The 115,343-nt window shown below is 43.4% G+C and carries 83 protein-coding genes, 1 tRNA gene, 2 pseudogenes and 1 CRISPR repeat array (1 of these 87 running past the window's edge); of the genes and pseudogenes, 36 read left to right on the top strand and 50 right to left on the bottom strand.

All coding sequences use genetic code 11. The annotated features are described in order from the left end of the window. The 10 genes from betA to JMX63_RS04990 all read left to right on the top strand — a co-directional run. Nucleotides 1-1,447: the 3' portion of a choline dehydrogenase gene (gene betA, locus JMX63_RS05035; protein ID WP_201571312.1), read on the top strand. 254 nt of this gene lie to the left of the window's left edge; 1,447 of the gene's 1,701 nt are visible here — the last part of the coding sequence; its start codon lies off the left edge, out of view; it ends in the stop codon at nt 1,445-1,447. Nucleotides 1,448-1,739: 292 nt separating this feature from the next. Continuing rightward, nucleotides 1,740-3,785 carry a choline BCCT transporter BetT gene (gene betT, locus JMX63_RS05030; RefSeq protein WP_102092283.1) on the top strand — a complete coding sequence of 682 codons (2,046 nt, stop codon included), beginning with the start codon at nt 1,740-1,742 and terminating at the stop codon, nt 3,783-3,785. Nucleotides 3,786-4,005: 220 nt separating this feature from the next. Beyond that, entirely contained in the window at nt 4,006-4,494 is a 489-nt protein-coding gene (locus tag JMX63_RS05025) for a M48 metallopeptidase family protein (protein WP_201571307.1), read from the top strand. A gap of 261 nt (nt 4,495-4,755) precedes the next feature. Further along, nucleotides 4,756-5,178, top strand: coding sequence for a tetratricopeptide repeat protein (locus JMX63_RS05020; protein ID WP_201571305.1), 423 nt, complete (start codon nt 4,756-4,758; stop codon nt 5,176-5,178). Nucleotides 5,179-5,309: 131 nt separating this feature from the next. Then, a complete protein-coding gene (locus JMX63_RS05015; protein ID WP_201571304.1) occupies nt 5,310-6,464 on the top strand; it encodes a flavin monoamine oxidase family protein in 1,155 nt (384 codons plus the stop codon). 56 nt (nt 6,465-6,520) lie between these two features. Next, nucleotides 6,521-7,453, top strand: coding sequence for a DMT family transporter (locus tag JMX63_RS05010; RefSeq protein ID WP_201571300.1), 933 nt, complete (start codon nt 6,521-6,523; stop codon nt 7,451-7,453). 254 nt (nt 7,454-7,707) lie between these two features. Next, on the top strand, nt 7,708-9,468 hold the full coding sequence (locus JMX63_RS05005; RefSeq protein WP_201571299.1) for a TrkH family potassium uptake protein: 1,761 nt from the start codon (nt 7,708-7,710) through the stop codon (nt 9,466-9,468). Between the two features lie 78 nt (nt 9,469-9,546). Beyond that, nucleotides 9,547-10,248 carry a potassium channel family protein gene (locus tag JMX63_RS05000; protein WP_114700448.1) on the top strand — a complete coding sequence of 234 codons (702 nt, stop codon included), beginning with the start codon at nt 9,547-9,549 and terminating at the stop codon, nt 10,246-10,248. A gap of 43 nt (nt 10,249-10,291) precedes the next feature. Beyond that, nucleotides 10,292-10,834 (top strand): DUF3124 domain-containing protein, encoded by a 543-nt coding sequence (locus tag JMX63_RS04995; RefSeq protein ID WP_201571297.1) that lies wholly within the window; start codon nt 10,292-10,294, stop codon nt 10,832-10,834. A gap of 50 nt (nt 10,835-10,884) precedes the next feature. Continuing rightward, a complete protein-coding gene (locus tag JMX63_RS04990) occupies nt 10,885-11,298 on the top strand; it encodes a PaaI family thioesterase (RefSeq protein ID WP_179798475.1) in 414 nt (137 codons plus the stop codon). A 57-nt stretch (nt 11,299-11,355) separates the two neighbouring features. Here the strand turns inward: JMX63_RS04990 and JMX63_RS04985 are convergent, their stop codons facing one another. From JMX63_RS04985 to JMX63_RS04940, 11 genes are all read right to left on the bottom strand, one after another. Then, the gene (locus tag JMX63_RS04985; RefSeq protein ID WP_406947820.1) at nt 11,356-12,045 is read right to left on the bottom strand and encodes a c-type cytochrome; all 690 of its coding nucleotides are present in this window, start codon (nt 12,043-12,045) and stop codon (nt 11,356-11,358) included. Between the two features lie 87 nt (nt 12,046-12,132). Beyond that, nucleotides 12,133-13,734, bottom strand: coding sequence for a flavin monoamine oxidase family protein (locus JMX63_RS04980; RefSeq protein WP_201571295.1), 1,602 nt, complete (start codon nt 13,732-13,734; stop codon nt 12,133-12,135). 94 nt (nt 13,735-13,828) lie between these two features. Then, nucleotides 13,829-15,202: a cytochrome c gene (locus JMX63_RS04975; RefSeq protein ID WP_320157862.1), complete on the bottom strand. Its 1,374-nt coding sequence runs from the start codon at nt 15,200-15,202 to the stop codon at nt 13,829-13,831. A 121-nt stretch (nt 15,203-15,323) separates the two neighbouring features. Beyond that, the gene (locus JMX63_RS14600; RefSeq protein ID WP_265089091.1) at nt 15,324-15,503 is read right to left on the bottom strand and encodes a hypothetical protein; all 180 of its coding nucleotides are present in this window, start codon (nt 15,501-15,503) and stop codon (nt 15,324-15,326) included. A 35-nt stretch (nt 15,504-15,538) separates the two neighbouring features. Then, nucleotides 15,539-15,937 carry a YceI family protein gene (locus JMX63_RS14595; RefSeq protein WP_265089090.1) on the bottom strand — a complete coding sequence of 133 codons (399 nt, stop codon included), beginning with the start codon at nt 15,935-15,937 and terminating at the stop codon, nt 15,539-15,541. Nucleotides 15,938-16,194: 257 nt separating this feature from the next. Then, a complete protein-coding gene (locus tag JMX63_RS04965; protein WP_201571291.1) occupies nt 16,195-17,019 on the bottom strand; it encodes a PAP2 family lipid A phosphatase in 825 nt (274 codons plus the stop codon). 118 nt (nt 17,020-17,137) lie between these two features. Further along, nucleotides 17,138-17,611 (bottom strand): diacylglycerol kinase, encoded by a 474-nt coding sequence (locus tag JMX63_RS04960; RefSeq protein ID WP_201571289.1) that lies wholly within the window; start codon nt 17,609-17,611, stop codon nt 17,138-17,140. Nucleotides 17,612-17,788: 177 nt separating this feature from the next. Continuing rightward, nucleotides 17,789-19,129, bottom strand: coding sequence for a sensor histidine kinase (locus tag JMX63_RS04955; protein WP_201571287.1), 1,341 nt, complete (start codon nt 19,127-19,129; stop codon nt 17,789-17,791). Nucleotides 19,130-19,256: 127 nt separating this feature from the next. Continuing rightward, nucleotides 19,257-19,952: a response regulator transcription factor gene (locus JMX63_RS04950; RefSeq protein ID WP_201571285.1), complete on the bottom strand. Its 696-nt coding sequence runs from the start codon at nt 19,950-19,952 to the stop codon at nt 19,257-19,259. 49 nt (nt 19,953-20,001) lie between these two features. Then, nucleotides 20,002-21,714, bottom strand: coding sequence for a phosphoethanolamine transferase (locus JMX63_RS04945; protein WP_201571283.1), 1,713 nt, complete (start codon nt 21,712-21,714; stop codon nt 20,002-20,004). A 141-nt stretch (nt 21,715-21,855) separates the two neighbouring features. Further along, nucleotides 21,856-22,545, bottom strand: a complete 690-nt coding sequence (locus JMX63_RS04940) for a Crp/Fnr family transcriptional regulator (RefSeq protein WP_201571281.1) — start codon at nt 22,543-22,545, stop codon at nt 21,856-21,858. A gap of 85 nt (nt 22,546-22,630) precedes the next feature. Between JMX63_RS04940 and JMX63_RS04935 the strand changes: the two genes are divergently transcribed. Beyond that, the gene (locus JMX63_RS04935) at nt 22,631-23,422 is read left to right on the top strand and encodes a class II aldolase/adducin family protein (RefSeq protein WP_227673240.1); all 792 of its coding nucleotides are present in this window, start codon (nt 22,631-22,633) and stop codon (nt 23,420-23,422) included. A gap of 7 nt (nt 23,423-23,429) precedes the next feature. Further along, the gene (locus tag JMX63_RS04930) at nt 23,430-24,302 is read left to right on the top strand and encodes an alpha/beta fold hydrolase (RefSeq protein WP_201571279.1); all 873 of its coding nucleotides are present in this window, start codon (nt 23,430-23,432) and stop codon (nt 24,300-24,302) included. Between the two features lie 671 nt (nt 24,303-24,973). Here JMX63_RS04930 and JMX63_RS04925 read toward each other — a convergent pair. Beyond that, nucleotides 24,974-25,816, bottom strand: a pseudogene (locus tag JMX63_RS04925) (IS3 family transposase); the annotation flags it as partial. Between the two features lie 339 nt (nt 25,817-26,155). Between JMX63_RS04925 and JMX63_RS04920 the strand changes: the two are divergent. The 5 genes and pseudogenes from JMX63_RS04920 (at nt 26,156) to JMX63_RS04900 (ending at nt 42,077) form a co-directional block, all read left to right on the top strand. Next, nucleotides 26,156-27,280, top strand: a complete 1,125-nt coding sequence (locus tag JMX63_RS04920) for a Fic family protein (RefSeq protein WP_102093720.1) — start codon at nt 26,156-26,158, stop codon at nt 27,278-27,280. A 232-nt stretch (nt 27,281-27,512) separates the two neighbouring features. After that, a pseudogene (locus JMX63_RS04915) lies at nt 27,513-28,178 on the top strand (IS30 family transposase); the annotation flags it as partial. A gap of 110 nt (nt 28,179-28,288) precedes the next feature. Then, nucleotides 28,289-28,603 (top strand): helix-turn-helix transcriptional regulator, encoded by a 315-nt coding sequence (locus JMX63_RS04910; protein ID WP_201571278.1) that lies wholly within the window; start codon nt 28,289-28,291, stop codon nt 28,601-28,603. A gap of 97 nt (nt 28,604-28,700) precedes the next feature. Then, a complete protein-coding gene (locus tag JMX63_RS04905) occupies nt 28,701-29,678 on the top strand; it encodes an OmpA family protein (protein WP_102092621.1) in 978 nt (325 codons plus the stop codon). 81 nt (nt 29,679-29,759) lie between these two features. Beyond that, nucleotides 29,760-42,077 (top strand): Calx-beta domain-containing protein, encoded by a 12,318-nt coding sequence (locus JMX63_RS04900; RefSeq protein WP_201571277.1) that lies wholly within the window; start codon nt 29,760-29,762, stop codon nt 42,075-42,077. A 79-nt stretch (nt 42,078-42,156) separates the two neighbouring features. Here JMX63_RS04900 and JMX63_RS04895 read toward each other — a convergent pair whose 3' ends face one another. Beyond that, nucleotides 42,157-42,909 (bottom strand): hypothetical protein, encoded by a 753-nt coding sequence (locus JMX63_RS04895; protein WP_102093443.1) that lies wholly within the window; start codon nt 42,907-42,909, stop codon nt 42,157-42,159. Nucleotides 42,910-43,183: 274 nt separating this feature from the next. On the opposite strand from JMX63_RS04895, the gene JMX63_RS04890 reads away from it, so the two are divergent. The 3 genes from JMX63_RS04890 to JMX63_RS04880 are packed head-to-tail and all read left to right on the top strand — an operon-like array spanning nt 43,184 to nt 48,085. Continuing rightward, nucleotides 43,184-44,605, top strand: a complete 1,422-nt coding sequence (locus JMX63_RS04890) for a TolC family protein (protein WP_102093444.1) — start codon at nt 43,184-43,186, stop codon at nt 44,603-44,605. A 20-nt stretch (nt 44,606-44,625) separates the two neighbouring features. Beyond that, complete coding sequence (locus JMX63_RS04885; protein WP_102093441.1) at nt 44,626-46,923, top strand: type I secretion system permease/ATPase; 2,298 nt, start codon at nt 44,626-44,628, stop codon at nt 46,921-46,923. Further along, nucleotides 46,916-48,085 (top strand): HlyD family efflux transporter periplasmic adaptor subunit, encoded by a 1,170-nt coding sequence (locus tag JMX63_RS04880; protein WP_102093440.1) that lies wholly within the window; start codon nt 46,916-46,918, stop codon nt 48,083-48,085. The genes JMX63_RS04885 and JMX63_RS04880 overlap by 8 nt, the downstream gene beginning before the upstream one ends. 271 nt (nt 48,086-48,356) lie before the next feature. Here the strand turns inward: JMX63_RS04880 and JMX63_RS04875 are convergent, their stop codons facing one another. The 16 genes from JMX63_RS04875 to JMX63_RS04800 form a co-directional block, all read right to left on the bottom strand. After that, the gene (locus JMX63_RS04875) at nt 48,357-51,695 is read right to left on the bottom strand and encodes a tyrosine-type recombinase/integrase (protein WP_185156606.1); all 3,339 of its coding nucleotides are present in this window, start codon (nt 51,693-51,695) and stop codon (nt 48,357-48,359) included. Then, the gene (locus tag JMX63_RS04870; RefSeq protein ID WP_201571276.1) at nt 51,682-54,189 is read right to left on the bottom strand and encodes a site-specific integrase; all 2,508 of its coding nucleotides are present in this window, start codon (nt 54,187-54,189) and stop codon (nt 51,682-51,684) included. Before JMX63_RS04870 ends, JMX63_RS04875 begins: the two co-directional genes overlap by 14 nt. After that, nucleotides 54,186-54,695, bottom strand: a complete 510-nt coding sequence (locus JMX63_RS04865) for a hypothetical protein (protein ID WP_102093436.1) — start codon at nt 54,693-54,695, stop codon at nt 54,186-54,188. Before JMX63_RS04865 ends, JMX63_RS04870 begins: the two co-directional genes overlap by 4 nt. Before the next feature lie 400 nt (nt 54,696-55,095). Then, nucleotides 55,096-55,521: a translesion error-prone DNA polymerase V autoproteolytic subunit gene (umuD, locus tag JMX63_RS04860; RefSeq protein WP_102093435.1), complete on the bottom strand. Its 426-nt coding sequence runs from the start codon at nt 55,519-55,521 to the stop codon at nt 55,096-55,098. Next, entirely contained in the window at nt 55,522-56,820 is a 1,299-nt protein-coding gene (umuC, locus tag JMX63_RS04855) for a translesion error-prone DNA polymerase V subunit UmuC (RefSeq protein ID WP_102093433.1), read from the bottom strand. Between the two features lie 250 nt (nt 56,821-57,070). After that, nucleotides 57,071-57,772 (bottom strand): hypothetical protein, encoded by a 702-nt coding sequence (locus JMX63_RS04850; RefSeq protein WP_102093432.1) that lies wholly within the window; start codon nt 57,770-57,772, stop codon nt 57,071-57,073. A gap of 285 nt (nt 57,773-58,057) precedes the next feature. Then, nucleotides 58,058-62,586: direct repeats of the CRISPR family, unit length 28 nt; unit sequence TTTCTAAGTCACCTGAGCGGTGATGAAG. Nucleotides 62,587-62,768: 182 nt separating this feature from the next. Continuing rightward, nucleotides 62,769-63,389 carry a type I-F CRISPR-associated endoribonuclease Cas6/Csy4 gene (gene cas6f, locus JMX63_RS04845; protein ID WP_227673239.1) on the bottom strand — a complete coding sequence of 207 codons (621 nt, stop codon included), beginning with the start codon at nt 63,387-63,389 and terminating at the stop codon, nt 62,769-62,771. Between the two features lie 3 nt (nt 63,390-63,392). Beyond that, nucleotides 63,393-64,418 carry a type I-F CRISPR-associated protein Csy3 gene (gene csy3, locus JMX63_RS04840; RefSeq protein WP_102093769.1) on the bottom strand — a complete coding sequence of 342 codons (1,026 nt, stop codon included), beginning with the start codon at nt 64,416-64,418 and terminating at the stop codon, nt 63,393-63,395. A gap of 75 nt (nt 64,419-64,493) precedes the next feature. Continuing rightward, entirely contained in the window at nt 64,494-65,465 is a 972-nt protein-coding gene (gene csy2, locus JMX63_RS04835; protein WP_102093767.1) for a type I-F CRISPR-associated protein Csy2, read from the bottom strand. After that, nucleotides 65,462-66,838, bottom strand: a complete 1,377-nt coding sequence (gene csy1, locus JMX63_RS04830; protein ID WP_102093766.1) for a type I-F CRISPR-associated protein Csy1 — start codon at nt 66,836-66,838, stop codon at nt 65,462-65,464. Before csy1 ends, csy2 begins: the two co-directional genes overlap by 4 nt. A gap of 277 nt (nt 66,839-67,115) precedes the next feature. Continuing rightward, nucleotides 67,116-70,604: a type I-F CRISPR-associated helicase Cas3f gene (gene cas3f / locus JMX63_RS04825; protein WP_201571275.1), complete on the bottom strand. Its 3,489-nt coding sequence runs from the start codon at nt 70,602-70,604 to the stop codon at nt 67,116-67,118. Next, a complete protein-coding gene (gene cas1f, locus JMX63_RS04820) occupies nt 70,605-71,600 on the bottom strand; it encodes a type I-F CRISPR-associated endonuclease Cas1f (RefSeq protein WP_102093763.1) in 996 nt (331 codons plus the stop codon). It abuts the gene before it with no gap. Nucleotides 71,601-71,774: 174 nt separating this feature from the next. After that, nucleotides 71,775-72,092 (bottom strand): hypothetical protein, encoded by a 318-nt coding sequence (locus JMX63_RS04815; RefSeq protein WP_101211223.1) that lies wholly within the window; start codon nt 72,090-72,092, stop codon nt 71,775-71,777. A gap of 10 nt (nt 72,093-72,102) precedes the next feature. Beyond that, nucleotides 72,103-72,393, bottom strand: a complete 291-nt coding sequence (locus tag JMX63_RS04810) for a hypothetical protein (protein ID WP_102093761.1) — start codon at nt 72,391-72,393, stop codon at nt 72,103-72,105. Then, the gene (locus tag JMX63_RS04805) at nt 72,390-73,586 is read right to left on the bottom strand and encodes a site-specific integrase (RefSeq protein ID WP_102093760.1); all 1,197 of its coding nucleotides are present in this window, start codon (nt 73,584-73,586) and stop codon (nt 72,390-72,392) included. The genes JMX63_RS04810 and JMX63_RS04805 overlap by 4 nt, the downstream gene beginning before the upstream one ends. A gap of 11 nt (nt 73,587-73,597) precedes the next feature. Further along, nucleotides 73,598-73,813: a hypothetical protein gene (locus tag JMX63_RS04800; protein WP_045447035.1), complete on the bottom strand. Its 216-nt coding sequence runs from the start codon at nt 73,811-73,813 to the stop codon at nt 73,598-73,600. Between the two features lie 117 nt (nt 73,814-73,930). Here JMX63_RS04800 and JMX63_RS04795 point away from each other — a divergent pair, with 117 nt between their 5' ends. Continuing rightward, nucleotides 73,931-74,158: a helix-turn-helix domain-containing protein gene (locus JMX63_RS04795; RefSeq protein ID WP_102093774.1), complete on the top strand. Its 228-nt coding sequence runs from the start codon at nt 73,931-73,933 to the stop codon at nt 74,156-74,158. A gap of 229 nt (nt 74,159-74,387) precedes the next feature. Here the strand turns inward: JMX63_RS04795 and JMX63_RS04790 are convergent. Further along, nucleotides 74,388-74,464: transfer RNA gene (locus JMX63_RS04790), tRNA-Val, on the bottom strand. Nucleotides 74,465-74,775: 311 nt separating this feature from the next. Here JMX63_RS04790 and JMX63_RS04785 point away from each other — a divergent pair. Continuing rightward, on the top strand, nt 74,776-75,753 hold the full coding sequence (locus JMX63_RS04785; RefSeq protein WP_201571274.1) for a glutathione S-transferase family protein: 978 nt from the start codon (nt 74,776-74,778) through the stop codon (nt 75,751-75,753). A gap of 90 nt (nt 75,754-75,843) precedes the next feature. Here JMX63_RS04785 and hemB read toward each other — a convergent pair whose 3' ends face one another. The 5 genes from hemB to JMX63_RS04760 all read right to left on the bottom strand — a co-directional run bounded on the left by hemB (nt 75,844) and on the right by JMX63_RS04760 (nt 85,606). Further along, on the bottom strand, nt 75,844-76,851 hold the full coding sequence (hemB, locus tag JMX63_RS04780) for a porphobilinogen synthase (protein ID WP_102093756.1): 1,008 nt from the start codon (nt 76,849-76,851) through the stop codon (nt 75,844-75,846). A gap of 439 nt (nt 76,852-77,290) precedes the next feature. Continuing rightward, nucleotides 77,291-79,105 carry an efflux transporter outer membrane subunit gene (locus JMX63_RS04775; protein WP_201571273.1) on the bottom strand — a complete coding sequence of 605 codons (1,815 nt, stop codon included), beginning with the start codon at nt 79,103-79,105 and terminating at the stop codon, nt 77,291-77,293. Next, nucleotides 79,102-82,332, bottom strand: coding sequence for an efflux RND transporter permease subunit (locus JMX63_RS04770; protein ID WP_102093753.1), 3,231 nt, complete (start codon nt 82,330-82,332; stop codon nt 79,102-79,104). Before JMX63_RS04770 ends, JMX63_RS04775 begins: the two co-directional genes overlap by 4 nt. A gap of 34 nt (nt 82,333-82,366) precedes the next feature. Continuing rightward, on the bottom strand, nt 82,367-83,770 hold the full coding sequence (locus JMX63_RS04765; protein ID WP_201571271.1) for an efflux RND transporter periplasmic adaptor subunit: 1,404 nt from the start codon (nt 83,768-83,770) through the stop codon (nt 82,367-82,369). Between the two features lie 810 nt (nt 83,771-84,580). Beyond that, nucleotides 84,581-85,606 (bottom strand): polyprenyl synthetase family protein, encoded by a 1,026-nt coding sequence (locus JMX63_RS04760; protein WP_201571270.1) that lies wholly within the window; start codon nt 85,604-85,606, stop codon nt 84,581-84,583. 569 nt (nt 85,607-86,175) lie between these two features. Between JMX63_RS04760 and rplU the strand changes: the two genes are divergently transcribed. The 3 genes from rplU to lolA all read left to right on the top strand — a co-directional run bounded on the left by rplU (nt 86,176) and on the right by lolA (nt 87,945). Then, nucleotides 86,176-86,487: a 50S ribosomal protein L21 gene (rplU, locus tag JMX63_RS04755; protein ID WP_057761012.1), complete on the top strand. Its 312-nt coding sequence runs from the start codon at nt 86,176-86,178 to the stop codon at nt 86,485-86,487. 91 nt (nt 86,488-86,578) lie between these two features. Continuing rightward, nucleotides 86,579-86,836, top strand: coding sequence for a 50S ribosomal protein L27 (rpmA, locus tag JMX63_RS04750; protein ID WP_021813611.1), 258 nt, complete (start codon nt 86,579-86,581; stop codon nt 86,834-86,836). Nucleotides 86,837-87,261: 425 nt separating this feature from the next. After that, nucleotides 87,262-87,945 carry an outer membrane lipoprotein chaperone LolA gene (gene lolA / locus JMX63_RS04745; RefSeq protein WP_201571333.1) on the top strand — a complete coding sequence of 228 codons (684 nt, stop codon included), beginning with the start codon at nt 87,262-87,264 and terminating at the stop codon, nt 87,943-87,945. 120 nt (nt 87,946-88,065) lie between these two features. On the opposite strand, the gene scpB is transcribed toward lolA, so the two are convergent. The 8 genes from scpB to mrdA all read right to left on the bottom strand — a co-directional run bounded on the left by scpB (nt 88,066) and on the right by mrdA (nt 96,134). Beyond that, nucleotides 88,066-88,626, bottom strand: coding sequence for an SMC-Scp complex subunit ScpB (gene scpB, locus JMX63_RS04740; RefSeq protein WP_201571332.1), 561 nt, complete (start codon nt 88,624-88,626; stop codon nt 88,066-88,068). Between the two features lie 124 nt (nt 88,627-88,750). Then, entirely contained in the window at nt 88,751-89,569 is an 819-nt protein-coding gene (locus JMX63_RS04735) for a segregation and condensation protein A (protein ID WP_227673242.1), read from the bottom strand. A gap of 180 nt (nt 89,570-89,749) precedes the next feature. Further along, entirely contained in the window at nt 89,750-90,835 is a 1,086-nt protein-coding gene (locus JMX63_RS04730; protein WP_201571269.1) for a tryptophan--tRNA ligase, read from the bottom strand. Nucleotides 90,836-90,943: 108 nt separating this feature from the next. Then, complete coding sequence (locus JMX63_RS04725) at nt 90,944-92,032, bottom strand: LpxL/LpxP family acyltransferase (RefSeq protein ID WP_201571268.1); 1,089 nt, start codon at nt 92,030-92,032, stop codon at nt 90,944-90,946. 324 nt (nt 92,033-92,356) lie between these two features. Then, nucleotides 92,357-92,743: a 30S ribosomal protein S9 gene (rpsI, locus tag JMX63_RS04720; RefSeq protein ID WP_021813618.1), complete on the bottom strand. Its 387-nt coding sequence runs from the start codon at nt 92,741-92,743 to the stop codon at nt 92,357-92,359. 10 nt (nt 92,744-92,753) lie between these two features. Then, nucleotides 92,754-93,182: a 50S ribosomal protein L13 gene (gene rplM, locus JMX63_RS04715; protein WP_057761004.1), complete on the bottom strand. Its 429-nt coding sequence runs from the start codon at nt 93,180-93,182 to the stop codon at nt 92,754-92,756. Nucleotides 93,183-93,392: 210 nt separating this feature from the next. Then, the gene (rsmD, locus tag JMX63_RS04710) at nt 93,393-94,079 is read right to left on the bottom strand and encodes a 16S rRNA (guanine(966)-N(2))-methyltransferase RsmD (RefSeq protein ID WP_102093745.1); all 687 of its coding nucleotides are present in this window, start codon (nt 94,077-94,079) and stop codon (nt 93,393-93,395) included. Between the two features lie 69 nt (nt 94,080-94,148). Beyond that, nucleotides 94,149-96,134, bottom strand: coding sequence for a penicillin-binding protein 2 (gene mrdA / locus JMX63_RS04705; protein WP_201571267.1), 1,986 nt, complete (start codon nt 96,132-96,134; stop codon nt 94,149-94,151). A gap of 493 nt (nt 96,135-96,627) precedes the next feature. On the opposite strand from mrdA, the gene JMX63_RS04700 reads away from it, so the two are divergent. The 6 genes from JMX63_RS04700 (at nt 96,628) to adk (ending at nt 103,771) form a co-directional block, all read left to right on the top strand. Next, a complete protein-coding gene (locus JMX63_RS04700) occupies nt 96,628-97,962 on the top strand; it encodes a hypothetical protein (protein ID WP_101206367.1) in 1,335 nt (444 codons plus the stop codon). 280 nt (nt 97,963-98,242) lie between these two features. After that, the gene (locus tag JMX63_RS04695; RefSeq protein ID WP_201571266.1) at nt 98,243-100,273 is read left to right on the top strand and encodes a heme lyase CcmF/NrfE family subunit; all 2,031 of its coding nucleotides are present in this window, start codon (nt 98,243-98,245) and stop codon (nt 100,271-100,273) included. 1 nt (nt 100,274) lies between these two features. Continuing rightward, nucleotides 100,275-100,952: a DsbE family thiol:disulfide interchange protein gene (locus JMX63_RS04690; protein ID WP_201571265.1), complete on the top strand. Its 678-nt coding sequence runs from the start codon at nt 100,275-100,277 to the stop codon at nt 100,950-100,952. Further along, nucleotides 100,949-101,506 carry a cytochrome c-type biogenesis protein gene (locus tag JMX63_RS04685; RefSeq protein WP_406947816.1) on the top strand — a complete coding sequence of 186 codons (558 nt, stop codon included), beginning with the start codon at nt 100,949-100,951 and terminating at the stop codon, nt 101,504-101,506. The genes JMX63_RS04690 and JMX63_RS04685 overlap by 4 nt, the downstream gene beginning before the upstream one ends. Then, complete coding sequence (ccmI, locus tag JMX63_RS04680; protein WP_101206371.1) at nt 101,503-102,783, top strand: c-type cytochrome biogenesis protein CcmI; 1,281 nt, start codon at nt 101,503-101,505, stop codon at nt 102,781-102,783. The genes JMX63_RS04685 and ccmI overlap by 4 nt, the downstream gene beginning before the upstream one ends. A gap of 334 nt (nt 102,784-103,117) precedes the next feature. Further along, on the top strand, nt 103,118-103,771 hold the full coding sequence (adk, locus tag JMX63_RS04675; protein WP_179798483.1) for an adenylate kinase: 654 nt from the start codon (nt 103,118-103,120) through the stop codon (nt 103,769-103,771). Nucleotides 103,772-103,963: 192 nt separating this feature from the next. Here the strand turns inward: adk and secB are convergent, their stop codons facing one another. The 4 genes from secB to rsgA form a co-directional block, all read right to left on the bottom strand. Beyond that, nucleotides 103,964-104,416, bottom strand: coding sequence for a protein-export chaperone SecB (secB, locus tag JMX63_RS04670; protein WP_057760989.1), 453 nt, complete (start codon nt 104,414-104,416; stop codon nt 103,964-103,966). A 192-nt stretch (nt 104,417-104,608) separates the two neighbouring features. Further along, complete coding sequence (grxC, locus tag JMX63_RS04665) at nt 104,609-104,872, bottom strand: glutaredoxin 3 (RefSeq protein WP_021813631.1); 264 nt, start codon at nt 104,870-104,872, stop codon at nt 104,609-104,611. A gap of 350 nt (nt 104,873-105,222) precedes the next feature. Beyond that, nucleotides 105,223-105,678: a rhodanese-like domain-containing protein gene (locus JMX63_RS04660; RefSeq protein ID WP_201571264.1), complete on the bottom strand. Its 456-nt coding sequence runs from the start codon at nt 105,676-105,678 to the stop codon at nt 105,223-105,225. A gap of 221 nt (nt 105,679-105,899) precedes the next feature. Then, the gene (gene rsgA, locus JMX63_RS04655; protein WP_201567344.1) at nt 105,900-107,003 is read right to left on the bottom strand and encodes a ribosome small subunit-dependent GTPase A; all 1,104 of its coding nucleotides are present in this window, start codon (nt 107,001-107,003) and stop codon (nt 105,900-105,902) included. A 230-nt stretch (nt 107,004-107,233) separates the two neighbouring features. Here rsgA and orn point away from each other — a divergent pair, with 230 nt between their 5' ends. Then, complete coding sequence (orn, locus tag JMX63_RS04650) at nt 107,234-107,821, top strand: oligoribonuclease (protein WP_057760984.1); 588 nt, start codon at nt 107,234-107,236, stop codon at nt 107,819-107,821. Between the two features lie 119 nt (nt 107,822-107,940). On the opposite strand, the gene JMX63_RS04645 is transcribed toward orn, so the two are convergent. Further along, nucleotides 107,941-108,795, bottom strand: a complete 855-nt coding sequence (locus JMX63_RS04645; protein ID WP_201571263.1) for a UDP-2,3-diacylglucosamine diphosphatase — start codon at nt 108,793-108,795, stop codon at nt 107,941-107,943. A 123-nt stretch (nt 108,796-108,918) separates the two neighbouring features. Then, nucleotides 108,919-109,434, bottom strand: coding sequence for a peptidylprolyl isomerase (locus tag JMX63_RS04640; RefSeq protein WP_201571262.1), 516 nt, complete (start codon nt 109,432-109,434; stop codon nt 108,919-108,921). A 312-nt stretch (nt 109,435-109,746) separates the two neighbouring features. Between JMX63_RS04640 and JMX63_RS04635 the strand changes: the two genes are divergently transcribed. The 4 genes from JMX63_RS04635 (at nt 109,747) to JMX63_RS04620 (ending at nt 114,871) form a co-directional block, all read left to right on the top strand. Continuing rightward, nucleotides 109,747-111,486, top strand: a complete 1,740-nt coding sequence (locus JMX63_RS04635; RefSeq protein ID WP_201571260.1) for a glutamine--tRNA ligase/YqeY domain fusion protein — start codon at nt 109,747-109,749, stop codon at nt 111,484-111,486. Nucleotides 111,487-111,913: 427 nt separating this feature from the next. After that, complete coding sequence (locus JMX63_RS04630) at nt 111,914-112,552, top strand: peroxiredoxin (RefSeq protein ID WP_201571258.1); 639 nt, start codon at nt 111,914-111,916, stop codon at nt 112,550-112,552. Nucleotides 112,553-112,771: 219 nt separating this feature from the next. Then, entirely contained in the window at nt 112,772-113,434 is a 663-nt protein-coding gene (locus tag JMX63_RS04625; protein WP_201571256.1) for a glutathione S-transferase family protein, read from the top strand. A 486-nt stretch (nt 113,435-113,920) separates the two neighbouring features. Beyond that, complete coding sequence (locus JMX63_RS04620) at nt 113,921-114,871, top strand: META domain-containing protein (protein ID WP_201571254.1); 951 nt, start codon at nt 113,921-113,923, stop codon at nt 114,869-114,871. Nucleotides 114,872-114,941: 70 nt separating this feature from the next. On the opposite strand, the gene JMX63_RS04615 is transcribed toward JMX63_RS04620, so the two are convergent. Further along, nucleotides 114,942-115,343, bottom strand: a 402-nt coding sequence (locus tag JMX63_RS04615; RefSeq protein WP_201571253.1) for a transposase, incomplete at its 5' end; no start/stop codon positions are given.

Raw genomic sequence — 115,343 nt, 5'->3', positions numbered from 1 at the left:
CCGCGGTAAAGGGTTAGGTGGCTCATCATTGATTAACGGTATGTGCTACATTCGTGGTAATGCGTTAGATTTTGATGATTGGTCTAAGATAAAAGGCCTATCAGACTGGACGTATTCGGATTGCCTGCCTTATTTTAAAAAGCTAGAAAACTGTGATGCTGGCGAGAATGACTATCATGGCGTGGGCGGTCCTGTTGAAATGACTACCTCAAAGCCAGGGGTCAATCCACTGTTCCAAGCTATGATTGAAGCAGGCGTACAAGCGGGCTATCCACGTACCGAAGATCTAAACGGCTATCAGCAAGAAGGTTTTGGTCCGATGGATCGATTCGTGACGCCTAATGGTCGCCGTGCATCAACGGCTCGCGGCTATCTTGACCGTGCCAAATCACGTAGCAACATTACGATTTTGACGGGTGCATTGACTGACGTAATTTTATTTGACGGCAAACGCGCTGTCGGTGTCAAAGTCGAACACGAAGGCCAGACCAAAAACTTTCATGCCGCTCGCGAAGTAATTGTCTCATCTGGTGCGATTGCCTCGCCGCAACTACTGCAGCGCTCAGGTATCGGTCCTGGTCAGTGGCTAAAAGACGCTGGCGTGACCGAAATATTGGATCTGCCAGGTGTTGGTAATAATTTACAGGACCATCTAGAGCTGTATATGCAGTATGAATGCAAACTGCCAGTGTCAATCGCGCCTGCCAATAAATGGTGGAATAAGCCTGCAATTGGTGCAGAATGGTTATTCAATGGCACAGGTCTTGGTGCGTCTAATCAATTCGAAGGTGGCGGTTTTATCCGTACGGATGAGAAGTTTACCCATCCAAATATTCAGTATCATTTCTTGCCACTAGCTGTACGCTACGATGGCCGCAGTGCGGTTAAATCGCATAGCTTCCAAGCACACGTTGGCTCACTGCGCTCACCAAGCCGTGGCCGCGTCAAGCTAAAATCACGTGACCCGAAAGCGCATCCAAGTATCTTGTTCAACTATATGTCACATGATCAAGACTGGCAAGAGTTCCGTGCTGCAATGCGTATCACGCGTGAGATCATGCATCAGCCAGCGCTTGATCCTTATCGTGGTCGCGCAATTGCACCGACCGATGATTTGGTCACCGACGCCCAGCTAGATAAATATGTACGCAATCATAGTGAGACGGCTTATCATCCATCTTGTACCTGTGCGATGGGTGAAGATAACGATTCGGTAGTGAATGGCGAAGGTCTGGTACATGGTATTGATGGCTTGCGTGTCGTTGATGCATCGATTATGCCCAATATCATCAGTGGCAATCTCAACGCAACGACCATTATGTTGGCAGAAAAAATCGCCGATAAGATGAGAGGCGTACAGCTGCCACGTTCAACGGCAGATTATTACGTGGCCAATGGTGCACCGCTGCGCTCAGAGCCAATGTGCGATTATCTCTCGACGGTGTAGGCTGCGATATAAGCCTGCATACAGGTTACTGAATAAATAACGATATGAGAAAATTTTAACCAAAAGGCCTTTCCAAGTAGAGGCCTTTTCTATCAGCGCTAACGTATTAGAATAATGAATACCGTTCAGGTTGAATTTGTTTATAATTTTATTAGCTTTTTATTTATTGGTACTGCTTTGTCCGTCATGCGGTTGGTTCCACGTTATACGGTTATAGATTATCAGTCTACTATTAGACGATGCCGGACAAAGCAATATCGGACCCTGTTTAATTTATATATTGAGGTCTTTTATGTACAGTTCGCCATCACAAGATGTGACGAAACCTCTGACCCTAAACAAAACCGTGTTTATGGGCTCAGCTATTATTTCTATTTTATTGATAATCTGGACCATCGTTTTTCCAGATTATAGTGAGGCCTTGTTAAGCGCGAGCATGACTTGGGTATCAGACAAGTTTGGCTGGTATTATATGTTGGTGGTTGCCGCTTATAGTATCTTTGCGTTGTTTGTTGGTTTTTCTAAGTATGGTGATATAAAGCTTGGTCAAGACCACGAAAAAGCACAATTTCCGTTTTTAGCGTGGGCGGCCATGCTGTTCTCAGCGGGTATTGGTATTGACCTGTTGTTCTTTGGTGCCTCTGAGCCTTTGATGCATTATTTGACCCCGCATACAGGCTTAGAGCCTGCTAGTGCTGAGGCCATGCGCGAAGCACTTGCTCAGACTTTCTTGCATTGGGGTCTACACGGGTGGGGTATTTATGCACTAATCGGTATGGCGCTGGCTTACTTTGCTTATCGCAAAAACATGCCACTCGCGTTACGCTCGCCGTTGACACCGATATTTGGTGAACGTTTAATCAAAGGTTGGTTAGGCGATGGTATTGATACCTTCGGTGTCGTCTGTACGTTGATGGGTATTGCAACCAGTTTAGGTATTGGGGTATTACAGGCAAATGCTGGCTTGACTCATGTGTTCGGTATCGAATCTAGCAAAACGGTTCAGGCGCTCATCATCGTAGGTGTTGTCGCGGCTGCTGCTATCTCTGCGATGACAGGTGTCGAAAAAGGCGTTCGTCGTCTATCTGAATTCAACATGCTGTCGTCAATACTCTTGTTGCTTGCCATATTGGTAATGGGCAATACGGTGTATCTATTAAATACCTTTACTCAAAATATCGGTCAATATTTTCAAACCATCATTTATAAAACCTTTGACGTTTATGCTTATGACGGTGCTGCTGGTGCCGAGTGGAAATCTTGGTGGACGATATTTTTCTGGGCATGGTGGGTAGCTTGGGCACCATTTGTAGGTCTATTTATTGCACGTATTAGTCGTGGCCGTACGTTACGCGAGTTTGTATTTGGCGTGATGTTTATTCCGCTTGGGTTTATTTTTGCATGGTTCTCTATCTTTGGTAATTCAGCGATAGACTTGGTTGCTAATGGCGCAACAGAGCTTGGTGAAATCGCGGTCAATGATGCGGCAATGGGTATGTTTGCGCTGTTTGAATACTTCCCTTACAGTGAAGTATTATCATTTGCTGGTGTGGTTATTGGTCTTATTTTCTTTGTGACTTCTGCTGACTCAGGCGCTTTAGTATTAGCGAACTTGAGCTCAAGAGGTATGACCAATGATACCGATGCTCCTGTTTGGTTACGTCTGTTTTGGGCAGCAGCGACTGGTCTTATTACGTTAGGACTGCTATTTGCAGGTGGTTTTGCCTCATTGCAATCTGTCTCTGTCATTGCAGGCTTGCCATTCTCTATCATTCTTGTGCTTTACATGATGTCTATGTGGAAGTCGTTAAAAGAAGAAGGCAACAAGCGTAAAGCCAGTACAATTGGCACAGCAAATGTGTTGGACAGCGGGAAGAGCTGGAAAGCGCGCTTGCAACGTATTGTAAGCTTCCCAGGCCATGCACAGGTTGAAAAATTCTTGCATACGGTCGTGATGCCAGCGATGTCTGAGGTCGAAAAAGAGTTTAAAGCAGGTGGTCTCAAAACATCGTTAGATACCAAAAACCTTGCCAGTATCGGTGAAGGTATCGATGCAGGCATGGACCAAGATAGTGGTCAGGTAGACGGTCTAAAACTGCGTGTCGGTCATGGTGATGAAGATGACTTTATTTATGAAGTCAATCTGATTAAAGCTCATCGTCCTAACTTTACATTGAGCACATCTACCAAGCATGCAGAGTACTACTACCGTGCGGAAGTGTTCTTAAGTGAAGGCTCGCAAGAGTATGACTTGGTTGGCTACTCAAAAGAGCAAGTATTGGTTGATATCTTAAATCAGTACGAACGTCACTTGCAGTATCTGCATTTAGAGCGTTAATCAGGCAAACTTTTTAAGTAAAACTATTAGTAAAAATATCCCCATAAGTTGAACGCAGCTTATGGGTTTTTTTATGAATAACCATTTATAAATAACTATCGTTTGGGTTGAGGGTATATCCCAAATAAGTGGCAAACAAGCGCCGCAAATATAAGGTAAAATTCCCTAAGATTAAATTGATCGACTGATACGCTGCAACGTATTAGCAAAGGATACATTTGTGACCAAATTAAAGTACATAGCGCATTACTCAGAACAGATTCAAACTCAAGCTGCTCAGCTTATCAGTGAGGGTAGGTTAGGCGAGTATCTGGAAAAAAAGTACCCAACTCAGCATCAAATCCAAAGCGACAAAGCGCTCTATCAGTATATAAATGAGATAAAAACTCAATACATGCGTAAGATTGGTCAGCTATCAAATGTCAGTTATAGCAGTAAGCTCAAGGTTTTAAAACATGCCTTAGGTATCCATACGACGCAATCGCGCGTACAAGGCAGTAAGCTCAAATCGCACAATAGCATCACGGTAGCCAGTCTATTTAAAGACGCGCCGCCAGAGTTTTTGCGCATGATAGTGGTGCACGAGCTTGCCCATTTCAAAGAGCATGAGCATAACAAAGCGTTTTATCAATTATGCTGCCATATGGAGCCTGAGTATCATCAGTTTGAGTTGGATACTCGACTGTGGTTACACTGGCGAGAGTTGTAACCCTAATATAGTCAAGTTTATATAAATCCGCTACATCGTCATCCTCGCTAAGCATACTAATATATATCTGCACTCGGTTGCCTTGTACTACTTTTAAATTGAATCGACTATAGTATGAATAGCAACCTTAACAAGGTTCATAGTAATGTTAATAACAGCCACATAAATATCGTGTTCTTCTTTCAAGGCAATCATCTGAGCCGCCAGAATTACGTTATAATCCTAATCACACACGATATAGTCTATAAAAGGTTGTAAACAATGATTAATACCAAAATATATAAAGCCATTTACACCTTAGCCGAAGAGTTATTAGAAGCGGATCGCAGAGGCAATCAAGAAAAATTTGATTCGCTGTATGCTGAACTAAACGCCATTTGTACCGATAATGAAGGCACTGACAAAGACCACCCAGAACAATGGGAAACGCTTGCTGACTTCACAGAAGATTTGGACGCAGCACTGGTCATTTATGACAAAGCATTGACCAAGGCTACTGCCATTAACTCAAAAGATCATATGTCATCGATTGCTTTTTCTATGGCGGTGCTACAGCTTGAGACAGGCGAAAAAGAAGCCGCTATCCAAAGTCTGCAAAATGCTAAAGTCACAGCCAATAAAATTGAAGACAAAGAGTTCAAGGTTGAGATTGATGAGATGCTTACGAAGCTATTGGCAGAGTAGTTTGGATTATAGTCAATCCTCTATAAATTGAGTACGGTGTCAGTCTCGCTTAGCCTACTACTTGTACTACTTTCATTCGGCTTCCTTATATTCAAATGATATTGAACCGACTATAAATAGGGCAATCAGATATGCAAGACATACCTGTGGTAATCGTTGGTGGTGGGCTGAGTGGATTATATGCCGCCTTTTTATTAGAGCAAAAGGGTATAGCGTATAGATTGCTAGAGGCGCGTAATACTTTGGGTGGCCGCATTGCAGTTGCTAAATATTCAGATGCGCATATTACTAATAACAATACTGATATTGACCAAGCAGAATCAAGTGCCGCGTTCGACTTGGGTCCATCTTGGTTTTGGCCTGATTATCAAACGCAATTAAGTAGTCTGGTTGAATCGTTAAATTTATCACATTTTGCGCAGTTCGAAGAAGGCGATATGATGGTTGAGCGCGCTGCCAATCAGCCACCTGTGCGTATGCAAGGTTACAAAAGCGCACCACCTTCTATGCGTCTAGTCAGTGGTATGGCTGCTTTAACTGATGCGCTATATGCTCGCCTAGATGCTAGTTGTATTATGACCAGTCAAACGGTAAGGCAGTTGAACAAGACGTCTCAAGATATTGAAGTACAGAGCGAAGATACTTCTGGACATGTGACCGGACATGTGACGACGTTCCGAGCGCAGCATGTGCTACTTGCGTTACCGCCTCGATTGGTAGAAGGTCGGATAGCATTTCAGCCAGCGCTACCGCAAGACTTAAGTGAACAGTGGCGCGAGACAGCCACTTGGATGGCTCCCCATGCCAAATACGTCGCTGTTTATGAGTCACCATTTTGGCGAGATGCTGGTCTCTCAGGTGCCGCGCGCAGTGCGATAGGGCCGCTCACTGAGATACATGATGCCTCTATACTAAAGGGCGATGGAGCATTGTTTGGTTTCTTTGGTGTTCCTGCTCAAGTACGTCAGAGCGTCTCTGATACGGTGCTAAAAGAACATTGCCGTGCCCAGTTAGTGCGACTATTTGGTGAGCAGGCAAGTACTCCAAAAGCTGAATATCTCAGAGACTGGGCAACAGACCCATTAACAGCGATGCCCGCTGATGCTAGCGGCAACGGTCAGCATGCAGTAGCTCCGCCATCCAAGCCAAAAACAGGCGTGTGGCAAGACTGTCTAACAGGTTGTGGTAGTGAGTGGTCGGCGCAGTTCCCTGGCTATGTCGCTGGAGCAATTGATGCAGCAACCGTCGCTGTACAAAGCTTACCTGCTACCATTTTGCGCCAGTAGCTATTATAAAAGCCATCTAACATGACTCAAAAATTCATCATCCAATAGGATAGTCGATGAATGACTCGCTCAAACAAACCAGTATTCACAAAACTACTACTTGGCTGGTGCCCTTCATTTGTCTGCTGGCAGGTGGGGCACTCACTGGTATCTCGACCAATGTGGCAAAGTACGCTATCGATGTCGGTCTGACCCCATTAGGGTTTTTGTTTTGGTCGATTATTGGTGCTGCTGTTATTTTATTTATGATAGCGCTCATCAGAAAAGAGCTTCCTCCTCTTAATGCTCGCAGCTTAGAGTATTACTTTGTCGCGGCGCTGGTCAGTGTCGCGGCCGCCAACTTACTGTTATTTTCTGCTATTCCTCATGTGGGCGCAGGTTTCGTCGCCTTAATCCTCTCATTGCCGCCACTGCTAACGTATCTTGGCGCGCTGATACTACGTATAGAGCAATTTTATATTGTCCGTGCGCTTGGGGTCATCGCGGCACTCATTGGAGCAGGGGCATTAGCCGTGCATAAATTCTCTGCGCCAGATTCTAGTGTATTTTGGATTTTAATCGCGCTTTGTGGCCCAGTGCTACTTGCTATTGGTAATATATATCGGACATTACGCTGGCCTGATAATGCGTCTTCTGGTGCACTCGCTCCAGGTATGTTGATTGCGACAGCGCTGCTGCTAGGTTTGTTTGGTATGATGTCAGACTTTTCTATTGCTGTACCTTTAGAGAATTGGTTGCCGCTAAGCATGATAGCTATACAAGCATGCGTATTCGCTGGACAGTTTTTACTGTTATTTCTATTGCAAAAGACAGGTGGACCCGTCTTACTAAGTTTATTAGGTGCAGTAGGAGCCATTGTCGGCGTGCCCGTCGCTATATTTTTGCAAGGGGAGAGTCCACCAGAAGGTTTATTTTTAGGTGCGACCTTAATTGCTATTGGTGTGGCATTGGTGACATGGGGCGGCGTAAAAATAGCAAAAGTAAAATAAGAGATTTAATAATTGTGTATTAGGCGATAGAACCATTAAAGCCATTATGTCCCTGCGAGTACCTTTTATCTCGCTCTGATTGTCTGTAGCTAGGTGATTAGCACCTAGATGGCCAGCATCCAGATTATTATCATGTGGGTTATCAGTACTCGCTATAACTCAATAATTGGTTACGATTAACTTAAATCAATTTTTGTGAATACGACAAAAAAGGAGTATAAGTATCGTGGTTATTGTCGTCATGGACTCAGGCTATGAATGCAGCCACGCGTTATCGCTTATTAAACAACTTTACGATTCTCTTTAGCATCATCGGGGTAGCAATTGCCTTGTTAGATAGTGGCTTTACACTACCGACGTGGATACAACAAATTTTCCACATTTTTTATTTGGTCATTATTTTTCTGAGTTTTGTGGTAACGGTTGGCCGTTATGTCTACACAAAAAAGCTGCTAACGCTCAATAAAGTTGCAGTTTTTGACACTTTTACCAGTATAGCGATTGTCATTTTATTGACAGCGCACTTTACGGACTTAGTTCGTTCTGGATTGGCCGCCGCTGTTGATGGCTTTGTCGCGATAAAAATCGCCGTGTTTGTCACCTTCATCCGCGAACTCTCTGATCACAATTTCAATCTCAATCGCACCTTTCTACATCCGGCACAATTCTTTATTTTGAGCTTTTTGGCCGTGGTGCTTGTTGGTGCCTTGCTGTTGATGATGCCTAATGCGACAACGCAGCCATTATCTTTTATTGATGCACTCTTTACCGCGACCAGTGCGGTTTGTGTGACAGGGCTTATCGTAGTGGATACAGCTACCTATTTTACGACTTTTGGCCAAGTCATTATTATGGGTTTGATACAAATCGGTGGCTTAGGTATTTTGACATTTGTGACCTATTTTAGTTACTTTTTTAAGGGCGGTGTCAGCTACGAGACGCAAGCAAGTATCAGCGAGATGTCTTATATGCGAGGTATGGGTGATGTGGTATCGACACTCAAGTCTATCTTATACGTTACTTTTGCCGTTGAGGCAGTGGCGGCTGCGCTGATTTATATCAGTATATATGATATGCCTGATATGGACTGGTCTGAGCAATTATTCTTTTCGGTCTTTCATGCGATTTCAGCCTTTTGTAATGCTGGGTTTTCTACCTTTAGTGCTGGCTTGTACGATGATTCGCTACGCTTTAATTATCCTCTACAGCTTATCATTGCGATGACATTTATTTTTGGTGGTATGGGCTTCACTATCGTAGTCAATGTACTGCGCTATCTGCGTCATCGTGCTGAACGAATGATATATCGCAATGACCGGCACTATATCTATCAGCCTTGGTTGCTGAATATTAATAGCCGCATTACGTTGATTACGACCGGTGCGTTATTGTTGACTGGTCTGATCGGGGTAATGATATTTGAATACAATAATGTGCTCGCTGACCATACCAGTCTTTTAGGTAAACTTATCACAGGATTTTTTACGGCTGCTACGCCGAGAACTGCTGGATTCAATGTGATTGATATGGGTGAGTTGACCTTTCCAACAGTCATGTTAACGATATTTCTGATGTGGATTGGGGCGTCTCCAAACTCGACAGGTGGTGGTATCAAGACCAGTACCTTTGCGATTGCCCTATTAAATACATTGAGTTTGGCACGCGGGCAGACCAAGATAGAAGTATTCAAACGCCAGATTGCGGAGATCTCCGTGCGCCGTGCATTTTCTATTATGTGGTTGTCGTTATTGGTCATTGGTATAGGCGTGACACTCATCAGTTATGACCAGCCAGAGCTTGATTTGATTAAAGTGGTGTTTGAGTGTGCTTCTGCCTATAGCACTGTGGGGCTGAGTTTGAATTTGACAGCAGATTTATCGGACTTTAGCAAAGTGGTGGTTTCGGTCATCATGTTTGTTGGGCGTGTCAGTATGCTGACGATATTCATTGCGCTACTCAAAAACATGCGCCAACGCAATTACCGCTATCCAACTGAGGAAATAACGATCAATTAAATTGTCGTAAACATACGGTTTCACGCGCAAAAACAAGCAAAGAGATATCAAAAAATATTAAAAAAGGTCATTTAGGTTATGAAATACATCATCGTAGGGTTGGGGAATTTTGGTGCATCATTGGGAGCAGCATTAACGCGCCAAGGTCACGAAGTGATCGCCATTGACAGTAGTATGCAAAGGGTAGAAGCCTATAAGGAAGTTATTTCTCATACACTCTGCATGGATGCCACGGATGAGTATACCGTAAGCGGATTACCGATTGTTGATACCGATACCGTCATTGTGGCTATTGGGGAAGATCAAGGCGCTAATGTGATGGCAACGGCGCTATTTAAGACCCTAAAAGCAAAACGTTTGATCAGCCGCAGTATCAACCCGCTGCACAAAAAAGTCCTGCAAGCCATCGGTGTCGATGACATTATTTATCCTGAAAAAGAAGCGGCCAATCGTTGGGCCAAACGATTATCACTAAGCCACTTTGTGGATTCGTTCGAACTAAGCGATAATTTTAGTATGGTGGAAATCAAGATTCCAAATGTGTTGGTTGGCAAGACCATTGATGAGTTACGGGTGGAGCAAAAGTTCAATATCCGATTGCTTAGTACCTTACGCTATGAGTATTATGAAGACAGTTTCGGTCGTACGCAGAGCAAGCCTAGTATTCAAGGCTTGGCAACGCCTGAGCAAGTACTGCAAGACCACGATGTGTTGGTCATTTATGGCGCGAACAAACACATCAATCAGTTCTTACGTAGTGTGGGTGTAAAAATTAAATAACGGCTTGCAATCGCAGTGACATGAAAGGATACAGGAGAAGTTTATGAATAAAAGCAGTATATCTATTCTATTGGTCGCTGTTATGGTATTCCTATCAGGCTGTGATCCGTCTGCAAAAGATCCAAATGTCATGTTTTCGGAAAAACACCAAGATCCGATTGCTGAGCTTGCAGTGACTGATAAACCAGATCATAGCAAAATGAGTTATCAGCAAACTTTTTATGTGCCTATTTATTCTGATATTTACTCAGACAGTGAAAACCAAAAAGTATTGTTATCTGCAACGCTTAGCGTACGCAATACTACCTTAGATAAACCGCTTTATATCAATAAAATCGATTACTACAATACCAATGGTGACTTTGTAAAATCATATATTGATGGCCCGATAGAACTACCGCCAATGGCAACGTTGAACTATATTATAGAAAAAGAAGATGACAGTGGTGGCTCAGGTGCTAACTTTATTATCGACGTCGAAGGCGTGGACGAGACCGTCAAACCGGTTATCGAAGCAGTCATGATTGGCAATTTCAGTAATAAAGGATTTGCCTTTAGTACAGAAGGTACGCCAGTAGTACATTGATAGAATGTATTCAGTGAAATAACAAGGACAGTTCAATTCAAGGAAGCCTTATGTCTGCAACCAAAGAAGAAATCAGTGCCTTTATGGCATTGGAGTTTCCCCAAACCAAATGTATCGTTGAGGCGGTCAGTGAACATGGCGCGACCTTATCACACGAGGTTGGTATAAATGAGCTGCGTCCCGGTGGCACAGTCTCTGGCCCTGTCATGATGGCCGTTGCTGATGTCGCCATCTATGTGGCGATACTCGGAAAAATCGGTATCGTTCCATTAACGGTGACGACGAGTCTGACCATCAACTTTTTGCGTAAGCCATCAGCAGATGCACGTATTATCGCCGAATGTACTTTAATGAAGGTAGGGCGCACACTGATAGTGGGTGAGGTGTCTCTTTACTCAGAAGGCTCTGATGATATCGTGGCTCATGTGGTTGGTACATATTCGGTGCCGCCTGAACGCATTTAAAGCTAGTCGTAAGAGCTTCAATATTTTATAAGGTGGCTAGTTCATCGTGTGTCTCATCTATTCACTCGGGTCTGAACCTGGTGGAAAATCATGGCGTAGCTGTGCGACATTAGCAGTGGTCACTATATCAGTGAAATTATTTAGATCACTATGCACGTATTGTGTGACAGCTGCTATTTGTTCATCACTCATCATGCGGTGGAAGGATGGCATACCGCGCAGGCCATTGATAACGACACTAATAATATAGTACTTCGATTGCATCTTGCTGTTATTGGCTAGCGGTGGATAGTAGCCAGCGCCTTGCGCACCTTCACCTTTTTGCATATGACAACCAGCACAGGAGTCATCGTAGAGCTTTTTGCCATTAGTGGTAAAGAATCCTGTTTTACCTTGTGTGCTGCCTTCAAACTTGGCGAGCCACGGCTTCATGCTAGGATCATCGCTTATTTTGGGTATTAAGTGTACATCGACGATATTGCTAGCGGGTTCACCCAACTCTGCTTTGGACATATATACGCCGCCCCATGCGCCCTGATTACGACTGGCCTGATTGTCAAAATTGTTGTCGAAAACCATTGGTACTGTCTGCGGGTTGGCGATAGTGGCTACGTTTTCTGCCTTGTACTGACTACAGCCTGACAACGTTGTTAACGCTATCGACCCACCAACCATGAACATCATCATTGCTTTGCCTGAGCTGAGTGGGCTAAATGGTTTGATTAAGTTTGATGTCACCATGTTCATGATTGTTCCTAATGTGCTTAGTCTCATTGTTATCATCCTTGCTTGAACGGCAGCCTGGTTATTCAAAGCTCATTACTCAAAAGCTGGCTATCCAAGTTTCTTGGCCTTTTGATGTAAGCGTTTGGCAGCATCCATACCGGATAATATCGCGCCTTCTTGCCATGCAGGAATATGTGAGCAATGCTCTCCTGCTAACACAATACGATGATCTATCTCGCATAATGTGTGATAGTACTGCTCACGGCTGGACTCGCTCCAGATACCATAACAGCCAAGTGACCAAGGGATACGGTGCCATGCGACGGATGTGCCAGCGCGGAACTCCTTTGTATATTGTGGATGAATCTGTTTGCCATAGGCGAGCGCCGCGTTGATACGTTCTTTAGGAGTCAATGAGTTAAATTTGTACGAAGTCTCGCCAAATCCATAAGCACCAAGTAGCACACCTGAGCCTGAGCTAAACATATCCTGTGACGGATAGGAGATTTGGGTGATCGGCAGATCAGTATAGGTGATGCCGCCATAGATCCATTCATCCTCTTCCCAAAACCGTCGTTTAAACTCCAAACCCACTTTGTAAGAGCTATCATAAGGAACGGCTGCCATCGCTTGTTTCATTGGCGCGGAGACGTTGATGTCAATTTGAGTCAGTATGGACAAGGGGATAGTGCAAATACACCAATCTGCGCGCACTATTTTGGCTGCACCGTCAGGGCTATTACTATCGACATAGTCAACGGTTACGCCAGTTTCGTCTTGATTGATCTTGGTGACTTTGGCATTGAAGGTAATCATATCTCGACATTCACGTGTGAACGCATCACCGATTTCCCCCATACCACCGACAGGCTGAAACATCGTTGGTTGATGCACATGCACGGTATAGTTGCTATAAATATCCGACCACATACCTGAGTCTAATAATTTGTTCATCGGTATGGGGGTTGATGGCTTGGCATCTGGCATAAGACCACCACCGGGATATACACTATAGCCGCGATGCTTACCAGTCTCATGGCTTTTGACATAACGATAGTTGGTATCTAACACGCCCCAGCCCTTGAGACCTTCGAGTAGTTTTTCTTTGTCTTCTTTATTGACCGTACTATCTAGACTGCCCTTATTGACGGCTTTGGACAATAACTCTGACACGTAACCGCGGATATCGTTTTGCACCTCACCCAAGCGCTGCGGCGCACCATCGAAGTGATTGGTACGATGCAGATAAGCGCGATCATTGGTCTGGATAAAAGGCTGAAATGCCACACCGAATTTTTTGCAGTAATGAAAGACCGCATAGTGATGGATGGGCAATCGCCATGGCCCACCATTGAAGTAATTGCCTTTTTCGAAGTTGCACGTGACCTCAGCGCCGCCAAGCTCTGTATACTTGTCACCGCTATTGAGCGTCCAACTACGTCCGCCGCCGCGGTTTTGATACTCAAGCACGGTCACTTTGTAGCCCGCTTTACGTAGCTCGTAGGCGGCAGTAAGCCCGCCCAACCCTGCACCCAATATCACGATACTAGCGTCAGCCGGTGCGCCTTTAAGATTCATCTCTTCTTTGAAGCTCGACTCAGAAGCAAACCCTAACGTAGTCATCGCTTGATACATCGCGGTCGCGCCTGCCGTATTGCCTATCATTGAGAGCAGTTGTCGTCGCGTGGGAGATTGGAGCAGGTCATTCATAGAATTATCCTTATCGTGCTGGTATTTGCCATATGATAAAAGGCGAAGATTAGAGCGCATTTTTTATAGTTAGTTCTAATGCCAATTCTTATGGCTAGCTTTTTTCTTTTATCACACGCGTGACATCCGCCGCGCTGACATCGCTGTTAGATAGACCACCAAAGGTGACTCGTACGTAGTTAGTAATATTAGCAATCTGCGCAGGACTTAAGTCTTCTGAAAAACCAGGCATTTTTGGTGCTGTGTTAAATGCACCTTTTGCCCCAAATGCAATGACGCCAATGAGTGCATCAGGTTTTACGCGGCGAATGCTACTGAGGCCAACGATGGATGCATAGCGGGCATCGGGCTGGGCGTAACCATCGATGCCATGACAGCTGGCGCAATGTGTCAGATACAACTCTTTTGGCGTGTTGCTGTTCAGACCGCTATTGTTGGCACTGCTGACAGTATTGGTTTTGGCACGCGCCAAATAGTCTTTTTGCTCAAGTAAGTCGTAAGTAATCGAGTTACTGACTGGTTGCGGTAGGCGAGAGACATTGACAGGTATCAAATAATCATCGGTCTTAATGGCTGGAACGACTTTTAAATAGTCAGCCATCGCGATCAGGTCTTCTTCAGTGAGATAACGCGTACTATGCGCCACGGCTTCTGCCATCGGGCCGCCCGTATAAGCACGCTTATCAAGCGTGCCTGTACGCAGGTAAGTCACGATATCCATTTCGCTCCAAAGGCCGATACCCGTATCGTTGTCAGGCGTAATATTTGGTGCAAACCATTTACCAAGTGGCGCTCCGGATAAATAGCGGTCTTTATCAAGACCTTGTGTTAAGTTGCGCGGTGTATGACAGGTACCGCAGTGCTCTAAGTTATTGACCAGATATTCACCGCGCTGCTGGGTTTTCGTCAGTCCTGAGCGATTTTCGGTAGAAGGCACATTGATGATATTCCATGCCAGCATTAAGCTACGGATATTTAGCGGGAAAGGCAAATGAGTGGTTTTTTCAGGTGGTTTATCTACGATAGGAACGGTCTGAAAGTACGCGAACAAGGCGCTGATATCTGCATCTGTCATGCCATGATAAGATGGGTAAGGCATGGCAGGATAAAGCTGATGATTGGGTGCACGACCTTTTTGCAAAGCCTTTTTGAAGTCAGATTCAGTATAGTTGCCGATGCCATAGCGCGTTGACGGTGTAATATTGGTCGAATAGATATTGCCAATCGGTGTCTCAATTGGTACGCCGCCACTATAGTCTTCACGGTGGCAAGCCATACAGTCAGCGGTACGCGTCACGTAAGCGCCGCGATTGGCAAGCGCACTATTAGCAGGGCTAACATTTGGTAGGGTTATTGGACTGGGCAAAGTGTCCATTGGCAGACTGACAGTATCTGCCATCACGACGGTAGACACTAAGCTGAGTACTAGTGTCAGTGTTATTACTGAAGAAAACGACAATGCTGGCATGATTGCAGAAAGTGGTTTCGCAATACTCTTATAATACCGATGAATCATGTCTAATTCCTTTTTAAGCTTTCTGCAAATCACTACCCGTATCTATTCAGACAATGGCGAAACATTAAAAGTACTACTGTCTGGCGGCTTCGACCTTGATACTTAAGTCAAGGTTTTTGGTCAGTCCGAACCAAGCGAATTTATTGATATTCCATTTTGTGCGATTAATCGTAGCAGTGAACTCGCCACCGTAAACATCTTTTCTGATGCTCGTATTTAGATAACGATCGAACTTAGTCGCGGTTAAACTAATTGGGTGGGTCTCGCCATGCAGAGTCAGTTGTCCATCTACCCGAGTGACACGCGGGTTTTTTTATCTTGATTAAAATGCCATTTTGTCGATTCAAAATGCGCTGAAGGAAATCTCTGCATATCAAAAAATTCAGGCCCCGTTAGACTATTATTGAAAGAAGGATTGCCTGTATTTAAGGAGTTTATCGGTATGATTAATGAGATATCACCTGATCTTAAGTTTGGATCGTATTGCAATTGACCTTTGATATTGTAAAAGCCACCAGTCGTGGCTGAACTCTTAAAGCGTTCGATAGAAAATCGAATATGAGTGCTGGCAGGATTAATAGCGTAACTGGCAGCTTGACTGCTATTTGCAGTGCCTACGAGTAGCAATGGAATGGTCAAAGAAGAATAGATATGTGATGGTTTTGGCCTAATAGACAACAAGCGCATAGCCACATTCCTTTACCGGCTATTGATATAGAGGAGCTTATTCACAAGCGCTATCCGTGCGTTTGCTTAACAATAAGCCAGTGATTGTTTATTATTTATACAGGGTTTTTCAAATACTTAGTAGTGCTATTTTAGTAAAGAGATAACGAACAACTCTGTCATGCCCGAACGTCAATTCCAAGTATTGATGCTAAGTACTGATACCTAATTATTGAAGCTGAGTACTGATGCATAGGTACTGAACCTAAGTGCTGACTTTAAGTATTAGAGTGTTCAATGCTAGACAAGCTAAGACCAGTATGTCCTTTATCATCGCTGATTCTGTGTGCTTTATTTTTAATCGATTGTTTAAAAAATAAGGCCGCGAGCGCACAGGCTATGGTTAATGACAGCAGCATTGAGACCAATGTATGGCTAAAGAAGTGATCACCAAACAGCATCTTATACAGTCCCATTGTCCAGCCCAAAATAGTTACTGATATGACTATTTGATAGCGGTATTTTCTTAGTGTCGGTAAAAAAGCCAATCCATATAAAGAAAACCCTGCGCTGGCGTGAGCTGCTGGGAAGCATCTGGCAGGCGTTGTTGCTACGATGTTTTGCCAAAGATTGAGGTAGGGCAAATCCCCATTAAAAATAACCAAGTCATTTGGGCAACTAACATGGGTGACGCCTTTGAGCGTGGCAATAGTAGCAGGTACAATCGCCAGTATAATCAGTAGGTAGCTTATCTCGCGCATAGGTAAAGGAAGCAGAAATTTATCAAGCTTATTATGACTGGGCTTACTGCGATTTAGCTTATTACGGTTTAAGGTAGTAGCATTAAGCCTTGACTGTCTATACTTGATGATTAAAACCGCTATGAGGTAGACAGCCAATATGATCAATAATGCTTTGGGTAAATCATAAAAGATAAATGCATAAGGCTGCGCGCCTTTTTCGAGTAGCCAGTGTCCATTGTTGTAAAAAAGCTCACTGATGCGTACATCTAATTGGCCATGCTCAAAAACCAAGGAGGCCATGATGGTCACGCACAGTAGTTTTAGCCAGTCCCAAGTCATTGCGTTGTTTTCTGAAGTCATGACTACACCTAATAACGTATATGCGATGTTGATGGATTTTAATACGACCTTCGTTTTATTGTTTACCTAAGATAGCGCTAGCAACGCATTGTGCTGTTAGGCGAGTGATCGCCATGCTTTAATAAAATAGAGCAGATAATGCCATTACCCATAAAACCATTAACAAACATAAAGACAAAAACTGTGCCGCAGAGCCAACATCTTTTGCGATTTTTGCGAGCGGGTGTTTGGCGGTTGAAGTATGGTCAACACAGGCTTCAATTCCTGTATTGAGCAGCTCGACAATCAACGACAAAAAAGAAGCGACGACCAGCATCATTTTTATACCAAGCGCAAAAGGCATAACGATGACAGCAGCCAGCAGTACAAGGTTGAGCCACACCACTTGTCTAAAAGCCGCTTCAAATTTGTAAGCGGCTTTAAAGCCATCTATAGAGTAACCAGTGGCTTTTATAATGCGGAGGATTCCCGCTTTACCTTTGGCATGACCTGCAAAGCTATCAGCTGCGAGTGCATTATCATGCGTCGTCTGATTGATAGAACTATGCTCGGCTGACGGCTCTATAAGGTTGGTATGAGTGATTTGCTTCATAGGGCATTCTTAATGGTCTATTAAAATTAAGATAGCCTGAGTATAAGACGGGAGAGGTTAAGAAAACGTTAAGAGGACATAGAGGGATGAGAATAAAGCATAATGGTTGTTTAAGTTTTTATTTCCCAATCAGCAATTATGATTGGGAGGTGAAGATGTCTTTGGACTATCACGAGGTTATTTATAATAAATACTAAAGGTGCTACCACCTGAGCGATTGGCTTGGTGAGTGAGCTGCCAGCCCATATGCGACATGATACGCTGGACGATACTGAGTCCTAGACCTGAGCCTTCAACCTTATGTTTTGTATCATGCTCTGACAACAGAATTGTTTGCTCGTCTTTATACTGAGACTCTAATCGCTCAAACCGTTCATAGAGTAAAGGCATCATTGCTTTAGGAATACCTAAGCCAGTATCAGTCACCGTAATTTTTTCGTCATCGATAGTAATGGCTACTTCGCCATCATCGGTATATTGAAACGCATTTTTTATGAGGTTGCCTAGCGCCATTTTTAGGAGTTCGGGCCGTACGTAAGCGCTATATTCCTGCTCAGCAATTATCTGACAAGTGACAGACTTATACCGCAGTAAGTATTTTAGGCGCTGCATTTCTGCTAAAGCGATATTGTTGATAGAGGTTTGCGGTGCGTCTAACTTTTCAGGCGCGCGCGATAGTAGAAGCAGGGCAGTGATAATCTCAGAAGTTTCTTTGGCAGTAGTGCTAATGCGATTGGTAAACTCATTTAAGTGGCTGTCAGGGTCTAGTTGCGAGGCCAACACCTCGGAAGCCCCCATGATAATAGTTAACGGTGTGCGTAACTCGTGACTGACATCACCAGTAAACAATTGCTCACGCTTGAGATACTGCTCTAACTTGTGGTTTTTCTCATCGATGGCCCGTGCCAAGACACCAACCTCAGATGGTAAGTGTGTCAAGTCGCTTAAGTTATGATGGTCAGTCTCGACGGCTCGTTTCAAATCTAATAAAGGCTTGATGATCTGTTTGGAAGACAACTGAGAGAAGATAGCGGCGATAAGTAAGCTTAGAATCACGGCTACTTTTAGCGTATCTGCAAATATGTCTTCTAGGTGTTCAAATATCGCCAAAACTGGATAATTTTCCATTACCATTTCGGTGTTTTCTAGGTAAGTCAAAATATAAGCTTGACCGTCTTGGGTGTAGGCGAAAAGATGCAGGTTGGCATGACCTGCTCCAGATTCTTTATTAACAGTGACAGAAGTCTCTTGCACCGTGTCATTGGCTATCGCTTGTAAACTGGCAGGTGCTTTATCATAGCGATAAATCTTGATACCTGGGTCAGCGATATAGATAGGCTGATCACCATGCTTTTCTTGACTAAGCTCTAGCTGCTGCAACAGGCGAGCCTTGACCAAATCTTGCTCTATTCGGCTCTCTGCGTATAAAAAAATACTGACAAAAGCTGCGCACAGTAATAACGCGAATATGAAGTAAGACAGTCTGAACTTATTGGCTATCGAGTCTATATTGAGCATGGCATGGGACAACCTAATAGAAGAAGGCGATATATAACAGGGCTATATATAATAGAGCGATAAATACGATACGGTCAGTCGATTAGTAAATTGGATAAGGTTTATTTAATTCATGCTGCAATCACAACTACGCGCTTGCTGATTTGTTAGGGTCAACAACTTGGTAACCTACACCAGGTACTGTGACTATCATGGGTGTGTTAAATGGCTTATCAACCTGTGCGCGCACGCTATGCATATGGGTGCGCAGTGCATCACTACTCGGTATATCTAGCCCCCATACTTTTTCTTCAATCTCAGTTTTACTGACGACTCTAGGCGCTGCACTCATGAGGATATGTAATATTTTAAAGCCAGTTGGGGTAAGCTTCAGTGATTGTCCCTCACGCATAATAGTATGCTCACTGTTGTTTAAGGACAGCGCTCCGACCGCAATACTGTGGGCAAAATGATCGTCCTCGGTGCGACGTATGAGCGCTTTGATACGGCATTCCAGCTCAACCAGCGAAAACGGCTTGACCAAATAATCATCAGCGCCGCTATCAAAACCAGCGACTTTATCCAAGATTGTATCGCGAGCCGTGAGCATTAGCACAGGCGTTTTGTCATGCAGCTCTTCTCTGAGTTTTTTGCACAGCTGCGTGCCATCCATACCTGGCAGCATCACATCTAGCAATATCACATCATAACGATTGTTTGAGGCGAGTGTTAGCCCGCTATAGCCGTTGTGCGCGTTGTCCAACTCAAACCCTTTTGGCTCAAAAAAAGCATAAATATTGGCCACGATATCGGGGTTGTCTTCAATAACGAGTATCTTGTACATGATGCTGACCTAAAAAATAGTGGTGACCTAAAACAATATAGAAACGGATTTAGTTATTTACTTTAAAAAAGGTTGGCGCACCTTTAACTTCATCGGTCGTAATACCAAAAAAGTTAAGAAACGTCGGGGTAATAAAATCATGCGACACTGGCTGATTGATCATACTAGAAAGACTCTCAGTATCGATACTATTGCTATTGGGCGACCAAACTATCGTAGGCACGTGTTTTTGGGTATCTGGTGCGAACTTATAGGGCAAGCCGTGCAGGTAGATGTTATTTTCACCTAAACTCTCCCCATGATCACTAATATATACCATTACCACATCATAATCTTGCTCATAAGGTTTTAACGTATCAATCACATTGTTCAAAAAATAATCGGTATAACGAATCGCATTATCGTAGCCATTTATCACAGACTGAGCATCACATTTAGACAGCTCATTGGTCATGCAGACAGGGTTATATTTTTCAAATTCTTTAGGGTAGCGCTGATAGTAGGCGGGTCCATGATTACCCATTTGGTGTAACAAAATAAGCGTGTCTTTAGGCGTATCTTTCGGTGAGCTGCCTGATTTAACCAGTTCATCAAAACCATCAAGCATACCGATATCTCGGCATTCGACATCACAGTTCGGATTGGTATCAGCTGTTTTGTAGTCTTCAAAAGTAACGCGATCAGCCACGCCTTTTGAGCTAGAGTTATTGTCCCGCCAAATGACATTGATCCCTTGCTTGCTGAGCGTATCTAGTACGTTTTCATTATACTTGGCTGTATCGATATCGTAGTCTGCTCGATTTGCATAGCTAAACATGCAAGGTACGGAGTAGGCCGTAGAGGTTCCACAAGAGACAGCATTCTGAAAACTATAGAGGTCTGACTGCTTTGAGAGCAGCGGTGTGGTATTACGTGTATAGCCGTTCAAACCGAAGTGATCTGCGCGAGCCGTTTCGCCAACCACAAACACCATTAGTTTTGGTTTGCCGCCGCCAGTAACACTATTAGCAGGTGCCACGCGTTTTGCGTCTGTCGCATGTAGCGTGAAAGTATCAGGACGGCGCAGCTCATTGACATAGTTTTCGCCAAGTTTGATCGTAGAGTAAATAGGCGTGATCGGGTTAGCATAAGAACGGACTTGTTTATGCTGACGAAAGAAGCTGGCGTACTGGTCACCAAATGGTAAAATACAAACGGCGATTAGCGCGACAGACAGTATCAGCGTGGCTGTCTTTTGTAGTATGCCTCGCTGCCACGTAAAGCGTTTTAGACGAATTTTGCTAATGATAAATGCTGGCAACACGCCCAGTAGCAGCACCCGAATGACCATGCTGGGGGCAAACAACCCCATTGCCTCTGCTTGATCGGTCTCCAGACTGTTGATCAGCATGTTGGTGTCAAATATCGTCCCGTAAGCATCGGTAAAATAACCACAGATGGCAGCGATAATCAGTAGCGTAGCCAGTACGGGTTTGGCAATTGGGCGATAGCACAGCAGCTGTAATACCAGCCACATCAGTCCAAATAACAAACCAGTAATAGACAGGATAAAGCCGACGTTTTTGCTAAATGGATAGACCGCCAGCACCTGCTCAAAAAACCCAATATTTGCAGTCGCTACCAAATATACAGCCACGATGATAATGAGATAACTGAGATTTATCTCACGATCATAGAGCTTACTAAGGTAGCTGGTCTTTGTATTGGTATTGGGTGCGTTGATTTTGAGCGCATTGGTTTTGATGACTTGAGGTATGGACATACAGATACTTCTCAACAGATGGTAGGAAACGTCATTCCTTACCATAGCAAGTGGTCTGTTAAGAAGATGTTAAGGCGATTGATGCTAACTATCATAAGTTAGATGTTGTGTGAGTTGTTGAGATGGCTTTATATATTCAAGTCAGGCAGGATTCATTATTGCCATCAACTGGGGCTTGTCCTTTATAGTGATAAAACCATAGTGCATATCGATAAGATGCTGCTTTTGCCATGATTGGATGATTTTATTGATGGTTTGTCTGGTGGTGCCAAGCATAAAGCCCAGCTCTTCTTGCGATAATCGCAGATCTATTTTGATATCGTCTCCTATTTGCTGTCCATAAGTGTCGATCAGTCCAATCAGCATGCTAGCCAATCGCGCTGAGGTATTGAGTGAGGTAGCATCGTCAATCCAATCAAATGCTCGGCGAATCCGCTGGCAAGTTATAAGCGCCAGATGCTTGTATAAAATAGGATGCAACTGCGCTGTCTGAATGACTAGGTTTCTTGGGATTGAGATGAGCGTTACTTTGTTAATCGTCCACGCATCATGGGTGCGAGGATTGTCATCTATGATAGATATCTCACCAAACCACTCACCACTAGATAGATGCGCCAACGTCATGGCATGGCCACTAGCGCTCACGTTACAGACTCTAATCGTACCCGACACGACAAAGTGTAGCGCCGCATCATCGTTGTCACCGATGGCATGAATCATTTGGCCTTTTTGGTATACCTTTAGCACCGCATCGCCTGCCAGTAGCGGCTGCACAATGACTGGCAATTGACTAAACCATGGGTCGTTATTCAAATAATGATTGATATTCATAAGTGTAATGTTTTTGACAGATTTGGTTTTATGAAATGGTGTAAAGTAATCATTCAGGATATCTAACACAGTAAAGGAATACACCATGCAAACAACTATGCAAACCGCGACATCAACCGATTCAACCTCGAGTGTACACCATAATATGAGCGAACAAGAGTGGCAGATGCGCGTAAATCTTGCCGCCTGTTATCGAATGATTGCTTCTTATGGTTGGGACGATTTGGTATTCACTCATATCTCTGCGCGCGTACCAGGTACTGAGGATGAGTTTTTAATCAATCCGTACGGAATGTTATTCGAAGAGATTACAGCTTCTAGTCTGGTAAAGGTCAATAAAGCAGGCGAAAAAGTAGCGCCATCAGAGTTCGACGTGAATCCAGCTGGATTTATCATCCACAGTGCTGTGCACGAAGCTCGTGATGATGCTCATTGCGTTATCCATCTGCACACAAATGATGGCGTTGCCGTTTCAGCGCAAGAAAAAGGCTTACTGCCCATCTCGCAACAATCATTATTTCCGCTATCCAACTTGGCATATCACGATTATGAAGGCGTCGCATTAAACCCTGAAGAAAAAGTCCGTTTGGTTGCTGATTTAGGTGATGCTCACTTTATGATTTTGCGTAACCATGGTCTGCTCACTTGTGCAGATACGGTTGCCAATGCGTTCTTATACATGTATATCATGCAAAGAGCTTGTGAGATTCAGATCAAAGCGCAGAGCGGGGGCGGTGCATTGACGCCGATACCAGCACAAATATTGGCCGGTATCCAAGCTGCATCAGAGCAAGTCACCCGTGGCGCGAATGGCGATATCGCATGGCCTGCGTTACTAAGAAAATTGCGCCGCACTGATCCATCGTTTGAGGAGTAAGTCTCTAATGATAACTCTTGATGAGTGGCAACGGCAGGGGCAATATGAATCCATTCATGGGCATCAAATCTTTACTCGGTATGCAGGGGATAAAAGTGCACCTGTATTGCTATTGATTCATGGTTATCCTAGTGCCAGTTGGGACTGGGAAGGCATGTGGGACGCGCTAACCGAGCACTATTATGTCATCACCCTCGATATGCTAGGGTTTGGGTTGTCAGATAAACCAAAAAACGCGCGCTATCTAATCAGTGAGCAGGCAGATATTTATCAAGTTGTTTTGCAAAAACTGGGCGTCAGTGATTATCATATATTAGCGCATGACTATGGTGATACGGTGGCTCAAGAGTTGCTAGCAAGACAAGCTGAGGGTAGTGCTGATATACACATTGCTAGCGTATGCTTCTTAAACGGTGGCCTGTTTCCTGAAACGCACAAACCTATCTTGGTACAGAAGCTACTGCTATCGCCATTAGGTCCTCTGGTATCAAAGCTGATTAATAAGCAGAAATTTGCGGGCAGTCTACAGCGGATATTTGGCCCAAACACGCCGCCTACGTCAGAGGTGATAGACACGCTATGGCAGCTGTTAAATCACAATGATGGGTTGGGTGTGATGCATAAGCTGATTAACTATATGCCACAGCGTCAGCAATACCGCGAGCGATGGGTAGGCGCGATTATCAACAGTACTGTACCGGTGAAATTGATCGCAGGTGCCAAAGATCCTATCTCAGGTCAGCATATGATTGATCGTTATCGTCAACTGATACCCAATGCTGATATAACCAATATGCCTATGCTAGGTCACTATCCGCAGATAGAAGATGCGGCAGCGATCACAGCGGCCTATCTACAATTTAGACGCAGTATTCTGTAAATACAGTTCAATCTAACAAACGCAGAGCATCAAATGGTGCTCTGCGTTTGTTATTCTCTTATCCTTTAACTATCAAGAAAAATGTGTAAGTTTAAATGAGACTAACATCCGTGAGCGTAGTCACAAAGCTGTGCAAAAGGTTTTTGATAAAATGATCACCAAAAAACGGTGAGTTATCATTAAGTGAGCTATATGCGCAGTGCTACAAGATATTGATGACTTGATAAAAAGATATTTTGAAAAACTTGAGGTTTTGGAGCGTAGTATAAGAGGTTGTCTTTTAAGTGTATTATGAGAATATAAAGTACTCGAGTAAAGCCTAACAGATATAACTATTCTTAAAAGCTGTTATAAGTGGTTCCATAATAACAGTCTGTTTTGAGTAGTCTGTTAATAGGCTTAAAGGGTGAAATAGCTGGTTACGCTGGGGTATACTCTAAAAGCGTTCCTCTTGAAATGCATGATATTTAGAAGAAAATTTATGCAAATTACTTTTGGATTCTTCGTTTAAAGAATCATACAAGTCATTATTCAAGACATCATAAGCGCATATAAAAGCACTTTTGTTTCTTTGAGTATAGTCTTGCATCATGTCTATACAAGAAAATGAATTGAGTACGTTGAATAGAATATGAACCGCCCCGACTATATCGGAGGCTGATTTACTTGAGTCAGGCAGCCATGCCTGACAGGATTAAATTATCATAATACCGCTTTTCAAACTCAAAGGGTGACACATATCCAATCGTGCCATGTAAACGGGTTTTATTAAACCAATCCACCCACTCAAGGGTTGCCAGTTCAACATCGTTCACACCAGTCCAGCTCTCCTTTAGATACTCAATCACCTCAGACTTATAGAGTCCATTGACCGTTTCAGCCAGTGCATTGTCGTATGAATCGCCTGTTGTACCAACAGAAGCAATTACGCCAGAGTCCGTCATCTTATCGGTATAGCGAATAGATAAGTACTGAACCCCTCGATCACTGTGATGAATCACATCTTTGGGATTATTTCTATCTGTTATCGCTTGATTTAATGCTGCCATTACCATATCAGTGTTCATACGATTCGATACTTTCCAGCCGACAATAGCGCGAGCAAATACATCGATGATAAAAGCGGTATAAACCCAGCCGCTCAATGTCTTGATATAAGTAAAATCTGCAACCCACAGCTGATTAGGACGATGGGCATTAAAGTTACGATTGACCAAGTCATCAGCACGCTCTTGGTCGTCACGGCTGTTGGTGGTAATCTTACCCTTACCGCGCCAGACACCTTGTAAGCCGTGCTGGCTCATTAAACGCTCGACGGTACACCGAGCAACCTTTAACCCGTCAGCTTTCATCTGCTACCAGACTTTACGCGCACCATAGCGGCATTTGCTGTCCTGCCAGATGCGTTTAATCTCGCTGAGATAGTAGTCGTCATGCTGACTGCGCAGTGAGCGTTTTTCAGGGTAGCTCTCCAAGTCTTTAGCACGGTGATAGGTTGATGGGGCAATCGGTAACCTCTACCATGTCAAGGTAGGTCGACGAAAATGCTTATTGTGATAATATCTTACATTCATTGACCTTTATGGCCTGTAGATATTATACGATTGAATAATCACAATGTAAATTATAATGCAATAAAATTTAACTCGTATTTAGGCACTGTATTTTTATAGTGTTTTTACCTCTACTCAAGCCCTTCTCAGAACAAAAAAACTATGTTTGTTCGTTGAGAATCTATTCTTATTACGTCTGCTATTGTCGTTTTTGAATTTCTACGTATTGTTTCTACTGCTTATTCTCTGCATAATATAAGGAGATTACTGTTCTAATCTCTGCATATCTCTGGGGAACGTATGAAGCATACTACTTATATTCATGAGCACTCAAATTGGACTGAATGGCAATGGTCGGACAAGAAGCTATTGCCATTCGTCAGTCGTGTGCGGATATTACAAGGCCATTTATTAGGAAAGCTACTAACACTAGGGTTCGATCTGAATGTTGAGGCACAATTAGATGCGGTGACCTTAGAGATTATCAAAACTTCTGAGATAGAAGGTGAGACGCTAAATGATGAGCAGGTTCGTTCTTCAGTTGCGCGGCACTTAGGGCTGGATAATGCCAGTATGCCAACCACTACTCGTGAGATCGATGCAGTGGTAGAGATGATGCTAAGTGCCACCTATCGTTATCAACAACCGTTATTATTAGATGATCTACTCGGATGGCATCGAGCATTATTTCCAAATGGATATAGTGGGCTTTATCGTATTCAAGCAGGCAGTATCCGTGATGATAGTAAAGGACCGATGCAAGTAGTGTCTGGTGGGTATGGTCGTGAGCAGGTTCATTTTGTTGCCCCCAGTGCAGATAGGTTGCCAGATGAGCTAGACAAATTTCTATTATGGTTTAATACTTCGTCAAATAAGCAAGACGATATAGATTTGGTCATAAAAGCAGGTGTTGCTCATTTATGGTTTGTGACTCTGCATCCATTTGATGATGGAAACGGACGACTAACACGAGCACTCACAGAACGAATGCTGGCAAAAAGCGATAACAGTGCCCAACGCTTTTATAGTATGTCAGCGCAAATTCTTAAACAGCGCAACGACTATTACAAAATACTAGAACGTACGCAAAAAGGTGATAAAGATATCACGGATTGGCTGGTGTGGTTTTTGCAAACGCTAGAGCAATCCCTCATTATAGCTCAAGAAACCACGGATAAAATTATCAATAAGGCAGGCTTTTGGCAGACGCATCGACAGCATGCTTTAAATGATAGGCAGGTGAAGATGTTAAATATTTTGCTGACTGATTTTTATGGCAAACTCACCACTAAAAAATGGGCGACCATGACTAAGTGTTCTATAGACACGGCACTAAGAGATATTAATGATTTAATAGAGAAGGATATGATGCAAAAATCTGTAGCATCAGGACGCAGTACGAGTTATGAGGTGGCTTTGCGATAAGGATTATGTACTTTGAGTTTGACCGTAAGGCTGTTTAATTTAAATATCCCAAGTTCAGGTTTGCTGTTACTTCAGCATCGTTCACTAAGGTCGTATTGAAATAACACTTCATTGTATGGGTTATTTAAGCTCCTAGATTCAAATAAGAAGTGCAACGTTTTAAAAGAATGAGTTGAAGAGTAAGATGTGCCGTGTTGCATTTCAAACTTCAACTCCTACATATCAGAACGTTATGAAACACTATACACATCTTACCCAAGAGCAAAGATATCAAATATCAGCGCTATTGCAAGCTAAAAAAGGCATGAGTGAAATAGCTAGAATTATTGGCTGTCATAAATCAACGGTGAGTCGAGAGATAAGGCGAAACATGGGACAAAGGGGTTATCGCCCCAAACAAGCCCATCGATTGGCAAACGCGCGCAAAGTTGTGAATAGCTCACAGATCAGCCGCTTTGGCTGGTGCTATATTGATCATCTACTCAGCAAGCACTACTCACTTGAGCAAATCACAGGGCGACTGAGAATGCTGGGTTGGCAAGAGGTCCCAAGCCATGAATCGATATATCAACACATCTATACTGACAAAAAGGCAGGGGGTAACTTACATAGCGCCCTTAGATGTCAAAAGCGCTATAGGAAACGCCGTCTGCAAGGTTATGATAGGCGCGGAAAGATAGCGAACCGCTGTGATATCACTGAGCGTCCAAGTATCATTGATACGCGCAGTCGTATGGGTGATTATGAAGGGGATACGGTGGTTGGTCGTGGACATCAAGGTGTGCTTGTCACTCTAGTGGATAGAACAACTCGAGAGACTAAGATCAAAGCGCTACCCAATCGCAAGGCAGTAGCCGTCACACAAGCTTGTATTGGCATGCTAAAAGGTGAACAGGCGTTTTGATAAAGTCTGAAAATGATCTTGGAAGACGATTTTATATAAACCCTTTATATAATATGTTATCAACTCAATTTGTGGGAGTTAGTTACAAGTAGCACTGTGAGATAATGATTGATACAATGATGGGTATGATTCCCCCAACTCGCAAAAATTTAGCAGACTCAATGAATATTAGTGTAAGTACCTTACAAAGGCGGCTCGATGAAGAAGGTACCTCATTCCAAGAAGTTTTAGAGGAAACGAGAAAGCGCCTAGCTAAAATGTATTTAACTGAACAGAATTTATCAACAACCGATATTGCGTATTTATTGGGCTACAAATCACACAGTCAGTTTTTCAGAGTTTTTAAAAATTGGTTTGGAATAACACCTAAAAACTATCAAAACAATCTTGCGTATCACATAGAGAGCCACAACAATTAACGTCAACGCATTATAAACTATGATTGAGTATTATCTCAAAACGAGCTTAGCTTATTGCAGCCAGCGTATAACTTAACCAATAAATTAGGAATCTACTATGGAAAAGGTATTTAAAAAGGCCATCACTACTATTATGCTACCAACGATTTTTTTTGGTATATCTGCCTGTGCTACTACTAGCAATAATAGTATTGATAACGATGGAGATAGCCGACGTGTTGGCAAAGTCGCATGGAATAACCAAGTAGATACTGATATTAGTAAGATGCTAGCAGAACAAGTGGCTAATGACGAAACTCGCCTGATATTCATCCGAAAAAATGATAATGATCCTGAGCAAACCAGTGCCAACATCGCAATCAACGACAGATTTCAAGTCAGCCTACATCCTGGTAACTACACCGCCGTCAACTCTTGTGTAGGCACAAACCAACTAAGCGCTCATGCCACTGGCTTTAAAGACAATAACTTGCTCGCTGAGCAAAAAGATTACCAATTAGCTAGTGGTCAAACGTACTTCTTCTACGTAGACATGGACGAAAGTGGACAAGGAACACTGGATCAGATAACAACAGAGAGTGCATTGCCATTATTAGCAACCAAGCGCTATCAAACGCACCAAATTAGTCGTGTCGTCCCCAACTGTCCTACACCAGTGATTGCAATACCACCAGTAACGCAGCCAGCACCAGTAGTAGAACAACCAGCCGTATTAACTGAAAAAATGACTATTGAACTCGAAGTACTGTTTGACACCGACAAATCTATAGTAAAACCAGACTACTATTCTAAGATCTCTGAAGTAGCAGAGTTTATGGCGCAATATCCTAATACGTTAGTTACTATCGAGGGACATACTGATAGCCGTGCTAGTGAAAAATATAACCAAGCATTATCACAACGTAGAGTAGATGCTGTAAAAGAAGTGTTAATCACTCAATTTGGGACTGCACCTGAGCGTCTGAATGCCATTGGTTATGGTGAGTTACAGCCAAGAGCCAGCAATAATACTGTAGAAGGCCGTCAGCTTAATCGCCGTGTGATTGCCATTATTGAAGAGCGACCAAATAATTAATATCAAATAAATTTCATAACCACTGAAACCGTGCATATAAAATCTAAAATGGTACTGCTATCATTAAAAAAAGGTAACCCAATGAATACTGTCATCGTAAAAATAAATGATGCTACTCAGACCGTTGACCAAATATCTGTTGTCACCAAAGATGGTGTCCCTACGGTAATCACTGCTACGAACAAAGTGAACTATGAGTTTCACGATACTGCTATTGGTCGTGCGCCTAACCATATTATTACTAAACGTGTCAAGAACGACTTGCATGTCTCATTTGAAAAAGAAGGTCAAGAAAGCGACCTGATTATAGAAGGGTTTTATGATAATACAGATAGTGCCTTGCTCGGAATCGCTGAAGATGGAGAGTACTATTACTATATTCCAGATACTGGCGAAACCTATGATTATGTAACACAGCTAGAAGAGGGTGCGGTAGAAGGGCAGGCTTTGGGTGGCCAAGAGTATGCTACTATTATACCTTGGTGGATACCGGCTGCTGCTGGTCTAGGACTGGTCGGTTTAATAGCTGGCAATAGTAATAGTAGTAGTGATAAAACACCAGTAGCCCCTCCTGTTAACAAGCCGCCTGTTGCTACCGATGATGTTGCTAAAGGTGAAACAGGTCAGCCCGTCATCATCGACGTGGTAGCGAATGACAGCGACCCTGAAAACGACTTAGACCCAACGACAGTCAAGCTGATCGACCCTGTGACAGGCAATGAAGTCACCAATGTAGTGGTAGATGGCGAAGGTACTTGGTCCGTTGATGGCAGTACAGGCAAAGTGATCTTCACACCAGTGTCAGGCTTTACAGCGGATCCAACGCCAGTGGACTATGTGGTGTCTGATAAAACGGGCGAGAAATCTAACCAAGCGACCATCGCCGTTGACTATCCAGTAATAGTAAGCATCACTGGTACAGCAAGTCTGAATGAAATGGCTGCTGACGGTACTCCTAATGAAGCGACTTATACAGTCAGCATCAGCAACCCAAGTACCGAAGATACCGTTGTTACTGTCACGATTAGTGATGGCAGCACTGAAGGCTCAGCTGACTACACCGCACCTGTCACACAAAACGTGACGATTCCAGCGGGTCAAACCTCCGTTGACATCACCGTACCGATTGTGAACGACAATGTATTTGAAGGTCCAGAGGACTTTAACGTCGCAGTCACAGCAGTCACAGCCGGTACCGCGACCATCGGTACCAACAACAGCGTCACCACCACTATTTATGATGATGGCACCACTAACGGCACTGATCCTGTAGATCCTACTGATCCTACGGCAGGTGATGACACCCCAATAGTAAGCATCACTGGTACAGCAAGTCTGAATGAAATGGCTGCTGACGGTACTCCTAATGAAGCGACTTATACAGTCAGCATCAGCAATCCAAGTACGATAGATACGGTGATTGAAGTCACCATTAGTGATGGCAGCACCGAAGGCTCAGCGGACTATACCGCGCCTGTCACCCAGCTTGTGACTATCCCAGCGGGTCAAACGACGGTTGATGTCAAAGTACCGATTGTGGATGACAATCTGTCTGAAGGCCCCGAGGACTTTACCGTTACCGTGACGGATATCACTTCAGGTACGGCAACGATAGGCCCTGATGACAGCGTCAACACCACCATCTATGATGATGGCACCACCGATGGCACCACCCCTGTCGATCCTAACGATCCTACGCTAGGAGAGGACACCCCAGTGGTATCTATTACTGCAACTAAAGATACTGCCACTGAAGGTGTCGATAACTTGCTTATCTTTGATGTCTCGCAAGATAATCTGAGTAACTTTGACACTATTGTTGACGTTAAGCTGAATACAGTAAATAGCACTATCGAAGCGGCGGACATTGCTTCTATTAGTTACACTAATTCAGACGGCATTGTAGTGACATTAGGCACCCAGGCTCAGATCCAAGACTTCCTCACCAATGGCGCAAGCGTCAAGATTGCAGCGGGTCAAACCAAAGCCCCAGTCATCACCATTACGGTGGCGGATGATGATGTTTATGAGCGCTCAGAAGACTTAGTACTGGATATCAGCAATGCACAGAACGCCACTATTGGCACGGACAGTGCCACTGGCAGCATTGTTGATGAAGACCGAGTAGCTGGTAGTGAAGATCGCTTAGGCGACTTTAATGATGGTGATGAAGCGCAGAGCACCGATCAAGGTCAGCCTGTGAGTGGCAACTTACTGGATAACACCTCAGAGACCGATCCGAGCATCAGCCTGAGTGTCTCGAACGTGCAAGTGGATACTGATGGCGATGGCGTACTAGACACCATCCCAACAGATGGCACCCCAACCGCCATCACCGATGTCAATGGCGACCCGATTGGCAGCATCACCGTTAATGCTAATGGTGACTACACCTTTACCCCAGATGCTGACTTTACCGGTGACGTTCCAGAGATTAGCTATGAGGTGGTTGATGGTAATAACCAGGTTCTTGACGACTCTAATCTGACCATCACCGTCATTCCAGGGGCTGTTGAGATTAAGATTGAAGCCACAATAGGCACAGCCACTGAAGGCACAAGTGATGACACTCTTGAGTTCAGCATCAGCCAAAATGTGGCCAGTGACCAAGATACCGTTGTTAACGTGCGCCTAGATGCAGCAAACAGTCCTGATATCACCGCCGGTGACATTGCGCGTTTGCAGTACACCAAAGCCGATGGCAGCGTGGTTGATACTACTGATCAGGGTGAGATCAGCGCCTTCTTAGCCAATGGCGACGACGTCTTAATCGCTGCGGGCAGTAAAGAGAGCCTCATCACTATCAGCGTTGCTGATGACAGCGTTTATGAGCAAACTGAAGACTTAGGTCTGATCATCTCCAATGCTGTTAACCCTAATGGCGTCACCATTACCACCGCTACTGATAGCGGGGTGATTGAAGATGAAGCGGCACAAGATGGCACCCCACAAGAAGGCGACCGTCCGACCGTTAGCATTACAGCCACCAAGGATACTGCCATAGAAGGCGAGGACAACACCTTAGAATACACCGTTGCACAGGACAACTTAAGCAACCTTGCCACTACAGTCACTGTTAAAGTGGCGACGGGCAGCAGCGAGGTTGAAGCGGCGGACATTGCTTCTATTGGCTACATTGATGCCACAGGCAGTCCTGTGACCATTACCGACAGCGCCGCCATCGAAGCGTTACTAAATGGCACCACCACCTTGCAAGTCAAAGTACCTGCAGGTAGCACAGCGGCGCCTAAAATTACAGTTATCGTCAAAGATGATGACATCTATGAGGACAGCGAGCAGCTGAGCTTTGTTATCGACAGTGCTGATAATGCCGATATCGACAGCACCGTCGCCACTGGCAGCATTGTTGATGAAGACCGAGTAGCTGGTAGTGAAGATCGCTTAGGCGACTTTAATGATGGTGATGAAGCGCAGAGCACCGATCAAGGTCAGCCTGTGAGTGGCAACTTACTGGATAACACCTCAGAGACCGATCCGAGCATCAGCCTGAGTGTCTCGAACGTGCAAGTGGATACTGATGGCGATGGCGTACTAGACACCATCCCAACAGATGGCACCCCAACCGCCATCACCGATGTCAATGGCGACCCGATTGGCAGCATCACCGTTAATGCTAATGGTGACTACACCTTTACCCCAGATGCTGACTTTACCGGTGACGTTCCAGAGATTAGCTATGAGGTGGTTGATGGTAATAACCAGGTTCTTGACGACTCTAATCTGACCATCACCGTCATTCCAGGGGCTGTTGAGATTAAGATTGAAGCCACAATAGGCACAGCCACTGAAGGCACAAGTGATGACACTCTTGAGTTCAGCATCAGCCAAAATGTGGCCAGTGACCAAGATACCGTTGTTAACGTGCGCCTAGATGCAGCAAACAGTCCTGATATCACCGCCGGTGACATTGCGCGTTTGCAGTACACCAAAGCCGATGGCAGCGTGGTTGATACTACTGATCAGGGTGAGATCAGCGCCTTCTTAGCCAATGGCGACGACGTCTTAATCGCTGCGGGCAGTAAAGAGAGCCTCATCACTATCAGCGTTGCTGATGACAGCGTTTATGAGCAAACTGAAGACTTAGGTCTGATCATCTCCAATGCTGTTAACCCTAATGGCGTCACCATTACCACCGCTACTGATAGCGGGGTGATTGAAGATGAAGCGGCACAAGATGGCACCCCACAAGAAGGCGACCGTCCGACCGTTAGCATTACAGCCACCAAGGATACTGCCATAGAAGGCGAGGACAACACCTTAGAGTTTAGCATCACCCAAGACAATATCAGCACCGTTGACAGCACCGTTGACGTTAAACTAAATAGCGGCGATAGCGACATTGATGCCGCTGATATCTCAAGCATCGTCTACACAGATGAGAACGGTACTGAGATCACCTTATCGACCCAGGCTCAGATCCAAGACTTCCTCACCAATGGCGCAAGCGTCAAGATTGCAGCGGGTCAAACCAAAGCCCCAGTCATCACCATTACGGTGGCGGATGATGATGTTTATGAGCGCTCAGAAGACTTAGTACTGGATATCAGCAATGCACAGAACGCCACTATTGGCACGGACAGTGCGACCGGCAGCATTGTTGATGAATCTGATGATCCAAATGATCCAGGCGCCAATACTGAAGGCGACAAACCGACCGTCAGCGTTGGCGATGCCGTTGCCACAGAAGGCGGCAACTTAGTGCATCAAGTCACCGTCAATGGTGAGACAACGCAGGCGGACGTCACCTATGACTTTAACCTAGCGGATGGCAGCACTAATCCTGCCATAGCGGGTAGTGACTATACCAATGCCCCCGTATTTAGTAACGGCGTCATCAATAATGGCGATGGTACTATTACCGTCCCAGCTGGAGTGACCGACTTTACCGTCACTTATCCAAGCTTGACTGACAACATCCTTGAGAATGATGAAACCACCACCATCACTATTGGTAATGATAGTGGCACGGGTACGATCTTAGATAACGACACCGCGCCGACATTAACCATCACCGATAACAGCGTCATAGAAGCTACAGGTACGACCGTTAATGGTACGTTTGAAGTTACTGATCTCCAAAGTGTGACAAGTCTAACCATCAATGGACAGGAGGTAATCACAGCAATTACAACACCTGTTACCATTGTAGGCAGCGCGGGCACGCTAGTAATTACTGGTTACGACACAGTAAATGAGTCATTCACTTACGAATATACAGAAAACGGCAATGCAGAAAATCATAGCGCTGGTGCTGTATTCGATCAGTTTGACGTGATATTAACCAACACCATTGGCGATACCATTAATGACATCTTAGATATTGAGATTATAGATACTGCACCAACGGCTAATGATGACAAAAACACCATTAGCGAAGAGATAGATACTGTTTCAGGCAACGTGCTTACGTCAACTGGTGCAGCGACAGATGATGTGGCTGATGATCTAGGTGCTGATAATGCAATAACAGCAACTACGGTAACAGCAGTGGATGGTAACACTGGTGCAATTGGAAGCGGTACACAAGGTCAATACGGTGAACTGACACTCAATGCGAATGGCGAATATGTTTATGATGTTGATAATGCCGCTATACAGTATTTGGCACTAGGTGAAAGTTTAACAGAAACCTTTGAATACACTATAACCGACGCTGATGGTAGTACTGATACTGCCAAGCTTACCATTACTATCACCGGCACTAATGATCAACCAACCATCACTGCTGATGGTAATGACAATATTGCGAATATATCTTTCGTCGAGCAAACAGATGACTCAGTGATTACTCAAAGTGGCATTATTGCTTTTAGTGATATTGATGTCAGTGATACGCTAACACTGGGTTATATTAAAGGTGAAAACCAATATACCTTTGGTCAAGGTAATACAGCCTTGACTGATCTAACTGTTCCGCAAAAAACTGCGCTAGAAGGTATGTTCTCAATAACTCAAGCGACCAATAATAATGGAGTTTGGGAGATTGAAGCAAAAGATACTGATATTGACTTCCTCCCCGAAGGCGAAACCATCACCATCCGCTACGCGGTACAAGTTGATGACGGCAATAACATCACCATAGCTGGCGGTGGTAACGAGATTAGTACCAGTGAAATTCGCTACGTTGAAGTTACTATAACGGGTACTAACGACGGCATTGCCTTAGTAAACGATGTTGTAAGTACGCGAGAAGATACCACCTTAACAGGTAATATATTTGACAATGATAGCGATGATCCAGATTTTGGTCAGGCATTAACCGTAGAGAGCTATGATGTATTAGGTATGACAGCAATAGCTCCTGGTACGACGACTACATTGAGCCCAGACGGCACTAACGCCATTGGTAGCATTACTGTCAATAGTGATGGTAGTTATACCTTTGTACCTGCCGCCAACTATAGTGGTAGCGTGCCTGTGATTACGGCCAATGTGACAAATGGCTTAGCACCGAGCGATCCGTCTTATTCTGCAGGACCGGAGACCTTAACGATAACGGTCAACCCAGTATCTGATGCCCCAGATATCGGCTCTAACAAGACAGGTATTGATAAGATTACAACGAATGAAGACACTATCGTTGAATTAGGTTTAACAGCCCCTACTATTGCCGACGATACTGATCTGGATGGCACAGGGAACGACACCGACAACCTAGAACGTATTGGTTTAATCACCTTAACGGGTATTCCTAATGGCGCTAAACTTAACTATGGTGGTACTAGCTTTGACACAGTGGGCAGTGATATTACAATACTACTCAGTGACTTTGTCAGTGACGGTAAGATAATTAACAACCCAGGGTCAGCAACCATTACCATGACCAGCGCTGAATTTGAGTCGATGACCCTCACACCACCAGCAGATGATGCTACCAATATCTCCTTTGAGATGTCAGTGACAGAGTACGAGGTTGATAGTGATGGTGATATTATCAAGGTTGATAGCAATGGTGCAGTTGATCCAAGCGGTACTGATATTGCTGGTGCAACCAGTACTGTCACTATCGAGGTTGATGTCCAAGCCGTCACTGATAGCGTAGATAAAAACGACCCTAATGATCCAGATAATCCTCATGATGATAATGACGACTTTAGTGAGTTTGGCATTGATTCAAACTATACTATTACGCCTGATGACGGTATTACCTCAATTACTGGTAATAATGTAGTCGCTAATGTCGCTGAAGGTCAGTCGATTGAATTACCAATAAATACTAAATTTGGTGACCTAGTCTATAGCGGTAATAACGATAGAGAGAACTATGGATTTGTAATTACCGGTCTTAATGAAGGTACAGTGGTTGAGTTTGTTGATGCTAATGGTGATGTTATAGCAAGTGGAACTGCCAACGCCGATGGGATGGCGTTGATAGGCGCTACTGCGACTATGGATGTTAATGGTGTTGTCACAGTCACTAACACAGGTCTGCCAGTATTTGACACCAGTAGTGGTCAGCCCACCATGCGTATCGATACAGCTGATTATAATTCGAATGATATGAATGTAGGAGTCACGCTTTATACCAAAGACAATGATGCTGACTCACCTGCTGCTAACCCAACTGTGGAAGAAATCGACACTATCAATGTCAACCTAACCGTCACCCCAGTTGCTGGTCAAGTCGAGCTTGATAATGCAGGTGTTGAAACCAAAGAAGATACGCCAGTCACTCTTGATAGCTTTGGCTTTACCGTGCAGGATGATAAAGATGGCGCTGGTGCAGAAGTCATCACCGAGATTCAATTTGAGCTGCCAGCAGGTTGGACGTTCACTGATACTACTGGTGCAGGGTCACAAAGTGGTACTACTGTAACTATCGATATGACTGGCTCGCCTAATTTAAGTCAGATGGAGCTTACACCGCCACCTCATTCATCGTTAGATGCAGACTTTATTTTTGAGGTCACAACCTTAGACACTGATGATAATGATAGTACTATTACGGTACAGGGCACAGCAACGTTAGAGCAAACCGTAGTCGTCACCCCAGTCGCCGAAATAGTTGGTACGGATACTGACGGTGATGGTACAGATGACCTAACCATCAATCCAAGCTACACTTACATAGCCAACGCAAATGAAGACGAAGCCTTTAATCTTTTCGCTGATCCTGATGGTTCATTTAACTTAATAGATGATTGGAGCAACCAAGACACTTCCGAAGATACCTTCGCACATATGACCTTTGGTAATAAGAGTGATAGCGGCTTCACCTCAGTTGAGGGGGCGGTATTTACTTATAATGATGGCAATGGTTTAGTTAGCCTGACTGACAACGGCAATGGTGTCGATATTCCGATGGAGTACCTAGATACCGTCACCGTAACCCCACCGCAAGACTATAGTGGCTTTAACCTTGCTAGCGGTGCCGAGACAGCAGTCAAGGTCGAGGCAAAAACTGTCGATGTTGACGAAGATGGTGGCGCAACAGATACAGCCACCAGTGGCGAAAGTTACTTAACATTTGAATTTGATGTAAAAGGCGTAGCCGACCCAGCCACCTTAGCTGTTGATCCTGCCGAAGGTTTTGAAGATCAAGCAATTATTGGTGGTAACAATCGTGATGGTTCAATACCAGCAACGATTGATCCTGCTCTTGGTATCCCGCTCGATATCCGCCCAAGCTCTCGTGATAATGACGGCTCTGAGACTTATGATGTGACCATCTCGGATATACCAGCAGACGGGCAGCTTTATTATACTAATAGCAACGGTGATACAGTCTTACTTGATACTACTGGTGGTACGGTAGTGATTGAAGATTACAATAATAGCGTAACTGGGTTGTACTTTGTGCCTGCTGAGAACTTCAGTGGTACGGTAAACCTAAAAGTACAGGCAGTGAGTAAAGAGGATGGCACTAGCGGTATTGCAAGCCCTATTCTTAATCTACCTATCAAAGTTTTTGGCAAGGCAGATCTAATAACCAATGATGACTTAGCAAAAGAGACCGCCACTATCAATGGTAAGGACTATACCTATGTGACTGATGAGGCAACGCTAGATGGTACAGGTAACCATCAGATTGCCTTATCTAGCCTATTCAAGGATGTTGCGGATATCGAGGCATATGATGGAGACAGCCCAGCTGCTGAGCAAGTTATTTATCGGGTTGAGGACTTGCCTGCTGGCTTTAACTTAATCGGTGCAGAGGTTACTTTCTTAGGTGGCGGCGGCACTGATCGAGTATGGTCAGTGACGCTTGAGGCCTTGCAAAACGGTACAGCGCAGCTGCAGACACCAGATAACTTTGCAGGTGAAATCAACTTCAATATTACTGGTACCACTACAGAGAAGGTATCTGGTGATAGTGTCTCCCACAATCAGCAAAACGTCTCTATTCTAGTGACCCCTGATGCAGCTGACGGCACAGTGAATAATACTCAAGTCGTTGCCACTGAAGATTTGTGGGCGACTATTGACTTTGAATCAGCATTTACAACCACAGATCAAGGCGGTTTAACTGAAGGTCAAGAAGTGCTTGAGAGTATCACGCTATTAGCAACTGATCTAATGGCTAAAGACGTCATATTACGTGTTGACGGTATTGAAGTGGACTTAACAACTAACCCACCACCAACTTTGACATTTACGCCCGATCAGACAATCGAGATTATGTACGATGACGATAAACGTCATAGCGATGATGATGTTAGTATAGACTTTAACTACACTTATACTGACACCGCTGAGCTGACTGATGGTTCAGAGATTAAGGAGTCCACTTCAGGTAGTGCTACTGTTAATGTGACCTTCCAAGCGGTTACTGATCAGCCGAGTATGATTTTGAATGTAAACGATGGCACTATTGATAATAGCGGTAATGACAATACGGCGTCTGTCACCGTATCTATACCTTCAGCTGATCAAGATGGCTCAGAGAGCTTTACTCGTCTAGAAGTGACTGATGTCCCTGATGGTCTCAATGTGCAAGGCGGTATCTTATCAAATGGCGTCTGGTACGTTGATGTCCCTAATGATCCAGCTATTACTGACACTGCAGCGACTTATGAGCTAGTGCTTGAGCGTAATGATAGTACGGTTAATATACCAGAAGACAGTTTCAATATTACAGTGACGGGTGTCACTCAAGATATCAATGGTCAAGGTAGTGACGGTAGCGAAGCGCGTGTAACCGAGAGCTTTGAGATCGCAATAGAGAGGACAGATGGTGGTGAGGATCCTACCCAGCCTAACTTGATAGATAGCTTTACTAGCAAAGCAGTCATACCTTCGCAGGTAGAGGATACGGGTTTTACTCTTGGCGATATACTAGATGCGACTCTAAATCCTGCGACCGCTAATACGGTCGACTCTTATACTTTCTCATTGACTGACCTACCAGCAGGGACTGAAGTATCTATCACCAATCCAGCCATAAGCGTGCAGCAGATTGGCGGTAAATGGATCATCAGTGTGGATGATGCAAGTAGCCTCAGTCCAGAAGATGCTCTTGATGCAGTGACAGTGACTCCGCCGAAAGATTTTAGTACCAACGTCACAGACGGTAGCCAAGATCTTACCTTTAATACCAACTTTACTGCGTTAGATAAAGATGGTGGCGAGGAACGAGTGCAGGTTGACGACGTCAAGGTTGAGATCAAGCCAGTTACGGATCCGATAGACAATGATGGTAAAACCACTATAGTCGATAGGGATGAGGATACCAAAGTAGAAATTGAGATCGACTTAACCAACGCGGCTGACGGTAATAATGTTGAGATTATTGATAATAAGCTGTATCTGCAGCTGGATGAGTCTGGTTTAACGACTGATAATGGCACTAGCGGAAAACTAACGGATGACAATGGTAACGACTTGACGCTTGTAACATTGGCAGATGGTGACGTTGCTGATATTCCAGCTGGTGATTATTATATCGTAGATGTAGGCACGCCTATTTTTTATGAACCTGCCGAAAATGAAGACGGCACGGCAACGATTGATGTCTATGCCGCTCATAAAGAGAGTCATAATATCAGCGGACATGACAGTGGTACAAAGACTTATAAGCACAGTTATGACGTCACAGTCGAGTCGCAGCCAGACAATCTAATTATTACTGATAAGAGTGATCAATCAACAACCACTGCTAGCGGTAATGAAGATACTATGATTGCTATCGACTATAAGATTGCGACTATCGATAAAGACAATACTGATGCCGCTACTGCCATCACCTTAGACAATATCCCTAATGGTTATCTGGTCTACTATACTGATGCTAATGGCGATCCCGTCTTGGCAAGTAACAATGGTAATTCTGGTGGTAATAACTTATGGTCTATTGATGTCTCCAAACTGGGTGATACTAATACTGGCGAAACGTCAAATATATTCATCATGCCACCGGAAAACGTCAGTGGTATCGTGTCTGGTATCAAGATGCAAGTGGTCAATGACAGCGGGATGATCAGTGATCCTCTAGAGATTGATCTTGAGGTCAAACCAGTCGCTGATGGGGTAGCTGCTAATCCTTCTACTATTCTTGGTAGTCAGGGTAAGTGGACCACGCTGAATCTAAACGCAATTATGCAAGATACGGATGGTAGTGAGACCGTTAATATAGTTGTCACTGATGATGGTATGAGCTTAACCGATGATGTCTTACGCTTTAGAGTGAAGAGTACAGGTGAAATGTTGACTGCCGTGTGGGATGATGCCGCTAACAGCTATACCATAACGGGTATTACTCCTGAGCAAATCAATAATTTACAAATTCAGTCATCCATACCGTTGAAAGGCGATCTGGACTTTGCGCTTAGTACTACCGATAAAGCTACAGGTATGGCTGATAGTGTATCAACTGAAGTGACCGAAAATGTATCTGTAGATATTGTCTTTACCAAAACCTTTGGAGGCACACCTGAAGACGATATCCTTGACGCTTCTGAACAGTCTGTCGCTGTGAATTATACAGGCGGCGCAGGTAATGACACCTTAATCGGTGGCAGTGGTAATGATTTCCTTGATGGCGGTACAGGTGCTAACACGCTGATAGGCGGTGCAGGTAACGATACGCTAGTATTCTCTGCAGACAACCTATTGATGGATGGTGGTGACGGCATCGACACCTTGTTAGTAGATACTAGTATTGACTTTAGTAGCTTTGATAGTAGCGTGATTGATAACATGGAAGTCATAGAACTGGGTGTTGGCGCGCAGTCATTGACTAATATTACTACCAGTGATGTCATTGAGATGACCGATAGTAACAATGAGCTGTTTATCAATGGCGGCAATGCTGATAGTGTCTCTTTAACAGCGGATTTTGAAAAACAGCAAACGTCTGATGAGACCGGATACGCTCAGTATCAGAGCACGTTGGATTCATCGGTGACTCTATATGTCGATACTGATATTACCGTGATATAATTGCTATCTTTTCTAGATAATGTTGATGTAAACAAAAAAGCCATACTTGTATACTTGTGATGGCTTTTTTGTTACCTATCTAGTTGTTCGCTGATTCATCTAGTGAGGTGATAGGTGTGATGGGATAGTCGGGCGTCATCATCTCATCAGCGGGGCTGGCAAGTATAGGCGGCTCTATAGGCTGGTTGGCATGTTGCGCATCGATTTGCTGTTGATTGCGTTGCTTGACCTCACTAATCAGCTTGGAGAGTTGTTCGCTGTCTTTGTCAATATCTGCATTTAGCTGCTGAGTTTCTTGGGTTTGCTGCAGTCGATATCCAGACAGATTTTGTTGCTCACCATTGACAGCTCTGTTATTGATAGTCGTCACTGAAAGATCATCATTGTCATCGCTATCCTTGCTCAAAGAGGCCCTGCGGCTTGTCTCTATAACAGACGGCTCTTGTGACGAAGGGGGCTTTTGGGGTGGTGTATGCTCTTGCGGTTTATGGTTTTGGGTCGCAGTATTGTTGTTCGATACGGGGGCTGCTGATGCGGTAGGTTCTGTATTTGCGCTCACTTTAGCGGTAAAAACCTCTGTATCATCAACTGTGACCTGATCAACCGCTATTTGATCAATTGTGATTTTAGTGTCTTCTGCTATCATAGGTTTGCTGGTAATAGGCTGGTTTTTATTTATTAAGGCTTGCGATTCAGACGTTTTTTTGTGGTCGAATACGGTAAAATAGACAACGATTGCCAGCAAAACATGCAGTAATAGAGCCAATACGATGGTTAGGATTGGCTGATCTTTTGGTTTGCTCGTTGGCGTAGGCGCTGAAGGGTGAGGCATAGGGTAATCCATATGTTGACGCTGAGGGCTCAAAACTTTTTAATAAACGCTTCAATACGTCTTTAAGCATTGATAATCATCACGATGAACTTTGTTATTATCTAAAAAACAATAGCAGCAAAGAAGCCATAATATCATGTTGCACTTTTATTTTTATCCCGATCAATCCCAAGCAATGATCAAAAAGCCAATGTTTAAAAGGTGCTTTATCATAAAAAAACTACGTCATAGCTTATCACCTTTGGTATCGACAACCGCAATAGGTATGTTACTGATGACGCTATCAAGTGCGGCATTTGCCAATGCTGATATGCATGTCAACACCTTGATCAGTCAAGCCATCCAGAGCCATCCGCTGGTCGGCGCGGCGCGTGCAGAACAACGAGCCACGACTGAGAGTATTCGTGCCGCCAAGCTAAATATGCTACCTGCTCCTACCTTGTCATCAGGCTATGATCGCGACGATGGCATGGTCTCTCAGCTGCGGCTGCGCCAGTCTTTATGGACGGGTGGCAAACTGACCGCCAACGTCAATCAAGCTGTCTTTGATGACAAAGCCGCGACAGAATATGTCTATGAGCAACAAAACCAAGTGGCCAAAACCACCATAGAGGCATGGCAAAGCTATATGACTGCTGTTGCCAAGCAGCAAGTCTATTATGACAATTTGCAACTGTTAACAGAGTTCGAGGCGATGATGCAGCGCCGCGTCAATCAAGGCGTATCGGCTCGTATCGAGATGGACTTGGTGACCAATCGTATTTTGCAAGAGCAAAACGCCTATCAAGCGGCCGTAGAGCAGCAGCGTATTGCACTGGCACGTTTAGAGCAAATCACTGGGCGCAGACTGTCTGCAGCTGATTTGCCGGCCCCGAATCTTAGTGATCTGGTGAGCCGCGCCAAAAGTTACTCACAAACCTTTGAACAAATGGCTTTTGATCAGGCCAGCTTTTATAATCCTACCGTGGTAAAAGGGCATTATCAAGTTGAAGCGGCTAAGCAAGAAGTTAAGTCATTGCAGGCGGCGCGTTATCCGACTTTTTATGCACAGTACGAATACGACTATTATCATGATGAAAATAGAAACAACAATCAGAATAATAGTGAAGGTGAATTTTCGGTAGGCTTAAGCTATGATCCAGGAGCAGGCCTATCTAATTTGGCACTAGCCCGGGCATCAGCCTCACGAGTAAACAGCCTTTCACAGTCAAAAGAAGCGTCAAGACGACAAGTGCTTGAGACTATCCAAACCCAATATCAGCAGTTTGCTAGTGCTAAGGATCAAGAGCGCTCTTTGATCGCAGCAGTCGCAGGCGCACAGATTGTGGTGAGCTCTTATCGCCGCCAGTTCATTGCAGGGCGTAAATCTTGGCTTGAGGTACTGAACGCAGTGCGTGAGCATTCACAATATCAAGCACAACTGGTCGAGACCCGCGCGGCTATCATCGGTGCTTTTTATAAGCTGCAAGTGGATTTTGGCCTGATGTCGTGGCAGCAATATGATCAAAGCCGTCAGCCTGAGCCATTATTTAGTCCGCTAGACCCGGTAAAAAAATGGCTGACCCGTCAAGATGCTGCCAGACAGCAGTCTGATCAGGTCATCATTCAGCCGATCGTGATGAAAGAGGCGAGTAGTGACAACAAAGATGATACAGGTCTCGTCACTTATCCACTTAATGACCCTAACTATCCATAAATTTGTAGGATATATTTATCATGAGTACACCAGTTCCAGCTTCGAATGACGCTACATCTGACAGCGAGCTGATGGCAAATCCTACTTCGCAGTTATCGACGCCTGCCCCTGATGAGCAAATAAATGAGCAAGCGGCGCAATTGGCGGCAGCGTTACACACTTTGCTGACTCAGCAAGGCTATCCTATTGATAGTGTGCGCTTGCATGGGGTGCTGCATCAGCAGACAGAGCTTGTGACGCTGGCGAGTATTGTTAGGGTGCTGGAACAGTTGGGCATTGATCAGTTGCCAGAATCTTTACCAATACCCGATGCCGCATTTTTGCCATTGTTGGCTTTGCATCCTACGCAAGGATGGGGCGTTATTGAGCAACAAAATCCACAGGGATTGTGGCAGTTTAGTCAGTCTGAGAAAATCAGTGTTCATCCAAGTGATGCGTTTACACAATTACTGCGTATCCGCTTAGAAAGCGAGCCGAGCAAGCGTAAACAGCTGTCTTTTGACCAACTATTAAAAAAAGATCTAAAAAACTATCGTGGTATTGTTATTGAGGCAGTAGTCGCATCATTTTTGATTAATATGCTAGCGTTAGCAGTATCGCTATTTTCGATGCAAGTTTATGACAGAGTCATCCCAACACGCAGTGAATACACTTTAATCATTCTGGCAAGTGGTGTTGGTCTCGTCATCTTGTTTGAGACCTTTATGAAGTTTGCGCGCTCAAAGATTATGGATAAAGTAGTGGTTAACCTTGATCAGTACTTGTCTCGAGAAGTATTTCAGCGGCTGCTGAGTGTTCGGATTGATCAAATGCCAGGGTCGGTGGGTTCAATGGCAGCGCAGCTACGTGGTTATGAGCAAGTTCGCGGTTTTTATACTGCAAGTACGCTATTCGGTCTTGTTGACATTCCAATGGCTATTATATTTGTAACCCTGATTGTCATCATTGGTAATCCTTTAGTGGCTTTGGTACCTATTGTGGCCGCCGTTATAGCCATCATACTTGGGTTCGGCGCACGTAGAAAAATCGACAGTATTGCGGCAATTGGAGCAGCAGCGTCTTATCGCAAAACAGGTATCCTTGTGGAGACTGTGGAAGGTGTTGAGACTATCAAAGCAGGATCAGGGAATTGGAAGTTCTTATCACGTTGGCTCGATGTGATGAGCATCACCACTAAGAATGATCTTGATATGAAACATGCCAATGACAATTTGAGCTATCTGTCGCAAATGATTCAGCAGACCAGCTATGTCGGCATCGTAATTATTGGCTCGTTTGTAGTGATGTCAGGTGATATGACAATGGGTGGACTTATTGCATGCTCAATCCTAGGTGGTCGTATCTTAGCGCCAATAATGGGTATTCCTAACCTGTTAGTACAACATTCACATGCCAAAGCTGCCAAGCTAAATATCGAAAAACTATTCTCATTAGAACAAGACAATCATGGTGTCAGTCATCCCTTGTCGCCTAGCAAAATCGCTGGTAATTTTAATGTAGACAAAGTTATTTTTAATTACCAAAATAATGATCAACCCGCATTGGCAATTAGTAGTCTGAATATAACAGCAGGTGAGCGTATTGCAGTATTGGGCCCTATTGGCTCAGGTAAATCGACTTTATTAAAAGTACTGTCAGGGCTGTATGCTCCTACCCAAGGCCGGATATTATTAGATGGATTAGATATTCAGCAGATTAGTCGTGAATCTATGAGTGAGCAAGTCGGCTATCTGCAACAAGACCATCGTTTGTTCGAAGGCACACTGCGAGAAAACTTATTGATTGGTCTACCAGCGCCCAGTGATGATGTAATGCGCGACGCCCTCGTTAAGACGGGACTGATTAAATTGGTAGCCAGTCATTCTAGTGGTTTGGATTTGCCAATTAGTGAGGGAGGTAAAGGATTATCAGGGGGTCAAAAACAACTGGTAGCATTTACTCGGTTGCTGCTGACAAAACCTTCCATATTATTGATGGATGAGCCGACCGCTTCTATGGATAATCGGCAAGAACTACAATGTATTGACGTACTCAAAAAAGAGTTTGGACAAGGGCAAACGCTTATTGTGTCCACTCATAAAATGCCACTCCTACAACTGGTCGATCGCATCATTATTATGGACAATCAAAAAATCGTAATGGATGGTCCGAAGGCACAAGTTCTTGAGCAATTAAAAGGCAATGATGATCAGAAAAAAGCTAGCAAACCATCAATTAAAGTAAGCTCGCCTAGAGTGACAGCAATTAGTAATAAGACTTCGAGTATCTCACCAAAAAACGACGATAAACGTGATAATTCAGGGCAGGATAATGGATAATTATAAACATAAGTTTCATGATCCTAAAGTGGGGCGCACGCGCATTATCATTTGGGGCTCATTGGTCGGAATAATTGCACTCGTTGTCTGGGCTTATTTTGCCCAAATTGATCAAGTCACGCGAGCGACGGGAACTATCATTGCTAGCGCTCGTACACAAGATATACAAGCCGTAGAGGGTGGCGTCTTGACCGAGATATTGGTCAAAGAAGGCGAGGATGTCACTAAAGGACAGTTAATAGTTACTTTAGAGGAAGAACGTGCGCAAGCAGCGGTCGCCAACTCAGGCTCCAAAATAGCAGCACTCAAAGCTAAGATTGCACGCCTAGAGGCGGAGATATTTGAGCGACCATTGGTGTTTCCAGAAGGCATCAAAAACTATAGTGAATATATAGAAAATCAAACCCAACTCTATAATCGTCGTAAGCAAGCAATTGACCAAGATGTCAGCTCACTACAAAAGATGATGGTATTAGCCCAGCAAGAGCTGAGTATGAATGAGCCGTTATTATCGTATGGTGATGTGAGTCAGGCTGATATCATCAAGTTGCGTCGGCAAGTTGCTGAAATTCAAGCTCAAATTACTAACAAGCGTAATAAGTATTTTGAAGAAGCACAGTCAGAGATGACCAAAGCGCAAGAAGATTTAGATACTGAACTTGAACAATTACGCGATCACTCACAAGTATTAGAAGAAAAAAATCTATTTGCGCCAACAGACGGTAAAGTAAACAATATCCTAGTGACTACTATCGGCGGCGTGGTTAAGCCTGGCGAAATCATCATGAAAATATTGCCAACCAGTAGTGATTTGATCGTCGAGGCTAAAATAAAGCCCGTAGACATTGCTTATGTCAAAGAGCAGCAGGATGCCACTGTAAAGCTTGATGCTTATGATTATTCTATCTTTGGTGCTATGAATGGTACTGTGATCTATATTAGTCCAGACACATTAATGGAGCAAACTCCGAAAGGGGAAGAGCCCTATTATCGTGTACAGATAAAAATTACTGGTGCTGAATTTTCTGGGCGCAGTGATGAGATTGTCATTAAGCCTGGGATGACAGCTTCCGTCGATATTAAGGCACAGCAGCGCTCGGTACTATCATACTTAACTAAGCCCATTACTAAGACTTTCTCTGAAGGACTAGGTGAGCGTTAGCGTTCAATATATTCTAGATAAGCAATAAGCAAAGCGTTATCTGATTAATTATCGGGTAGCGTTTTTTTATTGTTATATTAGGCGGTGTAGCTAAAATCTCCCAAGTGTGTTTGTACGGATTTGACGGCATAGATCAATGCTCGCTTGTGTCTTTATCTGGTTGCCCCTGATTTGAATTCTATACAGCCCCTAATAAAAATAATATTTTTTGTGGTATCGCCATCAGGCAAATCTATAAGTCATTATGACAAAGGACGCTAGTACAAGAAGCTTAATTCGCAATAGATAATGTTTCATCTGTAATCAGCATCATATGCACAAAAAACCGTAGTAGTGGTGAGTATTGCCACTTGTTAGTCCGTTCCCTATGGTCTTGACTAGCAATACCGATATGGAGAGCATTTTTCGAGTCATTAGATTGCTGCTTAATGTCTTGATAGTCAGTAGATGACATAGTTTCCATCAATAGATTTTTGTTGCTACTCACCAGCCAACGTTTCAAAGGCAGCAATTTCTCAGCAATCCCAATGAACCGCTGCAATTCTTTTTTATCTTCTTTTCTAAATGGTAGGTATGCTCTGCTAACAGACAGTTTTTCACGACATATCTCAATAAACCAAGTCCAATCAGTCCCTGACTTTTCTCGTAGACGGTAGGCATTACTTAACAAAAGCGATAGCAATCTTAAGTCACTTTGATATTGAATGTTCAGTGGACTCAGTACGGAATTCTTTGAATCTGATAGCTTAACAAAGCGAGATTTGCCGCGTTTGGTAGCGATGTCGGCAACCTCGCTGGCACGTTTTATTAAAATGTTTGCATCGTGCATAGAAATATTTGCCAACTGGGCTGCTTTACTCAACAGTACCTCTTTATCATAGGTCTGTAGTAGCAGCTGTACTCGGTTTAGACCATAACGACCAAACAATTCATCAGTGGTTGGGGTATTGGTACTCAAGAGAAACTGTTTATCACAGTTTTCGATCGTAAATTGAGGTGACTTGCGTTTGCCTTCTATAATACTTTTAAACAAAAGTTTACGCATGCTAGGTATGCTGACCATGCCATTAGCAGTAATGTCAGCATTATCCTTAATCCTTCTAAGAGGAAATTCGGTAATGTTACACAGCGTTTGCTCGGGTAGTTTGATGTCAGCAATACTTAACGCATAGGTCGCCATCAAAGTAGCAAAATGGTTGTAATACTCAAAGCTACGCTCAGGCGACAAGTGCCCCATAACACCTGATAGAGCGTACCAGCGATCTTGTGCATCGATATGCTCCCCGAGTAGGCCTTTTTTTATACGCAGTATGTCGTTTTCGTCATAATCGGTGAGGGCTTCTACGAGATCTGGATGACCTAATAGCGCTAAAGATAGATTGCTCACAGCCGTGTGTCTAAACCCATGAAAGGTATGCTCTGCCACATTATGATCTACCGACATGTCTTTTAAGACTCGTTTGAGTAACTGTAAAGGAACATGGTCATCAATAGGACGCTGATCCGATGATAAGGTAAAGATAAATTTGTTTGAATGGCTGCCAATATTACTTTGCACAAAGTTAATAAAAAAGTTCAGCTCATCAGGCTTGAGAAGGGCAAATAAGGCAATGCGGCGGATACTACTTTGAGTCTTGGTGGGACGGTAGCTATTGGGCCTGATTACCACTGAGGGTGTAGCTGCCTTTAAACCTTCGATATCACTATACTTAAGTCCCAACAGCTCTTTTTTGCGCATGCCAGTACGATAGACTAAGATAAATAAAAGCGCGAACATCTCCCGCTCCAATATATCTACAGAACCCAGTATCTGCGTAATTATGGCTTTGTACGCTTGCGGTGATATCAGCTCTGCACGTACACGCCGACCGTTTTTGGAGTGTTGAAAGTTCACGGAGGGTAGATTGTATTTGCTCTTAGCAAAGTTGTGCATACTCTTTAATAAATTGGCAGAGTATCCAATGTCAGTATTGTTCCGTACGACAGCTTTGTACTCTAAAATATCTTCATAAAGTTCCTCAAACTCTTCCTCTGACCAAATATCAAGCGGCTGAGCCGTTGTGAAATATAACCATTCATAGCCTATGGTTCTAATATATTTCAAAATAGACTCATTACTAAGTGATTTTGACTCCTTTCGATTGAGTAAACTTAGTACCCAATCTAATAAAATTTTTTCACTTAAGTCATCGTATTGCCCATAGCGTTTTTGTACTCTTTCGATAAGAGTGTACGTCGTTTGGCCGAGTTTTTTCTTCTTCTGTTTTTTATCCATTTTGAAGTCTTTAGTCAGATTCATAATTAAATCAGACTTTCTAACCTCTATCTTTTTGGTAGAACTACTACTAGATGTCTCGTTTTGATTAACAGAGTTTTTGCTGATAGACAGCGTCAAAATATGTTCTAGATCATACGGCTCCTCTTTATACTGATATTTTTGGTTCAAAAACCGACCAAAGTCCTGTGTACTCAGTCCAGCAGTATTATGCATACCTCGCAGCACCCCAACTGAAGCATGATCAATATTAGTGCCCTTCAGCTCCTCCCAGTAATAACTGGCGTAATATAAAAACCTTGAAAAGGGAAGTGGCTTAATACCTAAAGGATTGATCACGTCAGACAAAGCCACAGTCAAGTATTGTTTTATCTTATCTTCTGACAGCTTGGCAATGATAGGTTTGATCTCTGCTTGACTGCTTTTTTTATGATAACGCATCAGCCAACACTGACTGACCACATCTACAACGATTTGCTTGGTGTTATAAAGCTGGTCACTTTCTTCTTCTCGCTCGTTACCAAAGCGCTTCTGCACAAAGCGCGGCGAGACCATTATCCTGTCTTTGATAAATGGCTGATACTCTTTGGCGAGCAATGAGGTAAGCCATCCTTGAAGCATTTGTACCTCGTTGATGCCACCATATACAATTCCTGAGAATATCAGCCAACCTATAATCTGATCTTGGCTATAATCGACTGTTTGCTCCCAATTATGCTCTACTGCGCGAATAATTTTGACCAGCGCCTTACCGTCTTTTAACCAAGCTGTATTTGTAATTAGTGGATTAATTTTAGTAGGCTGTGGCGCGATTATCTTAGGATAGTGATGCTCAGCAAGCATATGGTACTTATTTTGATAGTCAACGAACTTAACGACGACTTGCCAGACATGTTTGAGTGTTCTAGATGACTCGTAAGCTTTTGCAATTTTGTTTTCAATGATTGACTGAAACTCATCAAATCCTTCTTGAGACAATGGTTCCAATTGTCTATAAAGCTCTATCTGAAACTGGCTTAAAGATTGACTCCAAGATAGCCATGATAAATCAAAATAGTCGCTAGAGCTTGGCGAAAATGAAAAGATGCGCTCATTGGGCCAAAGCGCTTGTTGGTAGTATTTATTGAAAGACTGTATGAATCCGATACTTCCAGGATGAATCCTTTTCAATGACTCCCATTCGGTTTGTAAGTCGGCGAGTAGCTTTATCTCACGTGTCCTTGCCGTGTCACTGTTTTTGAGTATAGATGGGTAAGGCACGTAGCGCTTTTTTCTACCATCAAACTTTGCTAAGTCATCAATAATTTTTGGCAGCTTTATTTCATTTATTAGCATGATCAACCTCTGCAGTGCTTGTGCCGACATGATTTGAATTAGGGTAATGATTGATTGTGATATCTGATAACCCAAGCTGTGCTGCGATCTGTTCAAACACGGACGCTACACGCTTAATATCTGCTTTACTACTTGATGAGAAGCGCCCCAATACTTCTTGACGAGCTTTTTCATGACCAATAACCGTGTTAATCAGTGATAAGGAAACGCCAAGTTTTTCAAGCTGCGTACGAACAAAGTGGCGTGTCCAATAGGGATTGGCGTCAATGATATGCTTGGTCATATGATAAGCATCGCCACGCTTAATATCTTTAAGAGTAGGAGAGTTAGCAGTAGGAGCTCGCTCAGACAACAGCTTTAATAGTGCTTCATCATTACCTAAACGTATATTATCAATGATAGCGCTGATATCATGATGACCTTGGTGCTTTGCCTGATAGTTGACTAAATATGCTCTATAGTCTGTTAGATGGCGTATAAGTGTGGGGCATAGCGGAATGAGACGGTCACTTTTGACCTTCTTAACTGGCTTGTCATTGATGAGCAGCCAACCCATATCAAGATCAATATCGTACATCCTGCCAAGACCGTTGTTTGGTCGCACGCCGGTTAAAAGGCAAAAGACAAACCATACAAAAATACTGGTTCTATTAAAGTGCTCCTCATCGTTTGAACTTTGATCAGTCCAGTACTTCATCTCATTTACGATGTCGCAAACGGTTTCAATCGTTAGCGCAAACGCTGAGCCTACGGTATATTTATGCCAAGGGGTGATATAAGTTAAGTCAAAATCACTGTTGCTATTAAATATGCCCAGTGCTGATTTATAGTGTGTCATAAGTGCTTCGCTGGTGTGGCTACTATAGTACATTGCAGGAGCATGGGACGCAGGCGTGCGACAGATGATATCGGCGATATGTGCATGACAATTAGGTGTATAACGAGAGAGCACGACATGTAGTGCGGTCTCTATACGATTGACGGACAGGTACGGCAATCCAAGGCTGCTACGTAAGGTGGCAAGATAAGCCGTAAAATCTTCTTTTAATGGCAACTCGCAAGCAAGTAAATCATCTATCAGCCACAACGGTAGTGGAACTTTGATGGTATCAGAAGTATTTTCATAATCATTTTCGAGCAATGTTTGGCTTGTGGACTTTTCGGTAATACCTAAGCTGTGTTCGATGTAATACTTTTTACCTTTAATTTTGAAAATATTAGGATGACCGATATAGCCGGGTGTTAGTAAGGATTTAACTGGCAACCCAGTAATCATAGATAACAATAAAATACCAGCACAGGTTTTATCAGTCTCTGTTTCTGGTAAGGTGCTTGCATCTTGGTTGAGCGCAGCAAATAACGCTTGGTAGCCGGCAAGAGAGAGTAAGCGCGTGTTAGAGTTAAGCGCGAGATTGCGCTGAGACATATAGTTTTGCTGTAGCGATAAATCTATAGTTTGGAGCGGTATAGAGTGTTTGATTAACGGGTTTGGATATTCGCCATAGCTGACATAGGGTGCCTCATGGTGATCAATACGCTCTTCAAAGCTGGTGGTTAACCCTTCATGGCTTTCAGTATTAGCGTCTAAAAATGCAAGATCTATGGCGATAGCGCTGTGTTCTATATCATCACGTGTGTTACTCCATGTATCATTGCTAGGCGTGGTATTCCAGTTGTGACTCGTTGCAGTAGAGTCTAAGGGCAATTTCGATGTGTTATCTGCTAAGTTGATGGCTATAATTTTAATATGTTTAGGCGGCTTCTTATACTTAAGTCTAGGCTTGCGTAACGTATGCGCATTTTGATAGGCGGTCGTTATTTTCTCTATTTGGCTCAGTTTATCTTTTGCCACTTTCTTTTCTTCGGCATGAGTAGCTTGCTTATCATTTAACAATTCATATGCACTTTTTTGCTGCTCTAATAGATCAGTGAAAATGGCGCATATACTTTCCACACTCATGATCATTTGAGGTAAATCAGGTAGTTCACGCCAAATCCATGTTCGTCTAGAAGATCTTGAAAACTGCGCCTGTTTAAATTGCATCAGTATATTTTTGGTTTGCTGTTTTGGCCAGTGCTGCGTCAGCATCACACTGGTGTGCATTGCTATGGCTAGCCAAATTAACCGTTTCTGTAGGTAGTCATGCTGATGTTCATTGATAGAATGTTGCATGAGAATAAGCAATTGCATGATGAGTGGTTTTTTTGCTAATTCTGATCTACTAATAGTCATAGAAAGCCGAGGAACTGGCCTTCTTTGTAATACCTGTAATATTAATCTTAGTAGATTTTGGGGATTATCATCTGGCTGGCTATAGCTATTGTGTACTGCTAAAGTGATCTCAGATATGGCAGTCGATACTGCTTCTGGATATATAAAATTTTGCTCATTATCAATTTTCTTAACGATGTCTGTTAATGCTTGCGCATTAAGCCATTCACGCTCTTCATGATTATTCTCAGCATTCTCAGCATTCTCAGCATTCTCAGTCATAAAACACCCTCAGAAGGTCGCTTGTAATAAGTTTGCTCACTTATATTTATAAGCCGACAAAATGTAGTAATAGCAAAAATATTTTTGCCAAATAATTTTTGGTTTATCTCTTGATCCAAGGCTTCGTTTAGCTGCGTGTAAATGAGCGTGATATCTATTTTTTTGTTGTATTTTGCGATGAGATCAATGAGCTCGTAAAAACTAATGTCAAAATCAAACTGATCCTTTGAGATGTATTGCACAGCTACTTTTTGTCTGAGTACACTAAAATCAGCATCAGGGCTTTTGATCAGGTGAAAAAGCTCAAAATTATTGAGCAAGAACCATTTTTCCTCCTCTTTTATAAAGCAGGTAAGTTTTAAGCAAGTATTACTTTGCTCAAGTTCGATAGCCTGACTATTAAGAAGTGGTCTAATATGGCAGGTATAAATATCAAACAGACTAATGATTTCTGGATATACAAGCACATTGAGTGTTTGTAGCTTAGCGATCGATAGTGATTTCATATTTTTCCTACTAAGATATCGAGTTGATGACTTGTTCTTTATATATACCCTTGTGCTGACCTCCACTAATACTTTACGAGGACTAGCAAACAATTGAAAGTCAAGTTTTGGGGTTTTGAGACAGAATATCAAATTAGGCGACGGCTAATGACGCCTTGCTATGATTTATACTTTTAGAGACAATCTATGGTGATCCTATCTGAAGTATTTTAAGAGTTTAGCTTGAGTGGGTAGGTGTGTGGGCAGATGAGATAACTAGAAAAGTAGCTTAGGATGATAGCTTGGGGTGGGAATTTAGAGAAAGCAGCGTACTACTTGGATGTTAGGATCAAGAGCTTAGATGGCGTGGATGCAGATTAATATGTGATTTTAGGACATTAAAAGAGTGGTCTTATATATCTCAGCGCTTAAACCGCCTAATACTACTCGCCACCACCCCAAATAATTCAAGCGATCCCTTAACCACGATATCGGCATAATTCTCATTATGCGCACGTAAGATAATACTCTCACCCAGTATCAATTGCTTGGCAGTAAAGCCATCATCGACCAGTGCAATCACAATGTCCTTATGACAGGCTGTCAATGAGCGATCCACGATAAGAATATCATTGGGGTAGATACCGATATCCACCATACTGTCTCCTTCCACCTCGACCAGATACATCGATGCCGGATGGCGTATGAGTAACGTGTTTAAATCAATACGGTTTTGCACATAGTCAGTGGCTGGGCTTGGAAAGCCCGCTTTGACCTTATCGCTGTATAATGACAGCAATACCGTTTCACCTTCATTGGTGAGCTTACCGATTATTTTGACGGTCATCTAATGCACCTTAGGCAACTGATTGATATTGGTGGTGTAGCAAGGAGAAAGCATGTCACGGCTCATCTGCCATGACTGCTTGTCCTTGATACCTTCACTGGCGATAAACACTGCCGCTTGCTGATGACTGTTCTGTCCGTACTTTTTATTCAGTGCATCCATGATGGCAGTGACCTCTGTATTTTTCTTTTTATCCTCGACAGCTGCTTTGCTTTCTGCAAACAAATCAAGCTGCACCTCATCATGCTGACAGATACCGAGCAGCATCACACCTGCCTTAGCATAGCGTACCTCTTCTTTATAGATCACCTTTAGAACTTGTCTGGCAGCGGTGACCATCACTCTGGTGTCTGCCGTTGGCGTGATAAACTGATAGTTACCAGAGATAGAAACATAAGGTTCATTTTTACTAAAGGGGCTGTTCTTAGCAAAGACCGTGATATAAGCACAGACGCTGTCTTGTTGTCGTAGTTTACTGGCGGCTTTTGCTACATGGCTACAGATCGACTCGCTTAGAGCTTGTTGGTCAGTGATGCGCTCAGAGAATGACCGTGAGGAGATGATTTGTTTCTTCGGGGCTATGCTTTCAATGCCTAGACAGGACTGACCGTTGAGCTCTAAGCAGGTGCGCTCGAGTACCACGCCAAAGTGCTGTCTGATTTTAGCAGGCTCACAGATGGCCAATTGGTAGACGGTATGAATGCCCATCTCATTGAGTCTAACCTTGTACCGACGACCCACACCCCACAGCTCGCCGACATCGGTTATCTGCATGATGCGGCGTATCCATCTGATATTCTCTAACACACAGACGCCTTTGGTGGCGGGATACGTCTTAGCCGCATGATTGGCAAGCTTTGCCATAGTCTTGGTGCTACCAATACCGACACCGACTGGAATACCAGTATGCATCTCAACAATGGCTTTAAGCTTATGCCCGTAAGCATTGAGGTCTTGCATGGCAACGGGATAATCGGCTAAGTATAAAAAGGCTTCATCAATAGAATACACTTCAACGGTTGGACATAGCGTTTCAAGCGTGGTCATGACACGCTGAGACATGTCCGCATAAAGAGCGTAGTTGGAGCTAAAGACAGTGATGTTATTTTTGATGCAGAAGTCTTTGACTTGAAAGTACGGCACGCCCATCTTAATACCAAGCAGCTTTGCTTCAGGTGAGCGTGCTATGACGCAGCCATCATTATTAGACAGCACGACGACAGGCTTGTCCTTTAGATCAGGGCGAAAGAGCTTTTCACAGTTGGCATAAAAGCTGTTGCAGTCGATGAGCGCATACATGGCAGACTCGTCATAAAGGAAAAGGTATATCCAAGCACGAGTAACTAGATGCTCAGATGAGATGACTTTGATTGTAGAGACAGCCGCTTGAACAATTCAAGGGCAAATGTGAGTTATGCGACGGTGGTTGTCGTGAGGTTTTAGATGAGCAGTTTAAACCATAAAAAATAGCGCCCATGTTAGGCGCTACTTTATCTATCGTTGTTATGTGATTAAGGTTATGCAATAAGTCATATGATAAAGCGAATCACTACTGACTGGTTAAGGTCACTGTTCTAGCGCTGCCATTACTACTAGGCTGATTAAGTGTCACTTTGCTCGCTAAGAGATCGCCTTTGGCATTAATCTTGTAGCATTCTGATGACGTACCTGCAGGGTCAGAGCTGAGCAATAGATTGCCTGATGTTTCTATGCAGAACCATGCGGTGTTATTAGTATCTCGCGCAAGAGACCAATCTTGGTTATAAGTACCTATCTTGTTACGCATACTACTATTAGTATAGATATTCTCAGTAATCAACTTACTTGAGTCACCGACTGTAGCTATCTTAGGAATGACAGTTGTCTGGTTTGATAGTGAGTATTTACCCGTGCTATCTGTAAAGCCATGAAACACGAGTGGGTTCAGGGTAAAGTAATTGATAGCGACTGACTGATCAGTGATTCGATCATTCACTTTATTGATAGTGTTTACTTCGGCACCTTGTACAGCTTTATTATTGAATCGCATACTGCCTTTAGGTGTGACTTGAATTTCTGCTGATACACTTTGATTCCCAACCGTGGCAATTAACTTATCACTGCGTTGCTTGGTGTAGATGTTTAGTATGGCAGCTTCAACAGGATATTGAGTGACGACTCTATTGGCATTATTATTTTGGTCTGTATTACCTGTCATAGCACAAGCGCTTAAGCCCAGTCCTGCTGCAATACACAATCCTAGTACTTTCATGGTTCAACCCCTTAGCTTGTTTAAATAATAGTTATAGATATCTACTATAATCGAATTTCTAGGCAATGACATCTGTCAACTACTTTAAACCCCGCTATTTTTAAGCATCCTATAGGTGATGAAACCCGTAAATGGCAGTCTCTCACTCAGCACCTATAGCTTTCTAAGTCACCTGAGCGGTGAGATCCATTTTTCCGAATTGCGTTTGGAATTATAACTTCTGAAAATTCTATTTAAAGGATTTTCCTTGCACAACTAAAATTGCAGTACAATTTTTTAACGCTGCTCATAAGTCACCTGAGCGGTGATGAAGTGGCATACTTGGGTTTGTAGAGCCGTCAGGGTTTTCTAAGTCACCTGAGCGGTGATGAAGCGTTTAGGTAACTGGTATCAGCTAGTTGGTGATTTCTAAGTCACCTGAGCGGTGATGAAGCACGCAACAGACCGTGAGAAGCATGTGGTTATTTTCTAAGTCACCTGAGCGGTGATGAAGGCAATTCAAAAAGCTCAAGGTGAACATCATCATTTCTAAGTCACCTGAGCGGTGATGAAGGTAGCACGACGGAACACCGCCCCTGCGTGATTTTTCTAAGTCACCTGAGCGGTGATGAAGATGACTATTGATAAAGCCGCACCGCTGATCTCTTTCTAAGTCACCTGAGCGGTGATGAAGTAAGTCAAGCATCACAAGTATTCAGCTGAAAATTTCTAAGTCACCTGAGCGGTGATGAAGCACATATAATTATGCAATCCAAGGGCGCTACTTTTCTAAGTCACCTGAGCGGTGATGAAGGTCGGCTTTATCTCTGACAACTTTCACGAAATTTTCTAAGTCACCTGAGCGGTGATGAAGTGTCATGGCTAGTAGTATGTCGTTGAGTGCAGTTTCTAAGTCACCTGAGCGGTGATGAAGCCACCGCAAACGTCCTTAGCCGCATCGTCTGTTTTCTAAGTCACCTGAGCGGTGATGAAGCAAGAGAGTGTTGGCGCTGAAACACTACAAGTTTTCTAAGTCACCTGAGCGGTGATGAAGTTGCACTAGCAAATAATATTAATGGCTTACAGTTTCTAAGTCACCTGAGCGGTGATGAAGTATATTTAGCAAGCGTCATTTTCTCGGGCTTGTTTCTAAGTCACCTGAGCGGTGATGAAGTCATTGCTGGTTGTCCTAGCCAGCACTCTTTTTTTCTAAGTCACCTGAGCGGTGATGAAGAAATAGCCTTAAAGCCGAGCGCGACAAACTAGTTTCTAAGTCACCTGAGCGGTGATGAAGCGTCCTAGTGCTGCCTACAAGTATTTTAGATATTTCTAAGTCACCTGAGCGGTGATGAAGATGTTTTTTGATTTATCGCCAATCACCGCCTGCTTTCTAAGTCACCTGAGCGGTGATGAAGATGACCTAGATACTTTCGCACCTATTCCAGTTTTTCTAAGTCACCTGAGCGGTGATGAAGTCGCCCACATATTAGAAGTGGTCATTTTCATGTTTCTAAGTCACCTGAGCGGTGATGAAGTAACAAAAGGCCGATATTCTGTGCTTGTGCAATTTCTAAGTCACCTGAGCGGTGATGAAGATCAGGAATTAGCTTTTATGTGGGCACTGGCTTTTCTAAGTCACCTGAGCGGTGATGAAGCACCCTCAAAAACAACGGGGTTTTTTGTTGATTTTCTAAGTCACCTGAGCGGTGATGAAGTAACCATGAGCCATCATCTTGTGGCGTTGAGTTTTCTAAGTCACCTGAGCGGTGATGAAGTATTCAAGATGATTAGGCAATTGCGTGATTCTTTTCTAAGTCACCTGAGCGGTGATGAAGGCCCCGTGTATTCTTGATGGTCGTCGTCCCACTTTCTAAGTCACCTGAGCGGTGATGAAGCTTCATTTTTTTCAATGCCAGTTTTAGGAACATTTCTAAGTCACCTGAGCGGTGATGAAGATGATAGGTAGTATTAGATAGCCTAAGCAATATTTCTAAGTCACCTGAGCGGTGATGAAGATACTAATGACGGTTGGGATTATCGCGGCGGTTTTCTAAGTCACCTGAGCGGTGATGAAGGCTGTGACAGTAGCAGCGCCAGCACTAGACAATTTCTAAGTCACCTGAGCGGTGATGAAGAAGAAGAAAAGACAGGTGATAATAGTATTGATTTCTAAGTCACCTGAGCGGTGATGAAGGTAAATGAGATTAATGAAGAAACTGACTTAAATTTCTAAGTCACCTGAGCGGTGATGAAGAGCTTTTCTACACTTGAAGATAAAAACTTATTTTTCTAAGTCACCTGAGCGGTGATGAAGCCGCTAAGCGGTTGGCATACTTAAAAAGGATATTTCTAAGTCACCTGAGCGGTGATGAAGTAAGCTGAATCATCAGCTCACCATCTTCGTTTTTTCTAAGTCACCTGAGCGGTGATGAAGGCTTCCGGCAAAGTCATATAAGACGATACTGCTTTCTAAGTCACCTGAGCGGTGATGAAGCCTATCCGCAACTAGATGCTGAATCGGTTATCTTTCTAAGTCACCTGAGCGGTGATGAAGTGATGGGCTTGGTTAATGACCAATTAGACAGTTTTCTAAGTCACCTGAGCGGTGATGAAGAGACAGGCGATAAGACTAAACGTACGTTTAGTTTTCTAAGTCACCTGAGCGGTGATGAAGATTTCACCAACATTATGACTCTCACCTTCTACTTTCTAAGTCACCTGAGCGGTGATGAAGTACAAGCCAACGTATGCAGAGCCAAAAGGCAATTTCTAAGTCACCTGAGCGGTGATGAAGTTGGCGGTAAGTATTCGCTAGTCATAGACTCATTTCTAAGTCACCTGAGCGGTGATGAAGCTCAATCGTCATATCGACGGTGCGCGAGTCTATTTCTAAGTCACCTGAGCGGTGATGAAGAGCAAGGTAAGAGCTAGTGACGTCGAGGGGTTTTTCTAAGTCACCTGAGCGGTGATGAAGTTTAATTAGTTACTTAGCATCAAGGGCTTTAATTTCTAAGTCACCTGAGCGGTGATGAAGCCGACGATGTGCCTAACGAGATACTAGCGGCATTTCTAAGTCACCTGAGCGGTGATGAAGTGCCGCCTGTGTTGTCTGTATAACGATAATCATTTCTAAGTCACCTGAGCGGTGATGAAGAAGTAGTGCGGCATTACTAGCACCCGGACTAGTTTCTAAGTCACCTGAGCGGTGATGAAGGGCGATCCTATGGCTATGCAAGCTAAGGCTATTTTCTAAGTCACCTGAGCGGTGATGAAGAGCAAGGTAAGAGCTAGTGACGTCGAGGGGTTTTTCTAAGTCACCTGAGCGGTGATGAAGGAACCGTACCTGTTAGCTTTAGGTTTCCAGTATTTCTAAGTCACCTGAGCGGTGATGAAGGACGTTGCTTTTGCTAATGACGTTCTTGACAATTTCTAAGTCACCTGAGCGGTGATGAAGATTTGATGCTTGACCAAGAAGAGTTTATGACATTTCTAAGTCACCTGAGCGGTGATGAAGGAACCTGTGTTGTCGGTAGCTGATTTAATATTTTTCTAAGTCACCTGAGCGGTGATGAAGTATCATCACGGACTCATGGACTGCTACACACTTTTCTAAGTCACCTGAGCGGTGATGAAGAACCAGTGGTGCCAATGCACTGCACCCCCTTACTTTCTAAGTCACCTGAGCGGTGATGAAGCGTTTTGCAATCAAAAGGCGAGAGAGGCACTATTTCTAAGTCACCTGAGCGGTGATGAAGGGTCTGGCACTTAGCAATGAGCAGTCATTTGATTTCTAAGTCACCTGAGCGGTGATGAAGGAGTGCTTTAGTGGTGACGAGTCTTTTTATAATTTCTAAGTCACCTGAGCGGTGATGAAGACTTTGTCGGCAAACTTAAACGGCATTTTAATTTTCTAAGTCACCTGAGCGGTGATGAAGAGGTCACAAAAGACACGCTAGATAAATACACATTTCTAAGTCACCTGAGCGGTGATGAAGGAATATCTGAATAACCACAGCGCCAAGCTCACTTTCTAAGTCACCTGAGCGGTGATGAAGCAAACGCGCCCGTAAATGTCGCGCCGTTGCTATTTCTAAGTCACCTGAGCGGTGATGAAGACGGACACCAAGACAGGCAAGCGGATTGTAGATTTCTAAGTCACCTGAGCGGTGATGAAGCGCCAAAGAAGTGATTGCAGGTACGATGTATCTTTCTAAGTCACCTGAGCGGTGATGAAGCTTGGTTTAGATGAGACAGGCTACTTTGTTGATTTCTAAGTCACCTGAGCGGTGATGAAGACCTATGCCCTCGCTAATGAGGGCTTTTTTATTTTCTAAGTCACCTGAGCGGTGATGAAGTGCCAGTGTAACCGCCAGTCTTGAAGCCTTTATTTCTAAGTCACCTGAGCGGTGATGAAGTCAGGCGCTTGCAATGTTTGACCATTTACCGATTTCTAAGTCACCTGAGCGGTGATGAAGAACTGCTGTTAAAGCAAGCGTTTGGCGGTAATTTTCTAAGTCACCTGAGCGGTGATGAAGTTATAGCAAGAGTGACAGCAGCAGGGGTGATATTTCTAAGTCACCTGAGCGGTGATGAAGCAATGATGTTTTAAGCACTCAATACACTAACGTTTCTAAGTCACCTGAGCGGTGATGAAGATGGAGAAGGCGAAGAAAAAGGCTTCGTAGCATTTCTAAGTCACCTGAGCGGTGATGAAGATTAGCGGATTTACCAATGCGCTTGAAAAACTTTTCTAAGTCACCTGAGCGGTGATGAAGTGGTATCAGTGCTGGTTCAACGGTATGCCAAATTTCTAAGTCACCTGAGCGGTGATGAAGAGGAACTATACCTCAAAAAAGACAGTTATAACAAGGCGCGGAGGGCAAAATACCCTAATTTACCCTCCAATTTTCATATTGTCATAACTGTTTGATTTTATTGCAAGTTTTTAAATAGATTAAAAAAAAGGTTTTTATACCCAATTAAAGGATAATTCATCATTACCCTTTAACTTTATCTACTACCACTGCGGCACAGTAACGTTATCGCGCATGCCATTCATACCGTATACATTAAAACCACCAGTTACGTCCTGTTTACTAGGTTGTTGTAAAATTTGCAATGGATAATGGGCTTTATTGCTTTCACTAAACATTCTGATAAAAGGCAGCTTTAATTCAGCTTTGCGTTTAACAACTATCGCCATTGCCTCGTCATTGCTAATCTCCATTTTTTTGGCTAGAGATTCTACTTGTACCTCTATCGGTTTAAAACGATAGCGGTGTACACTCACGTAGCCCGTTATTTTATCTATAGGCACGTCTTTGATGCCTTTGATATGCACGTAGTCAGTAAGCCGCGATAGCCAGTTATCAAGATTTAGCGTTTCTAAATCTTTTTGGTTAGAGGCAAAGACGCGAAGCTTTACTCCCAGCTTAGATGACTTCTCCTTTTTATCATCATAATGATAATCAGGGAAGCTGACACCGATGGATTCGATGTCATGTTTATTCTTCATTTCAGCTAGCGCAATGTGTAGCTGGGTAAATAGCTTACTCCAGATAAAGTAGGGCGCAATATCAGGGTCAGGGATGATGGTTAACTCGCAGTAATGGGTCAGGCTTGAAGTTGCATCACTCATAAATTACTCCTTGCCACTGGCACCAAACACGCCGCCACGGATAAGCACACCCATCACGTAATGTTGTTGCTCGGTACTTGGCGCATCACCTTTTAATACCCAATTATCGAATAGGCTATAAAAGTCCATCTTAGCTTTAGGCTGACGGAACGCTGTACCTAATGTGGTCACCGCGCCATATGGCTCAACCGCAATAGGAAACTCGGCATTAGGATACCAGTCATCGATAGTACGAATAGCATTACTGACCTTTTGTGAGTGCATACCTGCATTATCCTCAGAGCCTTTGCGGTCACTGACACGGTAAAGCACTTTACTCTTTTTGCTACCTGTATCAAGTATCAATTCTTGTGACGGATAGACTTCTTGACCATAGCCGATGACGGCGTGTGCTTCTACGTATAAAATGATAAATTCATTACCATCTAGACCTGCTTTGATCCAGTCTGCGACTTGTTTGATATTAGCGTCATCACTGTTAAAATCTTTGAGACCATAAGCTTTTGCATCGTCAATAGTAATGGTTTGTCCATTACATTTAACGGTGACTTTGATGCTTTCAGTACCCACACGGTTGCGCCATAACCAACGCGCGTTCAGCACGTTAATCGCATAGCGCCTTGCCAATTCATCTACGCCTTGAGCGTCGATATAATCAGTAACCACTTGCTCTAAAGCCTGTTGATAGTCTTGATCATTACAGACGTTAGGCTTACCAGTGAAAGGTAGTACTTTCAGGCTAAAGCGCGCAACTAAGGTATCGTTGTTCTCATCTAGTGACGCAGAATCTACCTTTTGTAAATTAGCTTTTTCGGTCTCGGCATCTAGTTTGGCAGGGTCATTAGTAATAGCATTTTTTAGACGATTGCTTATCGTTCCGCGAACTGATTTTTCTTTAATAACGACAGGCGACGGCATTGCAGCTTTATCAGCTGCTTGGCTATTAGTCTGCCATAGGTAAGCATCTGATACGTCAAGGTTACGCTCAAAAGCGAGGACGGATGCAGTTTTTAGGGCTGATTTTGACATGAGTTTCTCCATAAGAATAAAAGTTAAATTGAATGTATCGTAAAAGTTAAAGGATTTAGAAAATTAAAAATGTGATTAAAAGTCTTGCTGCTGGGTGACCAAGTACAGAGAATCATCGGCGTCATAGTGGTAACGCCAAAAGGCATTGACAATATCATGCTCACCGCCGATGCGATTTAAACGCTGTGGATAGATCCATTTGCCAAGACTATATATCGCTTCGACATATTGGCTAGGGTATTCGGGATTACGTACGTTTTGCATCACACCTGCATCATAACGATCAGAAATTCCTTGATATCCTATAGGCATAGGGACAAGCCAACCGTGACCACTCTTACGCGAAGTCGTCAACCATTTGGTATCGCCATTTTTTTGAGCTTCTGGAATATGATGTAGCGCGCAAACGTCTATTAAGGCATCTAAAGGTGCCGCATCTGGATTGTCTTTTTGTACGTCATTAATAATTTGAGCAAATTCATCTTGAGCATCCATTAATACAAAGGCAGGTAATAGCTGCGGTATGACGGCACTAATATCGCTACTATCAAAATATTGTACGGGCTCAAATCGAGCCAATCCGCGTACACTACCGCCAGCCATACGTTGTTGTTGAATCCACTGACTAGTCTTTTGGATAACAGACGCTTGCTGCTCAGTCGTCAGTTGAGTGTCTGCCAATACTTCAACTACAAAACTCATTACTAAATGGCATTTGCCTTCTTCGATGATAGAAGCTGTTTTACCGTCTTTTTTAATAGGGTTACGCGTTTGATTAAAGGTGTAATTATTATAAGAGTTTGGGCGATACATCTGCGGCTGACAGTCATGACAGGCCAGTAATACGCCACCTAACGATACGTTAGATAGTTGCTCATCATCCGCCATTTTGCGCGACATCGCATGAAAGCTACCCAAGAATCCAGTGATAGCTGGAAAGCCATAAGTAAGCGGGCTTGATATGGTATTTGCCCCATTAATAACGACCTTTTTGAACAGCAAATAGCCAATCACTCCGATATCGTTGTCATCATCTATACGGCTCATAAAAACACTCCTTTGCCTGCGCGCTCATAGCGTTTTTGCATATTTTCAATCTCACGCTCCCAGTCCAAATGCTCGGCATCGCCAAAGTCGCTGGCAATGGCTTTAAATTCAGCTTGCATCAAAGTATTGAGCCAACGGGAAAAATCATGAATAATTTGGTGATGCCAAGCGTCAGTTAGTTCACGCTCAGCTTTGAATTCCTCCTCGCCCTCAAGATCAGCGCGTTTCGGATCAAGCCAAAGCTTCTCGTGTCGCTCAAGCTCATAGTCTTTTGACCATCCCGCGGGCATATCGGTACGAATGTCTTCTGCGGCTTTGAATAATTTATGTAGTAACTTATCAATAGCAAGTTTGCGCGCATCTCTGACATCGACAAGATTGCGCGCACTTTTTATAGACTCAAAAATCTCTTTAATAGCTTCGTGCGCGTTATATTCCATAGCTGTGCCAAAAATACTATTGGCAAATTTGGATAATTTAAACGAGCGTTCTTGTTTGATAATGGGTGGAAGTGAAGGGAGAAGATAATTACGACCACCTTGTTTACTCATTAACAAGCTAACGTTTTGCGGCTTAGTACCGCCAAGCTGAAGGGTCGCTAAATCATTCAAGGTGATATAAGGCTGTTGATCGGCGGTTTTTTTAAAACGATTATCACGGGCAGCTTTATTGTCCTCAGAAAATTTAAGATGATTGATACGCTGATAGACTTCGTGAGTGAGTACAGAGGGGTAGAGCGGAACAATATTAATATAATCAAGCTCTTCTATGTCCGCGCCTTCGTAGGCGTTGGTTACCCAAAGCGTTTGTTTATTACGTTCATGGGTGACAGGGTTTGTAATAAAGTTTTGCAATGCTTCTTTAAAAGTCTGCTGATAGGTATTAGCCAGTATTTTATCGCTGGCAAGTGAGGCAATAAAATCAACATTATCCGCTAAAATAAGGTCACGAATTTTAGTCGTCTCATCTACTTCAAAATCGAAGAAAGCGGCAAGGGGCAGGGCTGCGGCATTACCGTTAGCATCGATGTAACTGCTGTCTATTGAGTGCGTACCTACGATAGTTTGCGATAAATTGTCTACTGTATCAAAGCTAACATTATCGCCCTTAGCGTCAGGATGAACGCCCTTTGAGATATGCGTACCGAAGTTTAGTTGCTTTGCCATGCGAGTAGCCGCATCAGCAATCCAGTTTGCAATGCTATATTTTTCTTTGGCATTTACTAACGCTTCTTTTAGTTCTGTGACCTTGTCGTGGTCGCTACTTTCAATTGCTTTAGAGAGCTGTTTTTGCTCAGTATCCGTTTTTTTATCATATTGGCTAATAAGAAATGCTTTGACAGCACCGCTTGCTAGCTCTGAAGATATATCCATCAAAATTTTCTCCTTTTATAATGCACAAAAATTTTTTATTTACAATATTAAAGCACGTAATAATTAATAAGTAAACCATGTTATAACTGGTATTTAAATAAATATTAGAGATATCAGTTATGTTTATAAAAGACGCTCTGTTATAATTTGATTGCACCGCTCAGGTGGCTTAGAAAATGTTATAACTGGTATTATCTTTCACCACCGCTCAGGTGGCTTCTAGCAAAAGCACGGTTAACGCCGTGCTTTTTTATGCAGACAATTAATGGGCTAAAACCTATCCACGAACAAAACCAAAAAATTCATGAAACATCCAGCCACTACTATTGCTAGACTTAATGCTATCAAGCGACACTGATGAATAAGTGATGGCTAACGAGCGCAAACTCTTATCGGGCTGGGATTTTTGCAAGTCTTGTAAAACGTCATTCAAGGAGACAGTCAGCCATGGCTTTATTTGTTCGTGCTCAAAATTAAAGGCTAGCGGTTGAATGGTTTTATTGTGGGTGCTAGATTTGGCTAAGCCTTTTTCAAAGACGTCCTCGCTATAATAAGTATCAAAGCCCATGCTCGGCATGTCAGTATCCTCGTCATCATTGACCATTCGTGGAATCAATAACCAATCGTCTTGCGGCGTTCCTGCTCTGAAAGGACTGATTTGCTGCAAATGCGTATGGGTACGATTGGCAGTAGCCTTGCTATCCCAATAGGCGTTGACATAATTAAGTTTATGGTTGTTTAATAAATGCTGCATGACGCGATGTTCAAGGTCGCTTAACGTTTCTATGGTTTTGTTTTGAGACCTTGAAATTCTAGGTCTTGAATCGACTTGTGCTAGCTGCTCTTGAGTCATCAATTTATTTAAATCGTAGCTTGGTGGCTTAAATAGCGTGGTCTCAAACCCTGGATGCGTGAAAATGGGTCGCTTGCTATTTGCATGTTTAAAGTAGCGGATATTATATTGCAGCAGTAAGATGTTCGGTTCATTGGCGAGCTTTTCAGGACGATGCCGCCAGACACGTCCTGCCAACTGAATGATAGAGCGCATAGAAGAGGGTTCGACGATCGCCCAGTCATAATCATGGTCGCGACCAACTTCGGCAACAGGGGTGGCTAGAACCATAAAGATATGTTTTTTAGCAGGCTGATTAGCAATGGCTTGTTCAATCTCAGGATGATTAAAGATATTGGTTTTCGAGTCGCTACGATCTAAGATTCTATCGAGTTTATTCTCTAACGCATTACGGAGTAGCAATAGCTGCTTGGCGTGATAGCACACCACATGTATTATCGTATTATCTGGTACAGCTATGTCGTCTGCTTTAAATAACTGCATGGCAATATTAGTAATGTTATTGATATTGGCGACGCGCACCAACCCGATACTCACTTGCGTATTATCACTAGATTTTTTCTGATTAGAATTAGGCAGCACCTCGTGATGCTTATCATGCAAGCTTATGGCAGCATCGACCAAAGTTTGTGCCAAAGCGCTATAAAACTGTGTCGCATTATCTTTGGTGTAAGAAGCTGAAAAGGGCAATATTTCTGCCTGACGTCTAACGGGCTGCTTGGCTAAATAGCTGGCACGCTTATCACAAAATTGTTTATGGGTATTTTGAAAGGCATCAACATCAGCGCATTGCTCGGATAGCATCGCTTTAGGTTGTTCATCAAACCAGGCACAGACTATTTTAGGAGTAGGCTTATTTTGGCTTTGGTTAAACAGTTTGCGTCCTTCCATGTAAGCTTCGAATAATCCTGTTACTAAGTCAGGCGTCAGAGTGGCAGAAGACAGCAGAACACGTGTGCCAAAGAGTCCGGCAAGATGCACCAAACGCGAAAGCGCAGGCAAGTCCGCTTGGTCAAAATCATCAGGCTCATCAAGTATCAAATCGCTACTCAGTAGACGCAGCATCGGTGCAATGTATTTACCGCCACGTTTGCACTCGCTTGCTTGGATAATATGGTCAACGGTACAAGTCACAATCGGCGCAAATATTAAATCGCGCGCTTTAGGACTGGCAATGACAGTATCGAGATTCAGCGTCTCATAGTCCTGATAATCGATATCGCTATCAACAAACTCATCTAATAAATCCTCGCTAGACTCACTACCAAAGGTCTCTGATTCATTATCAGGCTCGTCGTCTTTTTTATATTCGCTGATAATATCTGTAATATCATTAGTCTTATTGTCGTATACCAGCTCAAACAGTTTTTTATTCGCGCTGCCGCCAACTAATATGGCTAATTGGTCGCCTTGTAACTTCAAGTCTTTACGAAAGCTTAGCCCTGTCTGTAAAGTTAAAATCCGCAGTCCTAATGCAATGGTAAAACGCGCACCTTTTTTAGGGTCAGCTAAAGCATACATAATACGAGCATTACCGATGGTTTTACCTGCGCCTGTCGAGGCCATATTTACCCCGAAAAATCCATGCTCACGTGTCGCTTCTTGCAAACCATAGCTCATTTTAAATGCTTGGTTTTGCCATTTAAAACGCTCTATGCCAGTCGGCTTAGCCAATGGATCGTGATTGCGTAGGGTAGGCATTTCGCTAGCAATAATAGGTAGCGCGCGGCAGAAATGAGCGGTAAAAGCACCCACGCCCAATAAATGCTCCTCTAATGACTGTTTTACAGTGGGCGTGCTAGCGGTTCGGTCAGTGTTGGCAGCTAATTTTTTAAACTGGCTATTAACAGTTATACAACGTGAGTCATTTTCTTTTAGACTGGAATAATTATGATCACCTACCATTAAACATAAACGCGATAAATGGAGTAAAAACGGATCACTAATAGCCTTTTTGTTATCAATTGCTTGCTGACTAATTTGCATTAATGCAGGATCATTGAGTGCTTTTTTAGACCAGCGTCTGATATTTTTTTGCCATGCACGGCTATTAATCACTAAATGCTCAAATTGCCAAAAGCTTTTTAGTTGAGCTTTACTCATTTCCTCTAACGATTTTGGATTTTTGACCCAAAAGTCAAAAGGCGTTAACTTGCTATAAAACTGTTGCAAATTTTGCTTATAAGCTAGTGTTTCTTTGGGCTGCTGCATACGTTGAATGGCGGTAAAGGAATGAAATACTTTATCCGCAGGTGGCAATCGATGGTGGGTGACAATTAACCACGCGACCCACTGGGCAAGGGGCGGCATTGCTTCTATGTTGACGGTATCTTGATTGGCTTTAGACAGTAATCTTTCTATATCGTTATTTTTCAGCCAATCATCTAACTGCATCAAACGTTCAAGCCATGCCTCATCAGTAGCGCAATCAATAATCATCAGCTCAAACAGTTTTAATGATATCCACTCATGCCGATAAGAGTCGCCTTGTTTGCTACCGACAAGGAGCTTGTTTTGAAAGCCAATGGTTGATTTACCGATATCATGAAGCAGGGCAGATATAGTGGCAATAATCTGAATACTACTGGCATAGCTCCACTCATTTTCCCATTCACTGTGCAAGATGTTTCTTTTGGTACGGTTCACAGGAACAATTCCAACCTCATTAAACTTACGCTTATTGCCCACTACCCATACCAGTTCAGTCAGCTGGCGTGTCTTATTACGATGACAGCTTACCGCCGTCGACTTAGTCGCTGAGCTGCGTAATAGCTGCTTGACGGTTTTTAGACCTTCCTCAGTAATAGCCGTTTGCCAAACATTATCACCAATCCGATTAGCGAAAGCGTCCAAAATACGCCTAGTTCGACCTAGAGCCTTCTTTTCACATTGCGAGACTAAAGTGACAATCATTTATGCCTCCCAGCTTTTGGTCATAGCAATCTGCTTTACGACTTCGAACTGATAATCCAGTGCCTTATGCTTAGTAAACATATTCAGACATTCTTGACGAAACTCTTGCTCGCTCATGTTTTCGCTGGCACAGATAAAGGCGAGGGGTAGTACCAGTGCATCTTTGATAATATCGGCGATATCAAATACCAATGCACCGCGCCGAGTCTTGCCGTGCATTACCGCAAAGCCATGTGGAATACCTAATGTCCATGCTGTGGTCGCACCTAAACCATAAGCCAAATAGTTGCCGTGATTAAGGAAACCATTGGCCTTATCGATACCTTCATGTTCCCTTGTAAAGCCATCATAGCCCGTATTTTTGGCGGCCAGTTTATAGAGCTGCTTAGTCAAACGCGCTTCTAATTGCAATAAGTGCATGACCTCCATTTGCTGATTGATTTGCCGACTGTTATCTGTGAGCAGGGCTTGCACTGCGTCATTACTGCTATCAAAGCCCCAACGTTTTAGCTCACTGTCTTTATTCCATACCGTTTGTAGATAAGCCAATCGTGCGTGTTGCAAAAGTTTCGCTGCCATCAAACGCTTGTCATCATCCCACCACCAGCTCATCCACCCTTGAATGTATTCTGTTGGACGATACTCGCTTTGTGGCGTCATCCACTCGACATAGACTTCACGCTCCGCACCCATAAATAATGGCGAGCCACCACCACCACAAAAGCCAACTAAGACACCTGCTTGTGATAGCAGTCGCATTGCCGCTTGAGTGATGGAAGTTCCTGTACCGAGCAGGATTGAGGTGGTATTAGCGATAGGAATGTTATAGAACAGATTGGCTTTATCTTCTTCAGTTAGATAGAGAATCCTTCCATCTTTTTGCATTACCCTACAATGGGAAAGGTAGTAAATATTGGCACGTTTAGAGTGCAGAATAGTTTTTAGATCTGATGAGGCAAAACTATTATCTGTATAAGCGTTGCTAGATTTTGCCATAGTAGTTCCGTCCATTGAAAGCATTATAAAGTTTAATACAAATTTACTTTAACGGAACTATGTCGGTAAAACAACGTATAAAAAAGTCTTTACGACAACAGATGTCGTCAGTCAATTAGAAACAATAAAAAGCCAAACAACCTAAGCTGTTTGGCTTTGAATGTTTAAAAAAATTTATCGGTTGTTATGCTCACGCCACACAGCGTGCTCACATACTTCACAACACCAACTATGTTTTGCACGCATATAAGAAATGTCTGCTGGCACCTCTAAAGGGCAAACATAACCACAGTACTCGCAAAGTACATCATCTAGATAAGCAAAACACTGGCCTACCGTAACAAACATAATATGAGGACTGATGTCATACTTCTGACAAACCCCTTCTACATGCTCAATGAAGCCACATTCATTATCGTATGCCCAGTAATCGCTACAGATTTTCAGATCCCGTGAGTTCTGCGTTATATTAGGCTCAAGTCTTAAGCTCATAATATCCTCCTTAGTACCCATAGCCAGTGTGTGGTAGTAGCTCGTAAAGCTCACTCTTCAGCTGACCACGCATCTCATCAAGTACATAGTCAGGATTGGCATCTAAGCGCTTCTGTACCCATACCCGCATTGCCATATGATTATCGAAGCAACTATCAACATTTAAGAACCGAGCCAAACCAATACCTGATTGAATACAGAGTTCACAAATCAAAGTATTAGCAATGTCATTAGCATCGTCACTGACATAACCACTAGGTTTAAACGTCGCATGCAGTTTATCGTAATCAATGATTTTCATTGTGACGTCTCCTTGTCCGTAGATACCTGAGCAATCTGACTGCGATTGACCAATGCTTCAAATGCACTACCATCCTGCCTAGTCATATTCGGTACATAGCGGCTATAAGTGTTGAACAGCATCTTAGTCGTAGAGTGTCCCATTTGGCTGGCTATCCACTCAGGACTTTCGCCAGCAGCTAACCATAACGTCGCTGCGGTATGACGGCTCTGATAGGCATTACGCTTCTTCAGACCCAAAATCTTAAGAGTAGGGTGCCAAACACGCTTATTCACGTTGTTATAGTCAAGTGGTTCACCTGTATGCGCGCAAAATACATAGTCAGAGCGCTCATAAGTTATGGCTTGTTGCTCTAATAGAGCATCATAAACCCAAGGTGACATTTGAATCGCTCGATAAGACTCTTGCGTCTTAGGCGGCACAATCTTGCCCTTAACCAAAGCCTGCTTGATTACAATCTCACGACGATCAAAATCAATGTTCTCCCATATCAGTCCATCAATCTCACTGGTACGCATACCAGTAAAAAAACGTACCAAGTAATAGTTACGGTAGTCTGCTCTCACACCGTTAATAAACTTCCAAACCTCCTCCAGCGTAAAGGGCTGGATATCGGTCTTAGGCTCCTTGAGAGACTTAATATCATCATATGGATTATCAAACTTGTAGCGTTTAGCCGCTTCCTTTAGTATCATACCCAAAGGTACCATAATCGAATTAATGCGTGCCGCTGACAGATGTTTGTTAGCTTTTCCGTAAGTCACTTTGGCGAGGGATGAACGGAAGGCTAATACATCTGTCTTTTTTATGAGATGAATGGGCTTAGTCCCAAACTTAACAATCAAATACATATCAATAATCTCCTTTATTTTGCGCTTATAGGTATCGCGCCATTCAATTTCTTTTTCAAGAAACCATAATTTTGCAAACTGCTCAAAAGAAGGCGTATTAGTGTTGATGCATTCCTTGCGATCGTTCAACGCTACCATTTCTGCCGCTTTGTCACTTTTTGGAAAGTACTTAGCGTAGTTGAAGAGACCTAGGGTGATTTCTGCTTCCATTTTCTCAATCACTTTCTCAAGCTTCTTGCGATTCGCTGGCGTGTCCGTTAAGTTTGTCGTCTCCCGACAGCGTATACCCATATAATAAAAATCGACAACGAGCTTACCGTATCTACTTCTGATGCTAGCCATACTATTTCTCCTTATTGTAGTGCCATGGCATTGATGCTACCGGCGATGCCAGTGCGCATATCTTTTTCAATCTCTTCCCAAATGTACAAAATCTTACGACCACCGAACGGGCGTATATAATGAATGCCCTCAATAAGTACACTATCCTTGAGTTCATTGCGGATAGTACGAGGGTTGTATTTGATGAGCTCAGAAAGCTCTTGGGTAGTTAGGTAGGTATGTGACATAATATGTTCCTTATATAAAGTTTAACTATAATGGTACTTTTAGATACCATGGTTGTAATTTACCATAAATTTATAACTATGCAAGTACTTTTTATAATTATAATTGGAGTTTATAGTATGATAGTTAATCATCTCCCAACTTTGTTAGCTGAAAGAAGGCTTAAAGTAGCGGATGCCGTACGAGCAACAGGGGTAAGCAAAACGACGTTGCATAAGATATACAACGATCAATCATCTAGAATTGATTTCGATACTATAGATAAGCTTTGTGAGTATTTAGAAGTAGAGGTAGGAGATATTTTTGAATATGTAAAAGAGGATAAAGAGAAAAACACTAAAAAATAGGTTCTAGCTTAGAATTTGAAGTAGAGGTCAAAAAGAAGATTTTAATTTTAATGGTTTTTAAGGGTCGGTCACGTTTTGGTCACCATTTGGTCACCGTCGCGTTTTTGAATCATTTAAAGTTGATTAAATAATAGTGATTTTAACTGGATACCAATATAGATTTTCCGCTACAGCCTATATTTTACGGACAAAAAAAAGCCCCAGTCGTTAAACTGGAGCTTTCTAAATTTGGTAGGCATAAGCAGACTCGAACTGCTGACCTCTACCATGTCAAGGTAGCGCTCTAACCAACTGAGCTATACGCCTATTTAGGTTGAGCATTTTAGCAAGTTTCTCAGACTTTGCAAGTCTTTTTTAGCATAAAACTCTTTTATTATCATAATATTTGGTATTCAGCATTATATTAGTGATTAAAAAGTGTTTTTGTATAATTTAACTAAATATTAAATTTAGTAAGTTTAGTTTTTATTGTTAATAAAAGTGGTGATGCTAATGATTAGACCCTTATAACTGGTATGATGTCTTTCTAAATAATGCGATCATCATGATGATAATGACTTAAAGTTAATCATGCTTAGTAAACGTTAAACAAATATTAAAAACAGTTGGAGAATAACATGGGTCTCTTGGTAGACGGGCAGTGGCAAGACAAGTGGTACGAGACAAAAGAGAGTGGTGGCCGTTTCCAGCGTGAGGATGCTGGTTTTAGAAACTGGGTAACGGTAGATGGTAGTGCAGGGCCAACAGGTATTGAGGGCTTTAAAGCCGAACCTGACCGCTATCATCTATACGTGTCGCTAGCCTGTCCTTGGGCACACCGTACCCTTATTTACCGCAAGCTTAAAGGCTTAGAAGACATCATTCCGTTGTCTGTAGTACATCCATATATGGGTGAGTATGGTTGGACGTTTGCAGAAGGTGCAGGCGTCGTTGCTGATCCAGTTATCAATGCAGACTATGCCTATGAGCTGTATACCAAGGCCAAGCCAGACTATACAGGCCGTGTCACCGTACCTATCTTGTGGGATAAAAAAACAAACACAATCGTGAGTAATGAATCATCTGAAATTATTCGTATGTTTAACTCTGCCTTTGATGAGGTTGGGGCACTAGCAGGTAATTTTGTGCCAGCAGAGTTATTACAAGAAATTGATGATATCAATACCTTTGTCTATTCAACTATCAACAATGGCGTGTATAAGACAGGATTCTCTACCACACAAGAGGCTTACGAAGAGGCTGTGATTGAGCTATTTGCGGCATTAGATACACTTGAGACGCGCTTAGCACATCAGCGTTATCTAACAGGTAGCACCATAACTGAAGCAGATTGGCGACTATTTACGACGTTGGTTCGTTTTGATGCTGTTTATGTTGGGCACTTTAAATGCAATCTGCGTCGTATCGTTGACTATCCAAATCTTTGGGGCTATCTGCGTGATTTATATCAGGTACCTGGTATCTCAGAGACAGTAAATATGAATCATATCAAGCAGCATTATTACACCAGTCATGCCAATATTAATCCCACATGTATTGTCCCTGCTGGCCCAGCGATTGATTTTAATGAGCCACATGATCGTGCACGTCTATAGTTTTATTTTAATAGAGTAACCGCATAAAAAAGCCCCAGCTACTAATAGGTAGCTGGGGCTTTTACATTATAAAAGGTAGTTTAACTACTATTAGGCATTGTTTAGCTGGCGGGCCGCTTCTAGAGCAAAGTAGGTCAAGATACCATCAGCACCAGCACGGCGGAAGCCAATCAAAGATTCTAAAATCACTGCATCACTTAACCAGCCGTTTTGAATGGCTGCCATATGCATGGCATATTCGCCAGATACTTGATACGCAAAGGTGGGTACGCCAAAGGTATCTTTGACTTCACGAATCAAATCAAGATAAGGCTGACCTGGTTTGATCATGACCATATCCGCGCCTTCATTGATATCCATAGCCACTTCATGTAGCGCCTCAGCACGATTGCCAAAGTCCATCTGATACTGTTTCTTATGGCCACCTTTCAAGTTGCCAGTACTGCCAACGGCATCACGGAATGGACCGTAGTAGGCAGACGCATATTTGGCTGAGTAGGCCATAATAGCCGTATTCACAAAACCTTCTGCTTCAAAAGCATCACGCATGGCCTTGATACGGCCATCCATCATATCACTAGGAGAGATGATATCTGCACCGGCACGCGCATGTACCAGCGCCTGCTTGACCAATACTTCGATGGTTGCATCATTGATGACGTAACCGCTGTCATCAAGTAGACCATCTTGACCATGTGAGGTATAAGGGTCTAGCGCTACATCAGTCATGACGACCATCTCTGGCACAGCGTCTTTGACCGCTTTTATCGTACGTGCAGTCAGGGCGTTTTCGTCATAAGCGGCGCTACCGTCTGGTGTTTTCAAAGCGTTATCGATCACAGGGAAAAGGTCGATGGTTGTGACACCTTCTGCTAATAACTCTTTGGCATAGTTGATTAGCAAATCAATCGATAAGCGTTCAACGCCCGGCATACTAGCGATGGTTTCGCGCTGGTTTTCGCCTTCTAATACAAAGACAGGGGCAATAAAGTGCTTAGGATGCAGCTCCACCTCACGAATCATTGAACGTACATTGTCGTTATAGCGCAGGCGACGTAAGCGAGTGGCAGGGTATTGACGGTTAAAGGTATAGCTCATAATAATTCCTTATGATTGTTTTAGGGCGTGTTCTCATTTTAAAAATGGTGATAAAAATGAGATAAATTGCAGTCAAACAAGGAAAATAGCGCAGATAATATCGGGATATTAACCAGCTATTTAACGATGTTTGGCAAAATTTAGCCATTTATAGCCCGTTTAGATATGATCAATTGAATTGAGGACACGCCCTAATAGTTATCATATTACATGGTTAAAATAATATCGCTATAAGCGGTATTTTATAGAATTAGCTTATCAAAATCTGTGCTTTATAAGTGGCTGTATATAAAGAGAGCTTGCATAAAGTGAGCCTACTATAACCAAAAGACGTTAATAAAAGCAAAAATCCCCACCACGTTAAGTCGGTAGGGCTGATAGTACGTATCGACTGTCAATGTGATGATAGAGCTGCGTCATCAGATCAAGGCTGGGTCATTTAAGGCTCAACAATCTGGGTCACAGGAACTTGCTCAACACTATTGTTATTGAAGCGAGTCTCTTCAGTGACCACGCCGACAGCGGCATCCTTTTTACCATCATCATTCACATCGACGATAGCAGTCGGTTTGAAAGTAGTCGTTTCTACCGCTTGCGACTGCTTGATGGCGACAGCTTCTTGCGGTGTAGTCACACGCGCTGAACCAGCTGCTTTGATGGCGTTTGTCGCTTTGGTTTTTGCACTAGTAGCAGTTCCAGTGACAATCTGCGCCAAGTTAGTGTGCTGCGGTACAGGTATGACGGTCGGTACATCAAGATTCGCTCCGCCACCAAGCGCTTGGTACAACTCAATCTGGCTAACGATTTTCTGTAGCTCTAAATCTAGGATACCTTGCTGAGTAGAGAACAGTGAACGCTGAGCGTCAAGTACGTCTAAGTAATTGTCCAGACCTGCTTTAAAGCGTGCATCTGCTATCTGATATGTCTGTTCAAAATTATCCTGCAGACGATACTGCGCCTCTAACTGCTCACCGAGCGTCGCACGCGTGGCAAGTACATCTGACACTTCGCGGAATGCCGTTTGAATAGAGCTCTCATAACTAGCAAGCGTTTGCTCACGTTCGATTTGAGCCACATCATAGTTGGCATCTAAACGGCCTGCATCAAAGATAGGGACGCTCACGCTAGGTCCAAACGACCAGCCAACGGCACCATTTTTGAACAAGTCATTTAAGCTGCCGCTACTGACACCCACACTACTGGTTAAGCTAATAGATGGGAAGTAAGAGGCACGGGCCACTTCGATATTCGCACCAGCAGCTTTTAGGTTGTATTCTGCCTGTAGTACATCAGGGCGATAGCGTAGTAATTCACTTGGTAGACCAGCATTGAATATCTGCTGGCTAGTGATATTACTGACGGCAGGTGTTGGGATAAGCTCGTTTGGAATCGCGCCACCAACCAAGTACTGCAATGCATTGCGTGATTGAAGAACGCTGGTCTGTGCACGTAATACGGCAAGCTTAGCACTTTCAAGAGAGGCAGCAGCCTGCAATGAAGGCAGTTTTGCATCAATACCTGCTTCAAAACGTTTATCCGCGATAAATAGCGAACGCTCACGACTCTCGACTGTGGCTTCAGCCAGTTTTAACTGCGCTAAGCTGTAGCTTAGATTGGCGTAGCTTTGGGCAATATTACTAATCAAGCTGATTTGGGTCGCATCTTTGGCCGCCGTAGTCGCCAAAAAGTTCTGCAATGCTTGATCTTTTAAGCTTGAGATTTTACCCCAAAAGTCGAGCTCGTAATTGGCAAGACCCAAGTTGACACTGTAGCTACTACTAGCGTTTCGATCAGTACGATTCTGTGCTGAGCGAGTATAACCAGCACTGCCGTTGATAGCTGGTAAGTCGTTAATATCGGTAATCTGATACTGTGCACGTGCTTTTTCAATCGCTAGGCGCGCACTCTCAAAGTCTTTATTGTTTGCAAGACCGAGAGCAATCAGACCTTTTAGACGCTCATCGCTATAAAAATTCTGCCAGCGCTGACTGGCAATGCTTGCTTGGTCAGCACTACTGACAGTCTCTTTATCAAATGCACCGTAAGATTCCTGCATAGGGATATTCGGCTCTGCTAGCACAGGACGCATATCCGCTTTTGGAATGGTGTTACAAGCGGCCATGCTGATTGCCAATGCAGTCAGCCCTAACAGGCGGCCACTGTTTTTGCGCAAACGAGATAGTGCTGGCTGCGCATCGATAGCTGTAATAGCTACCGATGATGAGTTGATGATAGATGTTTTTTGAGCACTCATTGTGTATTGTCTCCAAGACTTGCAGGCTGATAACTCTCAGAAGGTGTTGGGTTATGCGAGTTAGGCGTACCATTGCCACCATCTTTATCATTGGGTGTATTGTTCTCATATTTATGCGGGAACGCACTACGCACCCAGATATAGAACATTGGGATAAAGAAGATACCTAAGAGGGTTGCTGTGATTACCCCACCAACAACACTAGTACCAATAGCGTTTTGACTGCCTGAACCTGGCCCATTCGCCAAGAATAATGGCACAACACCCAAACCAAAGGCAAGTGAGGTCATGACAATCGGACGCAAACGTTGGCGTGCTGCGGTCATGACGGCCTCTCTGAGACTGTAACCTTCCTCTTGGTGTTCTTTTGCAAACTCGATAATCAAAATGGCGTTTTTGGCGGATAGACCAACGACAGTCAGTAGACCAACTTGCAAGTAGATATCATTGGCAAAACCACGTAGCCAGGTAAATATCACTGCACCCAATACCCCAAGTGGAATCACTAGTAGCACAGAGACAGGAATAGACCAGCTCTCATACAACGCTGCCAAACATAAGAATACAACTAGGATTGAAAGCGCATAAAGCATCGGCGCTTGGGCACCTGATTTTTGCTCTTCCAATGACATGCCTGTCCACTCATAACTGATACCTTCAGGTAACTTGTCTATCATCGCTTCCATCGAGCTCATTGCTTCACCAGTACTTAGTCCTGGTGCGGCGCTACCTTGGATGTTCATGGACGGTAGGCTGTTGTAACGAGTAAGACGCGGTGAGCCTGACTGCCACTCACTACTAGAGAATGCATCGAACGAAATCATATCGTTCATGTCATTTCTTACATACCATTTACCAATATCATCAGGGTTGGTACGGCTGCTGGCTTCACCTTGTACATAGACGCGTTTGATACGGCCACGATCGATAAAGTCGTTAACGTAGCTTGAGCCCCACGCTGTTGAAATGACACTATTGATATTGCTTAGTGACAGGCCATAAGCCGCCGCTTGTTCTTGATTGATGTTTACTTTAAGTTGTGGCGAATCTTCTTGACCGTTAGGACGTACACCAGCTACTTGGTCGTTCTGTGCAGCCATACCTAAGAGCATATTTCGAGCTTCAAGTAGCCCATCATGTCCGAGGTTGCCACTGTCCTGAATCATTAAGTCAAAACCACTGGCATTACCAAGCTCGGTAATTGCTGGTGGTACGATGGCAAATACTTGTGCTTCGTTTAGCTGAGTAAAGAAGTACCCCATCGCTCGACCAGCGACAGCCTGAGCGGTATTTTCATCGCCCGAGCGTTCCTCCCAGTCTGATAAGCGCACAAACGCTAGACCCATATTCTGACCTTGACCTGCAAAACTAAAGCCTGCAATGGTAAAGACCGAAGCGATATTATCAGTTTCTTGGGTATCGTAATAGTTTCTAACTTTATCCAATACGTCTTGCGTCTCATCTAACGTAGAGCCAGCCGGAAGCTGAACCAAGGTAAACATAATGCCTTGATCTTCTTCTGGTAAAAACGAGCCTGGAATACGTAAGAATACGACCGCCATGATACCGATAATGGCTGCGTAGCCAATCATGTATAACCATTTAAAACGAATACTTTTGCCGACAAAGTTTTCGTACGAACGGCTAAGTTTGAAGAAGCCGCGGTTGAACCAACCGAAGAAGCCTTTTTGCTTTTCGGTACTGCCTTTTTCATGACTTTTGCCACGTTTTAGCAAGGTCACACATAGGGCAGGGGTGAATACAAGCGCGACCATGGCAGAGAGCACCATGCTGGTAATCAGCGTAATAGAGAACTGACGATAAATCACACCTGTTGAGCCGCCAAAGAACGCCATCGGTACGAATACTGCAGACAAGATAAGCGCAATACCAATAACGATTTTACTGATTTCACCCATCGACTGGATAGTTGCATCTTTGATAGAGATGTGAGGATCTTCTTCTAGTATTCGCTCGACGTTCTCTACGACGACGATCGCATCATCGACCAACAGACCGATGGACAATACCATGGCAAACATGGTCAAGACGTTGATACTAAAGCCTGCAATATACAACACTGCAAAGGTACCCAAGAGTACGACAGGTACGGCAAGGGTCGGGATAATGGTGGCACGCCAGTTCTGTAAGAAAATGAACATAACGATAAATACCAACACAATCGCTTCAATGAGGGTCATAACGACTTGTTCGATAGACAAGCGTACAAATGGTGTGGTGTCATACGGAACGACTGAGGCTAGACCAATTGGGAAGTTTTTTTCCAGCTCAGCCATACGTGCGCCGACGGCTTCACGAGTCTCAAGGGCGTTTGCGCCACCAGCGAGTGAAATACCTAAACCGGCTGCTTCTTGACCATTGTAGAGAGAGACAACGCTATAGTTCTCACTACCGATTTCGACATCTGCTACATCACCCAAGCGCACTTGCGCACCAGAAGTGTCCGTTTTTAGTAGAATGTTTTTAAATTCTTCAGGCGTTTGAAGATAGCTTTGTACAGTAACAGTGGCGTTGATAACTTGTTTGTCTGTGTCGGCAGGTGCTTGACCCAATTGACCAGCAGATACCTGAGCATTCTGTGCTCGTATCGCATTGACGACATCTGAAGGTATCATGTTGTAGCTACGTAGGCGTGATGGGTCTAACCAAACACGCATCGCATAAGTAGAACCAAAGACCTGAACTTCACCCACACCCTCTACACGACTGATCGAATCGACGACATTAGAGTTAATATAATCGGCAATATCTGCCCGATCCATGGTGCCATCTTCAGAAATAAATGCTTGCACCATCAAAAAGCTGCTAGACGATTTATTGACGTTGACACCTTGACGCTGAACAGACTCAGGCAAGGAGCTCATCGCTGCTTGCAGTTTGTTCTGTACTTGTACTTGAGCTGTGTCAGGATCTGTGCCGTTTTCAAAGGTAAGCGTCACTGAAGCACTACCATTTGACGAGCTCGATGACGACATATACATCAGACCATCGAGGCCTTTCATACGCTGCTCAATGATCTGTACTACTGAGTTTTCTACGGTTTGCGCATTAGCACCAGGATAGCTTGCACTGACCGAAATAGTCGGCGGTGCAATACGTGGATATTGTTCAATCGGTAGATTGATAACGGATATTACCCCGATGAGCATGACCAAAACAGCCAGCACCCATGCAAAAATAGGGCGATTAATAAAAAAACGTGACATAGTATATCCCTAAGTCTTCCTGTCTTGAATGGAATTAGTTGGCAGCGGCTTCTGTTGGTTTTTTGGTAGAAGTCTCATCGCCAGCTGGCTTTTTATCCATCGTTTTTGCGGCTTGCTGCGGCGTTTTGGTATTAGGCGCATTCTTTGCAGCAGCTGGTGCTGGATTTGCACTTTCTAGTGGTTTGGCGACCACCTCTTGGTCAGGCTTGACCTTAGCACCGCCAATCACAACCACTTTGTCACCTGCTTTCAAGCCTTCAGTAACGACCCATTGTCCATCGTAAGTACCATTAATGGTGACCGGACGTACTTGGATTTTGTTATTTTCGTCAACGATATAGACTTGCGTCTCACTCTTAGGCGTACGAGTGACCGCACTTTGCGGAACAAGAGCTGCATTGGTAATAACACTCTGTGTCAAACGTGCCGTGACATACATACCTGGTAGCAGGATGTTATTGCTGTTTGGGAAAATAGCACGCAAAGTGACAGCGCCTGTTGACTCGTCAACTTTGGCTTCCGACAGTGCAAGCTTACCGCGTACTGGGTAAACAGAACCATCTTCTAGCACCAATTCGACTGAGTTCATGCCTGGCTGAGCTGAGCCGTCTGCTATTTGCTGACGTAGCTTGAGCAACTCAGAAGAAGACTGGCTGATATCAACGTAAATAGGGTCTAAGCGTGAAATAGTCACCAATGGATCTGCTTGACCAGCGCTGACTAGAGTACCAGCAGTGACGCTAGAGCGATCAGTACGACCAGTAAGCGGTGCACGTACGATTGTACGGTTTAGATCTAAGGTACTGGCTTCCAAACCTGCTTTTGCGGTCTGGATGCCTGCTTTTGCACTCTCAATACCTGCTTGAGTTTGACCGACAGCGGCGGCGGCACTTTGTACAGCTGCTTGTGCCGTACGTACGGCTGTTTGTGCTTGCTCATATTGCTGCTGTGAGATGGCGTTGATACTGACCAAGCCTTGTAGACGCTGCAAGTCATTTTGCGCTTGAGCCAATGACGCTTGTCGGCTGACTAACTCAGCTTTTGCGTTTGCATTGTTTGCCAAAGCTGTCTGATAGTTAGCCTGTGATTGCTGTACGGCAGCTTGGCCACTCGTTACAGATGAGGCATAGTTGTCGGTGTTGATGCGATACAGTGGCTGACCTTTTTTGACGTTGCTTCCTTCACGGAATAGTACTTCGTCAATCACACCGTTGACCTGTGGGCGGACGTCAGCAGTTTGATAAGCTGCAGTACGACCAGAAAAAGTTTGTACTTGAGGGACGGTATCGAGAGTGACTGTCTGAACGTTGACAACCGCAGGCGGCATTTGCTGCTGTGCGGCTTGCTCACCAGCGGCGTCCTCGTTTTTGTCACAGCCAACCAGTACAGCTCCAGATAGTACAGATGCTATTACAAGCGAAAGATAAGAGTGCTTCATCAATGTCCTCGGCAATATATATAAATAGTGACAGTATAAAAATCGATCAATAAGTTTGGCGTACTGAATATAAGGGTCTTGCTAATGCTAAATAAAGAGCATAAATAGCCTAAGCTGGCGCTATTTACTCCAGTTTCAGATGTTTCCGTTAGCGAAATATGACTAATAGAAAATCTGACATCGATATGGATTAAGTATCGAAAGGATTATTTAGCATTAATTGTTTAAGCAAACCACAGAATGGATTAATAAATTTAATGAGTTATTATAAACTATTGGGGTAACCCCACAGTCAAGTAGTTTGCAATACGAGCTGGATCGAAAAGCGGTAATATTACAGTTTACGAATTAATAGATTACCGTCATAGTAAGCGTCGTCTCTATTAACAGCTAATAGAACCATGCACAACCTAGTATCAAAATATATTGTAAATTTTTGTTATGAACCTAAAGCCCTATAGTAATTAAGGTTTTTAAACGATAGAAAATCGACTTTGTCAACAAAACGACAATTTTAGCAACCCCTAATTACAGTCATAAAAAATAACTATCAGTATCTCTCTAACAAACGTCATTAAACTTTAACCGACTGTCAAAAAGCCTTATATGATTATAGTACTGCAAGGATGTATGAAACTTAAAGAAAGGTAACGATTTGGCTGACACACTAGTTTTTGAGAAGGTACTTCTTAATTTATGGACTTATCATTCAGCAATTGCTAAAGAAATTTGCTAAAAAGCCATGCTAAAAAATTCTGTCAAAAAAAGAGTCGTCTTAATCAGTTAATAACACAGACGACTCAGCGTTAATTATACTAGTCGTGCGCTAGCGAGTTCAGTCAATTGATATAAGCCTGTACGATAACGGTTGTCTGGTAGTGTGCTCAGTGCGTCTTGTGCCAGTTTGGTTTCTTCCAGCGCGCGCTGCTTACAATAAGCCAATGAGCCAGAACTACGTACCAACTCAATCAGCTGCTCAGCGTTTGGTGTCTTACCTGTCTGAACAGCGATACGTAACTGCTCATAGCCTTCAGTGTCACTGTCTTTGAGTAGTTCGAGTGCTTTGATAGTCGGTAGGGTAGGCTTGCCTTCAGCAAGGTCGTCGCCTAAGTTTTTGCCCATCACTTCACTATCGCCACTATAGTCGAGCACATCATCGATAATTTGGAACGCATTACCAAAATGCTGTCCGAAATCGCCCAATGCCGTCATATATTCTGTCTTGTCTTGTAATATAGCAGCACCTTGGGTCGCCATCATGAACAGGCGTGAAGTTTTGCCATCGATAATGCGTAAGTAATCTTCCTCTGTCGCGGCAGGGTTATGCTGATGCTGTAGCTGTAACACTTCGCCTTCGGCAATATCACAAGTCCCATCAGAGAACACTTGCAACAACGGCAAGCTCTGAAAACCAACCAAAAGGTTAAAGGCGCGAGCAATCAAATAGTCACCGACCAACACAGCAGTGGCATTATCCCACGTCGCGTTTGCCGTCGGTTTTCCACGGCGTTGCCCTGACTCATCGATGACATCGTCATGGACTAGGGTAGCGGTATGTAGCATTTCAGTGATAGCAGCTAGATGCATGGCTTTTTCTGATGGATTATCATCAAACATACGTGCGCAGAGCAAGGTAATCAACGGACGCATACGTTTGCCGCCAGCATTGATCACGTGTTGCGAGACGCTCATAACAAGCTGTACTTTTGAGTTCAAACTGCCAAATACTTGCTTGTCCATTACCTCAAAGTCATTGGCTACAATACTTTGAATATCAGCATAGCTAGGCGTCGATTGAGAGGCAGGCAGGGTATTATTTAAAGAGGTACTAGTCATAATAAATAGTCATATTAATAAGAGTAAAGAGAGTTGGTATAACCTTGACTTTATCTATCTATAGGTAAGGTATTATTTCGCTTATGATAGCATAGCTATCTACTTAAATTGTTGGTTAAAGTATATAGCACAAGTAGGTCAAGCGTATGATATACAGGGCTTACTATGCCTATTGAATAGAATAAAAACTGTAAGAAATGTCTTATGTTTTGAGGATATATCTTCTAGCGCATTTTAAGCTTATTGGTCACATAAATGATTCATAAAAGGCTGTAAGTAACTGATTGCATAAGTTATAATGGCCGCTGTTGGGCTTAATCTATCACTTATCTTTACTATTTCTCATGTTTATATTTGAATTGTCGTTTATCGACTTTCCTTGATGAGCAGCCGTTATAGCTAAATGAGAGATGGTCATTAGTGTAACCACCTTGCAAAAACAAGAGGCGCGGCTTGCTTTTATGCGCAAAAAGCCGTAAAATCTTGCCTTTAATTTTTCCCTGTCGTGTTCGTCGTAAAAGCGTTGGTATAACATCAGCCACGGCACACGGGTTAAACGGAGTCATACAATGTACGCAGTAATCAAAACTGGTGGTAAACAGCACCGTGTAGTCGTCGATGAATTGCTTAAAGTTGAACTACTAAAAGCAGAAAAAGGCGAAACAATCAAATTTGAAGACGTGTTGATGGTTGTTGACGGCGATAACGTCAAAATCGGTCAGCCTGTTGTTGACGGCGCTAGCGTAGAAGTTGAAGTTGTTGAGCATGGTCGCGGCGAAAAAATCCGTATCATCAAGCACAACCGTCGTAAGCATTATCACAAAGAACAAGGTCACCGCCAATGGTACACCTTGTTAAAAATCAAAGCGATTAATGCCTAATTATCCATTTAGCAATTATTGCTAAATAGCGCACTAAATGCTTAAGAGTTATCGCATCAGCGATAAGTCAAATTAACAAGGAGATTTTCTCATGGCACATAAAAAAGCTGCCGGTTCGAGCCGTAACGGTCGTGATTCAAACCCAAAAATGCTAGGCGTAAAAATCTTTGGTGGCCAAGCTATCACAGCTGGTAACATCATCGTTCGTCAACGTGGTACAGAATTCCATGCAGGCGAAGGCGTTGGCATGGGTCGTGACCATACTTTATTTGCACTGAATGACGGTGTTGTAAAGTTTGCGACCAAAGGTAAATTTAACCGTCGTTATGTTACGGTTGAAAACGCATAATTATCTATTTAGGTCGTTTTATTCTTTGGATAGAATGATCAGATAATTAAAAAAGCCCTTACTGCCTTATGGTAGTAAGGGCTTTTTACGTTTGTAGGGTGATATAAATTAATAATAATTCTAAGCGATATCTTTAAAGCCACTATTAGCATAATTACTGTAGCTAATAATTATAAATGCAAACTTTTACCGTGTAACTGTATTGGTTACAAGCGTGTATGGCAGCCGTAGTAAAGATTGCAAATCATGACTAGGCGCGTAATAAAAAAACTGGCACACTGTTGCCATTGCTGATGGTTACCAGCTTTAGCTTGGTAAAATCAGTATTTATAGAAAACAAAAATTTCAATAGAACATTTTATTTTTAGCAACAACTTTAAAGCGACAATCTTTAAGCGACTACGCTTTTTTAGAGAGGATTTATGATGAACTTATCTACGAAAAAATCAACCAAACAAAAATTGATGAGTGGTGCTTTAGCAGGTGTATTAATGACATCGCTAGGTATCGCAGCGCCAATGATGGCATTGACTCAAACGGCTACCGCAGCTCCTGCTGATAATCTAACAGCTGCCAAACGTTTGAACAAATTGCTGACCAATACCAAGAGTATGACGGCTAATTTTAGCCAAACGACCAAAGGCGCGAGTAGTGGTACGTTTACAGGCTCCATGAGTGTCCAACGTCCAAATAACTTCCGCTGGGAAACCAAGTCACCATCAGAGCAGTTGATCGTTGCTAATGGTAATTCTATGTGGGTTTATGACAAGGATTTAGAGCAAGCGACTAAGCAAAACGTCGACAGCCAAGTAGGTAATACACCAGCTTTGCTACTGTCAGGTGATCCAAGCAAAATTGATCAAAACTTTAAGATCACTCAGCCATATGACAACAAAAACTACTATGTGCTCTATCCTAAGTCAGACAGTGCAAGTTTTAAAAGTCTTTCAATAAGCTTTAGTGGTGGCAAACCTGTCATGATGGTATTAAATGATACTTTGGGACAGACAACCTCTATTAAGTTTAGCGGTATTAAGATGAACCCAAGTATTGGTAGTAGTCAGTTTAAATTTACACCGCCAAAGGGTGTTGATGTGATTAATCAGTAATTAACATAGATATTGCTAGGTTTTGATATCAGTTCAAAATTAGCAACATAATAAAAAGGACAGATCCTATGAGGTCTGTCCTTTTTTATGTGAGTAACTATAGTTTGTTCAGCAGAAAATTTAAGACATGGCTCGTATGGTTTCCATATCTGGCATAGGTGGTAATTCATCTAAATGGCTTAATCCAAAGGCATCTAAAAACTGCGCAGTAGTATGAAGCAATGCAGGACGGCCTAAAGTATCTTTAAAGCCTTTCTCCACAATCCAGCCTTTATCAAACAACTGGCGCAGTATATTGCTCGATAATGTTACTCCGCGCACATGCTCGATATCACTGCGTGTCACAGGTTGTTTATAAGCAATGACACTTAGGGTTTCAAGTAAAGCTTGGCTCAAACGTTCCTGACGCTGCGGAAAAATACGCTGAATTAGACTGCTATAGTCATCAGATATCTGTAAACGATAACCGCTGGCGGTCTCATGTAGCCTAAGCACACCTGTATCTAAGCGTTGTTGGAGTACTTCCAAAGTTTGCTTTAATTCTTTAGTAGATAATGACAAATGTTTTTTTAACGAGTGAGCTGTCAGCGGTGCCTCTGACGCATGCAACAGCACTTCGATACGTTTACTCATCTCTTCCAAAGAATCATGCTGCGCTTCAGCTGATGGTGATGTAGTCATAGCTGTTGATTCTTGGGTTTCGTCATGTTGCTTTGGGTCTTCAATATCTACCATCTAAAGTATGCTCTTATTTCAATATTGTGATTTTGATAGAGAATGGGCTAGGAGACAGTCTTAGAGCCTGCTAGGCAAGCCACTGTAACGTAAGTGCGGTAGGCTCACTATCCATATCAGACGGTTCGTCATTGAGAGCAGAGTTGACGATATCGCTATCTACCTCAGTATGGACAACACCAACTAACTGCCGCTTTATAAGCTCAAGTACGGCGACGAAACTCACGACCACGCCTATTTTACCTTGTGCTTTATCCAGTAGCTCATAAAAGGAGCGCGCCCCATCCGTACTTAATTGCCTGCTAATACTGGCAATACGATCGGCAAGGGGTACTGCATCAACTTTGATTGTATGCATTTGATAGTCAGGCTGTAGTTGCATTTTAAATAAGCTATCAATCAGCAAGTTAGGTGAGTAGCTTGGCAGTTCCGCATTCATAACATCTTGACCAGGCATACTAACCATTGCCAAAAACACATCGCGCTCTAGACGTACTAGATTGTCTAAGCGCTGACTGACCACTTTGATTTGCGCGTATTCTTCGAGGCGCTCGATCAGTTCTGCTTTTGGATCACGCTCGTCGGTTGGGATATCAGGGGCAGGTAATAGCAGTTCGGTTTTGATAGCGATGAGCGTTGATGCCATCAGCAGATAATCACCCGCTAATTCAAAGTGCTCGGTATCCAATTCACCAATATAAGCTAAGTACTGCTCAGTGATAGGCAGAATAGGCATTTGGGTCAAATCGACGTTGTTCTTTTTGACCAAATACAACAGAAAATCCAATGGACCAGCAAATTGTTCTAACCAAATAGCAAAGGCTTGCGGTGGTACATATAGATCTTCTGGCAAATGCTGCACAGGCGTTTGATAGATACGTAGCGACATATCATGGTTGACTGATTCATCAAGCTCGCTCTGATTGTCTATAGGCTCAGAGATTGAATTAGACATAGCAGATAAGGCGACTTTAGATAAAGCCGCCTGTTTGATGTTTGGTTCAGTTTGCACGTTTAGCACCCGCTTTGATAATAAATTGCGTCAGTGAAACGACTATTCCAGCAACGATTATTTAAGCTTAGCAAGTGGACGGATGCCAATAGCACGGCGCGCTTTGTCTAGTTGCTTACGACTATGGCGACGGGCTTTATCCGCACCCATCTGCAAGATTTCTTCTAGCTCTTTTGGATTGGCCATCAGCTCTTCGTAACGTGCACGGTATGGCGCGATTTCGTCATTAATCTTGTCAAATAGAGCTTGCTTAGCGTCACCCCAGCCAATACCAGCGGCATAACGCGCACGCATATCAGCAATCTCTTCAGCAGTCGCAAATGCATTATAAATCTCAAAGATAGCTGAATCATCAGGATCTTTTGGCTCATCAGGTAGCTGTGAGTTAGTCACAATTTTCATGATAGCTTTATGCATTTGTTTTTCAGGACTAACTTGTGGATTTGGCTCACCGAATAGGGGAATCGTATTGCTATAGCTCTTACTCATTTTGCGGCCATCAAGCCCAGTAAGCAGCGGTATATCGTTATCAACGACTGCTGACGGTAACGTGAAAAGCGACTTATAACGATGATTAAAAGTACCTGCGATATCACGCGCCATCTCGATATGCTGTACTTGGTCACGACCAACAGGCACGTGGGTCGCATTAAACATCAAGATATCAGCCGCCATTAACACTGGGTAACCAAACAGCCCCATGGTGACACCTTGATCAGGATCGACATCGGCTTTTTCTGTATTGATATCAACGGCTGCTTTGTAGGCATGGGCACGGTTCATCAAACCTTTGGCACATGAGCAGTTCAAGATCCAAGCAAGTTCTGGAATTTCAGGCACGTCTGACTGACGGTAGAACGTCACACGCTCAGGGTCTAGACCACAAGCAATCCACGTAGCGGCAATGGCTCTCGTCGATTCATGAATGATAGCAGGGTCATAGCAGCCGATGATGCCATGGTAGTCTGCCAAAAAGAAAAACGCTTCATGATCACTATTTTGAATAGACTCAATCGCTGGACGAATCGCGCCAACATAGTTACCTAAGTGCGGAATACCAGTCGGTTTGATACCAGTCAGAATGCGCTTTGCTTCGGTTGAAGTCTCAGAAGTTTGATTGTCAGGAGTACTGTTATTGCTCATGGAAAATCCGTCATTTTGTTTATCAAATTATTATCAGTGCATAGCTAAAATGCAAAATATTAGCCGCAAAGTATAGCAAACTTCACCAATATTTTTGGGAATAAAGGCTTACTTATAAATATCGGTACGACCGTTTGGCCCATGTTTGAAGCGGCGATGGAACCACATCCACTGAGTGGGATCAATACGAATGAGCCCTTCTAAGACTTCATTGACCCGAGTAGCATCAGCGACTTCATCTTTACTTGGATAATTGTCTAATTCTGGCGTAATTGTTAAATGATAATGGGGACGTTTACCGCGCGGCAAGTTGTCAGGCGTTTGCCGATAAGTATGCAGTGCCATGACAGCTGGCGGCTGTGCTTTGCTACCCAGTTTCGCCATGCGACGCGATGCAGTAATCGTTGCGGCTGGCACACCGAAGAATGGCGCCATGACACCTTGCTTGAGACCATAATCTTGATCAGGAGAGTACCAGATGACGTGTCCCGCTTTGATAGAGGTAACTAAGCTTCGCATATCACGACTAGAGATTTGCTTACCAAAAATATTGGTACGACCATTATAAATAAACCAGTCTAATAGAGGGTTGTTCTGTGTACGATACATACAATCTACTGGGAAAAACTGCGCACATAATAGGCCACCCAAATCTAGCATCGTATAATGTGCACCTAGCAGGATAACTGGTCGCTGCTCATTTTGCGCATTAACAATATGCTGTAACCCTGAAATGGAAACAGTTCTAGTAAATACATCTGGCCTGAACCAAGCGCATAATGTTTCAAACACACCAATACCTTGATTGACAAAGACTTGCTTAGCCATTAGTTCACGTTCAGCTTCAGGCTTTTCTGGAAATGCCAACTTAAGATTGATTAGCGTATCGCGTCTACGTGAGCCAGCAGCTTTATAAATCAATATACCAAGCTTACGACCTAGCCAAAACTGCCAACGTAACGGCAGATATATCATCGGTAGCATTATTAAGAATAATAACCAAATGCCCCAATTCTTTGGTAATAAAAACTGCCACTGAAATGGCTTGTTATCTGCTTGCGCTGTACGCTTATGATTTTGAGTAATCGTCGGTGTGCCAGCAGGTATAGCAGGCGACTTAGCCGATTGTTTCATGCTAGGCGGCACGCTGCTATTGGCAGATGGCTTGCTAGGGTCGAATTGTTCTGGCGCTTTCATAATATCCTTCTGCAGCACGGTTTGAGGCATCATGGCTAATAATAAAAAGTTACTGATATGATGGGGTAGCGTTTAATGCTTTGCAAGTTAGAATTTCTACAGACGCTCTACTTTGTAGTGTCGAAACAAGGCACTCATGTTAATTATCGCTGTAAGACAAAGCTGGTTTGATTAAGACAATTAAAGTGCTATCAGTAGGCATAAAAAAACCTTATAAGCTGTGACCAGCTTATAAGGTTTTGCAAAACCAGACTCTTATTTAACTTTGCTACTGAAGCTCTGAGAAAAAGACAACAGCAGCAAAAAGATAAGAGAGAGTTTTGATTAACGTTTTGAGAACTGTGGACGTTTACGTGCTTTGCGTAGACCCAGTTTCTTACGTTCAACTTGACGTGAATCACGAGTAACAAAACCAGCTGCTTTTAGGGCAGGCTTCAAAGTTTCGTCAGCTTCGATTAATGCACGTGTGATGCCGTGGCGGATTGCGCCAGCTTGACCACTAATACCACCGCCTGCAACAGTTACATATAAGTCATATGCGTTAGCAGAGTCTAGTAGTTCTAATGGCTGACGTACAACCATGCGTGAAGTTTCACGGCTGAAGTATTCGTCAAGTGGCTTACCGTTAACAACGATACTACCAGTACCTTTTGATAAAAATACACGAGCAGTAGACGTCTTGCGGCGACCAGTTCCGTAATTGCGTTCCATAAGTATATCCTTAGATGTCTAGTTCTTTAGGTTGCTGTGCAGTATGTGGATGATCAGTACCCGCATAAAGTTTCAGCTTCTTGATCATCGCATAGCCAAGAGGGCCCTTTGGAAGCATACCCTTAACTGCTTTGTGTAGAACATCTTCAGGCTTATGTGCAAGCAACTTATTGAAGTTGGTTTCTTTAATACCACCTGGGTAGCCACTGTGACGATAGTACTTTTTGTCTTGTGCTTTTTTACCCGTTACCGTGATTTTGTCAGCATTGATGACAACAATAAAGTCACCAGTATCAACGTGCGGAGTAAAAGAAGGCTTGTGCTTGCCACGTAAGCGAGTTGCGATTTGAGTGGCTAAGCGACCAAGGGTTTTGCCGTCAGCATCTACGACATACCAGTCATGGGTCACTTCAGCTGGTTTTGCACTAAGTGTTTTCATGATAAAACCTTAAAATTAGAATTCGTTGAGAGTTTAGCTGGGAACGGGGCTCTCAAAAAACAGACTGCACATTATAAGCAGTAGCGCCTACGCTTGCAAGCTGCATTGGGGTTTATTTTCGCCTTATATACATTAAACTGCAGCGTCGGCCAGTTTTTAGCGGTTCTAAACATTTGTAAAATATGTTAACGGCTTTCATTAACCCGACAATTATGACGATGATAGACGATAAAGTCCAGCAACAACTTGTCCGACTTTGGTTTGTTTCAAGCATTCAAAAGCGATTAGTTGCTGAGTAACGCTCGATTGAGGGTCTAAATTCTCATTTAGTGACGCTTCCAATTGCTTAAGCTGTGCTGCCAAATCTTTATCAGCTTCTAAATAAATTAGTGTTTTAGTATTTATTAAGGTATTGGTAATAAGCGCAGTCAAAATAGGCTGCCATAAATCCTGAGCATAAGGTGGATCGATAAATACGATGTCAAAGGGGCGTGCAGTCAGATGCTCTTGACGTAATACTTGCTCAGCAGTGCCAGTGAAGATTTGATAAGCAGCAGCTTCAAGACGTAATTGCTCAGCACTCTGACGTAGCATGTTGCTTTGTGCTGGATTGATTTCGATAAATGTTGTGTGGGCCGCACCGCGAGATAGCGCTTCAAACCCCAGTACGCCACTGCCAGCACAGCTATCGAGTACATGGGCATCATGAATGTCAGCGAGTAGCCAGTTAAATAAAGTCTCCCGCAAGCGATCTGGGGTCGGGCGCAGGCCATCTGCATCGATGAAACTTACAATACGGCGTTTAAACTGACCACCAATGATGCGCACATCACCCACTGCCGCACTTTTCGCCTTACGGTTGTTCTTTGGTGCGCGTCCATTTGAGGCTTTTTTCATTATTGTGTCTCGCTTACCAATTCTTTGCTAGGTTTTGCTTTTTATACTATTAAGTACTTAAACGTCTAGTTACTCAGACGTCGCTGCTGCCGCTTCAGCTTCCGCGGCTTCTTTCTCTTCCAATGCTTTTGCTTCTTTATCACGAATGGCATCACGCATGGCTTTTTCAAAAGCCTTTTGGCGTTTAATGACTTTTAGCTCATCAGCAGAAGGTGGCAGCACAGGATCTGTCTTACGTTGTAATACCCAGTAGTCAAACAGAGCACGGCCAATAGGTGCTGCAACAGCACTACCACCGCCGCCATTTTCAACCAATACTGCAAGGGCAATCTGCGGGTCTTCTACTGGCGCAAAACCATTAAACCAAGCGTGATCCCAGTGGCGCTTATCGATTGCTGACTTGTCATAGCGCTTGCCCTGCGCGATAGACTTCACCTGTGCAGTACCTGTTTTACCAGCGATACGATAGCGCGGGGTATAGATACCGCGTCCTGTACCGTTTTCTACCACGCTTTCCATCGCATCATGCATACGCAACCAGTCGGACGGCTTACCGTTATAGTCGATTTTGCCATCTGGCTTAGTGATGATTTTGACTTCCGCAGCACCATCACTGCTTTTTAATAAATGCGGGGTAATATGCTGTCCTTTACTGGCTGTCATGGCCGTAGCGTTGGCAATCTGTAGCGGTGTGGCCAAGAAATACCCTTGTCCAATACTGACCGAGATCGTTTCGCCCGGTAGCCAGTCTTTATCGTAAGTGTCTTTTTTCCATTTTGGCGATGGCATGATGCCTGATTTTTCGTTAGGTAAATCAATACCAGTATCTTCACCAAAACCAAAGCGTACCATCCAGTCATGCAGACGCTGAATGCCCATCTCATAAGCCAACTTATAATAATAAGTATCGACCGACATCGCGATGGATTTTTTCAGATCTACCGTGCCATGACCGCCGCGTTTCCAATCGCGGAATCGATGCGTATCACCAGGTAAGCTAAAATAACCAGGGTCATAGATAGTACTGTTCCAATCACGTAGACCATAATGAATACCGCCCAAACCCTCAAATGGCTTGATAGTAGAACCAGGTGGGTAGGTACCTTGGAGGGCACGGTTATACAGTGGCTGATCCAAATCTTCACGCAGATCGTCGTAATCTTTAAAAGAAATACCTGATATAAAAGGGTTAGGGTCGTAGCTTGGATTGCTAACAAATGCCAAGACGTCACCGTTTTTTGGGTCTATCGCAACGATTGCACCACGGCGTCCATCAAGTTGCTGCTGGGCGATGGTTTGCAAACCATAATCCAAGCTCAACGTAATATCGTTACCCGCTATCGGCGGCTTGGTATCCAGCTGGCGTAAGATATTACCATGTGCGTCTGTTTCTACCGATTGATAACCCGGTTGCCCAAGCAAAATATCTTCATAGTAATCTTCGATACCAATCTTACCAATTAGGTCAGTACCAGCGTAACGGTCTTTATCGATACGCTTTGACTCTTTGTCATTGATACGTCCGACATAGCCGATGACATGGGCAAACAGCTCATCATAAGGATAAGAGCGTGTAAGCTTGCTTTGGATAGAGACGCCGCGGAAAAACGGCTTACGCTCACTAAACTGAGCCAACTGTGCTTCTGTTAAATCGATTTTAATCGTCACAGGGTCGTTTTTATTTTTACTTAGACGCGCCAAGATATCAGTAATATCTGTATCGGTTAAATCAAAAATCGGCGCAAGCAGATGCAACGTGCGCTCAGGATTTTCGACCTCATCAGGGCTGAGCATCGCTGTAAAGACTGGCTGATTGTCTGCCAGTATTACCCCGTTACGATCATAGATATACCCACGACTAGGCGGCGCAGATATCAGTTTGATACGGTTGTTATCGGCTTGCGTTGTGTACTGATCATGAGCGTAGACTTGCAAATACCCATAACGTGTTATCAAACCGCCCAAACCAATCAATATTATAATCCCAAAGATGATAATACGATTGGTAAAGGTGCTGTTGACCTGTTCGGTATTGGGAGTTATCGGTTTATTCATAGAAGATCAGAGCCCAAACGGTCAGTGAGTCAATAAAAGAAAAATAAGAGGGCAGGTTGGTTAACCAAAGTGCGGTGAGTCTAAAAGATAATGCAAATGGTTTCAATCACATAGAAGGGTATGGGGTGAAAACGTTATGCAGTCATTTATACGCAGGTAGTCTTTGTTATTGCACTACAAATTATAACAGAACAAATGAGCAGACGCAGTACTCAGTCATATATTTTGTCTTGATTATCTACTGACCAAGCACTTGCTTATATTTAGGTTTTTATTGGTTAACAGACGATATCAACCATGTCATCTTTAGTCACAACTTGCCGCTGGTCTATATGTGCTAATAAATGGCAAGTATGCTAAAATCAGGCGATTTATTTTATAGTAGTTATTATGGGCGGAGCGTCTTTTGAAACGTTCTCATTTTGCTAAAGTCTCGTTATCAGTAGCGACAATATTAGCAACGACAATCAACCTGTCAGGGACTAGATAAGTCATGGACGTAAATTCATTATGGCAGACGATAGCTGAACACCCAGAGTTTTTTGCCATGCTGACCATTCCACCAGTGACGGCATTCGTCACTTGGGTACACGTGTGGATGGCGCTCAAGATGCTGTTTTATCCGGTTAAGTTCTGGGGTATTCGTATTCCAAACTTCCCATTTTTTGGGTTACCAGGTATCGGTTGGCAAGGTATCGTTCCGCGCAAAGCGGGCAAGATATCAGGGGTTATCGTTGACCAGACGCTCTCAAAACTCGGGTCGCTTGATGAGTTTTTTAAGGCGATGGAGCCTGAGCAAATGGCGATATTTGTCACTGATACGGTGGACAAAAACCTTGAGCCGTTGATTGATGAGATTATGCTGGATCACTCGCCAGCATTGTGGGGCAATCTGCCTTACGCCCTAAAGCGCCGTGTCTATGCGCAAGCCCATAAAGAGCTACCCAGTATTATGCAGTCGCTTGTGACAGATTTGACTTATCATGTCGAAGACTTGGTCGATATGCGCAAAATGATTGTCAACACGATGGAAAACGATCGTCGCTTGATGGTCAATATGTTTCTCAAGGTTGGTCAAAAAGAGATAGACTTTATCTGGCACATTAGTGCTTTGATTGGTCTGGTATTTGGTATTATCCAGATGTTTATATTTTTGGTGGTGCCGCAGCATTGGACCGTACCGTTCTTTGCCGCAATTTGGGGTTTTCTCACCAATTGGATTGCCATTTGGATGGTATTTAATCCAGTAGAGCCGCACTTTATACCTTATTTGAAGTTGTTTACGGTGCAGAGTCGCTTTCCATTTATCAAACCCGTCATACCGCATATCGCAAAGTATCGTTTGCAAGGCGGCTTCATGAAGCGCCAAGAGGAAGTTTCTGAGGTTTTTGCTGAAATTGTGGTAAAGGATTTGGTCACTTTAGAAAACATCATGAATGAAATGATGTATGGCGATCGCTCAGCGCAAACCCGTGATTTGATGAAATCGCATCTATATACGGTGCTAGAGTCACCAGTGATTAGTACGACATTACGTGTGGGATTGGGTCGCCGTGATTATGGACAACTCAAAAATACCATTATCGACAAGTCTATTGTCGCAACAATGGTACCACTGCGAGATCCTGAGCTAAATGAAAGCCGAGCCAGTAAGATATTCGGTCTGTTTCGCGATAGAATACGTGCGCTCACGCCAAATGAGTTTCAAAATCTGTTACGTCCAGCTTTCCGAGAGGATGAGATGACGTTGATTGTTTTGGGTGGTTTGACTGGTTTTCTAGCAGGTTGGTTGCATTTAGTGTTAGTATTTTTCCCCTCAATGCAATAATGCACTAATAATTATTTTTAATTAGTTATGAACGGCTGTATTGAATAAGCTTTGAATAACTAAAAAATGTAAAGTTAACAACAGATAAGCATTTTGTATCAATCATTCATATTGGTACGTCACAATGATAGTAGCGGGTTTTATGTGCTTCTACAGCAATTGAAACCTCAGTTTTTAACCGTAAACTATGACCGCATAAAGGACTATTAGCGTTTGCCAGTGGCTAGCAATGCCATCGGTGAACCCTTAATTGTATCCAAGGTAAACAAGGTTAGACCGTATGTTAATCACAGAATTGGGTTATTTTGCCTTGCTGGCCGCTTTTATATTGGCGATTTTGCAGGTGGTACTACCAACCATTGGCGTCATGCGTGACCACGTCGCTTGGCAGCGTTTGGCGCCAAGTCTGGCATGGGCACAATTTGCGGCAATGATTACCTCATTTGCTGCGCTGATGGCAGGCTTTTATTATAACGACTTTAGTCTCGTCTATGTCACTCAGCATTCCAATACATTGCTGCCTTGGTATTACAAGCTGTCGGCGACATGGGGCGGGCATGAAGGCTCGCTGCTGCTTTGGATGACCATCATGGCCACTTGGTGTGCGCTGGTCTCTTACTTCAGCCGTGGGTTGCCGTTGTCTATGCGTGCGCGAGTGCTGGTGATACTAGCAGGCGTGCAGATGATGATGCTGGCGATGCTTATCTTTACCTCATCGCCATTTGATCGTACGTTACCCAATCTACCTGTTGATGGCGCGGATCTAAACCCTGTATTGCAAGATTTCGGTCTGATCATTCACCCGCCGATGCTTTATATGGGCTATGTGGGTATGGTTGTGCCATTTGCGTTTTGTATGGCAGCACTGTGGGAAGGGCGTTTGGATGCGGTATGGACACGTTGGTCGCGTCCATGGGCATTGGCTGCTTGGGGGTTCTTAACAGTCGGTATCGCGCTTGGCTCATGGTGGGCTTATTATGAGCTTGGCTGGGGCGGTTGGTGGTTCTGGGATCCAGTAGAAAACGCTTCATTAATGCCATGGTTGGCAGGGACGGCGCTACTGCATTCACTTGCTGTCACCGAAAAACGCGGTGTGTTTAAAGCATGGACAATCATGCTTGCAATCTTTGCTTTTGCGCTTAGTTTGCTTGGTACGTTCTTAGTACGTTCAGGCGTTATCACGTCAGTGCATTCATTTGCCGCTGATCCGACGCGTGGTCTAGTGATTCTAGTCATCCTCGGTATCATCGTCGGTGGTGGTCTGTTGATGTTTGCTGTACGTGGTTGGCGTTTGACGGTCGAGAGTCAGTATCGACTTATCTCACGTGAATCATTTTTGGTGATTAACAACGTTATTATTCTCATTTCAACCTTAGTGGTACTACTTGGTACGCTATATCCTATTATTGCTGATGCCTTTAATTTAGGTCAGGTATCTGTTGGCCCTCCATACTTCAACGCCCTGTTTGTGCCGTTGACATGGCTGCTACTGGTGGCGATGGGTATGGGCTCTAATATCCGCTGGAAACAAGACAGCCGCCCGTTATTGGGTGCTGGCATGGTTATCGCGGTAAGCAGTTTGGTATTAGCTGCCATTATCACCTATTTTACTAGTCCATCAGCGATGCTAAATATCGGTGTCACATTGGCGGTGAGCTTTTGGGTGTTGTTATGGATGGTTGTCGATTTCAAAGACAAGACCAAAAATGCACCAAGTCGTTTAAATGGCTTACGTCAGTTGCGTCTGAGCTATTGGGGTCAACAAACCGCTCATATCGGCGTCATCATTGCGGTCATCGGCGTGGCATTTACCAGCACGTTGAGCATTGAGCGCGATGTGGCATTAGGGCCTAATGATAGTGTTAATGTGCAAGGCTATGACTTCACCGTAAAAGGCTTTAGTGAAGTAAAAGGCAGTAACTTTGACGCCACGCAAGCAGAAGTAACAGTCAGCAAAGACGGTCAAGAAGTGACCACGTTATATCCCGAAAAGCGTAACTATATTATCAGTATGATGCCGATGACAGAAGCTGCGATTGATGCCAATCTGATGCGTGATGTGTACGTAGCACTTGGTGAGCCAATTGCTGAAGATAGCAATGAATGGGCTTTCCGTATCTATGTCAAACCGCTTATCCGCTGGATATGGTTGGGTGCGCTTATCATGGCGTTCGGTGCCTTGCTCAGCATGCTAGACAATCGTTACCGTATCAAAAAAACCAAAACACCTGCGCAAATCGCGGCCAAAAAATCAGGCTTTGCGACGGTTGCAGATTTGGATACGTCAGCTACAAAGATAGGGGAGCGTTAATATGACTACCTCAAACAATGAACCTGATAGAAAAGCTCAGCAAGAGGCTGTCAAAGACCCTAAAGTTGCGAGCAGCAATAAAGTAAAAAGTAAGAAAAAACTTAAAATTGGGTTTTTGATTCCGCTGGTTATCTTTATTGGTTTGGTCGCCATGCTCTATATGCGTTTGGGCAAACCGACTGATATCGTAACCAATACGGCACTTGAGCGTCCAGTACCTGCCTTTGAGCTGCCATTATTATCAGATACCAGTCGTATCATGACCAATGACAACTTGCCAGATAAGCCATTCCTCATGAATATTTGGGGCTCTTGGTGTCCAACTTGTATCATTGAGCATCCTTTTTTGATGAAGCTAGAAGAGCGCGGTGTTAACTTGGTGGGCGTAAACTACAAAGATGATATTGGTGATGCATTAGGGTATTTGAATCGCGGTGGCGACCCGTTCTCTATGTCTATTCAGGACTTGTCAGGACAGTTCGCTCTTGACTTAGGTCTGACTGGTGCACCTGAGACTTTTATCGTCGATGGGGATGGGATTATTCGTCAGCATATCATCGGTGAGATCAATGAGAGCAATTGGCAAAGTCGTATTACGCCTTGCTTGATGGTACTCAATGACGCTAGTAATAATGGTGTCAGTCCAGATCCAAGCCAAGTTGCGGAGGCGTGCAAATGATGGCCTACCAAATAAGAAATGCGATCATAAAATTAGCAAGCTTGTTTATCGCTTGTCTATTGAGCATGGCAAGCTTTGCTGCCATTGATGTCTATGATTTTGATTCTGTGCAACAAGAAGCCCAGTACCGTGGTCTTATCGAAGAGCTACGCTGCCCAAAATGTCAAAACCAGAATTTGGCAGGGTCTGATGCGCCAATTGCCCAAGACTTAAAGCAAAAAACCTATGATTTGATAAAAGATGGGCGTAGTGATGGCGAAATTCGAGCCTATATGCAAGAGCGTTATGGCGACTTTATCAGTTATAAGCCGCCAGTACGTCCTTCAACATGGATTCTATGGTTTTTCCCACCATTGTTATTGATCGTTTTATTGGTCGGTTGGTTTTGGCAAAGTAAACGCCGTCAGCTTGTCGCCAGTGGCGAGAGTGGTGTGGCAGTAGATAACCATGTCAAAGCGTTGTCTGCCGCTGAAAAAGCAGAACTTGATCGCTTATTGTCACGAGCCAATAACGATGACAAAGACGACACTACAAGCCTTGGGGGCAAAAAATGACCATATTTTCTACTGTTGGCTTATTTATTGCGCTAAGTTTACTTGTCGCTCTTTTATTGGGTGTTATCACCATTAAGCCGTGGTTAAGAGCACCGCGTTCGCATAGCATGCCTGTGGACAATCAACTGCTGGATATCAACGTTGCTGTGTTTCGTGAGCGACTAGCAGAGCTGAAAACAGACAAAGACAGTGGTATCATTGATGACCATCACTATCAAAACCAGAAGCTTGAGCTTGAACGTCAGCTTTTGGATGCTCAGCGTGAAGTGTCACCAATGGTCACGCCAGGTATCAAAAGCCGATTGATTATTATGGTTTGGGTGCCTGTATTAACGGCCATGGCATATCTGATGGTCGGTGATCGCACACCTGTATTTGAGCTATGGGCTGCTGAGGACAAAGTCGGTCAAGTGGCAGACGATCTATTAACAGGTAGAATCGATCAGCCACCGGCTTGGGCAATTGAAGATGGTAATCAGCTGATTAGTGCCATGCAGACTAACGTCTATCGTCATGCCAGTGACTACAATCGCTGGATGCGCCTGTCGGAGCTGTTCTTGTCATTAGAGGCGACTGATTCGGCATTAGAGGCTTTGTCGCGCGCTTATCGTCTATCACCTGATAACGAAGAGATTGCGACCACTTATGCGCAGATTAGTTTCTTTGCTAATAAGGGTCAGTTAGATGCCAATAGCCGCCGAGTGTTAGAAAACATACTGGCCAAAAACCCAGAGCATGAGGGCGCACAAATGCTTATGGCGATGGGTGAAGCCCGTGCTAGTAACTTCGATCAAGCGCAAGGCTGGATTAAACGTCTGCGTGACAGTATCGCGGCCAAACCAGGCGATCATACGCAAGCGCTATCAAGTCTAGATGAGCTTAGCGCTAATGTGGTGATGCAGCAGCAGCAAGCCTCTGAAGGCGTCGAAGTGACAGTCAAAATAAATGCTAGTCTGTTACCATTGGTAAAAGCTGACGATACGCTGTTTGTAGCGATACGTGACGTGAAAGGTGGTCCACCATTTGCTGCGAAGCGTCTACCGATTAGCAATATCAAACAAGGCGAAGCGGTTATTAGCCTAAGTGATCTTGATGCTATGATGCCAGAGCGTACCCTAGGGTCGGCTCGTTCTGATAAAGTACAGCTAGCGGTCATCGCTCGTATCAGTCATAGTGGCAATGCTACCGCAGAGTCAGGCGACCTCTCGGGTAATCCAGTGGTTATCAGCGCAGAACAAAATCAGGTCAACGTGGAAATAAATCAGCAAGTTCCATAGCCATAGTAGTAATATAAATACTGGACGCTAATGGTATTTATTATATAGACGCTGTTGCTCAGTATGGACGCGAGCAGCAGTGTTATGATTGACTTGATTAAAAGAGATATAAAGGTAACCCAGATATATAAATGGGCACTCTAAACGCAGTCAATACTGCTGCTTTTTATCTTGAATTGACCATGTATGAACAGATAAGTCATGCCAACTTGTCACATCAATAATGAAAATACTTGAGCTTTGCAGGGCCACAAGGTAAGGTAGCTTTGCAAACAACTAATCCCAGAGTTTTATTAATCCCAAAATCCTATCTATTAAGGAGAGTCGTGTAATGATGCGTATTATTTTACTAGGACCACCAGGCGCCGGTAAAGGTACCCAAGCCCAGTTTATTTCTAAAGAATATGATATTCCACAGATCTCAACTGGCGACATGCTACGTGCAGCAATTAAAGAAGGTAGCGAGCTTGGCAAAAAAGCCAAAGATATCATGAATGCTGGTGGTTTGGTTTCTGATGACCTCATTATCAACCTAGTGAAAGAGCGTATCGCTAAGCCTGATTGCGTGAATGGTTGTATCCTAGATGGTTTCCCGCGCACTATTCCTCAAGCGCAAGCACTTGCAGACGCTGATGTTGCTATCGACCATGTTATCGAAATCAGCGTACCTGATGACGAAATCGTGAGCCGTTTGTCTGGCCGTCGTCAGCATCCAGGTTCAGGTCGTGTTTATCATGTCGATCACAATCCACCAAAGGTTGAAGGCATCGATGACGTCACTGGTGAAGCGCTCATCCAGCGTGAAGATGACCAAGAAGCGACTATTCGTGACCGTCTATCTACTTATCATGAGCAAACATCAGCATTGGTTGGTTTTTACCAAGACAAAGCTAAAGAAGGCGGTGATGCGCCTAACTATGACAAGTTTGATGGTACGCAAGGTATCGATGACGTTAAGCAGCAAATTTTGTCTGCACTAAAAGGCTAACTATCGAGGTTAGCTAATTGATTTAGCCAGTCGATGTAGTCATTGAAGACCCTGTTTAATAGCAGGGTTTTTTTATGGCTGATAATTTTATGCCTCATAAAACATACCCACAAAAAAACCGCTTACTCATTATAAGTAAACGGCCTTTTATCAAATATACGACTGGTAGAGCTCATATATTTTAATTAATGCTTATGCATTACCTTGAGCATCAACTTGCGCTTGCTGCTGACTCTGTGCATACGCTTGATCAAAGTTCACAGGTGCTAGTAGCAATTGTGGGAAGCTACCACGCGTCACGATATCACTGATGACTTCACGAGCATATGGGAACAACACGTTAGGGCAGTATGCGCCTAGGATTTGACCGATTTGATCTTCTGGAATGTCTTTTAGTAAGAAGATACCTGCTTGATGCACTTCAGCGATAAATGCTGCTTCTTCCGCATTTTTGGCAGTAACGCTCACAGTTAGGATGATTTGATAATGATCGTCATCTAGTTTTTCAGCGTTGCTAGACAAATTGATATCAAGCTCTGGGTTCCACTCTTTGGTGAATACGCTAGCGCCTGGGACTTCAAGTGACATGTCTTTTACGTAGATGCGTTCTAGTGCCAATTGTGGTTGTGCTTGTTCTTCAGCCATGGTAAATCCTCTAAAATTAAATCAAATGATTGGGCAAATCGTCATTTTAATAAACGTTCATTGTAATATAAATCGAGACTATTTTTTGGTATTGTCTCGATATTTTTTATCATTACTTCTTACTACTCTATTAAAACGTGCCACTGTCTATCTTTACATAAATAAAGACAGACAGTAAAGAAAGGTAGCAGATTAACCTGCCAATAGCTCGTCAAGTTTGCCTTGCTGGTTCATTTGGTTAAGTTCATCAAAACCACCGACAAAGGTTTCACCAACGAAGATTTGCGGCACAGTGCGGTAGTTATTGGTTTTTTTCATCAGCGCTTGACGCTCTTCGCTGCTCATATCGTGCATACCGATTTCTTCATAATCAACGCCTTTGGTTTTTAGTAGTTGTTTGGCGTTTGAGCAGTATGGGCAGATAGGGGTAGTGTAAACTTTTACAGATACAGTCATGGTAAATCCTTATTTATAAATTTATGGGATAACAAACGTATTATAAAGAGCATGATAAATTATCATAGTCAAAGCGTTGGTATAGTCTGTTATCAATGAGTAAAGTAAAAATGCATTCGGTGATGCTCATTACTAAAGTGGGGATAAGCACAACAAATTCAAGCCGTTTTGGCTCAAAACGTATTTTAGTGCTGTAAAACATGATAAACAGAACATAAAAAATAAACCACAAAAAAAGACACCTGATAAAAAGGTGTCTTTTTTATAGCGTTGATAACGTTAGTCAGGTCGCATAAACATCGGCTAAGCGATGTGTATAAACGCTTCACTTAAGCGCCTATACAGGTCTATTACTTGCTTAGACTTGGTTTTGTTTTACCTTTAGCCTTTGCTTTGGCGTCTTTTACACCAACCAATGGCATGCCAGCGCCTTGCCAGCCGCCAATACCGCCCTCTAAGCGATAGACACTATCTTTACCAATCATCTGAATCGCAGCGCCTGCTTGGACGCCCATGTCGCAGATGATAATCACTGGTTGCTCAATCGCGCGAATCTCTTCTAAGCGGTCTTTGATGTCAGTGAACGGTATGTTACGGCTGCCTTGAATATAGCCTGATTCAAACTTCTTCTTAGCGCGAATATCGATCAATTGCGCGTTTTGAGAATTGACCATCATGCCAAGCGTGTTAGGCGATATCTTTCTACCGCTACGTTTGTTTTCAATCGTAAAAAACAGTATAGCAAGTACGGCTAATATACCAAATAAAAACGGGTGGTTGCCCACAAATTCCAGCGCACGATCCAAACCATACCTCCAAAAAAATAAGTGTTCTATTAAGCTGAGAAGACAGCCCAATGATATCGAACAAGGCGCTATTATACCGATAAGGTCATCTATAGTAAACGGGCGATGACATGGGCAATAATTGGGCGGTTATTGTACCTATCTATGGATCTTCTCAGCCTAATAAAAGTATTTACTCACATGACCGCTTTTAACTAAGACGGACACTAACAAGCCAAATATTAATAAGGCTTAGTATCTGCCTCTTCTCGTAGCGTAACGAGGTTTTCAACGCGGCGCTGCAATACCTCACCATCAGCGACTGCTTGCCATAGTGCGCAGCCTTTGCTGTTGTGAGTATGGCGACAGTCACGGAATTGGCAATCACCGGCCAATGGTGCTAGCTCAACGAAGCCTGAAATAATATCGTCAGGGGTAAGGTGCCAAATACCATATTCACGAATCCCTGGTGTATCAACGATACCGCCTTGGGTGAGATCTTCTGGATTGAATGGCAACAGTCTACTGGTCGTCGTGGTGTGCTGACCGAGCTTAGAGTTTTGCGAAATGATATTGACGCTCTGTCCAGAGTCAGGAAGTAGGGCATTGATTAAGCTGCTTTTGCCGACGCCAGATTGACCCGCGAAGATGACCAGCTTTTTATCTATATAGCGTTTTAGTTCATCAAGGCCTTCTTGCTCATCGCTCTCAGCGATATTTTCAGGGCAGTCCACCGAAGTCAGAACGCTTTCATAACCAAGCGCGGCATACTGCGCCAATAACTCATTGGTATCCACACCGTTTTCTGCTGCCAATAAATCGGCTTTGTTGAGTACCAATAGTGGTTTGACACCTGCATGATGGCATACCACGAGATAGCGATCGATCAGCGTTGGCGCGGCGGCAGGCAATGGCGCAAAAACAATCGCCAAAATATCAACATTGGCGGCAACAGGTTTGAGCTTATGATAGCGGTCAGGACGAGAAACCAGCGATGTACGCGGTTTGACCGCTTCGATACGTCCAAAGCCAGTATTTGAGTCAGCATTCCAGCGTACTTGATCACCAGCAGCTAGCATCGGTAGATTGGTACGCACATGACAGCGCCAAATATCATTTAACTCAAGCGTTTGCCAGAACGGCTCAGGATCATCAGGCGCAATCTCTGGCTGCTCAGGTATGACAGCTGGCAGGCTAGTGACTTGTACTTCTAGTTGCTTACCGTAATGCGCCATGACCACGCCATCCATCAAACTGTCATCAATACTATCTTGATTGGACAGTTGCTGCTTGTCGATGCGACGAATCTGTTGTTTAGTCAGTTTGCGTTGCCGGATTAATGCCATGGGTTTTTGACCTATTATAAAAATATTGCTAAGTGTAGCGTGAAAATTTGCTAACATACAGCCTAAAGCGTCTGCGGCAGACAGTGGTTTTGTAATATTTTAGCTGCTTGCTAGATTTTTTGAATCAATCAGGGCATGACAATGCTGCCTGAATATGAGTATTCAACCGTAATACGTTTTTTAAATTATGTTTAAAACTGTCCCAAAATTTAATGACCATAGGATATTGTATGACTACCGGCGACCATCCCAACAAGATCAAAATCAAAAATCAAGGCAAAAAAGGGCTGGTGTGGATTGATTTAGAAATGACCGGACTTGATACCTTAAACGATGAGATTATCGAGATTGCTACTGTCGTTACTGACGAAGATTTGAATGTACTTGCTGAAGGGCCTGTGTTTGCTATTAAGGTATCGGATCAAGTCTTAAATAAGATGGATGACTGGAATACCAAGCAGCATGGTCAATCAGGATTGGTCGATCGTGTACGTCGTAGTACGGTGACATTGGCAGAAGCCGAAGCGGAGACTATCAAGTTCCTAAACAAATGGGTTGATAGTGGTAAATCGCCAATGTGCGGTAACTCTATTTGCCAAGATCGTCGATTTATGGCGCGTCAAATGCCAGAGCTTGAGCGTTTCTTCCATTATCGTAATCTTGACGTGTCATCAATTAAAGAGCTTTGTTTCCGCTGGCGTCCTGATATCTTAAAGAACTTCGAAAAAGGTGGCAGTCATTTAGCCTTAGACGATATTCGTGACTCTATCCGTGAGCTAAAGCACTACCGTCAGCATTTCTTTAAGCTAATACCTTAAAAAACTGGCAAGCGATAAGCTATTTAAAAGTGTAGTAAAAGAATTGTAGTAAAAAATAAAAAGGGTCTGTTGATATTTCAACAGACCCTTTTGTTTTTTAGATAGGTTCAACGATCAAGTCAAACAAGCATTGTAAACTCAAACAATTCAAACCCAGCATCATTACTACTAAAGCTGTCATTTGAATGCTCGTTATCTGTCACTGCACCAATCACAGCACTGACTTTCGGCTGGCGCGTATCTTTATCTAACAATCGCCAGTCGCCAAGCACGTAGCGCTTTTTCTCATTAGTTGCCTGATGAATGTCTGGACGATGAGTATGTCCGTGTAATAATGCATCGCTAGTAGTGATGGCTTGACGTACGGCTTTATCATTCACGTCCATAATATGCGCAGCTTTGTTCGCATTGTTCTGTTGGCTTTTTTTGCGCATATTATCTGCGATGGCTAAGCGTTTTTCTAATGACTTATTAAGCAAATACCACTGAGTTAAACGATTGCGCATAATTTTGCGAAAAAACTGATATTTTTTATCATCAGTACAGAGTGCGTCACCGTGTTCTAAGCGGTAATTCTGCTGACCAACAGGCAAAATATACGGTTCGTTGATCAGCTCACCACCGAACAGATTACAGAACGGCTGACCCAATAAAAAATCACGGTTACCGTGCATGACCAATATCTCACAGCCATTGATACGTAGCTGCTTGAGTTTGGTGATAAGTGGAGTCAACCAGTGCGCTATCTTCCCGTCTTCTGACAACGATAAATACGTATCATCACCCAGCCACACCTCAAACCAATCACCCAATATAAAGAGGCGTTTGAGCGCTGGCAGGGCGAGACAGTCATCTAATAGCGCCAAAAAAGCCTGCACTAAGGCAGGCTCCTGAGGCGATAAATGCAAATCGCTAATCAATACTTGCCGCACTTGATGAGGGCGGGTCGTGATTAAGTGATTAAAACTTTGCATTTATCTTGATCCTCGTGACTTATCGTATGGCGAGCATGATTTAATAAACTCTACTAGAAAATGCTCGCTCATTCACAGCTATCGCTAAGTAACTATTACTGAGTAACTGCTATTGAATGACTATTACTGAGTAATGATGGTTGCTGAGTTGATAACAACTGGCTCTTTTGGCACATCAGCATGCATACCGAAACGACCAGTTGGTACGCTGCGCATTTTTTCGATAACGTCCATACCGCTTGTTACTTTACCAAATACCGTGTAACCCCAACCTTGCATATTTTTGCCAGAGTGGTTTAGGAAGTCGTTGTCTTTTACGTTGATGAAGAACTGGCTAGTCGCTGAATGCGGATCTTGGGTACGCGCCATTGCGATAGTACCTTTGTCATTTTTTAGACCGTTGTCCGCTTCGTTTTCGATAGGCGCATTGGTTGGTTTTTCATTCATCTCAGCGTCCATTCCGCCGCCTTGAATCATGAAGCCATCAATGATGCGATGGAAAATTGTACCGTCATACTGACCAGATTTTACGTAGTTTAAAAAGTTTTCTACGGTTTTTGGTGCTTTTTCTTCGTTGAGTTCGATAACGATCGCACCCATATTGGTGTCTAGTTCTACTACTGGTGGCATGTCTACCATGGGATATTCCTTTTTGATTGCAGCGCCTTAAATAGCACTATTGTGAGTGGTGGTTAAAAAGTTATGGCTAGTCTAACGGCTTTTTTATCCCGTGTCATGTATCAGGCTGTTAATGCGTTTGCGAAACCTGATAGAATAACGCAACTTTACCCATTTTTGACAAATTTTGATAATGCGGTAGCACTATCTAAGTTTTAATATTCTCGCTTTATTTTAATATTCTCGTTTTATTTTAACACTTTAGTTTAAACGTTTCGTGATGCGTGATGGCACGCACCATGAACTGACAATTTGCGTTAGGAGCAATGCCCGATGAGTGATCACTCAAGCAACAATGCACAAAAAGATGAACAAAAAAACGATTTTATTCGCAATATCATTCGTGATGATGTCAAGGCGCAAAAATACCCACAAATCGTGACGCGCTTTCCACCAGAGCCAAACGGCTACTTGCACTTGGGGCACGTAAAATCTATCTGCCTAAACTTTGGCGTGGCGGAAGAGTTTGGCGGTGTTTGTAACCTGCGCTTTGATGACACCAACCCAACCGCAGAAAAGCAAGACTTCATCGACAACATCGAGAACGATGTGAGATGGCTAGGGTTTGAGTGGGCAGGGGATGCGCATCATGCGTCAGGGTACTTTGACCAGTTGTATGCATGGGCTGTGCAGTTGATTGAGCAGGGCGATGCCTATGTAGATTTACAATCGCCTGAGCAAATTAAAGAAAACCGTGGTTCATTTAATGAGGCAGGCACAGCGTCACCGCATCGTGATGCCAGTGTTGAAGAAAACTTGACTCTTTTTAACGACATGAAAGTAGGTAAGTTTGCAGAAGGTAAAGCTGTGTTGCGCGCCAAGATTGATATGGCAAGCCCAAACATGAACCTACGTGACCCTGTCATCTACCGTGTCATGCATCAAGCGCATCACCAAACGGGTGATAAGTGGTGCATTTATCCCATGTATGATTTTGCCCATCCGCTTTCTGATGCACTCGAAGGCATTACCCATTCATTGTGTACGCTGGAGTTTGAAGATCATCGTCCATTTTATGATTGGGCAGTTGAAAAAATTGGCTTTGATGTACCACCGCATCAGTACGAGTTTAGCCGCTTAAATGTCGATCATACCTTGACCAGCAAGCGTAAGCTTAAACAGTTGGTTGACGAGAATATCGTTAGTGGTTGGGATGATCCGCGTATGCCGACGATTGCTGGCATGCGTCGCCGTGGTTATACACCAGAGGGTTTACGTGACTTCTGTGAGCGTGTGGGTGTAACCAAAGTAGACAGCGTCGTTGATTTTCGCTTATTAGAATTTAGCATTCGTCAATCATTAGAGACGACAACGGCTCGTGGCATGGCGGTGCTTAAGCCGTTAAAAGTAACGATTACTAACTTTGCAGAAGCGGTCAGCAGCTGGGAGTCGCAAAAAGCCGATAGCGTTAATGCACGTTTTGATGATGCGACGCAGACGCTTTGGTTGACTCAGCCGAACCATCCTAACGTCGATATGGGTGAGCGTGAGATTCCGTTTACCGAGACGCTATACATCGATCAAGGTGATTACGAGATTGAGCCGCCAGCAGGCTACAAGCGTCTTTCTCCAGAAAAGCCAGAGATTCGTCTGCGTAACACTTATGTGCTAGCCGTCACTGAGCATATCACTGATGAAAATGGTAATGTCGTTGAGCTAAAAGCGACGATTGACCCTGCTACTTTGGGCAATAACCCTGAAGGGCGTAAGGTCAAAGGCGTGATTCATTGGGTATCAGCCAGTCAAGGTGTGCCAGCGACCGTACGTATGTATGAGCAGCTATTCAGTGCTGAGGACCCAAGTGGCGTCGCTGATGTTCATCAAGCGCTAAACCCGAACTCGCTCACTGAGCTAAATGCAGTAGTTGAGCCATCTTTGGTCAATGCTGATGCTGGCACGCGCTTCCAGTTTGAGCGTGAAGGTTACTTCATCTCCGACAGCGAAGATCACAGCACTGATAAGCCAGTATTTAACCAAATCGTTAGCTTGCGTGATAGCTATAAGCCAGCTTAATTTATGTTGACTCAGTATATGAAAAGTATCCTTATCCAAATAGATATTTTGAAATAATACTGAACAATAGTAGTTTATAAGTTAGCCCATTTCTAGTACGCTAGGGATGGGGTTTTTTATGTGTAGATATAAAGTTAAGTATGATTATAGTGCGAATTTTGCTTATGGGATGCAGGTATGGTGGTTTAATTATTTATCAAAGCTGCTTGTCCATAAAATTCATTAAAAAATTTGTCCATCAGCTTAGAGGTAAATGGAATAACCGCATTACAATCCGTCACAAGACATTCATAACCAGTTTGTTACTATAAAGTCAGGTTTTACGGATGTGCTTTGCATTTTTATGGCGAGCACATCGATGATAATAATAGAGCGCGCGGCCAACGGGTCGATACAAGCGTTCATCAACATAGCTAAGGAATAAAGCATGGCACATTTACGTTTAGGCGATACCGCACCAAATTTTGACGCGACAACCACTGATGGTGATATCAGTTTCCACGAATGGGCAGGGGACAGTTGGGTTGTTTTCTTCTCACATCCTTCAGATTATACGCCAGTATGTACCACTGAGCTTGGTCGTACCGCAGCACTAGGCGGTGAGTTCCAGAAGCGCAATGTTAAACCAATTGCGCTATCGGTTGATGGTTTAGAAGATCATAAAGGTTGGGTAAGTGACATTGAAGAAACCCAAGGTACTGCTGTCAATTTCCCTATCATTGCAGACCCTGAGCGCAAGGTTGCAGATCTTTATGACATGATTCATCCAAATGCTGACAATACAGCGACGGTCAGAAGTGTGTTTATTATTGATCCTAAGAAAAAAGTACGCTTAACACTGACTTATCCAGCCAGCTGTGGCCGTAACTTTGATGAGATTATTCGTGTGATTGATGCGATGCAATTGTCTGATGAATATAACGTAGCAACGCCTGTTGATTGGAAAGATGGCGACGATGTGATCATTCCTCCAAGCGTGAAAAACGAAGATATCGCTGCTAATTATCCTAAAGGTCATACCGAAATTAAGCCTTATTTACGTACCACACCTGCGCCTAACAAATAATTAGACTGATGTATAAATGTGATTAAATAAAGCCCCATGACTCAAGGTTATGGGGCTTTACTTATTTCTATTTTATGATTAATAACGCTTTGCCATGATGGTCAGATTAGGCTATAACTGTGGTATAGCGTATCAATATTTGTGCTTATCAGTACAATAACCATAATAAAGCGTATCAGCACTAAATCGCTGTCCAATCATTCTTACAAGGAGTTTGCTATGAAAAAACTATATATTACCCGTACAGCGCCCAATCCGCGTAAAGCGCTTATCTTATTGGCTTCAAAAGGTATTGATGTCGATGATATGGATGATGTCGATGTGATCGATATTGATTTTGCGGCAAATGAGCAAATGTCAGAAGCCTTTACGCAAATGAATCCGATGCAGACCGTACCTGTTTTAACCTTAGATGATGGTACCGTATTAAATGATTCTCAGGCAGTTTGTGAGTATCTGGATCGCGTTTACGGTGAGCGTTCAGTCATGGGTAATGATGTGGTACAGCGTGCGCAAGTTTGCTCTATGCGCCGTGTTGCAGAGTTTGAGGTGATGTATAACTTGATGCTCGCATTTCAGCACAGTCATCCATCTAAAGCACAACGTGTTGAGCAAGTGCCAGAGTTCGTCGCACCATCAATTGCTCGTGCTGTTAAAGCCATGGGGTATTTTGAGACAATCCTAGAAGGTCGTGAGTATCTGGTGGGTGAGCAGCTAAGCTTTGCAGATATCGTGCTATATTTGGGCTTAGATTTTGGTAAAGTGCTCAAGGTTGATCCGAATGAGCAAGGCAAAAACTTAGCCCGTTTTTATCAAATGATGAACGAGCGCTTCAGTATTAAAAATATGGCTAAAGCCAAACCTGCCAGTGTGAATGACTAAAAGGTTCTAGGGCGTGTCCTCAATTCAATCGATAGTTATCTAAATGGGTTAAAAATGGCTAAATCTTGCCAAATGGCGTCAAATAGCTGACTAATATCTCGATATTATCTGCGCTATTTTCCTTGTTTGACTGCCATTTATCTCATTTTTATCACCATTTTTAAAATGAGGATACGCCCTAGAAAAATAGTTTAAATCATAAAATTTGTCTATTAACCTATCCGATAAATTAATCGCTATAAAGCAAAACAGCTAACCTCAATCGTTAGCTGTTTTTTTATGAAATATAATAAAATTCAACATTTCGTTACATAGGTTAATAGTGCCAAGGTTATAGTGGTTAATCTAGCTTAGTTATATCAATTATGTTTCTAAATTATTTATTAAAGAGGACTGTTTTTAAATTATGACTTCTTTTGAATAGGTTTTTTAAAATATAGATGGTACGCGAGATAAGTTGTACAAGCTTACTAAGAGGTATGTAATATGGTAGGTAGCCGAAATAAGCCAACGTTAAAATTACTGCTATTACCCAGTATGATGGCAGTTAGTCTGATGCTAAGTGCGTGTCAAAAAGAAGCGGCGTCTAGTGAAAATGATACATCGCAGAATGCTGAATCTGGCGAGATGACAGACTCAGCCGTAAGTGAAGGTCTGGTATCTAGTATGAGCCCTACATCAGACGAATCTGAACCTGTTGAATTAACCGCTCAAGACAAGCTGACGACCACCTTATCTCATCATCGTTGGACGTTAGCAAATGCAGTCGACGCCAATGAACAACCTATGGCTGAATTTGCGAATATCAACAGTCAGGTAACGCTTGCATTCAACCAATATCAAGGGCAAGACACGCTAAGCTATAGCGTAGGCTGCAATACGATTAGTGCTGGCTATCAATTAAAAGGGCATACCTTAACTACTGAAGAGGGTATGAGTACAAAGATGTCTTGTGGCGATTTGGACGTGGCAGAAAACACCTTGAATACGTTGATGCAGGGCAGTAGTGAGTTCAAAATTGATCAAGGCGATAATCCAGTATTGACCCAGTTTACTGACGACGATGTGACTTTAGTATGGAATGGTAGGCTTACTGCGCAAGCGAAATATAACAGTAAGGGTGAAACAGTATTTTGGGCAGTAAACTCCGAAACAGCACCTTGCGAAGCAGGTAACTCTGAGCAGTGTCTACAAGTTAAACCTATCACCTACAATGATCAAGGTATTAAAACTCACGAAGGACAGTGGCGAGTATTCGTTGGTGAGATCGATGGCTATCAGCATGACAGCAAACACGAAGAGGTGTTACGCTTACAACGCTACCCGCTAAACATCGATGAATTATCAGAGACTAATGAGCTAACTAAAGATGATACTGCTGATGAAAAGTATGCTTATATATTGGATGCTGTGATTGAAAGTGCCGTTGTAGAGTAGTTTACTGTAGTTTGAGCATTTGAAATGCTCATAGCCATAGAGACCATCCCAGATTCTGTGTAACTGCCATTTAGATTAAATGCCTGCTTATACGGTCATCAAACATAATCATAAAGCGATTCAAAGCAGACGTCCAGTTACGGATGGGCATCGACCACTTTTTGGATGCCTGCTGGGTGGCTAAGTACACCACTTTGAATGCTGCCTGATCAGATGGGAACACCTTACGCTTATTCACTGCCGTCCGAATCACACTGTTTAGCGACTCTATCGCATTGGTGGTATAAATCACTTTTCTGATGTCTTTCTGATACTCAAAGAACACCGTTAAGCCCTCCCAGTTATTGCGCCAAGACTTGACCACGTGCGGGTAATCTTTGCCCCAAGTCTCATCAAAGTGCTCAAGATTGGCCTCTGCCATCTCAAGGGTATCAGCGCCGTAAATGGCCTTTAAATCAGCCGCTACGGCCTT

The sequence above is a fragment of the Psychrobacter nivimaris genome (genome assembly GCF_904846365.1).
Taxonomy (GTDB): Bacteria; Pseudomonadota; Gammaproteobacteria; order Pseudomonadales; family Moraxellaceae; genus Psychrobacter; species Psychrobacter nivimaris_B.
Note: the sequence above shows the minus strand (reverse complement) of the source record. Positions and strands in the feature narration are given on the sequence as shown.

Bases quoted from the DNA above. Each gene is read 5' to 3' on its own strand.
- betT (WP_102092283.1), top strand. From the start codon at position 1,740: ATGTACAGTTCGCCATCACAAGATGTGACGAAACCTCTGACCCTAAAC.
- JMX63_RS05020 (WP_201571305.1), top strand. From the start codon at position 4,756: ATGATTAATACCAAAATATATAAAGCCATTTACACCTTAGCCGAAGAG.
- JMX63_RS05015 (WP_201571304.1), top strand. From the start codon at position 5,310: ATGCAAGACATACCTGTGGTAATCGTTGGTGGTGGGCTGAGTGGATTA.
- JMX63_RS05010 (WP_201571300.1), top strand. From the start codon at position 6,521: ATGAATGACTCGCTCAAACAAACCAGTATTCACAAAACTACTACTTGG.
- JMX63_RS05005 (WP_201571299.1), top strand. From the start codon at position 7,708: ATGAATGCAGCCACGCGTTATCGCTTATTAAACAACTTTACGATTCTC.
- JMX63_RS05000 (WP_114700448.1), top strand. From the start codon at position 9,547: ATGAAATACATCATCGTAGGGTTGGGGAATTTTGGTGCATCATTGGGA.
- JMX63_RS04995 (WP_201571297.1), top strand. From the start codon at position 10,292: ATGAATAAAAGCAGTATATCTATTCTATTGGTCGCTGTTATGGTATTC.
- JMX63_RS04990 (WP_179798475.1), top strand. From the start codon at position 10,885: ATGTCTGCAACCAAAGAAGAAATCAGTGCCTTTATGGCATTGGAGTTT.
- JMX63_RS04985 (WP_406947820.1), bottom strand. From the start codon at position 12,045: ATGAACATGGTGACATCAAACTTAATCAAACCATTTAGCCCACTCAGC.
- JMX63_RS04980 (WP_201571295.1), bottom strand. From the start codon at position 13,734: ATGAATGACCTGCTCCAATCTCCCACGCGACGACAACTGCTCTCAATG.
- JMX63_RS04975 (WP_320157862.1), bottom strand. From the start codon at position 15,202: ATGCCAGCATTGTCGTTTTCTTCAGTAATAACACTGACACTAGTACTC.
- JMX63_RS14595 (WP_265089090.1), bottom strand. From the start codon at position 15,937: ATGCGCTTGTTGTCTATTAGGCCAAAACCATCACATATCTATTCTTCT.
- JMX63_RS04965 (WP_201571291.1), bottom strand. From the start codon at position 17,019: ATGACTTCAGAAAACAACGCAATGACTTGGGACTGGCTAAAACTACTG.
- JMX63_RS04960 (WP_201571289.1), bottom strand. From the start codon at position 17,611: ATGAAGCAAATCACTCATACCAACCTTATAGAGCCGTCAGCCGAGCAT.
- JMX63_RS04955 (WP_201571287.1), bottom strand. From the start codon at position 19,129: ATGCTCAATATAGACTCGATAGCCAATAAGTTCAGACTGTCTTACTTC.
- JMX63_RS04950 (WP_201571285.1), bottom strand. From the start codon at position 19,952: ATGTACAAGATACTCGTTATTGAAGACAACCCCGATATCGTGGCCAAT.
- JMX63_RS04945 (WP_201571283.1), bottom strand. From the start codon at position 21,714: ATGTCCATACCTCAAGTCATCAAAACCAATGCGCTCAAAATCAACGCA.
- JMX63_RS04940 (WP_201571281.1), bottom strand. From the start codon at position 22,545: ATGAATATCAATCATTATTTGAATAACGACCCATGGTTTAGTCAATTG.
- JMX63_RS04935 (WP_227673240.1), top strand. From the start codon at position 22,631: ATGCAAACAACTATGCAAACCGCGACATCAACCGATTCAACCTCGAGT.
- JMX63_RS04930 (WP_201571279.1), top strand. From the start codon at position 23,430: ATGATAACTCTTGATGAGTGGCAACGGCAGGGGCAATATGAATCCATT.
- JMX63_RS04920 (WP_102093720.1), top strand. From the start codon at position 26,156: ATGAAGCATACTACTTATATTCATGAGCACTCAAATTGGACTGAATGG.
- JMX63_RS04910 (WP_201571278.1), top strand. From the start codon at position 28,289: ATGATTGATACAATGATGGGTATGATTCCCCCAACTCGCAAAAATTTA.
- JMX63_RS04905 (WP_102092621.1), top strand. From the start codon at position 28,701: ATGGAAAAGGTATTTAAAAAGGCCATCACTACTATTATGCTACCAACG.
- JMX63_RS04900 (WP_201571277.1), top strand. From the start codon at position 29,760: ATGAATACTGTCATCGTAAAAATAAATGATGCTACTCAGACCGTTGAC.
- JMX63_RS04895 (WP_102093443.1), bottom strand. From the start codon at position 42,909: ATGCCTCACCCTTCAGCGCCTACGCCAACGAGCAAACCAAAAGATCAG.
- JMX63_RS04890 (WP_102093444.1), top strand. From the start codon at position 43,184: ATGACGCTATCAAGTGCGGCATTTGCCAATGCTGATATGCATGTCAAC.
- JMX63_RS04885 (WP_102093441.1), top strand. From the start codon at position 44,626: ATGAGTACACCAGTTCCAGCTTCGAATGACGCTACATCTGACAGCGAG.
- JMX63_RS04880 (WP_102093440.1), top strand. From the start codon at position 46,916: ATGGATAATTATAAACATAAGTTTCATGATCCTAAAGTGGGGCGCACG.
- JMX63_RS04875 (WP_185156606.1), bottom strand. From the start codon at position 51,695: ATGCTAATAAATGAAATAAAGCTGCCAAAAATTATTGATGACTTAGCA.
- JMX63_RS04870 (WP_201571276.1), bottom strand. From the start codon at position 54,189: ATGACTGAGAATGCTGAGAATGCTGAGAATGCTGAGAATAATCATGAA.
- JMX63_RS04865 (WP_102093436.1), bottom strand. From the start codon at position 54,695: ATGAAATCACTATCGATCGCTAAGCTACAAACACTCAATGTGCTTGTA.
- umuD (WP_102093435.1), bottom strand. From the start codon at position 55,521: ATGACCGTCAAAATAATCGGTAAGCTCACCAATGAAGGTGAAACGGTA.
- umuC (WP_102093433.1), bottom strand. From the start codon at position 56,820: ATGTATGCGCTCATCGACTGCAACAGCTTTTATGCCAACTGTGAAAAG.
- JMX63_RS04850 (WP_102093432.1), bottom strand. From the start codon at position 57,772: ATGAAAGTACTAGGATTGTGTATTGCAGCAGGACTGGGCTTAAGCGCT.
- cas6f (WP_227673239.1), bottom strand. From the start codon at position 63,389: ATGAGTGATGCAACTTCAAGCCTGACCCATTACTGCGAGTTAACCATC.
- csy3 (WP_102093769.1), bottom strand. From the start codon at position 64,418: ATGTCAAAATCAGCCCTAAAAACTGCATCCGTCCTCGCTTTTGAGCGT.
- csy2 (WP_102093767.1), bottom strand. From the start codon at position 65,465: ATGAGCCGTATAGATGATGACAACGATATCGGAGTGATTGGCTATTTG.
- csy1 (WP_102093766.1), bottom strand. From the start codon at position 66,838: ATGGATATATCTTCAGAGCTAGCAAGCGGTGCTGTCAAAGCATTTCTT.
- cas3f (WP_201571275.1), bottom strand. From the start codon at position 70,604: ATGATTGTCACTTTAGTCTCGCAATGTGAAAAGAAGGCTCTAGGTCGA.
- cas1f (WP_102093763.1), bottom strand. From the start codon at position 71,600: ATGGCAAAATCTAGCAACGCTTATACAGATAATAGTTTTGCCTCATCA.
- JMX63_RS04815 (WP_101211223.1), bottom strand. From the start codon at position 72,092: ATGAGCTTAAGACTTGAGCCTAATATAACGCAGAACTCACGGGATCTG.
- JMX63_RS04810 (WP_102093761.1), bottom strand. From the start codon at position 72,393: ATGAAAATCATTGATTACGATAAACTGCATGCGACGTTTAAACCTAGT.
- JMX63_RS04805 (WP_102093760.1), bottom strand. From the start codon at position 73,586: ATGGCTAGCATCAGAAGTAGATACGGTAAGCTCGTTGTCGATTTTTAT.
- JMX63_RS04800 (WP_045447035.1), bottom strand. From the start codon at position 73,813: ATGTCACATACCTACCTAACTACCCAAGAGCTTTCTGAGCTCATCAAA.
- JMX63_RS04795 (WP_102093774.1), top strand. From the start codon at position 73,931: ATGATAGTTAATCATCTCCCAACTTTGTTAGCTGAAAGAAGGCTTAAA.
- JMX63_RS04785 (WP_201571274.1), top strand. From the start codon at position 74,776: ATGGGTCTCTTGGTAGACGGGCAGTGGCAAGACAAGTGGTACGAGACA.
- hemB (WP_102093756.1), bottom strand. From the start codon at position 76,851: ATGAGCTATACCTTTAACCGTCAATACCCTGCCACTCGCTTACGTCGC.
- JMX63_RS04775 (WP_201571273.1), bottom strand. From the start codon at position 79,105: ATGAGTGCTCAAAAAACATCTATCATCAACTCATCATCGGTAGCTATT.
- JMX63_RS04770 (WP_102093753.1), bottom strand. From the start codon at position 82,332: ATGTCACGTTTTTTTATTAATCGCCCTATTTTTGCATGGGTGCTGGCT.
- JMX63_RS04765 (WP_201571271.1), bottom strand. From the start codon at position 83,770: ATGAAGCACTCTTATCTTTCGCTTGTAATAGCATCTGTACTATCTGGA.
- JMX63_RS04760 (WP_201571270.1), bottom strand. From the start codon at position 85,606: ATGACTAGTACCTCTTTAAATAATACCCTGCCTGCCTCTCAATCGACG.
- rplU (WP_057761012.1), top strand. From the start codon at position 86,176: ATGTACGCAGTAATCAAAACTGGTGGTAAACAGCACCGTGTAGTCGTC.
- rpmA (WP_021813611.1), top strand. From the start codon at position 86,579: ATGGCACATAAAAAAGCTGCCGGTTCGAGCCGTAACGGTCGTGATTCA.
- lolA (WP_201571333.1), top strand. From the start codon at position 87,262: ATGAACTTATCTACGAAAAAATCAACCAAACAAAAATTGATGAGTGGT.
- scpB (WP_201571332.1), bottom strand. From the start codon at position 88,626: ATGACTACATCACCATCAGCTGAAGCGCAGCATGATTCTTTGGAAGAG.
- JMX63_RS04735 (WP_227673242.1), bottom strand. From the start codon at position 89,569: ATGTCGCTACGTATCTATCAAACGCCTGTGCAGCATTTGCCAGAAGAT.
- JMX63_RS04730 (WP_201571269.1), bottom strand. From the start codon at position 90,835: ATGAGCAATAACAGTACTCCTGACAATCAAACTTCTGAGACTTCAACC.
- JMX63_RS04725 (WP_201571268.1), bottom strand. From the start codon at position 92,032: ATGAAAGCGCCAGAACAATTCGACCCTAGCAAGCCATCTGCCAATAGC.
- rpsI (WP_021813618.1), bottom strand. From the start codon at position 92,743: ATGGAACGCAATTACGGAACTGGTCGCCGCAAGACGTCTACTGCTCGT.
- rplM (WP_057761004.1), bottom strand. From the start codon at position 93,182: ATGAAAACACTTAGTGCAAAACCAGCTGAAGTGACCCATGACTGGTAT.
- rsmD (WP_102093745.1), bottom strand. From the start codon at position 94,079: ATGAAAAAAGCCTCAAATGGACGCGCACCAAAGAACAACCGTAAGGCG.
- mrdA (WP_201571267.1), bottom strand. From the start codon at position 96,134: ATGAATAAACCGATAACTCCCAATACCGAACAGGTCAACAGCACCTTT.
- JMX63_RS04700 (WP_101206367.1), top strand. From the start codon at position 96,628: ATGGACGTAAATTCATTATGGCAGACGATAGCTGAACACCCAGAGTTT.
- JMX63_RS04695 (WP_201571266.1), top strand. From the start codon at position 98,243: ATGTTAATCACAGAATTGGGTTATTTTGCCTTGCTGGCCGCTTTTATA.
- JMX63_RS04690 (WP_201571265.1), top strand. From the start codon at position 100,275: ATGACTACCTCAAACAATGAACCTGATAGAAAAGCTCAGCAAGAGGCT.
- JMX63_RS04685 (WP_406947816.1), top strand. From the start codon at position 100,949: ATGATGGCCTACCAAATAAGAAATGCGATCATAAAATTAGCAAGCTTG.
- ccmI (WP_101206371.1), top strand. From the start codon at position 101,503: ATGACCATATTTTCTACTGTTGGCTTATTTATTGCGCTAAGTTTACTT.
- adk (WP_179798483.1), top strand. From the start codon at position 103,118: ATGCGTATTATTTTACTAGGACCACCAGGCGCCGGTAAAGGTACCCAA.
- secB (WP_057760989.1), bottom strand. From the start codon at position 104,416: ATGGCTGAAGAACAAGCACAACCACAATTGGCACTAGAACGCATCTAC.
- grxC (WP_021813631.1), bottom strand. From the start codon at position 104,872: ATGACTGTATCTGTAAAAGTTTACACTACCCCTATCTGCCCATACTGC.
- rsgA (WP_201567344.1), bottom strand. From the start codon at position 107,003: ATGGCATTAATCCGGCAACGCAAACTGACTAAACAACAGATTCGTCGC.
- orn (WP_057760984.1), top strand. From the start codon at position 107,234: ATGACTACCGGCGACCATCCCAACAAGATCAAAATCAAAAATCAAGGC.
- JMX63_RS04645 (WP_201571263.1), bottom strand. From the start codon at position 108,795: ATGCAAAGTTTTAATCACTTAATCACGACCCGCCCTCATCAAGTGCGG.
- JMX63_RS04640 (WP_201571262.1), bottom strand. From the start codon at position 109,434: ATGGTAGACATGCCACCAGTAGTAGAACTAGACACCAATATGGGTGCG.
- JMX63_RS04635 (WP_201571260.1), top strand. From the start codon at position 109,747: ATGAGTGATCACTCAAGCAACAATGCACAAAAAGATGAACAAAAAAAC.
- JMX63_RS04630 (WP_201571258.1), top strand. From the start codon at position 111,914: ATGGCACATTTACGTTTAGGCGATACCGCACCAAATTTTGACGCGACA.
- JMX63_RS04625 (WP_201571256.1), top strand. From the start codon at position 112,772: ATGAAAAAACTATATATTACCCGTACAGCGCCCAATCCGCGTAAAGCG.
- JMX63_RS04620 (WP_201571254.1), top strand. From the start codon at position 113,921: ATGGTAGGTAGCCGAAATAAGCCAACGTTAAAATTACTGCTATTACCC.